General features: G+C 63.5%; 102 protein-coding genes, 1 pseudogene and 1 riboswitch (2 of these 104 running past the window's edge). Of the genes and pseudogenes, 55 read left to right on the forward strand and 48 right to left on the reverse strand.

The features are described 5' to 3' along the window. On the reverse strand, window positions 1-153 hold the 5' portion of the coding sequence (locus tag HNQ60_RS11910; protein ID WP_184332031.1) for a hypothetical protein. It extends 81 nt beyond the left edge of the window; the window shows 153 of its 234 coding nt (coding positions 1-153); its start codon is at window positions 151-153; its stop codon lies beyond the left edge, outside the window. Between the two features lie 380 nt (window positions 154-533). Here HNQ60_RS11910 and HNQ60_RS11915 point away from each other — a divergent pair, with 380 nt between their 5' ends. Next, a complete protein-coding gene (locus HNQ60_RS11915) occupies window positions 534-926 on the forward strand; it encodes a bactofilin family protein (protein WP_184332033.1) in 393 nt (130 codons plus the stop codon). 54 nt (window positions 927-980) lie between these two features. After that, window positions 981-1,481 carry a bactofilin family protein gene (locus HNQ60_RS11920; protein ID WP_184332035.1) on the forward strand — a complete coding sequence of 167 codons (501 nt, stop codon included), beginning with the start codon at window positions 981-983 and terminating at the stop codon, window positions 1,479-1,481. A gap of 82 nt (window positions 1,482-1,563) precedes the next feature. Here HNQ60_RS11920 and HNQ60_RS11925 read toward each other — a convergent pair whose 3' ends face one another. Beyond that, window positions 1,564-2,394, reverse strand: a complete 831-nt coding sequence (locus HNQ60_RS11925; protein ID WP_184332037.1) for a metal-dependent hydrolase — start codon at window positions 2,392-2,394, stop codon at window positions 1,564-1,566. Window positions 2,395-2,469: 75 nt separating this feature from the next. On the opposite strand from HNQ60_RS11925, the gene HNQ60_RS11930 reads away from it, so the two are divergent. Then, on the forward strand, window positions 2,470-3,093 hold the full coding sequence (locus HNQ60_RS11930) for a TetR/AcrR family transcriptional regulator (RefSeq protein WP_221304161.1): 624 nt from the start codon (window positions 2,470-2,472) through the stop codon (window positions 3,091-3,093). A 140-nt stretch (window positions 3,094-3,233) separates the two neighbouring features. Here HNQ60_RS11930 and HNQ60_RS11935 read toward each other — a convergent pair whose 3' ends face one another. From HNQ60_RS11935 to HNQ60_RS11945, 3 genes are read right to left on the reverse strand one after another with little or no spacing between them, the layout of a single operon-like run. Continuing rightward, a complete protein-coding gene (locus HNQ60_RS11935) occupies window positions 3,234-3,770 on the reverse strand; it encodes a carboxymuconolactone decarboxylase family protein (RefSeq protein WP_184332039.1) in 537 nt (178 codons plus the stop codon). Window positions 3,771-3,830: 60 nt separating this feature from the next. Continuing rightward, a complete protein-coding gene (locus tag HNQ60_RS11940; protein WP_221304162.1) occupies window positions 3,831-6,080 on the reverse strand; it encodes a xanthine dehydrogenase family protein molybdopterin-binding subunit in 2,250 nt (749 codons plus the stop codon). 8 nt (window positions 6,081-6,088) lie between these two features. Then, window positions 6,089-6,550, reverse strand: coding sequence for a (2Fe-2S)-binding protein (locus HNQ60_RS11945; protein ID WP_184332041.1), 462 nt, complete (start codon window positions 6,548-6,550; stop codon window positions 6,089-6,091). A gap of 208 nt (window positions 6,551-6,758) precedes the next feature. On the opposite strand from HNQ60_RS11945, the gene HNQ60_RS11950 reads away from it, so the two are divergent. Then, a complete protein-coding gene (locus tag HNQ60_RS11950) occupies window positions 6,759-7,037 on the forward strand; it encodes a hypothetical protein (protein WP_184332043.1) in 279 nt (92 codons plus the stop codon). Between the two features lie 12 nt (window positions 7,038-7,049). On the opposite strand, the pseudogene HNQ60_RS11960 reads toward HNQ60_RS11950, so the two are convergent. Beyond that, a pseudogene (locus HNQ60_RS11960) lies at window positions 7,050-9,802 on the reverse strand (EAL domain-containing protein). Continuing rightward, window positions 9,802-11,325 (reverse strand): FecR domain-containing protein, encoded by a 1,524-nt coding sequence (locus tag HNQ60_RS11965; RefSeq protein WP_184332048.1) that lies wholly within the window; start codon window positions 11,323-11,325, stop codon window positions 9,802-9,804. The pseudogene HNQ60_RS11960 and the gene HNQ60_RS11965 overlap by 1 nt, the downstream one beginning before the upstream one ends. Window positions 11,326-11,534: 209 nt before the next feature. On the opposite strand from HNQ60_RS11965, the gene HNQ60_RS11970 reads away from it, so the two are divergent. The 8 genes from HNQ60_RS11970 (at window position 11,535) to HNQ60_RS12005 (ending at window position 19,919) form a co-directional block, all read left to right on the forward strand. Beyond that, entirely contained in the window at window positions 11,535-13,013 is a 1,479-nt protein-coding gene (locus HNQ60_RS11970) for a ShlB/FhaC/HecB family hemolysin secretion/activation protein (protein ID WP_221304163.1), read from the forward strand. A 178-nt stretch (window positions 13,014-13,191) separates the two neighbouring features. After that, on the forward strand, window positions 13,192-14,250 hold the full coding sequence (locus tag HNQ60_RS11975; RefSeq protein ID WP_184332052.1) for an NAD(P)/FAD-dependent oxidoreductase: 1,059 nt from the start codon (window positions 13,192-13,194) through the stop codon (window positions 14,248-14,250). Window positions 14,251-14,396: 146 nt separating this feature from the next. Continuing rightward, window positions 14,397-15,269 (forward strand): acyl-CoA thioesterase, encoded by an 873-nt coding sequence (locus HNQ60_RS11980; RefSeq protein WP_184332054.1) that lies wholly within the window; start codon window positions 14,397-14,399, stop codon window positions 15,267-15,269. 158 nt (window positions 15,270-15,427) lie between these two features. Then, window positions 15,428-17,086, forward strand: a complete 1,659-nt coding sequence (locus HNQ60_RS11985; protein ID WP_184332056.1) for a nitrite/sulfite reductase — start codon at window positions 15,428-15,430, stop codon at window positions 17,084-17,086. Further along, a complete protein-coding gene (locus tag HNQ60_RS11990; protein ID WP_184332058.1) occupies window positions 17,061-17,546 on the forward strand; it encodes a DUF934 domain-containing protein in 486 nt (161 codons plus the stop codon). The genes HNQ60_RS11985 and HNQ60_RS11990 overlap by 26 nt, the downstream gene beginning before the upstream one ends. A 147-nt stretch (window positions 17,547-17,693) precedes the next feature. Further along, window positions 17,694-18,509 carry an alpha/beta hydrolase gene (locus tag HNQ60_RS11995; protein ID WP_184332060.1) on the forward strand — a complete coding sequence of 272 codons (816 nt, stop codon included), beginning with the start codon at window positions 17,694-17,696 and terminating at the stop codon, window positions 18,507-18,509. An 89-nt stretch (window positions 18,510-18,598) separates the two neighbouring features. Beyond that, a complete protein-coding gene (locus HNQ60_RS12000; protein ID WP_184332062.1) occupies window positions 18,599-19,075 on the forward strand; it encodes a TspO/MBR family protein in 477 nt (158 codons plus the stop codon). A 73-nt stretch (window positions 19,076-19,148) separates the two neighbouring features. Continuing rightward, window positions 19,149-19,919 carry an SDR family NAD(P)-dependent oxidoreductase gene (locus tag HNQ60_RS12005; protein ID WP_184332064.1) on the forward strand — a complete coding sequence of 257 codons (771 nt, stop codon included), beginning with the start codon at window positions 19,149-19,151 and terminating at the stop codon, window positions 19,917-19,919. Window positions 19,920-19,960: 41 nt separating this feature from the next. Here the strand turns inward: HNQ60_RS12005 and HNQ60_RS12010 are convergent, their stop codons facing one another. Beyond that, on the reverse strand, window positions 19,961-21,772 hold the full coding sequence (locus HNQ60_RS12010) for an ABC transporter transmembrane domain-containing protein (protein WP_184332066.1): 1,812 nt from the start codon (window positions 21,770-21,772) through the stop codon (window positions 19,961-19,963). 87 nt (window positions 21,773-21,859) lie between these two features. Further along, on the reverse strand, window positions 21,860-22,837 hold the full coding sequence (cysB, locus tag HNQ60_RS12015; RefSeq protein WP_184332068.1) for an HTH-type transcriptional regulator CysB: 978 nt from the start codon (window positions 22,835-22,837) through the stop codon (window positions 21,860-21,862). A 177-nt stretch (window positions 22,838-23,014) separates the two neighbouring features. Between cysB and HNQ60_RS12020 the strand changes: the two genes are divergently transcribed. From HNQ60_RS12020 to HNQ60_RS12045, 6 genes are all read left to right on the forward strand, one after another. Further along, the gene (locus HNQ60_RS12020) at window positions 23,015-23,794 is read left to right on the forward strand and encodes a phosphoadenylyl-sulfate reductase (protein WP_184332070.1); all 780 of its coding nucleotides are present in this window, start codon (window positions 23,015-23,017) and stop codon (window positions 23,792-23,794) included. Between the two features lie 25 nt (window positions 23,795-23,819). Beyond that, window positions 23,820-25,274: a siroheme synthase CysG gene (gene cysG, locus HNQ60_RS12025; protein WP_184332072.1), complete on the forward strand. Its 1,455-nt coding sequence runs from the start codon at window positions 23,820-23,822 to the stop codon at window positions 25,272-25,274. After that, entirely contained in the window at window positions 25,271-26,365 is a 1,095-nt protein-coding gene (locus HNQ60_RS12030) for a cysteine synthase A (RefSeq protein WP_184332074.1), read from the forward strand. The genes cysG and HNQ60_RS12030 overlap by 4 nt, the downstream gene beginning before the upstream one ends. After that, on the forward strand, window positions 26,328-27,440 hold the full coding sequence (locus HNQ60_RS12035; protein ID WP_221304164.1) for an NAD(P)/FAD-dependent oxidoreductase: 1,113 nt from the start codon (window positions 26,328-26,330) through the stop codon (window positions 27,438-27,440). The genes HNQ60_RS12030 and HNQ60_RS12035 overlap by 38 nt, the downstream gene beginning before the upstream one ends. 95 nt (window positions 27,441-27,535) lie before the next feature. After that, a complete protein-coding gene (locus HNQ60_RS12040) occupies window positions 27,536-27,889 on the forward strand; it encodes a hypothetical protein (protein WP_184332078.1) in 354 nt (117 codons plus the stop codon). 115 nt (window positions 27,890-28,004) lie between these two features. Next, window positions 28,005-29,369 carry an alpha/beta hydrolase family protein gene (locus tag HNQ60_RS12045; protein ID WP_184332079.1) on the forward strand — a complete coding sequence of 455 codons (1,365 nt, stop codon included), beginning with the start codon at window positions 28,005-28,007 and terminating at the stop codon, window positions 29,367-29,369. Between the two features lie 147 nt (window positions 29,370-29,516). On the opposite strand, the gene HNQ60_RS12050 is transcribed toward HNQ60_RS12045, so the two are convergent. The 4 genes from HNQ60_RS12050 to HNQ60_RS12065 all read right to left on the reverse strand — a co-directional run bounded on the left by HNQ60_RS12050 (window position 29,517) and on the right by HNQ60_RS12065 (window position 31,670). Continuing rightward, a complete protein-coding gene (locus HNQ60_RS12050; RefSeq protein WP_184332081.1) occupies window positions 29,517-30,443 on the reverse strand; it encodes a polysaccharide deacetylase family protein in 927 nt (308 codons plus the stop codon). Then, window positions 30,440-30,817, reverse strand: coding sequence for a VOC family protein (locus HNQ60_RS12055; RefSeq protein WP_184332083.1), 378 nt, complete (start codon window positions 30,815-30,817; stop codon window positions 30,440-30,442). The genes HNQ60_RS12050 and HNQ60_RS12055 overlap by 4 nt, the downstream gene beginning before the upstream one ends. Window positions 30,818-30,897: 80 nt before the next feature. Continuing rightward, window positions 30,898-31,248 carry a DUF2200 domain-containing protein gene (locus tag HNQ60_RS12060; RefSeq protein WP_184332085.1) on the reverse strand — a complete coding sequence of 117 codons (351 nt, stop codon included), beginning with the start codon at window positions 31,246-31,248 and terminating at the stop codon, window positions 30,898-30,900. 23 nt (window positions 31,249-31,271) lie between these two features. Continuing rightward, complete coding sequence (locus tag HNQ60_RS12065) at window positions 31,272-31,670, reverse strand: nuclear transport factor 2 family protein (RefSeq protein WP_184332087.1); 399 nt, start codon at window positions 31,668-31,670, stop codon at window positions 31,272-31,274. Between the two features lie 116 nt (window positions 31,671-31,786). Between HNQ60_RS12065 and HNQ60_RS12070 the strand changes: the two genes are divergently transcribed. After that, window positions 31,787-33,790, forward strand: coding sequence for a PhoX family protein (locus HNQ60_RS12070; protein WP_184332088.1), 2,004 nt, complete (start codon window positions 31,787-31,789; stop codon window positions 33,788-33,790). Here HNQ60_RS12070 and HNQ60_RS12075 read toward each other — a convergent pair whose 3' ends face one another. Beyond that, complete coding sequence (locus HNQ60_RS12075; RefSeq protein ID WP_184332090.1) at window positions 33,791-34,978, reverse strand: DUF3187 family protein; 1,188 nt, start codon at window positions 34,976-34,978, stop codon at window positions 33,791-33,793. Between the two features lie 194 nt (window positions 34,979-35,172). After that, window positions 35,173-36,603 (reverse strand): FAD-binding oxidoreductase, encoded by a 1,431-nt coding sequence (locus tag HNQ60_RS12080; protein ID WP_184332092.1) that lies wholly within the window; start codon window positions 36,601-36,603, stop codon window positions 35,173-35,175. A 94-nt stretch (window positions 36,604-36,697) separates the two neighbouring features. On the opposite strand from HNQ60_RS12080, the gene HNQ60_RS12085 reads away from it, so the two are divergent. Next, window positions 36,698-37,444 carry a tetratricopeptide repeat protein gene (locus HNQ60_RS12085; RefSeq protein WP_184332094.1) on the forward strand — a complete coding sequence of 249 codons (747 nt, stop codon included), beginning with the start codon at window positions 36,698-36,700 and terminating at the stop codon, window positions 37,442-37,444. Here the strand turns inward: HNQ60_RS12085 and HNQ60_RS12090 are convergent, their stop codons facing one another. From HNQ60_RS12090 to HNQ60_RS12105, 4 genes are all read right to left on the reverse strand, one after another. Beyond that, the gene (locus HNQ60_RS12090) at window positions 37,445-37,810 is read right to left on the reverse strand and encodes a hypothetical protein (RefSeq protein ID WP_184332096.1); all 366 of its coding nucleotides are present in this window, start codon (window positions 37,808-37,810) and stop codon (window positions 37,445-37,447) included. A gap of 53 nt (window positions 37,811-37,863) precedes the next feature. Continuing rightward, entirely contained in the window at window positions 37,864-39,300 is a 1,437-nt protein-coding gene (locus HNQ60_RS12095) for a cryptochrome/photolyase family protein (protein WP_184332098.1), read from the reverse strand. 76 nt (window positions 39,301-39,376) lie between these two features. After that, window positions 39,377-40,258 carry a protease HtpX gene (htpX, locus tag HNQ60_RS12100; RefSeq protein WP_184332100.1) on the reverse strand — a complete coding sequence of 294 codons (882 nt, stop codon included), beginning with the start codon at window positions 40,256-40,258 and terminating at the stop codon, window positions 39,377-39,379. A 186-nt stretch (window positions 40,259-40,444) separates the two neighbouring features. Continuing rightward, window positions 40,445-40,795, reverse strand: coding sequence for a DUF6763 family protein (locus HNQ60_RS12105; RefSeq protein WP_184332102.1), 351 nt, complete (start codon window positions 40,793-40,795; stop codon window positions 40,445-40,447). Between the two features lie 367 nt (window positions 40,796-41,162). On the opposite strand from HNQ60_RS12105, the gene proB reads away from it, so the two are divergent. The 3 genes from proB to HNQ60_RS12120 all read left to right on the forward strand — a co-directional run bounded on the left by proB (window position 41,163) and on the right by HNQ60_RS12120 (window position 44,187). Beyond that, a complete protein-coding gene (gene proB / locus HNQ60_RS12110) occupies window positions 41,163-42,311 on the forward strand; it encodes a glutamate 5-kinase (protein WP_184332104.1) in 1,149 nt (382 codons plus the stop codon). A 15-nt stretch (window positions 42,312-42,326) separates the two neighbouring features. After that, window positions 42,327-43,745, forward strand: coding sequence for a CHASE3 domain-containing protein (locus HNQ60_RS12115; RefSeq protein WP_184332106.1), 1,419 nt, complete (start codon window positions 42,327-42,329; stop codon window positions 43,743-43,745). Window positions 43,746-43,845: 100 nt separating this feature from the next. After that, complete coding sequence (locus HNQ60_RS12120; RefSeq protein ID WP_184332107.1) at window positions 43,846-44,187, forward strand: response regulator; 342 nt, start codon at window positions 43,846-43,848, stop codon at window positions 44,185-44,187. 43 nt (window positions 44,188-44,230) lie between these two features. On the opposite strand, the gene HNQ60_RS12125 is transcribed toward HNQ60_RS12120, so the two are convergent. The 3 genes from HNQ60_RS12125 to HNQ60_RS12135 all read right to left on the reverse strand — a co-directional run bounded on the left by HNQ60_RS12125 (window position 44,231) and on the right by HNQ60_RS12135 (window position 46,310). Beyond that, the gene (locus HNQ60_RS12125) at window positions 44,231-44,476 is read right to left on the reverse strand and encodes a hypothetical protein (protein WP_184332109.1); all 246 of its coding nucleotides are present in this window, start codon (window positions 44,474-44,476) and stop codon (window positions 44,231-44,233) included. A gap of 106 nt (window positions 44,477-44,582) precedes the next feature. Continuing rightward, window positions 44,583-45,368, reverse strand: a complete 786-nt coding sequence (locus HNQ60_RS12130) for an SDR family NAD(P)-dependent oxidoreductase (protein WP_184332111.1) — start codon at window positions 45,366-45,368, stop codon at window positions 44,583-44,585. Window positions 45,369-45,401: 33 nt separating this feature from the next. After that, on the reverse strand, window positions 45,402-46,310 hold the full coding sequence (locus HNQ60_RS12135) for an alpha/beta fold hydrolase (protein WP_184332113.1): 909 nt from the start codon (window positions 46,308-46,310) through the stop codon (window positions 45,402-45,404). A gap of 180 nt (window positions 46,311-46,490) precedes the next feature. Here HNQ60_RS12135 and HNQ60_RS12140 point away from each other — a divergent pair, with 180 nt between their 5' ends. Next, window positions 46,491-48,038, forward strand: a complete 1,548-nt coding sequence (locus HNQ60_RS12140; RefSeq protein ID WP_184332115.1) for a class I adenylate-forming enzyme family protein — start codon at window positions 46,491-46,493, stop codon at window positions 48,036-48,038. Here the strand turns inward: HNQ60_RS12140 and HNQ60_RS12145 are convergent. Next, complete coding sequence (locus tag HNQ60_RS12145) at window positions 48,035-49,381, reverse strand: spinster family MFS transporter (RefSeq protein WP_184332117.1); 1,347 nt, start codon at window positions 49,379-49,381, stop codon at window positions 48,035-48,037. The genes HNQ60_RS12140 and HNQ60_RS12145 overlap by 4 nt on opposite strands. Before the next feature lie 216 nt (window positions 49,382-49,597). On the opposite strand from HNQ60_RS12145, the gene HNQ60_RS12150 reads away from it, so the two are divergent. Together HNQ60_RS12150 and HNQ60_RS12155 are read left to right on the forward strand one after the other, a co-directional pair. Further along, window positions 49,598-50,896, forward strand: coding sequence for a glutamate-5-semialdehyde dehydrogenase (locus HNQ60_RS12150; RefSeq protein ID WP_184332119.1), 1,299 nt, complete (start codon window positions 49,598-49,600; stop codon window positions 50,894-50,896). A 79-nt stretch (window positions 50,897-50,975) separates the two neighbouring features. Next, window positions 50,976-52,424 carry an OmpA family protein gene (locus HNQ60_RS12155; protein ID WP_184332121.1) on the forward strand — a complete coding sequence of 483 codons (1,449 nt, stop codon included), beginning with the start codon at window positions 50,976-50,978 and terminating at the stop codon, window positions 52,422-52,424. A gap of 48 nt (window positions 52,425-52,472) precedes the next feature. Here the strand turns inward: HNQ60_RS12155 and HNQ60_RS12160 are convergent, their stop codons facing one another. From HNQ60_RS12160 to HNQ60_RS12195, 8 genes are all read right to left on the reverse strand, one after another. Beyond that, the gene (locus HNQ60_RS12160) at window positions 52,473-54,056 is read right to left on the reverse strand and encodes a ThiF family adenylyltransferase (RefSeq protein WP_184332124.1); all 1,584 of its coding nucleotides are present in this window, start codon (window positions 54,054-54,056) and stop codon (window positions 52,473-52,475) included. Then, window positions 54,053-54,910 (reverse strand): MoaD family protein, encoded by an 858-nt coding sequence (locus tag HNQ60_RS12165; protein WP_184332126.1) that lies wholly within the window; start codon window positions 54,908-54,910, stop codon window positions 54,053-54,055. The genes HNQ60_RS12160 and HNQ60_RS12165 overlap by 4 nt, the downstream gene beginning before the upstream one ends. After that, complete coding sequence (gene moaC, locus HNQ60_RS12170; protein WP_184332128.1) at window positions 54,907-55,398, reverse strand: cyclic pyranopterin monophosphate synthase MoaC; 492 nt, start codon at window positions 55,396-55,398, stop codon at window positions 54,907-54,909. The genes HNQ60_RS12165 and moaC overlap by 4 nt, the downstream gene beginning before the upstream one ends. 130 nt (window positions 55,399-55,528) lie before the next feature. Further along, window positions 55,529-56,575 carry a GTP 3',8-cyclase MoaA gene (gene moaA, locus HNQ60_RS12175; RefSeq protein ID WP_184332130.1) on the reverse strand — a complete coding sequence of 349 codons (1,047 nt, stop codon included), beginning with the start codon at window positions 56,573-56,575 and terminating at the stop codon, window positions 55,529-55,531. A gap of 2 nt (window positions 56,576-56,577) precedes the next feature. After that, entirely contained in the window at window positions 56,578-57,777 is a 1,200-nt protein-coding gene (locus HNQ60_RS12180) for a molybdopterin molybdotransferase MoeA (protein WP_184332132.1), read from the reverse strand. Window positions 57,778-57,952: 175 nt separating this feature from the next. After that, complete coding sequence (locus HNQ60_RS12185; protein ID WP_184332134.1) at window positions 57,953-58,303, reverse strand: hypothetical protein; 351 nt, start codon at window positions 58,301-58,303, stop codon at window positions 57,953-57,955. A gap of 202 nt (window positions 58,304-58,505) precedes the next feature. Beyond that, window positions 58,506-58,850 (reverse strand): hypothetical protein, encoded by a 345-nt coding sequence (locus HNQ60_RS12190; protein WP_184332136.1) that lies wholly within the window; start codon window positions 58,848-58,850, stop codon window positions 58,506-58,508. 212 nt (window positions 58,851-59,062) lie between these two features. Next, a complete protein-coding gene (locus tag HNQ60_RS12195) occupies window positions 59,063-59,437 on the reverse strand; it encodes a hypothetical protein (protein WP_184332137.1) in 375 nt (124 codons plus the stop codon). Window positions 59,438-59,706: 269 nt separating this feature from the next. On the opposite strand from HNQ60_RS12195, the gene modB reads away from it, so the two are divergent. Both modB and modC read left to right on the forward strand, forming a co-directional pair. After that, the gene (gene modB / locus HNQ60_RS12200) at window positions 59,707-60,390 is read left to right on the forward strand and encodes a molybdate ABC transporter permease subunit (RefSeq protein WP_184332139.1); all 684 of its coding nucleotides are present in this window, start codon (window positions 59,707-59,709) and stop codon (window positions 60,388-60,390) included. A 2-nt stretch (window positions 60,391-60,392) separates the two neighbouring features. After that, window positions 60,393-61,508 (forward strand): molybdenum ABC transporter ATP-binding protein, encoded by a 1,116-nt coding sequence (modC, locus tag HNQ60_RS12205; RefSeq protein WP_184332141.1) that lies wholly within the window; start codon window positions 60,393-60,395, stop codon window positions 61,506-61,508. A gap of 27 nt (window positions 61,509-61,535) precedes the next feature. Here modC and HNQ60_RS12210 read toward each other — a convergent pair whose 3' ends face one another. The 3 genes from HNQ60_RS12210 to HNQ60_RS12220 are packed head-to-tail and all read right to left on the reverse strand — an operon-like array spanning window position 61,536 to window position 63,877. Continuing rightward, entirely contained in the window at window positions 61,536-62,876 is a 1,341-nt protein-coding gene (locus tag HNQ60_RS12210; RefSeq protein ID WP_184332143.1) for an ATP-binding protein, read from the reverse strand. After that, the gene (locus HNQ60_RS12215; RefSeq protein ID WP_184332145.1) at window positions 62,873-63,538 is read right to left on the reverse strand and encodes a response regulator transcription factor; all 666 of its coding nucleotides are present in this window, start codon (window positions 63,536-63,538) and stop codon (window positions 62,873-62,875) included. The genes HNQ60_RS12210 and HNQ60_RS12215 overlap by 4 nt, the downstream gene beginning before the upstream one ends. Next, entirely contained in the window at window positions 63,539-63,877 is a 339-nt protein-coding gene (locus tag HNQ60_RS12220) for a PepSY domain-containing protein (protein ID WP_184332147.1), read from the reverse strand. It abuts the gene before it with no gap. 114 nt (window positions 63,878-63,991) lie between these two features. Here HNQ60_RS12220 and HNQ60_RS12225 point away from each other — a divergent pair, with 114 nt between their 5' ends. Beyond that, window positions 63,992-64,252 (forward strand): PepSY domain-containing protein, encoded by a 261-nt coding sequence (locus HNQ60_RS12225; RefSeq protein ID WP_184332149.1) that lies wholly within the window; start codon window positions 63,992-63,994, stop codon window positions 64,250-64,252. A 99-nt stretch (window positions 64,253-64,351) separates the two neighbouring features. Here HNQ60_RS12225 and HNQ60_RS12230 read toward each other — a convergent pair whose 3' ends face one another. Further along, window positions 64,352-67,183 (reverse strand): TonB-dependent receptor, encoded by a 2,832-nt coding sequence (locus HNQ60_RS12230; protein ID WP_184332151.1) that lies wholly within the window; start codon window positions 67,181-67,183, stop codon window positions 64,352-64,354. Window positions 67,184-67,649: 466 nt separating this feature from the next. Between HNQ60_RS12230 and HNQ60_RS12235 the strand changes: the two genes are divergently transcribed. The 7 genes from HNQ60_RS12235 to iolE all read left to right on the forward strand — a co-directional run bounded on the left by HNQ60_RS12235 (window position 67,650) and on the right by iolE (window position 76,256). Continuing rightward, window positions 67,650-68,498, forward strand: a complete 849-nt coding sequence (locus HNQ60_RS12235; RefSeq protein WP_221304165.1) for a MurR/RpiR family transcriptional regulator — start codon at window positions 67,650-67,652, stop codon at window positions 68,496-68,498. A gap of 18 nt (window positions 68,499-68,516) precedes the next feature. Continuing rightward, on the forward strand, window positions 68,517-69,506 hold the full coding sequence (iolG, locus tag HNQ60_RS12240) for an inositol 2-dehydrogenase (protein WP_184332153.1): 990 nt from the start codon (window positions 68,517-68,519) through the stop codon (window positions 69,504-69,506). Window positions 69,507-69,624: 118 nt separating this feature from the next. After that, complete coding sequence (locus HNQ60_RS12245; protein ID WP_184332155.1) at window positions 69,625-70,761, forward strand: Gfo/Idh/MocA family protein; 1,137 nt, start codon at window positions 69,625-69,627, stop codon at window positions 70,759-70,761. Next, window positions 70,758-71,591, forward strand: coding sequence for a 5-deoxy-glucuronate isomerase (locus tag HNQ60_RS12250; protein ID WP_184332157.1), 834 nt, complete (start codon window positions 70,758-70,760; stop codon window positions 71,589-71,591). The genes HNQ60_RS12245 and HNQ60_RS12250 overlap by 4 nt, the downstream gene beginning before the upstream one ends. Further along, window positions 71,588-73,528: a bifunctional 5-dehydro-2-deoxygluconokinase/5-dehydro-2-deoxyphosphogluconate aldolase gene (locus HNQ60_RS12255; RefSeq protein ID WP_184332159.1), complete on the forward strand. Its 1,941-nt coding sequence runs from the start codon at window positions 71,588-71,590 to the stop codon at window positions 73,526-73,528. Before HNQ60_RS12250 ends, HNQ60_RS12255 begins: the two co-directional genes overlap by 4 nt. 11 nt (window positions 73,529-73,539) lie before the next feature. Next, complete coding sequence (gene iolD / locus HNQ60_RS12260) at window positions 73,540-75,372, forward strand: 3D-(3,5/4)-trihydroxycyclohexane-1,2-dione acylhydrolase (decyclizing) (protein WP_184332161.1); 1,833 nt, start codon at window positions 73,540-73,542, stop codon at window positions 75,370-75,372. Then, window positions 75,369-76,256 (forward strand): myo-inosose-2 dehydratase, encoded by an 888-nt coding sequence (gene iolE, locus HNQ60_RS12265; protein WP_184332163.1) that lies wholly within the window; start codon window positions 75,369-75,371, stop codon window positions 76,254-76,256. The genes iolD and iolE overlap by 4 nt, the downstream gene beginning before the upstream one ends. A 40-nt stretch (window positions 76,257-76,296) precedes the next feature. Here iolE and HNQ60_RS12270 read toward each other — a convergent pair whose 3' ends face one another. Continuing rightward, window positions 76,297-78,342, reverse strand: coding sequence for a phytase (locus HNQ60_RS12270; RefSeq protein WP_184332165.1), 2,046 nt, complete (start codon window positions 78,340-78,342; stop codon window positions 76,297-76,299). A gap of 146 nt (window positions 78,343-78,488) precedes the next feature. Between HNQ60_RS12270 and HNQ60_RS12275 the strand changes: the two genes are divergently transcribed. The 5 genes from HNQ60_RS12275 to HNQ60_RS12295 all read left to right on the forward strand — a co-directional run bounded on the left by HNQ60_RS12275 (window position 78,489) and on the right by HNQ60_RS12295 (window position 85,444). Then, the gene (locus HNQ60_RS12275) at window positions 78,489-79,826 is read left to right on the forward strand and encodes an MFS transporter (protein WP_221304166.1); all 1,338 of its coding nucleotides are present in this window, start codon (window positions 78,489-78,491) and stop codon (window positions 79,824-79,826) included. Between the two features lie 12 nt (window positions 79,827-79,838). Further along, on the forward strand, window positions 79,839-80,732 hold the full coding sequence (locus HNQ60_RS12280) for a PfkB family carbohydrate kinase (protein ID WP_184332167.1): 894 nt from the start codon (window positions 79,839-79,841) through the stop codon (window positions 80,730-80,732). A 12-nt stretch (window positions 80,733-80,744) separates the two neighbouring features. Next, entirely contained in the window at window positions 80,745-82,019 is a 1,275-nt protein-coding gene (locus HNQ60_RS12285) for a metallophosphoesterase (protein ID WP_184332169.1), read from the forward strand. A gap of 43 nt (window positions 82,020-82,062) precedes the next feature. Beyond that, the gene (locus tag HNQ60_RS12290) at window positions 82,063-83,556 is read left to right on the forward strand and encodes a CoA-acylating methylmalonate-semialdehyde dehydrogenase (protein ID WP_184333719.1); all 1,494 of its coding nucleotides are present in this window, start codon (window positions 82,063-82,065) and stop codon (window positions 83,554-83,556) included. Between the two features lie 82 nt (window positions 83,557-83,638). Continuing rightward, on the forward strand, window positions 83,639-85,444 hold the full coding sequence (locus tag HNQ60_RS12295; protein WP_184332171.1) for a serine/threonine-protein kinase: 1,806 nt from the start codon (window positions 83,639-83,641) through the stop codon (window positions 85,442-85,444). Between the two features lie 105 nt (window positions 85,445-85,549). Here HNQ60_RS12295 and HNQ60_RS12300 read toward each other — a convergent pair whose 3' ends face one another. The 4 genes from HNQ60_RS12300 to HNQ60_RS12310 all read right to left on the reverse strand — a co-directional run bounded on the left by HNQ60_RS12300 (window position 85,550) and on the right by HNQ60_RS12310 (window position 87,980). Next, the gene (locus tag HNQ60_RS12300) at window positions 85,550-86,272 is read right to left on the reverse strand and encodes a YebC/PmpR family DNA-binding transcriptional regulator (protein WP_184332172.1); all 723 of its coding nucleotides are present in this window, start codon (window positions 86,270-86,272) and stop codon (window positions 85,550-85,552) included. A 56-nt stretch (window positions 86,273-86,328) separates the two neighbouring features. Continuing rightward, window positions 86,329-86,667, reverse strand: a complete 339-nt coding sequence (locus HNQ60_RS12305) for a DUF1840 domain-containing protein (RefSeq protein WP_184332174.1) — start codon at window positions 86,665-86,667, stop codon at window positions 86,329-86,331. Window positions 86,668-86,718: 51 nt separating this feature from the next. Next, the gene (locus HNQ60_RS27880; protein ID WP_281382737.1) at window positions 86,719-86,841 is read right to left on the reverse strand and encodes a hypothetical protein; all 123 of its coding nucleotides are present in this window, start codon (window positions 86,839-86,841) and stop codon (window positions 86,719-86,721) included. Between the two features lie 68 nt (window positions 86,842-86,909). After that, complete coding sequence (locus HNQ60_RS12310; protein WP_184332176.1) at window positions 86,910-87,980, reverse strand: HDOD domain-containing protein; 1,071 nt, start codon at window positions 87,978-87,980, stop codon at window positions 86,910-86,912. 159 nt (window positions 87,981-88,139) lie between these two features. Here HNQ60_RS12310 and HNQ60_RS12315 point away from each other — a divergent pair, with 159 nt between their 5' ends. Genes HNQ60_RS12315 through HNQ60_RS12340 form a run of 6 tightly spaced genes read left to right on the forward strand, consistent with a single transcriptional unit; the run spans window position 88,140 to window position 97,964 of the window. Then, window positions 88,140-91,436 carry a transglutaminase family protein gene (locus HNQ60_RS12315; protein WP_184332178.1) on the forward strand — a complete coding sequence of 1,099 codons (3,297 nt, stop codon included), beginning with the start codon at window positions 88,140-88,142 and terminating at the stop codon, window positions 91,434-91,436. Between the two features lie 14 nt (window positions 91,437-91,450). Beyond that, on the forward strand, window positions 91,451-93,874 hold the full coding sequence (locus HNQ60_RS12320; protein WP_184332180.1) for a circularly permuted type 2 ATP-grasp protein: 2,424 nt from the start codon (window positions 91,451-91,453) through the stop codon (window positions 93,872-93,874). Beyond that, a complete protein-coding gene (locus HNQ60_RS12325) occupies window positions 93,871-94,779 on the forward strand; it encodes a transglutaminase family protein (protein WP_184332183.1) in 909 nt (302 codons plus the stop codon). The genes HNQ60_RS12320 and HNQ60_RS12325 overlap by 4 nt, the downstream gene beginning before the upstream one ends. Before the next feature lie 55 nt (window positions 94,780-94,834). Then, window positions 94,835-95,611 carry a 4,5-DOPA-extradiol-dioxygenase gene (gene ygiD, locus HNQ60_RS12330; RefSeq protein ID WP_221304168.1) on the forward strand — a complete coding sequence of 259 codons (777 nt, stop codon included), beginning with the start codon at window positions 94,835-94,837 and terminating at the stop codon, window positions 95,609-95,611. Window positions 95,612-95,622: 11 nt separating this feature from the next. Then, the gene (locus HNQ60_RS12335; protein WP_184332185.1) at window positions 95,623-96,456 is read left to right on the forward strand and encodes an MBL fold metallo-hydrolase; all 834 of its coding nucleotides are present in this window, start codon (window positions 95,623-95,625) and stop codon (window positions 96,454-96,456) included. Further along, on the forward strand, window positions 96,453-97,964 hold the full coding sequence (locus tag HNQ60_RS12340; RefSeq protein WP_184332187.1) for an ATP-binding cassette domain-containing protein: 1,512 nt from the start codon (window positions 96,453-96,455) through the stop codon (window positions 97,962-97,964). Before HNQ60_RS12335 ends, HNQ60_RS12340 begins: the two co-directional genes overlap by 4 nt. Here HNQ60_RS12340 and HNQ60_RS12345 read toward each other — a convergent pair. Then, window positions 97,954-98,859, reverse strand: a complete 906-nt coding sequence (locus HNQ60_RS12345) for a PhzF family phenazine biosynthesis isomerase (protein ID WP_184332188.1) — start codon at window positions 98,857-98,859, stop codon at window positions 97,954-97,956. The two genes, HNQ60_RS12340 and HNQ60_RS12345, sit on opposite strands and share 11 nt — an antisense overlap. Window positions 98,860-98,998: 139 nt before the next feature. After that, window positions 98,999-99,134: riboswitch (TPP riboswitch) on the forward strand. A 70-nt stretch (window positions 99,135-99,204) separates the two neighbouring features. Here HNQ60_RS12345 and HNQ60_RS12350 point away from each other — a divergent pair. The 5 genes from HNQ60_RS12350 to HNQ60_RS12370 are packed head-to-tail and all read left to right on the forward strand — an operon-like array spanning window position 99,205 to window position 103,314. Next, the gene (locus HNQ60_RS12350) at window positions 99,205-101,319 is read left to right on the forward strand and encodes a TonB-dependent receptor (protein ID WP_221304169.1); all 2,115 of its coding nucleotides are present in this window, start codon (window positions 99,205-99,207) and stop codon (window positions 101,317-101,319) included. A 19-nt stretch (window positions 101,320-101,338) separates the two neighbouring features. Next, window positions 101,339-101,584 (forward strand): YkoF family thiamine/hydroxymethylpyrimidine-binding protein, encoded by a 246-nt coding sequence (locus HNQ60_RS12355; RefSeq protein WP_184332192.1) that lies wholly within the window; start codon window positions 101,339-101,341, stop codon window positions 101,582-101,584. A 4-nt stretch (window positions 101,585-101,588) separates the two neighbouring features. Continuing rightward, on the forward strand, window positions 101,589-102,218 hold the full coding sequence (gene pnuC / locus HNQ60_RS12360; RefSeq protein ID WP_184332194.1) for a nicotinamide riboside transporter PnuC: 630 nt from the start codon (window positions 101,589-101,591) through the stop codon (window positions 102,216-102,218). Further along, on the forward strand, window positions 102,205-102,993 hold the full coding sequence (locus HNQ60_RS12365) for a choline/ethanolamine kinase family protein (RefSeq protein WP_184332196.1): 789 nt from the start codon (window positions 102,205-102,207) through the stop codon (window positions 102,991-102,993). The genes pnuC and HNQ60_RS12365 overlap by 14 nt, the downstream gene beginning before the upstream one ends. Before the next feature lie 3 nt (window positions 102,994-102,996). Continuing rightward, window positions 102,997-103,314 carry a 2Fe-2S iron-sulfur cluster-binding protein gene (locus tag HNQ60_RS12370; RefSeq protein WP_184332198.1) on the forward strand — a complete coding sequence of 106 codons (318 nt, stop codon included), beginning with the start codon at window positions 102,997-102,999 and terminating at the stop codon, window positions 103,312-103,314. 98 nt (window positions 103,315-103,412) lie between these two features. On the opposite strand, the gene HNQ60_RS12375 is transcribed toward HNQ60_RS12370, so the two are convergent. Then, entirely contained in the window at window positions 103,413-103,874 is a 462-nt protein-coding gene (locus tag HNQ60_RS12375) for an Lrp/AsnC family transcriptional regulator (protein ID WP_184332200.1), read from the reverse strand. A 137-nt stretch (window positions 103,875-104,011) separates the two neighbouring features. On the opposite strand from HNQ60_RS12375, the gene ald reads away from it, so the two are divergent. Beyond that, window positions 104,012-105,136 (forward strand): alanine dehydrogenase, encoded by a 1,125-nt coding sequence (ald, locus tag HNQ60_RS12380; protein ID WP_184332202.1) that lies wholly within the window; start codon window positions 104,012-104,014, stop codon window positions 105,134-105,136. 79 nt (window positions 105,137-105,215) lie between these two features. Then, window positions 105,216-105,827, forward strand: a complete 612-nt coding sequence (locus HNQ60_RS12385; RefSeq protein ID WP_184332204.1) for a rhomboid family intramembrane serine protease — start codon at window positions 105,216-105,218, stop codon at window positions 105,825-105,827. A 12-nt stretch (window positions 105,828-105,839) separates the two neighbouring features. On the opposite strand, the gene HNQ60_RS12390 is transcribed toward HNQ60_RS12385, so the two are convergent. From HNQ60_RS12390 to HNQ60_RS12400, 3 genes are all read right to left on the reverse strand, one after another. Beyond that, a complete protein-coding gene (locus HNQ60_RS12390; protein ID WP_184332206.1) occupies window positions 105,840-107,717 on the reverse strand; it encodes an MFS transporter in 1,878 nt (625 codons plus the stop codon). Further along, window positions 107,714-108,286, reverse strand: a complete 573-nt coding sequence (locus HNQ60_RS12395) for a hypothetical protein (RefSeq protein ID WP_184332208.1) — start codon at window positions 108,284-108,286, stop codon at window positions 107,714-107,716. Before HNQ60_RS12395 ends, HNQ60_RS12390 begins: the two co-directional genes overlap by 4 nt. Before the next feature lie 93 nt (window positions 108,287-108,379). After that, the gene (locus HNQ60_RS12400) at window positions 108,380-109,234 is read right to left on the reverse strand and encodes a hypothetical protein (RefSeq protein ID WP_184332210.1); all 855 of its coding nucleotides are present in this window, start codon (window positions 109,232-109,234) and stop codon (window positions 108,380-108,382) included. A 176-nt stretch (window positions 109,235-109,410) separates the two neighbouring features. On the opposite strand from HNQ60_RS12400, the gene HNQ60_RS12405 reads away from it, so the two are divergent. Then, window positions 109,411-110,946, forward strand: a complete 1,536-nt coding sequence (locus HNQ60_RS12405; RefSeq protein WP_184332212.1) for a hypothetical protein — start codon at window positions 109,411-109,413, stop codon at window positions 110,944-110,946. A 4-nt stretch (window positions 110,947-110,950) separates the two neighbouring features. Here HNQ60_RS12405 and HNQ60_RS12410 read toward each other — a convergent pair whose 3' ends face one another. The 3 genes in view from HNQ60_RS12410 to HNQ60_RS12420 are tightly spaced (at most 42 nt apart) and all read right to left on the reverse strand, a layout consistent with a single transcriptional unit that may run on beyond the window. Continuing rightward, window positions 110,951-112,957, reverse strand: coding sequence for an amidohydrolase family protein (locus HNQ60_RS12410; protein WP_184332214.1), 2,007 nt, complete (start codon window positions 112,955-112,957; stop codon window positions 110,951-110,953). Between the two features lie 42 nt (window positions 112,958-112,999). Beyond that, complete coding sequence (gene rocF, locus HNQ60_RS12415; protein ID WP_184332216.1) at window positions 113,000-113,926, reverse strand: arginase; 927 nt, start codon at window positions 113,924-113,926, stop codon at window positions 113,000-113,002. Then, window positions 113,926-114,705, reverse strand: the 3' portion of a protein-coding gene (locus HNQ60_RS12420) for an ornithine cyclodeaminase (protein WP_184332218.1). The gene runs 282 nt beyond the window's last position; 780 of the gene's 1,062 nt are visible here — the last part of the coding sequence; its start codon lies off the right edge, out of view; its stop codon occupies window positions 113,926-113,928. The genes rocF and HNQ60_RS12420 overlap by 1 nt, the downstream gene beginning before the upstream one ends.

Genomic DNA, 114,705 nt, shown 5'->3' on the forward strand with positions numbered 1-114,705 from the left:
CTCATCCGGAGATCGCTTTTCGGTCGGTGCGAATGAGTACACGCCCACCGCGCCGATCGGAGTAATCAGTGCTTTGGTGCTCGGGGTGCTCACACATCCACCGAGCGCGACAGCAGCGGCAAGGAAAATGAAAGTGTGTCGTAGCGACTTCATGCAGGAATATCTCCGTCACGATTTCCTGCTGTGTAAACGCACGAGACCGCCTGGAGGTTGAGTCGAAAGCGTTGCTTTTGCGCCGCGCTTCGCTCATCGGCGACGTCCATCGATCGACCACCTGCGTTAAAGAGTTCCCCTCCCGACTGACAAATTCGGTCACGTTGGCGATATTTCGGTGCGGCCGCGCCGCTGCGGTTTAACAGTTGTCGTTCACGCATTCAGGGAACCGATGCAATCGCATGAACGGCTTGTGACGGCGCGCACTGTCCGGGATGAACTGTGATGCCGTTCTCGCTGTGCATTCCGCGTCGCTGCGTAGAGTGCCGCTCGGCTCGCGATTCGCGAGACGTCTATCAAGAAAGCAAGGAGTGACAGGTATGAGCAATCCATACGATACCGCTTCCGAGCGGATGTCGATCCTGCCGCGCAGCCTGAAGTTCAAGGGCGAACTCTCGGCTGACGAGGATCTGTTGATTCAAGGCTCCATCGAAGGAACGATTCATCACACCCAGCGCGTGACGATCGGCACTGAAGGCAACGTCAAAGCCAGCATCAGCGCGCAGATCATCAAGGTCGAAGGAACCGTCGAGGGTGACCTGCAGGCAGGCAAGTCTGTGTACGTCGATCAGTCCGGCAATCTCCGCGGCAACATCCGCGCGCCGTCCGTGTGCCTCGTGGAAGGTTCGAACTTCAACGGCGCCGTGGACATGGGTTCTCGCGCGGCCCAGGCCAATCCGCGCGCCACGCGCACAGGGACGAACGGCGGCTAAACAAGCTGCAGGACGAGCGTGTCACTCTTTGACCGGATACTGAGGAGAAATAGCATGCGCAATCTGATTCTGGACACCCGCGCCGACAACGAGGCGACGCGGATCCAGCCGCAACCTTCCTTCGCCGTCCCGCCGCCGCGGCAGAGCGAACAGAAGGCGATCGCCGTTCTCGGCCCGACGCTGCGTTTCAAGGGCGAACTGAGCGCGGAAGAAGACTTCATCCTGCAGGGCCAGCTCGAGGGCTCGATCAATCACACGCAGAGCGTCACGATCGGCACCGACGGCTCCGTGGTCGGCAACATCCACGCCCGCCACATCACGATCGACGGCAAAGTGGAAGGCGACCTGCATGCGACCGAGGCGGTCGTCGTGCACGCCACCGGCGAGCTGACCGGCAACATCTTTGCTCCGAAGGTCGGCATCGTCGAAGGTGCTTTCTTCAACGGACGCGTCGAGATGGGCGAAGCCCGTGCATCAGGCCGCCGGCCCAATGCGCGACCCGGCGTGCCCCTTTCTTCGGAAGAGACGGAGCGAATGCTGTCGGAGGGCGATTGATTTCGTCGGACGAACGTCGATGAAATGAAAAGGGCTCACTTCATGTGAGCCCTTTTTCTTTGTGCGATGAGAAAGCGTGGATTCAGGTCGCGAGCTTCTCTTCGATGCCCGCGATGAGCGGGCGGTCATCGTGCTCCCAGGGATGGAACCCGGGGCGATAGAAACTCATGTACGCACCGAAGATCTTGCGCAGCATGCCCGGCTTCACGAAGTGGAATTTCAGGACGCGCCACCAGGTGCCCGGCTTGTTGATGCCGTCCTGGCGGAAGAAGTCCGCCATGTGACGGCGATTCGAACTCCAGAACTGGATGCTGATCAGCAGCATCACCTTGCAGCGGATGAAGTAGCGGCGCCAGGCCGGCATGTTCTTCGTCACGGCGAGATAAGTGTCGTAAGCGACGCTCTTATGTTCGATTTCCTCGATCGCATGCCATTGCCACAGCTTGCGTACGTCCGCGGGCGCGCCCGGCAGGGGATCGCGGTCGACGAGCAGCGAATGCGCCATGATCGCGGTGAAGTGCTCCAGGGCCACCGTCATCGCGAGCTGCCCGATCGGGTGCCGCGTACGGGCCAGATCCAGCCGCATCCGGGTGTGTGCGTCCATCGCGGTGGTGTCGTAGCCCGCGCCTTTGACGAGCTTGTTGAAGACCACGTGCTCGCGCGTATGCATGGCTTCCTGCTGCACGAACGCGTTGATCTGCTCCTTCAGGACGGGATCGACTTCATCGCGATAACGGCGCACCGCCTCGATGAAGAACGTTTCTCCTTGCGGGAACGTCACTGAAAGCGCATTGAAGAAGGCGGTCGCCACCGGATCGCCGCCGTGCCACCAGCGGGGATTGGTACCATCGCGCTCCACGTTCAGTTTGCGGGGCGTGATCGTGAGATCGGCGGGTGTGGTTGCACTTGCCATAAACGAGCCTCGGGCGGGGATCGGAAGCGATGCGGACCGCAGGCATCTAAATTCTTATTGAGATTGTTGTCAATAGTGGCTACCCAGAAAAAGCAGCTCACGAAACGCATCCGCCGGACCCCCGAGGAAGCCCGGGCCCTGGCGCTGGAATCAGCGCGACGTCTGCTGATCGCGGAAGGCCCTGATGCCATTACGCTTCAGGCCGTCGCCGCCGACCTGGGCATGAGCCACACCAACCTGATCCACCATTTCGGATCGGCCGGCGGCCTGCAATCCGCCCTGATGGGGGAAATGGTCCGGGAGCTCACATCGGTCCTGGAGAAGGCCGTCGAGCGCTTTCGGGCCGGCGAGGGCAGCGAGCAGGATTTCGTCGACATCGTCTTCGAGGTCTTCGACAAGGGCGGAGCGGGACGCCTGGCGGCGTGGATCGTGCTCTCGGGGGAATCGGACAAGCTCGAGCCCGTCGGCGAAGTCGTGCGGACCTATATCCGCAATGTCGAACGGGGTGCGGACGATGCCCACGGCGACGTGCATGAACGCATCACCTCAGCCTCGTTGCTGGTGACCCTGGCTGCGTTCGGCGATGCAGTGATCGGCGACAGCATCGGTTCGATGATGGGCCGCGAACGCAAAGCGATGCGCCGCATCATTGCCGAGCTGCTACCGATGGTGCTGATGCCCCCCAAGAGGGGGAAGTAAGAGGAGACAGAAGATTTTCCACGGGGAGCACGCGGCACCACGGGGTCAGAAAGAGTTCTTTCAAAGAAATTGTCTTTCCCCGTGTTCCCCCGTGCTCCCCGTGGAAAATCCGGGCTCCGTTCCGGCTCCGGCTACGTGCCTCAGCCCGCGTCCTCGATCTGCACGCCGAACGTGTTCAGCGCCATCGACACCATCGTGTACTGGCCGACGGTGAAGACGAGGTCGATGACCTGTTTCTCGTTGTAATGCTTCACCAGCGCTGACCACGTTGCGTCGGTGATGAATGAATCCCCATGCAGCTCATCGGTCGCTTGCAGGAGCGTGCGCTCAGCATCTGTCCATCCTTCCGCCGCTGCCCCGATCTTCGTTTTCTCGATCTCTGCGTCCGAGAGACCTGCCGCCTTGCCGACGCGGGTGTGCTGATGGAATTCATAGCCGGATCGACACAGATGCCCGACGCGAAGAATCGCGATCTCGCGATCCCGCGCCGGCAGCGATGACTTGAACAGGATGTGATTGCCGAACGGCGTCCAGCGCTTGTAGAGATCCGGATGCCGGACGAGCGTCTTGAAAATGTTCAGCACGCGCGCCGGATTGCCGCGAGTGAGCAGCTCGCGCTGCTCATCACTCCATTCCTGTTCCGCCAGCGGCGCAATCCGGGGCGCGTTCAGACGCATCGTGATCAGTGTCCTTGTCCGCTCTGACTAACCGCTAACCGCCAACCGCTATTCACTTCTTCAGACACTGAATCCTTCCTTCGACAGCGGCAGCGTCCGCACGCGATGCCCGGTCGCCGCGAAGATCGCGTTGCAGATCGCCGGTGCGACAGGCGGCAAGGCCGGCTCGCCAACACCCGTGGGCGAGTAATCGCTCTGGATGAAATGCGTTTCGACCTTCGGCGCCTTGGCAATTCGCAGCAGCGGGTAACTGTCGAAATTGTTCTGCTGAATGCGGCCGTTCTCGATCGAGATCTCGAGGCCCATCGTGCTGAAGCCGTCGATGACGGAGCCTTCGACCTGGTTCTCCGCGCCGCTCATGTTGACGATCGGACCGACGTCTCCCGCCACCGTCACTCGATGCACGGTCAGCTTGCGATTCGCATCGACGCTCACTTCCGCAACTTCCGCGAAGTGGCCGGCATGACTGAAATGGAAAGCGAGGCCGAGGCCGCTGCCTTTGGGCATCTTCCTGCCCCAGCCGCCTTTCTGCGCAGCCAGCTTGATCACAGCCACTGCCCGTTCGGTGTTCAACGCAAACTCGTTCTTCGGTGCGAGCCAGCGCGGTTCGCCCATGAGATCGATCAGGAACTGCAGGTGATCGCGCTTGGCCGAGACCGAGCACTCGTGCAGGAACGACTGGATCGCAAACGCGAGCGCGCACGATCCCGGGGCGCGCCACCAGCCAGTTGGCGTCGCGAGCGGCAGCTTCGACTGGGTGATGCGAACGTTCGGCACGAGCAACGACGGGAATTCATCACCCGACATCTGTCCGGCGAGCGCGGGCTTTTCGCCATCCTGCGTGAACGTGATGAAGTGATCCTGCCACGCGACGAGCTTGCCGTCGGAATCAACACCGCCCTTGAAGGAGTGGAAGCCGCCGACGCGATAGAAGTCGTGATGCATGTCGTCTTCGCGCGTCCACTGCAGCTTGACCGGAACGCCGGCCTGTCTCGAGATCCACGCGGCTTCACAGACGTAGTCGTTCATCAGGCGCCGACCGAAGCCGCCGCCGACGCGAGTCTGATGAATCGTCACCTTCTCGACGGGGATGCCCAACGTTCCAGCGACGAGGCGCAACGCTGCATCGGCCGTCTGCGAAGGAGCCCAGATCTCGACCGCGCCGTCCTTGAAGGACGCCGTGCAGTTCTGAGGCTCGAGCGGTGCATGCGACACGAACGGATAGGTGTAGAAGCCTTCGGCAACGCTTGCGTTCGCCAGCGCCTTGTCGAAATCGCCGACAGCCTTCAGGGATTCCGGTCCCTGCGAGCTCGCGAGCTTCTTCGCGTCCTCGACCGACTTGCTCCAGCTGTCCTTCGACGCGCTGGATTCGTCCCATGTGATTTTCAGCTGACGCTTCGCGCTGAAAGCGGCCCAGGTGGAGCTCGCGAGAATCGCAACGCCGGGCATCACTTCGGTGGGCTTGCCGTTGCCTTCGACGATGAACGCATTGGTGACGCCGGGCAGCTTCTTGATCTCATCGAGATTCGCCGACTGCACTTTGCCGCCCACCGCCGGGCACTTCTCGAACACGGCGATCTGCATGCCAGGGACGACCTGGTCGATACCGAAGAGCGGCTTGCCGGTCACGACCTCGACGTTCTCGACGCCGGTGATGCGCTTGCCGAGCAGTTTGAAATCCTTGCGGTCTTTCAGTTTGAGGGCCTTCGCATCCGGCACCGGCAGGTCGGCTGCCTTGCCGGCGAGATCACCATAGCCGAGCGAACGATTGCTCGCGGCATGCGATGCAACGCTGCTCGAAGTCGTGATTTCCGATTCGGGAACGCCCCATTCTTTCGCGGCTGCGGCGACGAGCATCGCGCGTGCCGTGGCGCCCGCACGGCGCAGCTGATCCCACGCCATCGGAATCGAGCGCGAACCGCCGGCACTCTGGCGACCGAAGACTGTCGGGTTGACCGCAGCCTGTTCGACTTTGACTCGCGCCCAATCGGCGTCCAGTTCCTCGGCAACGATCATCGGGAACGCAGTCTTGATGCCCTGCCCGATCTCCGGTCCCTTGGAGTAGATGACGATCGTCCCATCCGGCGCGATACGCACGAAGGCGTTCGGTACGAAGCCCTTCGGCGCGCCATTGGCGAGCGCTTCGCTGCCGACGTGGAAAGCGAGCAGCAGACCGCCGCCGGCCATGCCCGAAATCTTGAGGAAGGATCTGCGATCCAGCGACGGCAGCGCACCGGCGCGCTGCTCCGCGGCTTGCATGAGTTCGCGGGACGGGCTGTCGGCGAGAACCGATTGTTCGACTGCGCTCATGATGCACCTCACTCGTGCGTGTTGCCGGCCGCGGCGTGAATGGCTTTACGAATCCGCTGGTACGTGCCGCAGCGGCAGATGTTGCCGCTCATCGCGGCATCGATATCGGCGTCGGTCGGCTTCGGATTGCGATTGAGCAGCGCGGTGGCCGACATGATCTGGCCGGCCTGGCAGTAACCGCACTGAGCGACGTCATGTTCGACCCAGGCTGCCTGCACCGCAGTGAGCTTGCCGCCGGCGGCGAGTCCTTCGATGGTGGTCACTTTCTGACCAGCGACCGCGGAGACCGGCAGCACGCACGAACGCGTGGGTGCGCCGTTGAGGTGCACGGTGCAGGCTCCGCACTGCGCGACGCCACAGCCGTACTTTGTGCCAACCAGGTTCAGCTGATCCCGGAGCACCCACAGCAGCGGGGTCGTTTCATCGATGTTGCCGAGGTCAAGGTCTTTGCCGTTTACATTGAGGCGCATGGCGGGATCTCGCTGCAAAGAAGGGGGAATGTCGTCGTGGGCAATGCGCCCGATTGTTCCACGGTCGCGGGGCCCGAACAACGCTGGCGGTCGAGCGCCACGTGCGTCCCGTCGCACGCGCAGTGAGCGGGGTTTCCCTGCATTTCTCCCCCGGAACCCGGTGAGGGGTCCGGGCATTTTTCAGTACCTGTCTTTGTGGAGAATTGTTATGCGAATGTTCCTGGTCTGCGTTGGAATCGCCGCATGGCTCATGGCGCTCGCGGTGCTGCTGGTCTTTGCCGACAACGGTGGCGCTTTGGTTGCCATTGCTGCAGGTGTGTTCGCGGTCGTCGCCGTCGTGGCGCTCGGCTGTGAAAGGATCATCAAGACGCTGGAAGAAATCCGCGATGGACGCGTGGTCCTGACAGCGAAGCCGACGACCGGGAAACCAGTGAGCGTGCTGAAGACGGGAGTTCCGGCGGGGGCGGGGACCGCGGCGACGGTGTGACTAGCGCGCCAGTCACCCGGCTCGGCGCGCCGCCGAGAGCGGCGTGACGGAGCCCATATTGAAGTCGTTCATCCAATCGCGACACGCATCCGCGGCGAGAGCGGGGCTGTAGAAATAGCCCTGCGCGTAGTCGTAGCCCGCGGCGGCGAGCGCGACGGCGTGCTCCCGCGTCTCGACGCCCTCCGCTACGACTTGCAGGCGCAGCGCATGCGCCATCTGCACCGTGGAGTCGACGATGATCCGATCACGATCGCGGTCCAGCATGTGCATGACGAACGACTTGTCAGTTTGAGCGCATGCACGGGCAGGTCACGCAGGTAGCCGAGCGATGAGAACCCGGTACCGAAATCATCGACCGACATCATCACGCCGAGTTCTCGCAGCTCGCGGATGACCTTCAGCGCACGGTCTGTATCCGCCATCATCGCGCTTTCGGTGATCTCCAGTTCGAGCAGGCGCGGCTCTGCACGGTGCGCATGCAAGAGTGCTTTCAGCTGCCCTGGAAAGTCATGATCCTGAAGCAGACGCGCCGAGAGGTTCACGGCGATACGCGTACTGAACTGTTGTGCCTGCCACTTCGCAGCCTGGGTCAGCGCCTCACGCAACGTCCAGTACGTCAGCGGCTTGATGAGGTCGGTCGCTTCCGCAACGCCGATGAACTCCGCGGGACTCACCGGGCCGAGCTGTGGATGACGCCATCGCAGCAGTGCTTCTACGCTGTCAGCGTGTCCGCTGCGCAGATTGATCTGCGGCTGGTAGTGAAGGCTGAGCTGACCTGTTTCGATGGCCTGGCGCAGTTCGCTGACCATCGTGAGCCGGCGAACGCTGTGCTGGTCGAGCGTCGGATCGTACAGCTCGAACGCGCTGCCATGACGCTTGCACGCGTACATCGCGACATCCGCATTCTTGAGCAGCGCATCGCTGGTGTCGGCGTGCTGGGGGAACAGCGCAATCCCGATGCTGACGCCCACGTCGATCGCGATGCCATTGACATGGATGGGCGAGCGCAGGCAATCGTTCAATGCGAGCGCCGTTCGGGTGATCTCGCCGATGTCGCCGATCCGATCGAAGACCAGCGTGAACTCGTCGCCGCCGATGCGTGCGATGAATCCGCTGGAGCTTACGCTTTCGAAGCGCCGTGCCACCTCGCTGAGTACCTGGTCACCGACGGCGTGGCCGAGCGTGTCGTTCACTTCCTTGAAGCGGCTCAGGTCGAGCATCAGCAGAGCCACTGATTCATCTGAGCGGGTGCGCTGCAACGCTGCACTCAGGTAGGAGCTCAGCGCCGTGCGGTTGGGCAGCGACGTCAGGGGATCGTGCGTCGCCTGGTACTGCAGCGCCCGCTGTTGTACCTGGCGCTCGGTGACATCCCGGACGATTGCGGTGAAGAGCGCTTCGTCCGGGAAATCGAGTGGGCTGATCGATACTTCGATGGCGAAGGGATGGCCATCGCGCTGCGCTTCGATCTCCAGCAGTCGTCGCGGCTGCAGTTCGCCGCTGGATTGCGTCGGCAGCGACGGAATGAACCGGCGCAGGCTCTGATCGATCAGGTCCTGTGGGTTGCGGCCGAAGAGCTGGGCTGCCGCCGCGTTGGCAGTGCGAATCGTACCCCGCCGATCAATACACAGGATTCCCTCCGCCGAAGACTCGACCACGCTGCGAAGCAGCGCATCGCGACGCTTGAGCCCGAGTGAATAGATCATCGCGCGCCACGTTTCCCGATCGAGACTGCGCAGGGTGATCACCGCGAACGTCACCACTGCAATCAACGCAAGCGGTACGAACTCGATCGAGAGACCGGTGCCGGCGGACAGCCAAGTCCACGCAAGCGCTGCAACCAGCAGTCCACCTGCGAGCGCGATGAGATTGTGACGCCATCGATGCGCGGCGAAGTACGCGGCGCTGCCCGTGGCCACCAGGGCGAGCACGAGCAATTCAACCCAGGCGGGAGTGGAGATCGGCACGCCGCTGCGCACCGACTGAATGGCGAGCGCCTGAACGACAACGCCGGGCAACGACCGGTACACAGGGACCGGGACCATGTCGTTCAATTCGACCGCGGTTGCGCCAACGAGCACGGTCTTGTCCTTCAGCGCGGAGGCAGGTACGCGTCCCGCGAGCAGATCGACGTATGAGATGAACTCGAAGGAGGAGGGCGAGAGCGAGAAGTCGATCGGGATCGTGCTCTGCGGGGGCAGATCGACATTCGCCATGAATGCGACGGCGGAAGGCACTTCGCTATCCAGCATCGACCAGGTTGTCTTCACTCCGCGAACGAGACTGTCGGCACCCGGTTCCGCGAGATTGACTCCCGCCAGTGTCGCGTGACGCGAGAATCGCTCGAGCGGTGTCGTGATCGCGAGCGTGTCGTCGTCAGCTGTGCGCTGAATGAAGGTGGGCAGCACGATGTGCCGCTTGTCGAACCGCGAGAGCGCGGCTTCGAGCAGAGCGTCGTCTTCGGGATCCGAGTGGGCGCTGAAGTCGATGTCGATGAATACCGCCTTCGGCTGCGCGTCAGCGATGCGCTCCAGTAGCCGCGCGTGATAGCGCCGCGGCCAGGGCCACTGCTGCAGATCGGCGAGGCTCTCTGGATCGATGCCGACGACGACGATGTCAGAGTCGACTTCGTGCTGCAGGACCTGCGAGCGCGCGTCCCGGGCGGCATTCTCCAGCGGCTCCAGGTAACCGCTGGCTCGCAGCAGCAGTACGGCTGCGAGAACCACAGGGGCGATCAGCCACCAGCCGTGTTCCCGCAGACGGTTCATCAGTTCTTGCCGCGGTTGAGCAAGCCGTTGAGAAGGCCGCCGCCCGTGTCGCCGCCTCCGATATCGAGGTCAATCGTGCCAGTGCCGAGATCGACACCGACGTCGACTACGCCGCCGACGTCGACGTCAACGCCCACGTCGCCCGCACCGACATCGACAGTCGCGCCCGCATCGACGATTGCAGTATCGATGCTCGTGTCGACACCGACGGATGTGTCAGGGCCCGCGGCGGCGTCGAGTCCGAGGGAGACGTCAGAGCCGGCCGCTGCAACGCCAGAATCGAGGCTGACGCCTGCACCGCCGCTGTCGAGGCCGACGTCAGTTGCAAGGCCAACATCCGTTGCGCCGGGTCCCTGCGCGCCGATATCAATCGCAGCGCTCGCACCGGATGTGGCGCTGAGATCGATGGCTGCGCCGGCGGAAGCAACGGTGTCCACAACTGGCAGTGCAGTGCTCGTTTCAACTGTCGCAGCGACGCTGCCGCTACCGAGATCAACTGCCGCGCCGATATTCGCGCCTGCTTCGATTCCGCCGAGACTTACACTGGCGTCCACAGCCGCTGAAGCGTTCCCGCCGCCGAGACCCACGTCGGCACCGACGGAGGCGGTTGCGCCGCCCGCAGTGAGTTCAACACTCGTGCCGGCTGCAACGGCGTTGCCGACATCGATTCCCGCAGAGACTTCGGCGGTGACTGCTTTGCCCGCACCAACAGCCACTGTCGCATCGACAGCACTGCTCCCCTTGCTGCCCGAATCCCCGAGGGCGGGAATTTCAGTTGAATCGCTGCCAGCTCCGTCGGCCGTTGCGGATGAAGGCAGGGACGACACAATGTCGACCGTACCCGCGGCGCCAGATTGCGCGGGCTGGTTCGCGGCAGCCGCGTCACTTACGCCAGTGGCACCCGGTTGGCCCTGAAGATTGCGAACGGCAGTCATGCGCAGCACACGAATGCTCACGTCATTGCGATTGCGAATGGCGATCTCGCCCGCGTTCAGGTCGATCACGTCGCTTTCGTCGTCGGCGCGCACTTCGAGACGACCTTCGAACAGCGCGATGGTTGTGCCGCTCTCCTGCGAAGCGACGTTGAACTGCGTGCCCTTGATGACGGCTACGAGGTACGGCGTCTCGACGCGCAGCCGTGTCTTCTCGCGTTTCGCCACGTTGTAGAAAGCGTTGCCGCGGATCTGGATGACACGCTCGATCAGTCCTTCGTTGGCGGCGCTCTGCGGGATCTCGAGTTCGGTACTTGCGGCTGCGGCGATGGTGGTCGCGCCCTGGCGCAATTCAACTGCGCCGTCCGCGCCCGTACGAATCGTCGCGGGCAGTTGCAGGATTGAGCCGACGGCCAGAGGCGCAGTCGAGCCGGCCATCGTTGCAGTGGCCGTGCCGTGCACGGCGCCGACGACAATGTCGCCTCCGGATTGCGCGTGCGTGACATTGCAAAGCGCGAGCAGCGCGAAGAACGCAAACGCATGCGATCGCAGAGTGCCGCCCGGCGCTCCGCGACGAAAGAACGAAATCATGTGTGCCCCTCATTCCCCGGTCAGCAAACGCCGCTTAGAGTAATGAGCGCGCGGCTGAGCGGATGTGAGGGTCATCGCAGCATCGCAGCGAAGTTTCGTCGACGATGCGCGTCCTTCAACACGATGCGCCCGCCATGATCTTGCATAACTCTCGTCGCCGAGAGCTTCCGTCAAATCGCGTGACCACGCTTGTCATAATGGCGTGTGCGTTGTGGACGCATTCCTCACACGCCGAAAATCCAGCACTCTCCGCAGCCGTGATCGACGGCGTCACTGCCTATTCACCCGCCGCATTGTTTCCGGTGTATCGCGAGCAGCTGGGTCAGCCGATCAGCAGCGAGAGTGCCCGCAACATCATCGCCGAGATCGAAGCGATGTATATGCGCGATGGCTATTCGCGCCCTGAGTTCCGGTTGCAGAACGATCTCATCGGTTCAGGCGTGCTGCAGATCGAGGTCTTCGAAGCGAGACTGAGCGGCATCGAAGTTGAAGGCAATGCGGGGCCGTACGTGCGGACGATCGAGCAGCTCGTCGATGAGTTGCGCAGCCGGGTTCCGTTGCGGTCGGACCAGCTGCAGCGGGCTTTGCAGCGGATGCGTGAACTGCCGGGGCTCGAATTCCGTGCCAGCATGCGCCGCGACAAGGAGCGGCCGAACACGTTCGCTCTCGTGATCGATGCGCAGTACAAACCGCTCGAAGCAACGGTACAGCTCACGAATCGGGGCACGCGACAGATCGGACCGGAGTTCGCGCTCGCGCAGCTGACGGCCAACAACCTTCTCGGGCGCAACGAGCGACTCGGCCTGTTCGCTTCTTCGGCGACCGACTACGAGGAGTACCACGGCGGCGGTTTGTTCATGGACCTGCCGATCGGTGAGCAGGGCACGCATCTGACCGGCAGCACGTTTGCATCGCGATCCAATCCGCACGAACAGCCGGATCGTCCCGACGTCTACGATCGGGACCGAACATCGATGCGTGTGAATCATCCGCTGAGCTCGACCCAGCGCCGCACGCTGACGGTCAGCGGCGGCTTCGACGTCGACAATCTCGAGATCACTCGCGAGGGCGAGTGGCTGCGCGACGAGCAGCTGCGTGTTCTGGAAATCGGTGGCCGCTCATCGACGCGCAGCAGCGCGACGACTCAGCGCCTGCTCTCCATGCAATTTCGGCAGGGGCTCGATGCATTCGGGAGCCACCTCGAAGCGCGCAACCCACAGACCGACCAGCGTCGCCTCGATTTCCTGTTGATGCGCATGCAGTACACGCAGCTCACCCGATTCGCCGATCAATGGACGGTGCGCGTCGATGCCCTCGGCCAGCAGTCGGCGTACGTCCTTCCCGATACCGAGCGCTACAAGATCGGCGGCGAGCGGCTCGGGCGCGGCTTCGAAGTGACGGAGATCGCGGGCGATCAGGGCATCGGCGCGAAACTGGAACTGCGCCGCGACTTGACCGGCCCGAGCGCCGCGATCGGCAAGACGTCGCTCTATGGCTTCTACGATTTCGGAGCCGCCTGGAAGCAGGATCAGTCGGGCCGTGAATCCGCTGCTACGACTGGCCTGGGATTCGCACTCGAATGGGGGCGGGTGGCGGGTTATCTGGAAGTGGCCAAACCCCTGACGCATACCGACGTCGAGGGTGAGCGGGAAACGAAGGTTTTCGCGGAAGTGAGCCTGCGGCTGTGATCCGACGGTCGGAGGGTAATGTTTGTCACTCCCGCGAAAGCGGGAGTCCAGATGGATTCCCGCCTGCGCGGGAATGACCAGAGCCGTCTCCCCGCGACGCGGAAGCGTTTGCTCGTATAGAATCCCGCCGCGTCTTGCGCTGCAATAGCGCGGAAAATCCCTCTGACGGAGACGATTCTTGAGCGAAGCTGCTGTACCGGCCGCCGTCGACGGCGCCATTCAGGCCGACGTTGTCATCGTCGGCGCGGGGCCCTGCGGGCTGTTCCAGATCTTCGAGCTGGGGCTCCTGGGGATTCGGGCTCACATCATCGATTCGCTCAAGCATCCGGGCGGTCAGTGCAGTGAGCTGTATCCGGAGAAGCCGATCTACGACATTCCAGCGCTGCCCGTCTGCGGTGCGCAGGAGCTCGTCGATCGCCTGCTGCAGCAGGCGAAGCCCTTCAATGCCCAGTTTCATCTCGGCGAAGAAGTGGTCGAACTGAGAATTCTCGAAGACCACACGTTCCTGCTGCGCACTTCGCAGGACACGCGCTTCCACGCCCGCACGGTGATCATTGCAGGCGGCCTCGGCTCGTTCCAGCCGCGCCGGCTCGGTGTCGAAGGCGGTGAAGCATTCGAAGGCACGCGCATTCATTACAAGGTGAAGAGCGCGGCTGAGTTCACCGGCAAGCGTCTCGTGATCTTCGGCGGCGGCGATTCCGCACTCGACTGGACGCTCGAGTTCGCAGGCAAGGCGCGCAGCGTGACGCTCGTACATCGCCGCCCGGAGTTCCGCGCTGCGCCGGCATCTGTTTCCCGCATGCGCGATCTCGTCGAGCACGGCAGCATCAAGTACGTGGAAGCGATTGCGCAGTCGGTAATCGCGACGGATGGTCAGTTCCAGGGCGTACGCGTCAAGCGCAACGATGGTGAGATCGTGGACCTCGAAGCCGATCACGCACTGGTGTTCTTCGGCCTGCATCCGAAGCTCGGTCCCATCGCGGAGTGGGGCCTGAACATCGACAAGCGCGCGATCCTGGTCGACACGGAAAAATTCCAGACGAACATTCCCGGCGTCTTCGCGATCGGCGACATCAACACGTATCCCGGCAAGAAGAAGCTGATCCTCTCCGGCTTCCACGAGGCCGCACTCGCTGCGTTCGCCGTCGCGCACCACCTGAACCCGGCGAAGAAAGTGCCGCTGCAATACACGACGACGAGCCCGATCATGCACAAAAGACTGGGAGTTCCGGACTAAGACAGCAGCGGTTGGCGGTTGGCGGTCAGCGGTTAGTTCAGAATCGGAAAGGCAGCAGCCGCATGCTGCACGGTCACCGCATTCCACCGGTCGCGAGTTGCATCCCTCTTTCTCGCCAACCGCCAACCGCTAACCGCTTCCTCCTTATGAATCCCCTTCTAGCCGATCTTCTTCAGGTCCTGCGGCTCGAGCGTCTCGAGCTCGATCTGTTTCGCGGTGAGAGTCGCGATCCGGGGCACCATCGCGTCTTCGGCGGGCAAGTGCTCGGGCAGGCGCTTGCGGCTGCGTATGCGACGATCGAAAACCGCGGTGTGCATTCGCTGCATGCGTACTTCCTGCGGGCGGGAGATCCGGATCATCCGATCGTTTACGAAGTCGACCGCAGTCGCGACGGGGCGAGCTTCACCAGCCGCCGCGTCGTCGCGATCCAGCACGGCGAGCAGATCTTTCACATGTCGGCTTCTTTCCAGGTGCAGGAGGAGGGCGTCGATCGCCAGGGCGTGATGCCGGACGTGCCGGGTCCTGAATCGCTTCCAGATATGGCAGTCGCGGTCGAAGAGATGAAGAAGAAGGCTCCGGATCGGCCGCGACCTTTCATCGCGCACGATCGGCCTTTCGAATTCCGGCCGGCCCTGCTGCCCGATCCGACGGCGGAAGTCCCCCGCGAGCCGAGCATGCGCATCTGGTTCCGGGCGGTCGACCGGGTCCCCGACGACGAGGTCCTGCACCGCTGCCTGCTGGCCTACGCCTCGGACTACTACCTCCTGGGCACGGCCGTCATGGACGCCCGCCTGGCTGTGGGCCCCAAAAATCTCCAGATGGCCAGCATCGACCACGCCATGTGGTTCCACCGCCCCGCCCGGGCGGATGAGTGGCTGCTCTACGTGCTCGACAGCCCGACTTCGAGCAGCTCCCGGGGCTTCGCCCGCGGCAGTATTTTCAGTCGGGACGGGACGTTAGTGGCGTCGACGGCCCAGGAAGGGCTGGTTCGCCGCCGCAAGCCCGAGCCAGCCGCCTGACCTGCTCGTCATTCCCGCGAAAGCGGGAATCCATGCCCTTCAGCAAGGTGGATCCCCGCGTTCGCGGGGATGACGGCCGCCGGGGTGACATCCCGGTATCAGCACATATCCAAACCATATTTCTAGGCCGTCGGGGCGGGGGCTAGAGTCCTGCGCCTATGTATCAGTACGACCAGATCGATCAACGACTTGTGGACGAGCGCGTCGCCCAGTTCCGGGACCAGACGCGACGGTTTCTCGCCGGTGAGCTGAGCGACGACGATTTCCGGTCGCTGCGCCTTCGCAACGGCCTGTACATCCAGAAGTACGCACCGATGCTGCGTGTTTCCGTCCCTTACGGGCTGTTGTCGAGCCGCCAGGTGCGCATGTTCGCGCGCATCGCGCGTGAGTACGACAAGGGCTACGGTCATTTCACGACGCGCCAGAACCTGCAGTACAACTGGCCGAAGCTCGAATTGGTGCCAGACATTCTCGCGTTGCTCGCGAGCGTCGAGATGCACGCGATCCAGACCAGCGGCAACTGCATTCGCAACGTGACGGCGGATCATCTCGCCGGCATTGCGCCCGATGAAGTCGAAGATCCGCGTCCGTGGTGCGAATACATCCGCCAGTGGGCGACGCTGCATCCAGAGTTCTCGTACCTGCCGCGCAAGTTCAAGATCGCTGTGACGGGCTCGCCGCAGGATCGCGCCGCATCGAAGGTGCACGACATCGGTCTGCATCTCGTGCGCAACGATCAGGGCGAAGTCGGTTTCGAAGTGCTCGTTGGCGGTGGCCTCGGCCGCATGCCGATGATCGGGCACGTCATCCGCAAGTTCCTGCCGAAGCATGAACTGCTCAGCTATCTCGAAGCGATCCTGCGCGTCTACAACCTCGAAGGCCGTCGCGACAACATTCACAAGGCACGCATCAAGGTGCTCGTGAAAGCCGTCGGGCCGGAGAAGTTCGCCGAGATGGTGGAAGCAGAGTGGCAGGCATCGCGCGATTTCGCCCCGGTGCATGACGCCGAGGGTTTTGCGCGCATCTCCGCGTTCTTCACGCCGCCGAAGTACGAAACGCTCGCCGATGAAGATGTGCTTTCCGGCAAGCCCACCGAATTCCGTGCTTGGTATCAGCGCAATACGAAGCGTCACAAGGTCCCGGGCTACCGCGCCGTTTTCCTTTCGCTCAAGTCGCCGAACCGTCCACCCGGCGATATCACCGAAGCCGAAATGGACCGCGTCGCCGATCTGTCCGATCAGTATTCGCTCGGCATGGTGCGCGCGACGCACGACCAGAACCTGATCTTCGCGGACGTGCGCCAGCGCGATCTCTACAGCTTGTGGCAGTCGCTCAAGCTGCTCGATCTTGCGACACCGAACATCGGCACGCTGACCGACATGATCTGCTGCCCGGGTCTCGATTTCTGCTCGCTCGCGAATGCGCGCTCGATCCCGATCGCGAAGCAGATCAACGAGCGCTTCGACAACTTCGACTATCTCTACGATCTCGGCGACATCGAGCTGAAGATGTCGGGCTGCATGAACGCCTGCGGCCATCACCACGTCGGCCACATCGGCATTCTCGGCGTCGACAAGAACGGCGAGGAGTGGTACCAGATCACGCTCGGCGGTTCCGCGTCGGGTCCCGATGCGGCCCTCGGCCAGGTGATCGGACCGTCCGTCGCGTATGACGACGTCGCCGAAACGATCGACCGCATTCTCAATGTCTACATCAGCGAACGCGAAGAGGGTGAGCGCTTCATCGACACCTTCCGCCGCGTTGGCGTCAAACCTTTCAAGGCCCGTGTGTATGCGCCGTCTCATCAAGCAGCGTGAAGTCATCGTCGACGAGTGGCGCTACGCGGACGAAGATCCCGTCGGCCGTCAGCGCGCCCTGATCCTGCCGTTCGCCCGCTGGAAGGAAGAGCGTGATCGCTGGTGGCTGTGGGACGGCAAGCTCGGCGTCCGCCTCGGACCGACCGATCCCGTCGCGGCCCTGGAGCACGATTTCCTGAGGGTCTCGCTCGTCGCACTCGAGTTCGGCGGCCTCGCCGAAGGGCGCGGGTACAGCCAGGCGCAGCTCCTGCGCAAGCGCTACAAGTTCACGGGCGAACTGCGTGCGGTCGGCAAGATCCAGCGCGACCAGTTCTTCTACATGGCCCGTTGCGGTTTCGATGCGTTCGAGCTGCCGGAAACGGCGAACTTCGAAGACGCGATCAAGGCGTTCGATGATTTCTCGGTGGCCTACCAGGGCGCTGTCGATTCGGGGTTGAGCCTCGCGCGTCGCGCGGGCTGAACCCTCTGTCATTCCCGCGCACGCGGGAATCCATCTTGTTCCAGGGCATGGATCCCCGCTTTCGCGGGGATGACGAGCTGGCTAGTTGCTTGCTGGGTTCCCCTCAATGCATCCTCCCCCCAAGAAGAACGACTCCGGGGGACCCGCGTGCCATCACTCCTCGACACCTCTCTGCCCGGCTTCCGTGCCGATGCCGCGTCGCCCAGGGCGATCCTCATCATCGTTCATGGTCTTGCCGAATACGCCGGCCGCTATCGTCCGATCATGGAAGAGCTGGCGAGGCGTGGGATTTCGAGCTTGGCGTACGACCAGCGGGGCCATGGCGAAGTTGCAGGCACGCGCACGCACGTCGATCGCTTCGACGACTTCGTCGACGATCTGAACCTGCTGATTCGCGCCGTCCGGGCCGCGCATCCGCAACTGCCTCTTTTTCTCTGGGGCCACAGCATGGGAACGCTCGTGGCACTGCTGGCGGCGTCCGATCCGCAGATTCCCGTGCGAGGCGTCATCACGACGAGCAACTCGCTCGAGATCTTTCGTCGCGGCACGAATCCGCTGAATCCCTTCTTCAGGTTCCTCTCGTGGCTGGTGCCGCGCGTGCGCATCCCATTGGGTCTCGACAGCACTAGGATCTCGACGGACGAAAGCGTGCAGCGAGCCTACGCCTCGGATCCGCGAATTCCGCCGACCGCGAGTTTGCGTCTCATCGTGGAGTTCGCCGCTGCTTGTGAAGACGCGCGTGAAGCCGCCGCAACCATCACGTTGCCTTCGCTGGTGGTCCATGGAGAGGAAGATGCCATTGCACCCGCGGAGGGATCGCGCGCGTTGTTCGGGCTTCTCGCTGCGACGGACAAGAAGCTGCAGATCTACCCCGGATTGAGGCACGAGGTGCACAACGAAGTCCCGGCCGCACGACAGCAGTTCGTGGATCTGCTTACGGGGTGGATTCTGCAGCGGAGCTGAGGTCCGCGCCGAGGGAAGGCCGCGTCCTACGCGGAACCTTGCCTGTTCCCTGCGCGCTTACTGCATGTCACTCCCATGCAGCACTGGTCATGTCGAGTATTGCTCTCAAGCGCAGCCGTCTGCCCTCGTTGCTGGTCTTCATCGTGCTCGTCGCCGTCGCCGCGTCGACTGGTGCGTTGTTCGAGCCGGGCAGCTGGTACGCACACCTCGAAAAACCGTCGTGGAATCCACCGAACGAAGTGTTCGGTCCGGTGTGGACGGTGCTGTATGTGCTGATCGCCATCGCAGGATGGCTCGTGTGGCGTGCGAGCGGCCGGATGGCGCTCGCCGTGCAATTCTGGTTCGCGCAGTTGCTGCTCAACTGGATGTGGTCGTTCCTGTTCTTCGGCGTGCATCGGCCAGGCCTCGCGCTGGTCGACATCGCGTTGCTGCTGGCGACGATCTTTGCATTCATTGTCACCGCGCGCCGCTACAGCACAGTGGCGAGCTGGCTGTTCGTCCCGTACGCTGCGTGGGTCGGTTTTGCGACCGCGCTGAACTTCATGATCTGGCGCCTGAACGGATAGCGTGAACGTCTGACAGTGGGCGGACAGATCCTGCCGGTCGCAGCAGAGAATCAACGCGGACCCGGGGGATCTGATGAGTGCAGCAGTCTGTATCGTGACGGGATCGGCGACGGGTATCGGCGCCGCATGTGCCATCGAGCTTGCGCGTCGCGGCTGGCGCACCGTCATCAACTACACCAAGAGCGAATCCGAGGCGAAGGCGACTGCCGCCGGGTGCGAGAAGGCGGGCGGCGAAGCGCTGCTGGTGAAAGCCAGCGTGGCGGAGGACGCCGATTGCCGCCGCATGGCGGATGCCGCACTCGAGAAGTGGGGCCGCATCGATGGCCTCATCAACAATGCCGGGACGACCAAAGTCGTTTTCAATCACTCCGACCTGAATGCGCTGAGCGCAGCCGATTTCCAGAGCATTTATGCGGTCAACGTAGTGGGTGCGTTCCAGATGATCCGTGCCGTGGAGCCAGCGATGCGCAAGCAGGGCAGCGGCTCCATCGTCAATGTCTCGTCGCGTGCCGGCATCGACAGCATCGGCACTTCGATCGCCTACGCCGCATCGAAAGGCGCGATGAACACGATGACCATCGGTCTTGCGCGGGCGCTCGGTCCGCAGATCCGCGTCAACGCCGTGTGCCCGGGTTTCGTGGAAACGCGTTGGCTCGCAGGCGCGATCGGCGATCGCTACGAAGAAGCCCGCGCCCGCTACGCCGGCAACTCGGCGCTGCAGACGACGAGCACGCCGGAGGATGTGGCGGATGTGGTGATCAGCTTGCTCACCGGGATGCGGACGGTCACAGGCGAGTTCGTGATCGTCGACGGAGGGAATCGGTTGGGGGCGGGGAGGAGATGAAGAGGAGCTACGAGCGGCGAGCGATGAGGCGGCAATGTTGCCTACCCCCCGAGCCCCTGGCTCACAGCTCGCAGCTCACCGCTTCCTGGCTCAAAATCCGCAAACTGCAGCGCCGCCAGTCTCGCGTACAGCTCATTTGTCGCCAGCAATTGCGCATGCGTGCCGATCGCGGTGATCCGGCCGTGGTCCAGCACCACAATGCGGTCGGCCTTCAGAATCGTTGCGAGCCGGTGCGCGATGATGATCGTCGTGCGGTGTTCCATCAGCCGCTCGAGAGCTTCCTGCACGTAGCGTTCGCTCTCCGCATCGAGTGAGCTCGTCGCTTCGTCGAGCAGCAGGATGGGCGGGTCCTTGAGCAGTGCGCGTGCAATGGCGATTCGCTGGCGCTGACCGCCGGAGAGTCGCGTGCCGCGTTCGCCCAGGAACGTGTCGTAGCCTTCGGGCAGCTGCCGAATGAACGTGTCCGCGCCCGCGGCTCGCGCAGCGGCTTCGATCTCTTCGCTCGTCGCGTTCGGGCGGCCGTAGCGGATGTTCTCCCGCGCGCTCGCGCCGAACAGCACTGTTTCCTGCGGCACGAGACCGATGCGCTGACGAACGTCCTCAGGCTTCGCGTCCGCAATGTTCACGCCATCGACGACGATTCGCCCGGCGGCGGGATCATAGAACCTCAGCAGCAACTGGAATGTCGTGCTCTTGCCCGCGCCGGACGGGCCGACGAACGCCACGTTCTCGCCCGGCTGGATATCGAGCGTGAAATTCTCCAGCGCCTGCGTGTCCGGTCGCGAAGGATAGCGGAACGAAACATGATCGAAGCGGATGTGGCCGGTGGCCGCCGCGGGAAATGGTTGCGGGTTGGCCGGTGCGACGATGGCAGGTGTCGCGTTCTTGAGCTCGACGAGGCGTTCCATCGCGCCCGCCGCGCGCTGCACTTCACCCCACATTTCGCTGAGCGATGCCGCCGAGATGGCGACGTACACCGCGTAGATCAGGAACTGGCTCAGTTCGCCACCGGTCATGCTGTTCGCAAGCACGCGGTGCGCGCCTTGCCACAGCACGAACGTGACCGCACCGAAGATCATCATCGTTCCGACTGCGGTGAGGACTGCGCGAACCTTCGTGCGCTTGATTGCGACGACGAACGATTCCTCGACTGCTTTCCCGTATCGCGCGCTGTTGAGCTGCTCGAGCGTGAATGCCTGCACGGTCTGGATCGCGTTGAGCGTTTCTCCCGCGAGCCCGCTGGTATCGGCAACCTTGTCCTGAGCCTGGCGAGAGAGTGTTCGCAGCTTCCGCCCGACGACGATGAGCGGCACGATCACGAAGGGAATCAGCAACAGGATCATGCCCGCGAGCGATGGGCTGGTTGCGACCAGGAGCACGAGTGCCCCCACGAGCTGGATCGACGATCGCAGCGTGATCGACAGGTTCACGCCGGCGATTGATTGCACCAGCGTCGTATCCGTCGTCAGTCGCGAAAGCACTTCGCCCGTGCGCGTGACTTCAAAGAACGTCGGGTCCATCCGGATCACGCGCTGATAGATATCGGAACGCAGATCCGCGACGACGCGTTCGCCGAGCCACGTCACCAGATAAAAGCGCAGCGCCGCGAAAAGCCCGAACACGGCCGCCGCACCCAGGAACGCGATGAAGTAGAGATCGATCGTCGCGCGATCCTGAACGACCATGCCCTGGTCGATGACGCCGCGGAACGCGAGCGGCAGCACAAGCATCGCGCCCGACGCAATCAACAACGCTCCAAGCGCCAGCGCCAGCGTCTTCTTGTAAGCGCGCAGGTATGGCCACAGCGAGCGCAGTGGTTTGAGTGATCGAGACTTTGGACGATCTGGTTCCATGGACGTAGCTCAGCTGATGGTCAGAATCTTCCGGAGGCGACAGCCGATCCGGCTATCCGCCATCCGCTATCCGCCATCTCCTTCCTCTCATCGATATACCGGCAACTCCACATCCGCGAACAGCCCTTCGACATCCTGCGGGGTTGCCGCGTTACCGGCCCGGTCCACGAGTCGCTTGCTGAGATGCGGTGCGAGCAGTTGCAGGAACTCATACATGTAGCCACGCAGCAGGGCGCCCTGCGGATAGCCGGCCCAGGTGACGTGCCATGGGAAGAGGTGTGAAGCGTCGATCGACACGAGATCCGCGTCTTCGCGCGGATCGACGGCCATGCTGGCGACGATGCCCACGCCGAAGCCGAGGCGCACGTAGGTCTTGATGACGTCGGCGTCACGTGCGGTGAGCGCGACATGCGGCGTGATGCCCGCGCGTGCGAAGATCTGTTGCAATGAAGAGGGTCCACTGAATCCAAAGACGTACGTGACGATCGGATATTTGCCGAGCGTTTCGATCGTGATTTTCGACTCGTTCGCCAGTGGGTGGCCGTAGGGCACGACGATGCGACGATGCCAGCGGTAGCACGGCAGCAGGACGAGGTTGGAGAAGAGGTCCTGGGAACCCGTGTTGATCGCGAAATCGATGCGATCGCGGGCCGCCATATCGGCGATCTGCTCGGATGTGCCCTGGTGCAGGTGCAGCTCGACGTCGGGATAGCGCTCGCGGAATTTACGAATCACGGGTGGCAGGACGTACCGCGCCTGCGTGTGGGTCGTTCCGATGGACAGCGAGCCCCGGCCGTCGCCCTTCTGCTCGTCGGCGAGGCGCTTGATGCTCTGGACCTCTTTCAGGATCCGCTGGGCCCGCTCGATCACCCGTTTTCCGGCCGGTGTGACCCGGGTCAGATTGCGCCCCTGGCGCAGGAAGATCGGGAATCCGAGCTCGTCCTCGAGTTGCTTCAATTGCTTCGAGACGCCCGGCTGGGAAGTGTGCAGCCGTTCCGCCGCCGCGGTGATGTTCAGGTCGTTTTCGGCGATCGCCGCCAGGTAGCGTAATTGTTGTAATTTCATGGACTTGAATCTACCCGAAGGGGCGTCGAAAAGTCATAACGCGCCCGCATCATGACAGAACAAATGGGTCTTTCCCTGGTTATAAGCCGGTTAGCTAGAGTCCTTGGCGACGGTGATAGCCGGGCATCCGGTTTTTCCCGCCAGACCCTACTTAAGGACCGTCGCAAGAAGAAGTTCATGACCACCGTCAGTTCAAACGCCAACACGCTCGCCAGCGCCGACGAATTGTCGCCGCGTCTCGAAGCGCTGGTGCAGGGCACGCGGGCGCTCCTCGAGCGCGCAGTGCTCGATTACAAGGACGTCGTCTACTCGAACAGCCTCGGTGCCGAAGCGATGGTGCTCACGGACATCATGGCGACCTATGCCCCCGAGATAGAGATCTTCACGCTCGACACGGGCCGCCTTCCCGACGAGACGCTGGCGCTGCTGGATCGTCTCGAGCGCCGCTACCAGCGTCGCATCCAGGTTTTCTCTCCCGATGCATCGCAGATCGAGCAGTACGTGCGCGAGAACGGCATCAACGGTTTCTACCTCGGTCTCGAAGAGCGCCAGTCGTGCTGCCACATCCGCAAGATCGAGCCGTTCCGGCGCGCGGTCGCGGGTCACAAGGCCTGGGTGACGGGCGTTCGCCGCGAACAATCGGCTGAGCGCGCTCACGGCGAACAGATCGCGTGGGACGATCGCTACGGTCTCTGGAAAGTGAGCCCGATGCTCGAATGGAAGGAAGAAGACGTCTGGGCCTACATCAAGGCGCGCAATCTTCCGTACAACCCGCTGCACGACAAAGGCTATCCCAGCATCGGCTGCGCACCCTGCACGCGTGCCGTCGAGCCCGGTGCCGATCCGCGCTCCGGCCGCTGGTGGTGGGAGAATCCGGAGTCGCGTGAATGCGGTTTGCAGCCGCGTCGCCGCGTGATCCCGATCAAGGTCGAGCCTCGACGCGCTGTGGCGCCTTAGCGCTGCTCGCGGCCGGTTGAGTTCCATGGACTACTTCCCGATCTTCCTGAAACTCGCAGACGAGCCCGTCGTGGTCGTCGGCGGCGGGGAGGTCGCGGCCCGCAAGATCGATCTGCTCCTTCGGACCGGCGCGAAAGTCACGGTCGTCGCTCCCGAGCTGATCGAGTCCCTTGCCAGCCTGGCGGCCGCGGGGTCGATCGTGCACCTCGCCGCTGAATTTCAGCCCGAACACCTGAACGGCGCCCGCATCGCGATCGCGGCGACGGACAAGCATTCGATCAACGCGTGGGTCGCGCACCAGGCCGAGCGCCGCAACATTCCTGTGAACGTCGTCGACGATCGTGAGCTGTCGCGGTTCATCGTGCCTGCCATTGTCGATCGCTCACCGGTCGTGGTCGCGGTTGCAAGCAGCGGCGATGCACCGGTGCTCACTCGCCGGCTGCGAGAGAAGCTGGAGACGTTCCTTCCGCAACGTCTTGGCGTGCTCGCGAAGCTCGCTGGCAAATTACGGCCGGCGGTGAAGGCGCGTGTGGAGGAGCCCGCTGCGCGACGTCGCTTCTGGGAAAGATTCTTCGATGGTCCGCTGGCGTCCGATCTGCTCGCGGGGCGCAGCGATGCGGCTACTGTCGAAGCACGAGTCGAGGAATCGCTGCGTGCCGCGAGCGAAAGCGCCAAGCCCGTAGGCGAAGTCGTGCTGGTCGGCGCCGGTCCCGGCGATCCGGGCCTGCTCACGTTGCGTGCGCTGCGCGCACTCCAGAATGCCGATGTCGTTCTCTACGACCGGCTCGTGTCGACGCAGATCGTCGATCTCGCACGCCGCGACGCCGAGCGCATCTATGTCGGCAAGGCACCCGGCGATGCGCACGCGTCGCAGGAGCAGATCAATGCATTGCTCGTGAAGCTCGCCCGCCAGGGCAAGCGCGTTTGCCGGCTGAAGGGCGGCGATCCTTTCATTTTTGGTCGCGGCGGCGAGGAGCTCGAAACGCTGGCAGCCGAAGGCATTCGCTTCGAAGTCGTGCCTGGAATCACAGCAGCCGCAGGTTGCGCAGCCTACGCGGGCATCCCGCTCACGCATCGCGATTACGCCCAGTCACTCACGTTCGTCACCGGCCACTGCAAGGGCGAGACGGACAAGGTCGATTGGGATCTGCTCGCCCGTCCCGGCCAGACAGTCGTGTTCTACATGGGCCTCGGCCATCTCGAGAGCATCGTTGCCCGGCTGCGCGAGCGCGGCGTTCCCGCCGAACGTGCCGCGGCGATCATCGAGCACGGCACTCAGGCCACGCAGCGCGTCGTGACCGGCACGCTTGCGGACCTGGTCCACAAGGCAGGGGAAGCCCGTATCGAATCGCCGGCTCTCCTGATCGTCGGCGAAGTCACGCGTCTGCATGATGCGCTGCATTGGTTCAATGCGAACGGTCAGCGCGGCGATGAGATCTCGGCACTTGCATTTACCAACGAGGGGAGGCTTTCGGCATGAGCATCCGCAACGGATTCGCCGACGCCATCGGTAACACGCCGCTCATCCGTCTCAACAAGCTGAGCGAAGAGACGGGCTGCGAGATTCTGGGCAAAGCCGAGTTCATGAACCCTGGCGGTTCCGTCAAGGACCGCGCTGCTCGCGCGATCATCGACGAAGCCGAGCGCAGCGGCCGGCTGAAGCCCGGCGGCACCGTCGTCGAAGGCACGGCCGGCAATACCGGCATCGGCCTCGCCCATGTCTGCAACACGCGCGGCTATCGCTGCATCATCGTGATGCCGGACAACCAGTCGAACGAGAAGTACCAGATGATCGAAACGCTCGGCGCTGAAGTGCTGCGCGTGAAGACGGTGCCCTACTCGGATCCGAATCACTACCAGAAGGTCGCGGCGCGTCTCGCGGCGGAATTGCCCGATGCGATCTGGGCCAACCAGTTCGACAACACCGCGAATCGCGACGCCCACGAACAGACCACCGGCCCGGAGATCTGGCAGCAGACCGGCGGGCGCATCGATGCATTCGTGGCAGCGACCGGGACGGGCGGCACGCTCGGCGGCATTTCCCGCTTCCTGAAGAAGCAGCTGAACGATCGCGGCCGCAAAGTGAGCATCACGCTCGCCGATCCGCAAGGCAGCTCGCTGTATCACTGGCTCCGCAATGGCGAACTGAAAGCCACGGGACCAGGTTCGATCACCGAAGGCATCGGTATCGGCCGCGTCACCGCGAATCTCGAAGGCGCACCGATCGACGATGCGATCCACGTCACCGACGTCGAATGCGTACGCACTGTGTATCGCTTGCTGCGCGATGAAGGTCTTTTCCTCGGCAGCACGAGCGGCGTCAACGTCGCTGCGGCGCTGCAGATCGCCCGTCGCCTCGGGCCAGGCCACACGATCGTGACGATCCTGTGCGACACCGGCGCGAAGTATCAGTCCCGCTTGTTCAACCGGAAGTGGCTCGCGGAGAAAGATCTGCTCGATGCCGCCGGCTTCACCCCGACTCTGGGCCAGCCCGCCGCCGGCCAGGCCCCTGTTTCAATCATGGAGATTCCCCGTGTCGTCGACGGCTACCCACAGCGACTCCGCGCTTAAGTTCGAGCGTCATCCGATCCACACCGACGTCGTGATCGTCGGTGCCGGCCCGTGCGGCCTGTTCCAGGTTTTCGAACTCGGCCTGCTCGGTCTCAAGGCGCATGTCGTCGATTCGTTGAAAGCACCGGGCGGACAGTGCGTCGAGCTCTATCCGGACAAACCCATCTACGACATTCCCGCCGTGCCGGTGTGCACCGGCCAGGAACTCACTGATCGCCTGCTCGAACAGATCAAGCCATTCGGCGCGGGTCTGCATCTCGGCCAGGAAGTCACGCAGGTCGAACGCCAGGAGAATGGCCGGTTCCGCGTCGTGACGAGCGCCGCAACTGTGTTCGATGCTGGTGCTGTCGTAGTTGCAGGCGGCGTGGGATCGTTCCAGCCGCGCCGGCTCGATGTGCCGGGCGCAGCGGAGCTCGAGGGCAAGTACCTCCACTACCGCGTGAAGGATCCTCGCGCGTTCGCCGATCAGGACGTGCTGATCCTCGGCGGCGGCGACTCGGCGCTCGACTGGGCACTGACGCTCGTCGATCACGCTCGCAGCGTCGTCCTCGTGCATCGTCGTCCGGAGTTCCGTGGTGCGCCTGCATCGGTCGCGAAGCTCTACGCATTGCGCGACGAGCATCGTGCGGACGTGCTGATCGGCACCGTCAAGGAATGTACGCACGTCGACGGCGTGCTCAAGTCAGTGAGCGTGCAGGGCGGCGACAGCGTGGTTCGTCGCGTGGATGCCGACCAGGCGCTCGCCTTCTTCGGTTTGAGCCCGAAGCTTGGGCCCATCGCCGAATGGGGCCTCGATCTGCAGAAGAAGCAGATCAACGTCGACACGGAAAAATTCCAGACGAATATCCCGGGCATCTATGCCGTCGGCGACGTGAACACGTATCCCGGCAAGAAGAAGCTGATCCTGTCGGGCTTCCACGAGGGCGCGCTCGCCGCGTTCGCGATCAAGGAATATCTGGAGCCGGGCAAGAAGGTCCACCTGCAATACACGACGACGAGCCCGCTCATGCACAAGCGTCTCGGCGTGGCCGACGAACCCGCCGCCGACGAGCGCAAGGTCGCGGGCAGCAGGTAAGGGATCGGCAAATCATTGCGAGAAGGGCGGCTCCGGGCCGCCCTTCTTCATTCTGAGGGTTCAAAAGGCGGTCGGGGGCGGCGTAGTATCGGCCCATGCGCATTACAGCCCCTGCACTCCGTTCGCTCATGGCCGTGTCGACGCTCGCCGTCGGCCTGACGGCCTGTCAGTCGGTGCCTGAAAAGTCCGCCTTCCCTCAATCCGACCTGAAGCTGATTCGCTCGGCACCGCTCCAGTTGCCGGCGACGTGCACGGCGACCAGCAGCGTCGTCGTCGACTTCACGGTGCTTGAAAGCGGACAGACAGACAACATCCGGCCCGCCGAGGGGCCCGAGTGTCTGCAACAGGCGCTGACGGCCTGGGTCGCGTCGTTCCGTTATGCGCCGGTGACGGCTGAAACTCCTGCGAGCGTCGAGTGGCTGCTCGTCGAGGCCAGGAAGGGTTCCTAGTGTCTCTGCGAAGGCGTTTACTCGTCACTCCCGCGTACGCGGGAGTCCATGTCTCTTGAGCAAAGATGGATCCCCGCCTGCGCGGGGATGACGCCCCCCAACAAGTCGCCCGCGCATGCGCAAGAAAACCCTCTGGTCGATAGTGGCGTTGATGATCATCGGCGGTGTAGTCGCCTGGGTCACGACTCGTCCCGAGCCCGCGGATACACGCTACAGCGGCGCTTACTCTCTCGATGACGGTTCCTTCGTCTTCATCGCGCCCCGCGATGGCGGCGTGCTGCGCTATCGAACGATGTCTGGTGAAAGCGGAGCGCTCTGGCCCACGGGCGTGAATCTCTTCGAAGGCGGGCGCGGCTGGGCCGAACGCGAACCGCCGTATAACAAGTTCACGTTCGAAATGGATGCCCAGGATCATCCGGTAGCGTTGCTCTGGGAGCAGACGGGCCTCGAGCCCCGGCGCGCACCGATCGTGAAGCTTCCGGAGCAGATCGTCGAGTTCACGAGCGGCGAGCTCACGCTGCGCGGAAAGCTCGTCACGCCTGCCGCGCAGTGTCCGTGTCCCTCAGTCGTCGTCGTTCACGGCTCCGAGGACTACAGTGCTGTCGACTTCTACGCCGAGCCGTACATCTACGCCGCGAACGGTTTCGCTTCACTCGTGTTCGACAAGCGCGGCACGGGCGAATCGGAAGGCGAGTACTCGCAGAACTTCCGTGTGCTCGCAGGCGATGTGCTCGCTGCGGTGAAATGGCTTCGCGACCAGCCGGGCATCGACGGCGGACGCGTTCATCTCGCGGGATTCAGCCAGGGTGGCTGGATCGCCCCGCTCGCCGCTGCACGCGACGCGCACATTCGCAGCGTGCTGATCGGATACGGGCCCATGGTGCCGGTGACCGGCGAAGATCGCTGGGGGTACGTGTACGCCCTGCAGCAGAAGGGTTTCGGTGCCGACGCGATCGCCGAGGTCGACAAGATCGATGCGGTCGTCTCCGACATCTACGACCGTGGACAGAATCGCTGGAGCGAGCTCGGCCGGATGCTCGATGAAGCGCGTGACCGGCCCTGGTACGACGTGGTCAAGGGCAGCGATTCGCAGATCGGATTCCTCACCGAGACGAAGATGCCGCTGTGGTTCGTGCGATTGCACTTCTGGTGGAAGTTCGGCCGGCTCGAGACGCCATTCATCGACCGTCTCTACGACCCGGTGCCGACGCTCGCTGCCCTGGAATCACCGAGCTTCTGGATCTTCGGCGGTGCCGATTCGAGTATGCCGACCGAATGGACGATCGAGGAACTGCAGAAGCTGCAGCGACGCGGCAAGCCGGTCGACTACCTGATCTATCCCGACGCCGATCACGGCATCCTGAGATTCGAAACCGACAAAGACGGCCATCGCCGCGTGATCGGCTACGAGCCCGACTACTTCAAGATGCAGATCGACTGGCTGCGCCGGCACAGCGATCCGGCGACGCCGTCGTCGTAGCGTGTCACTGTCATTCCCGCGAAAGCGGGAATCCATCCGGCTGTGGGTCCGGCTTTAGCCGGACGTTACGCCGGTAGGCGCTGGCCGGACGCAGTCCGGCCGGAGTGCTTCGCATGACGTCCGACTAAAGTCGGACCCACACCCGCATCACATGCAGATCGCCGCCAGCTCCTTGCGCGCCTTCGGCGGAATGCGCGGGTACTGAAGCTTCTTCGCATCCATATGCTGCTCGAGCAGCGTGCCGGTGTTGGTCGAAACGTAATCCGGATCACTGCGGTAAGCCGCGTCGCTCTGCGCCTCTTCGAGCGTCGCGGGTTCAAAGCCTTTTGCACGCAGCAGATCGAACAGCGAAGGCAGGATCTCCGGGCTGAACGCGCCGAGATGCAACAGCAGCACGTGGCTGATCTCGCGCCCGAACACGATCCTCGCCATCTCACGGTTCGCATCCAGGTACGCCGATGCCGTTTCGATGTAGCTCGATCGCAGCCACGCAACCGCCTTGTCGTCCTTCTTGTCGACGCAGCGTGCGTAAGCGCTGTTCCACAGGTAGTCCTCGTAGTCGAGCGTCGTCTGCGCGATCGTGTAGTTGCGTCGCTGGAGGTAGTCGCGCACGGCACGACGCTTCTCGGTCGTGTCGCCCTCATGCAGGTACGGGTAGCGAAACCAGCGCCACTGCGTATCCGCAGCGAGCAGTAGCAGGGCAGGTTCGTTCTGATCGATCTCGCGCTGGAAAGCCTCGGGGGAATTCGTCGTCAGATCGATATGGCCGTACGTGTGATTTCCAACGCGCTGCCCGCCGGCCATCCAGAGTTGCAGCGCCTCCGCACCCGCAGGATTGCCCTCGAGCTTCCTTGCGTTGATGAAGCCGACCATCGGCGGCAGCCCGCGCTCCGCGAAGATCGGCAGAACGCGACGAACGATGTCTGCCTCCGTGACGCCCGCCGGCAACGATCCGTTCACCGGCAGATCATCGAAGGTGATCGCCACCTTCTCCGCATCTGCCAAGTGGGGAAGCAACGCGAGCAGCGCCAGCACTGCGCGGCTCGCGTGGCGCAAGGAACCGAACGCCCTCATTCCTTGACCATGCAGAAGACGCACAGCTTGTTGCCGTCGAGATCGCGGAAGTAGGCGCCGTAGAAACCGCCGCCACGCGAACCGGGTTTGCCTTCATCAGCGCCACCGAGTTCGAGCGCCTTGGCGTGGAACTGATCCACGACCGCAGGTCCATCGACGCTCAGAGCCACCATCGTGCCGTTGCCCGATGATGCAGCTTTGTCGTCGTAAGGTTTGATGACGCCGAGACGCGGGCGGCCGGGCTTCGGCGATGCCCACAGCACCATGCGATCGGTGCTGAATGCACGCTTCGCTTCGATGACGCCGAGCAACTGGTCGTAAAAGCCCGTGGCGCGCTGGAAATCGTTGGTGCCGAGCGTGACGTAGCCGATCATGACTGTCCCCCTCAATGAAATGATGGTCGGAAAGGGCGTCATTGTAGCCGGGAAACGCCCGGCGCCAGGCGGTGGAACGACTACTGCCGCAGAATCTTCTCCATCGCCTTTCCCTTCGCGAGCTCGTCGATCAGTTTGTCCAGATAGCGGACCTTCTGCATCAGCGGATCGTCGATCTCTTCCACGCGAATGCCGCACACCACGCCCTTGATGAGGGAGGTGTTCGGATTCATCGCGGGCGCCTGCGCGAAGAAGGTCTCGATGTCGTTTTCCTTGTCGAGCTGCTTCTGCAGGCCCGCCTGCGTATAGCCGGTCAGCCAGCGGATGATTTCGTCGACTTCATCCTTCGTCCGGCTCTTGCGCTCCGCCTTCTGGACGTACATCGGATAAACCTTGGAGAACTTCATCGCGAAGATACGGTGTCCGGACATCGTCATTCCTCCACGCGCGGCGCTCAGGTCCAGTACTCATCGACCAGCCGCTGGTCTTCATCGTAGATCCAGCACTCCGCCAGCTTGCCGTCCCGCACGCGGTACTTGAGCAGTCTCTCGATCTCGACGGACGACCCGTTGCGCTCGAATCGTTCGACGGCGATGACCAGGCCGAAGTGGTTTCCCGCAAGAACGTCCCTGATGGACACGAGTCGCCGATTGGTCTTCTCGCGCACCTGCTTCAGGACCGCCAGGCAGGCTGTTTTGCCTCGATGAATGCCCGCGAGCGGGCTGCGGCCAAAGTAGTGGAACACCACGTCGTCGTGATAGCTCGCGACGATGCCTTGGAGGTCGTTCGCGGCCCAGGCATCGGCGTAGCGTTGGACGACGGAGTAGATGTCGTTGTCGGGATTCGAAGTCATCGGCTCTCCGTTTGGGCGCTCATTCTTCTCTCGCCAACATAAGCCTTGCCGCGGCCAGGTGGCAACGGTTGGCGACAACAGGCTACCCTGCGCGGGCGTTTTCCAGGCGACGATCCATGGCAGATTCATTCCAGGACCTTCTCGAGCAGCGTCTTTCCCGTCGGCAGGTATTGAATGGCGCAGCAGCACTGATCCCGCTTGCCGCGGCGCCAGCACTCTTCACGAGCGACCCAGTCGCCGCAGCCACGCGCAATACACTGAGATTCGCGGCGATCGATCGCTCCCGCGACGATGTCGTGCTTCCTGACGGCTACACGTACGACCTGGTCGCGCGCTGGGGCGATAGCCTCTTCACGGGCACGCCTGATATCGACATGGCGATGCTCGCTGAAGGTGGTCTCCTGAAGTCCGGTATCGCCGAGCAGCAGACGCGGCAGTTCGGCCAGAACTGCGATGCGATTCGCTACTTCCCGCTCGATTCGCGCGGCAAGCGCGGTCTGCTGTGCGTGAACCACGAGTACACATCCGACGAATTGATGTTCGCGAGTCATGACGGCTTCGATGCAAAGAAGGGTGCGATCCGCGGCTACATCGAGAAGCATCCGCAGGTCGTTCCGGTGACGCAGGCGGCGCAGGGGGTTTCGGTCATCGAGATCGCCCTGGGGCGCGACGGCTGGCGGCTCGTGAAGGACTCGCGTTTCAATCGCCGCATCACTGCGCACACGCCGGCCGAGATTCGCGGTCCCGCGCGTGGCACTTCACTCGTGCGGACGAAAGGAGACCCGACGGGAACGCGCGTCTTCGGAACATTCGCGGGTTGCGCGGGCGGCGAGACTCCCTGGGGCACGTATCTCAGCGCCGAAGAAAACATCCAGGACTACTTCGGCAACCTCCGTCGATTGAAGGAGATGCCGGACGTCGATCCATTCGTCATCGACGCGCATCGACGCTTCCGCATGCGACAGGAGTCGGCTTACGGGTGGGACGTCACTGACCCACGCTTCGATCTGGTGAACGAGCCTTGCGAGCCGTTCCGCTTCGGCTGGATCGTGGAGATCGATCCGCGTGATCCGCAGCGTCCGCCCGTGAAGCGCACCGCGCTCGGTCGGTTCGCACACGAAGGGGCGGGTACGGTCGTTGCGAAGAGCGGGCACGTCGCCGTCTACATGGGCGATGACGACAAGTTCGAGCACATCTACAAGTTCGTGACGTCAGGTCGTTTCGACAAGGACGATCTCGCGGCGAATCGTGACCTGCTCGATGCGGGCGCGCTGTACGTCGCGCGATTCGACGCGGATGGAACCGGTCGCTGGCTGCCGATGGTGTTCGACTCCAGGGGACCGCTGAATGAACGCGCCGGGTTTCGGCATCAGGGCGATGTGGTGATCAAGGCGCGGGCCGCCGCGACGGTGCTCGGCGCGACGCCGATGGATCGCCCCGAGGACATGGAGGTGAACCCGGTCACCGGCCGCATCTACGTCTCGTGCACCAACAACGCGGAGCGCACCGCGCTGCCGGTGACGAAGATGTACGCGGGTCGCGAGGTCGAGGCCGGTCCCGACGCCGCCAATCCACGCGGCAAGAATCCATGGGGCCACATCATCGAGATTCACGAGAACGACGACGATCACACATCGCTCGAGTTTCGATGGGAGGTCTTCATTCTCGCGGGTGATCCGCGCGGCAAGCTCATCACCGACATCAAGGACGTCCGGCCCGGCATCGACCGCAACAGCGCGTACTTCGCCGGCTATGCGAATGCCGCTGACCTGAGTCCCATCGGATCGCCCGACAACCTCGGCTTCGACCCCGATGGCAATCTCTGGGTCGTCACGGATGGCCCGCAGCCCCGGAACGACAACAACGGATGCTGGGTCTGCCCGACGACTGGCCCGGATCGCGGGCGTCTGCGCCAGTTCATGAGCGGTCCGATCGGCGCCGAGATCTGCGGCTGCCAGTTCACGCCTGACGGCGAAACGTTCTTCCTCAGCATCCAGCATCCCGGCGAAGGCGGCAGCGTACTGAAGCCGAGGAGCCACTGGCCCGATGGTCCGGGCACGCAGCCGAGGTCGTCGGTGATCGCGGTGAGGAAGAAGGGCGGCGGCAGGGTCGGGACGTGATCACTTCGCCTTCGGCATATACGCAATCCCGATCTGTCCCCCGAAATCCGGAGTGTTCGAGAAGTTGCTGATGTTCTCCGTCAGCGCGAAGCTCCAGAGGATGTTCTTCGTGCGCGACTGCAGTCCCAGGCTCAGCTGGTACTTGTCGTCCCTCAGTTCGTCGATGCTCGTGTCCTGCACGACGCTCCTGCTCGCGTAAGCCTGGAGAATGAAGCTCGTCGTCGGCGTGATCCCGACGCTGTAGCCTGCGATCAGCGTCGGGATCACTTCGGATTCGTCGCCGGGAATCTCCGGGCCGCCGGCGTAATAGACGGCGCTGCCGCTCAAGTACACGGCGTGACGACCGGTCGCGCCGAATCGGCGCTGCATCGTGAGCTGTGCGCCGTAGTCGTTCTCGCCCGTCGAGAGCAGGAATCGTTCGCCATCCACTGCGATTTTCGCGGCGAGCTCGACGACCAGGTCCCAGCCGAAGCGCGGCTCGGGCAACGAATAGCGGATGCCGAAGACCGGATCGCCGAAGCCGCCCTTGGTGCTGCGATCGAGCTGTGCGAAGGCAGTGCCGCCGATGTCGTAGATGAACTGGAAGCGGTTGCGTGCGACGAGATCGCGACCCTGCTGGCTGAATCCGGTGGCGTCGTGGAACCACTCGACCGTGTTGTCCATGACGCCTTCGCCGTAGTGGATGTACGGCACGGTGAGGTATGCGCTCCAGTATTCGTTCATGCGCCGTTGAACGATGAGGTCGGCGAGGCCGACTTCGCCATCGACGTAGTACGCATCGCCCGGCAGCGCCAGAATCGCCGCCGCATCCTGCGGTCGCAGCGGTTCCCGGCCGACGTTGCGTCTCTCGAGGTAGTCCTGCACGTTCTCGCTCATGATGAACGTGTTCTGGTACGCGAGCTGGATCTCGAACGTCCAGGTCCCTTCCTTCGCGTCCGCCGTGTGCGCGGGCAGCATGTCGAGACGCAGGAGTCCGAACGGTGTGAGATCGCGAGCGCGCAGCAGGCCGGTGTGACTCCATGCCTGCTCGATCTCCACTTCCTTGCCGGAGGCATCCTCGACGCGTTCGGTGACTTCTTGCGAAAGCGCGGGTGCAGTGATCGTTGCGGCAGAAAAAGCCGTGATCAACAGCAGCCGAATGTGTCGTCGCAGGGGATGAGAAGTGGGGCAGGCGTCGAAAGAAGCCATCGGGTACGTTCACTCGTCGCGGATTGCGATCGTGAACGCTTTGCGGATCGGGCCAGTTCCCGCACTGGTGATTGTAGGAGAAGGCGCACTGCATCGGCCGGAGCGAGCAGAGCGCGACATTCCTTCCGCTTGTGGGTCCGGCTTTAGTCGGACGTCATCGCCGGGGGCGACGCTTCGCTCGCCAAGGCAGTGCCCTAAAGCACCTTCCCCGGATTCATGATCCCCTTCGGATCCAGTGCCTGCTTGATCGTCCGCATGACGCTCAGCGCCACCGGGTTCTTGTAGCGCTGCAGTTCGCTGCGCTTCAGCTGCCCGATTCCATGCTCCGCGCTGAAGCTCCCGCCGTAGCGAGCGATGAGGTCATGGACGGCGCGGTTGATGCGCGGGGCCAGAGATTCGAACTGCGATGCATCGCCTTGAGCGGGCTGGCTTGCATTGAAGTGGAGATTGCCGTCACCGAGATGCCCGTAGGCAATGATGCGTGCCTCCGGAGAAATCTGCTGGATCGCGGCCGACGCTTCGATGATGAACCGCGGCAGCTCGCTGCTCGTCACTGACACATCATGCTTGATGCTGGCCCCTTCGCGCCGCTGCGCTTCGGGGATCGTTTCACGCAAGCGCCAGAATTTTTCGCGCTGCGCCTCGCTCTCGGCGATCACGGCGTTGAGCACGATGCCTTGTTCCATCGCAGCCGCGAGATCGGCTTCGACACCGGCGCGCATGCCGGTGTCGTAACGGCCGCTGCCGATTTCGAGCAGCACGTACCAGTTGTGGCGCTCTTCGAAAGGATCCTGCGTCTGGCCCACGTGCTTCAGCACGAGGTCGAGCGCGAAGCGCGGCATCAGTTCGAAAGTGCTCACGCAATCGCCGCTCGCGGAACGCATACGCGACAGCAGAGCTACCGCGGATTGCGGCTCAGGCACTGCGACAACGGCAGTCACTTGAGACGTCGGTCGCGAGAACAGCTTGCAGGACGCCGCTGTGATGATGCCGAGCGTTCCTTCGGCCCCGATGAACAGATCGCGCAGGTCGTAACCCGTGTTGTCCTTGCGCAGGGAGTTGAGGGATTCGAGCACGCGGCCATCCGGCAGCACGACCTCGAGGCCGAGAATGAGGTCGCGCATCATTCCGTAGCGAAGGACGGCGGTGCCGCCGGCATTCGTCGAAAGATTGCCGCCGATCTGGCACGAACCCTCCGAGCCCAGGCTCAGCGGGAAGAGGCGATCGACCGAGCTTGCGGCGGCCTGGGCCTCCGCGAGGACGCAGCCGGCTTCGACGATCATGGTGTAGTTCAGCGGATCGACCGACCGGACGCGCCGCATCCGCGACAGTGACACGACGACCTGCGATCCATCACTGCTGGGCGTGGCGCCGCCGCAATAGCTCGTGTTGCCGCCGACCGGGACGACGCCGATGCCGGCTTCATTACATAGTCTCAGGATCGCGGCCACCTCCTCGGTCGACTCCGGCCGCAGCACGAGAGGCGTCGTGCCCCTATACAGCTTGCGATGGTCGACGACGAAGGGTTCGACGTCACCCGCCTGGTCCAGGAATCCCTGGGGGCCGACGATGCCTCGCAACCGGTCGAGTGCGCCGGCGGGCGGTTTTTGTGTGGAGGCGGTCATGGCGCGATTCTAGTCGCGTGCGCGACACTGCGTGTTGCGGTTGCACGCATTCGCATAGCGTAGAATCGCGTGCGTTCAGGGAGGGAGGGGAGTCATGCCGGTTTTCATTGCATCGATCCTGCTGCAGGTAGCGCTGGTCGTTCACGTCATCCGCACCGGTCGTAATTCGTTGTGGATCTGGATCCTGGTCCTGATGCCGGTCGCGGGTCCGATCGCGTACCTGCTCGTCGAAGTGCTCCCCGAGTTTCTGGGCGGGCGGACGGCGCGGCGTGCGGTGTCGAGCGTTCGTAAGACACTCGACCCGAATCGTGACCTGCGCGAGGCGCACAAGGTCGCGCGCCTGACCAACAGCATCGACGCCAAGCGCCGTCTCGCGGATGAACAGCTCGCGAGCGGGCAATACGACGACGCGATCGTCAGTTACCGCGCGACGCTGACCGGCCTCTACGAAAAAGATCCGCACCTGATGCTGGGCCTGGCCCGTGCACTGTTCGCGAACGGCGATGCATCCGGCGCGCGCCAGACGCTGGACGATCTCATTGCCGCGAATCCGGATTTCCGTTCGATCGATGGCCATATCCTCTACGCGCGAGCGCTCGAGGCAGAGGGCCACCTTCAGAAAGCGGCCGATGAATATGAAGCGCTGGTCAGATATGACGCCGGCGCCGAAGCCCGCTATCGCCAGGCCGCGCTGCTCAAGCAGATGGGCCAGACTGGCCGGGCGCGTGAGTTGTTTCGCAAACTCGTCGAGGATTCCGAGCTGACATCGCGCCACGCGCGGCAGTTGCAGAAGGAATGGCTGGAGCTGGCGAAGAAGGAGATGACGGACCAGAGCACGTGATCATTCGATCACGCTCGCATCAGTCACCTTGGTGCCCTTCAGTTCGCACGCGACATCGATCGTCTGTTGCCCGTCCGTGACTCGCCCCTCGATCAGGCGCTCGTTGTCCTCATAGCTTTCATCGAGCGTCAGTTCGAAGTGGCCCGTGAGGGGCATGATCTTCGCGTCGATCAGGGCTTTCTGACAGAAGAACGACGGGCACTGCTCGCGTGCTTGCTCCGAATCGAGCGAATCGCAGCCTTTCACGACCGCGGCTTTCTCAGTACGCAGCAGCCCGGGCTCCTTCAGCGAGTCCAGCAGCGAGAACAGTCCCCAGAGCGATATGGCGCTGAGGCCGGCAACGACGCCGAGGCGCAGGGGAAGCATGTCAGTCGACGAGGCGGCTTCGCATGGATGCAGCGTAGCGCATCCCGTACCCGTCACGGCAACGTCTTCATCGCTTCGTAGGCTGCAAGGGCCTGCTCACGGCTTTCCCTGAGATCGACGATCGGTTTCGGATAGCTCTTGCCCAGCTTTACGCCCGACTGTTCGAGCACCGGCTCGGGCGCGGACCAGGGTTGATGAACGAAGCGATCGGGCAGCGCTGCGATCTCCGGCACCCAGCGGCGAATGTAGTGACGGTGCGGATCGAATTTCTCGGCCTGCAGCACCGGATTGAAGATCCGGTAGTAGGGCGCTGCGTCGGCACCGCAGCCGGCGGTCCATTGCCAGCCCAGCGTGTTGTTGGCGAGATCGGCATCCACGAGCGTGTCCCAGAACCAGCGTGCGCCCTGCAGCCAGTGCGTCTGCAGGTTCTTGGTCAGGAACGACGCGACGATCATCCGCACGCGGTTGTGCATCCAGCCGGTGTGCCACAGCTCGCGCATGCCTGCATCGACGATGGGAATGCCCGTCAGGCCGCGTTGCCACGCAGCCAGCGGCTTGCGACTGCGTTGCCACGACCACCGCTCGAATCGTACGTCGAGCGGCTTCGTGGCCGTGTGCGGAAAATGAAAGAGCAGGTGATGTGCGAACTCGCGCCAGCCGATCTCACGCGCGTACGTCGCCAAGGAATCCGACGAAGGCGACAGCAGATGCAGTTGCGCGAAAATCTGCCTCGGTCCGATTTCGCCGAAGTGCAGGTGCGGCGAAAGCGACGACGTTCCTGATTCATCAGGCCGGTCGCGCGCGGTGCTGTAACGATCGGCCTCGTCCGCAAAACTATCGAGTTGCTCCAGCGCTCCCGCTTCGCCCGGCTGCCAGCGTTCGGCGAGACCCGCGTCCCAGCGAATCTTTGGCAGCAGGTCCAGTTTCGATAGCGGTGTCGAAGCGGGCCAGTCTTCCGGGCCGGGAATGCGTCGAGGCGCGGGTCGCGGCGACGGGAGGCCATCGAGCTTCGCGACCGCAGCGCGCCAGAAGGGAGTGAACACGCGATAAGGCTGCTGCTGGACGTTCTTGATCGCCCAGGGTTCGAGCAGGAGCGCCGCGTTGTGACTTTCGGCTTCGATGCCGGAATCGCCGAGCGCGGTTTTGATCGCAGTATCTCGCGCAACGATCGCGGGTTCGTACAACCGGTTCCACGTCACGAGCGTCGCGCCGGTGTCGCGAATCAGTTGTCGGAGCGACGACAGCGCAGACCCTTGGCGAACGATGAGTCGGCTTCCGCGGCCACGCAGATCTGCGTCGAGCGCGCTGAGGCTGTGATGCAGCCACCAGCAGCTTGCAGCACCCGGCGCCCACTCGCCCTCTTCGTCGGGCGAATGAATGAACACCGGAATGACGTGTGTCGCCTGTTCGGCGGCGCAGCGTAGCGCCGGGTTGTCCGTGAGCCGCAGGTCGCGCCGGAACCAGACGATGGCCGTGCGGTGTGACTTCATGCTGTGCGATCCGCGGAAATGAAAAAGCCCGGGCTCAATGTGATGAGCCCGGGCCCGGGTTCCGAACGAAGATCGCTCAGGCCGCGTTACGCAGCGCCGCGATGCGCTCTTCCAGCGGCGGATGAGTCATGAACAGGCGCTTCAGGCCATCACCCAGCCCGCCGGTGATGCCGAACGCGGCCATCTTGTCGGGCAGGGCAGGCGGGTGCGCCTGACGCAGGCGCTCGAGCGCGCTGATCATCGACTGGCGGCCGGCGAGAGTGGCGCCGCCGCTATCGGCACGGAATTCACGCTGCCGCGAGAACCACATGACGATCATGCTCGCCAGGATGCCGAGCACGAGCTGCGCGACGATCACCGTGATCATGAAGGCGGGCCCATGACCGCGCTCGGTCTTGAAGACCACCTTGTCGACGGTGTAGCCGATCACCCGTGACAGGAAGATGACGAACGTGTTCACGACGCCCTGGATCAGCGTCAGGGTCACCATGTCGCCGTTCGCGACGTGGCTGACTTCGTGGCCGAGGACGGCCTCCGCCTCCTGGCGCGACATCCCGCGCAACAGGCCGGTGCTCACGGCCACCAGCGCTGCGTTACGGCGGGCGCCGGTCGCGAACGCGTTCATCTCGGGAGCATTGAAAATGCCGACTTCAGGCATGCCGATGCCGGCTGCCTGGGCCTGGCGGCGGACAGTCTCGACCAGCCACTGTTCGTCGGCCGTGCGCGGCTGTTCGATGACCTGCACGCCCATCATCCGCTTGGCGCTCCACTTGGAAATCGCCAGCGAGAACAGGGAGCCTGCAAAGCCCAGCACCGCCGAGAAGATCAGCAGGTTGTTGATGTCGAGCCCCGTACCCTGTTCGTTCAGGATGCGGTCGACGCCGAACAGTCGCAACGTCACGCTCAGCACGAGCAGGATGGCGACGTTGGTCGCGAGGAACAGGAAAATTCGCTTCATTGAAGGCCCCGTTGGATCAGTCCGCGAAAAGGTGCGGATTGCTGGTGCATGTATGGGTCGGGCGGGGGGATTTCAAGCACCGCCGGCAGGGCGGCTGCCGACGTCGGGAGGCGGGCGCCGGACTCGAGGGACTCACGGTTCGGTCCCCGGGTGTGCTACAGGGCGCACCCGGGATCACGCGCCGCGTCAGTTGTCGTCGCGGTCGCTGTAATCGTCGTCCATGTCCTCGTCGTCATCGTCGTCCCAGTCGTCATCATCATCGTCGTCTTCGTCCCAGTCGTCTTCCTCGTCGTCCTCGAGGTCCTCGTCGCCTTCCTCTTCTTCCTCGCCGTCGGCGCTCGCCCAGCCCTCGGGCTCGGTGGTGCGCTCGAGGTCGAGCTCGTGCCAGGTGTCTAGATCGATCTCCTCGATGTCGCCGTTCTCGTACTGAATCTCGACCAGTTCGGTGTCGGGATCGACGGACAACACCAGGAAGATCTCGTTCTCTTCCAGATCTTCAAACCACTGCCCTTTGACCGGGTCGTAGTCTCTACCCACGTGACACCTCAGACGGAAAACGCACGGAACTTCGATGAAAGGCGGCGCCGGACGGCCAGGCCGACCGGCGGCAGAATATTAGGGGGTCCGGCCGGTGGCAGGCAACAGAACAAATGCGTTGTAAGTCGCACACAGTGAGGGTGAAGCGGAGCGACTCGTGCATGTCGGCGGGACGGTGAGCACCTTCTGTTAGACTCGCCCGCGTCATCAAAAGCTACTGTGATTGTCCGCACTTGCATCGGTATGGGGCGCTGCCGGGGCGGGCTGCCGCGGACCAGGGCCACCTGGCGCCACGCGTCGTGACGCAAGCGGCAGCTAACGTGCAACAGACAATGATCGAGTCATCGGCCGCAGGCATCCGTCGAACATGACCAAGAGGGAAAACAGAGCCTCTGCCGATCCGCTCCGGCAGGCGCGGCGAGTCGTCATCAAAGTCGGCTCCGCGCTGCTCGTGGACGCCGCGACCGGACAACTGAATCGGGAATGGCTCGAAACCCTCGCCCAGGACATCGCCGCTCTGCGCGCACGCGGGCAGGACGTGCTCCTGGTTTCATCCGGCGCGATCGCGCTGGGTCGCCGGCACCTGAAGCTCGAAGCCGGCAAGCTGCGGCTGGAGGAAAGCCAGGCGGCCGCGGCGGTCGGGCAGATCCGGCTCGCGCATGCCTGGAAGGATGTGCTCGAACGGCATGACCTCACGGTTGCCCAGATTCTCCTGACATTCGGGGACACAGAGGAGCGCCGCCGCTATCTCAATGCCCGCAGCACGCTCGGTACGCTGCTCAAGCTGGGTGCCATCCCCGTCATCAACGAGAACGACACTGTCGCCACCGCGGAAATCCGCTACGGCGACAACGACAGGCTGGCTGCCCGCGTCGCACAGATGATGAGTGCCGACTGCCTCGTGCTCCTGTCGGATGTCGACGGGCTCTATACCGCCGATCCGACGAAAGATCCGTCCGCCCAGTTCATTCCGGAAGTGCCGCGGATCACCCCCGAGATCGAACGCATGGCGGGCGGTGCCGCTTCGTCCGTGGGATCGGGCGGCATGGCCACCAAGATCGCGGCCGCCAAGATTGCGGTGACCGCGGGTTGTCATATGTGCGTGGCTGCGGGCCGCGAGATGCATCCGCTGCGACGGATCGAAGAAGGTGCGCGCTGCAGCTGGTTCTATCCCGCCGCCAGTCCCGCAACTGTTCGCAAGCAATGGATCGCCGGCACGCTCAAGGCTGCTGGTGAAATTTACGTGGATGACGGCGCCGCGTCGGCGCTGCGGCACGGCAAGAGCCTGTTGCCGGCGGGTGTCACTCGCGTCGCAGGGAAATTTGAACGCGGTGACGCACTCGTCGTGCGTGACCGCGAAGGTCTCGAAATCGCGCGTGGGCTGTCGGCTTACTCCAGCGACGACGCCGAGCGTCTCGCCGGCCGGAAATCCGCGGAGATCGAGGCGTTGCTCGGATTTCGGGGCCGCGATGAGCTCATTCATCGGGACGACCTCGTCATCACGGTCGGCGCATAGTCGCGCGATCATAGAATGCAGGAACTAGGCAAGAAGGCAACGCGGATCAGCCGGGCCCTCGTGGTCACGGTCGTCCTGTGCTTCCTGATGCTGCTCGTGTCGACGGTCGTGCTCGTCGGTATGTCGCGCACGGCTGTACGGACGGATGAATGGATCGCGCACACGCTCGACGTCAAACAGGCGCTCGACGTGCTGCTGACGACGATCGGCGATGCGGAAGCCGGACAGCGAGGGTATCTCATCACCGGCCAGGCACAGTTCCTCGTCGACTTTCGCGCGGCGCATGACTCCGTACCTGCGCTGGTGCAGAAGCTGCGCGGCCTCGTGGCCGAAGATCCCGTTCAGTTGGCGCGTGTCGATGCCCTCACGCCCGCCATCGACCGGCGCTTCGAAGCCATTCGCGAGACGCTCGATCTGGTTGCCACGAACGATCGCGCGCAGATCGCGCGGATCGTAAGCACACGCGGCGCTGCGGCGATGCGCGAAATCCGCGAGCGGATCTCCCAGATGGACGCCAGCGAGAATCGCCTGCTGCTCGAACGACGCCGGCAGGCCGCGGTGATTCGGGATCAGTTCGTCCGCGCCGTCAGTGCAATGGTGATCGTGGCCGGCATCTTCGCGGTCATGGCGCTGCTCAGCGTGCGGGCCTACATGCAGGGCCTCGATCAGAGCCAGCGTCGTCTCGCCGCCCATCACGCCGAGCTCGAAGCCAAGGTCGCGGAGCGAACCGCGGAACTCAGTCGCTCGACCGAGCTCGCCGAGCGCGAACGCGGCCGTGCCGAAGCGCTTCTGACCGATGTGAATCATCGCGTCGGCAACAACCTTGCCCTCGTGTCCTCGTTCCTCACGATGCAGCAGCGTGCGGTGACGAGTCCCGAGGCGGTGAAGGCGTTGAGCGCGGCAAGGGCGCGTGTGCAGGCCGTCGCGTCCGCGCACCGCAAGCTGAGACTCGGAGCGGATTTCGCGACGGTGCGGGCGGACGAGGTCCTGGGCGCGGTCCTCGACGATATCTGCGCAGGCTTTCCGGCGGATGGGCGGATTCAGGTTCGGTACGAACTATCCCCGCTGGAGATCCACGCTCGCGATGCCGTCTCGCTGGGAGTGCTGACCAGCGAGCTGGTGATGAATGCGGTCAAGCACGGTTTTCGGGGCGACGATTCGGGCGAGGTGAGGGTAGTCTTCTCCGGGCAGGGCGAAGCACCCTTTCTAGAAGTGATCGACGACGGGGTGGGCTATGAAAGTAACAACAATTCACAGGGCAGCGATCGATCGACGGGAACGGATGGCGGCGGTCTGGGCACCCGCATCATCGACATGGTGGCGCGGCAGTTCGGCAGCCAGTCGCAGAAATCGCCGGCACGAGACGACGCACATCGTCCCGGCACGCGAGTCCGCGTCGATCTGCCACGGCTACAACTCATGCAGCAGGCGTGAATGCGCGCCGGCGGAGTCGGCGCCGCCGGATCACGCGTCGGATCACGCTTCAGGGGGCAGCGCGGCCGCTGAGCGGGATCTCTTCCGCGGTCTGAGGATCTTGCTGGTCGAAGACGATTTCATCGTCGCGTACGACATGCAGACGCTGCTGGAGGAGCGCGGCGCGCAAGTGCTCGGTCCGGCATCGAGCCTCGCCGAGACACACGCGTTCATCCAGGCGGCGTCCCCGCATGTCGCCATCCTCGATGTGAATCTCAACGGCGAGCTCGTCTTCTCGGCCGCAGAGCAGTTGCGCGCTCGCGGGATTCCGTTCGCATTCGCGACCGCGTATGCGGACGACGACCGGATATTTCCGGCAGCGATGCGAGATGTGCCGAGGCTGGCGAAACCGGTGCTGCCGGTAGTGCTGGTGGGGCAACTGAGGAAACTGGTGGGGAGATGACAAGAAGCCAGCTAGCCGGCTGGTAGCTGGCTTGCCGCCTCTCTCATCCTTTCCTGTTCTCCGGAATATCGACGAACCTGCCCGCCGGCGGATCGCTCGCGGGGAACGTGTCTTCCAGCGATTCGTCGATGGCTTCTTCGCTCGAAGCGGAAGGATTGCGGAGGCGCCAGCGGTAGGCGATTCCTTTCAGGGCCGGCGCGACGATGAGTCCCAGTGCGCCGATCAGCGCCAGCGTCTCGAGCGCATCCAAAGCGGAGGATCGGCGGGGTTCGTCGTGGTTGCGGCGCATGAAATTCTCCGGCAGTAGATCGAAGTCAGCAGGATGACGCAGCGGAAGACGGACGGCTTGGATGCGAGTGCTCACGCGTCCGGCGGCCGCCGATTCCGCTACGGCATCAGGCCTTCGGCGGCACGATCGGGTGCGACGTGCTCAGTCCGCCATCGACCGGGAACGCCTGTCCGTTGACGTACGAGGCGTCGTCGGATGCAAGGAACAATGCCATCTGTGCGATCTCGATCGGGGCGCCGGCCCGGCGCATGGGATTCAACTGCCCGATCTTGTGATCGGTTCCGCGCGCCCTGGCCTGTTCGAAGATCGGGCGGGTCATGCCGGTCTCGATGAGGCCAGGACAGATCGCGTTGATGCGCACGCCGCTGCCGCTCAGTTGCCACGCCGTGGTCTGCACCAGGCTGATGACGCCAGCCTTGCTGGCGCTGTAAGGAGAACCGCCCGCGCCCGAGCGCAGGCCGGCGACAGAAGCCGTGCAGATGATCGATCCACGGTTGCGCGGCGTCATCACGCGCGATGCGTGCTTCACGGCGAGAAAAGTGCCGATGAGATTGATCTTGAGGATCTCGGCCCAGTGCTCGGGGGTCTGCTCCTGCATCGGGACCCAGCCGCCGCTGACGCCAGCGTTGGCGAAGCACACATCGAGCCCGCCGAATTCCTTCACGACGGTGTCGATCGCAGCCGCCACGTTCGACTCCTCGGAGGAATCCTTCACGAGTGCGATCGCTTTGCCGCCCGCGCTGCGAATCGCCTGCGCCGTCTCTTCGACCGCGGGCGCGCGATCGAGGACCACGACGTTCGCGCCTTCAGCCGCGAACAGAATGGCGCTTGCGCGACCGATGCCGCTCGCTGCTCCGCTGACCAGCGCGTTTTTCCCTTCGAGTCGTTTCATGACGGATACCCGCGGTTTTCTTGGTGGAATGGTTCAGGCGACGGCATTCTTCGCGCCCGCGCGGCGCGCTGCGCTTTCGATCGCGTCGACGATCTGATCGTAGAACTGCGGCGGAATGTCGTGACCCATTCCAGGGATGACGCGCAGCTCGGCATTGGGAATGTTCTCCGCGGTGTCGCGACCGCCTGCGAGCGGCACGAGCGGATCGTCTGCTCCATGCACGACGACAGTCGGTGCCTTGATTCTTCGGATGCGCTCACGGCGATCGCCGGTCGCAGTCACAGCCGCAATCTGGCGACCGAATCCTGGCGGGTTGTAGCTGCGCTTCACATCGGTGATCAGGCGCTCACGCGCCGCGGCTTCATCGAAGGGCACAGCAGGACTCGCGAGCACTCGCAATGTGTTGAGGCCATGTTTCACATACGCCTCGAGATCGCTGGGATTCGGACTGCGCGACATCAGTACCGCGCTTGCGGCTGGTGTCGGCGGAGGCAGTGCGGGATTGCCGGTTGTCGACATGATCGACGTCAGCGAAAGCACCCGCTGCGGATAGTCGGCCGCGACGAGCTGCGCAATCATTCCGCCCATCGATGCGCCGACGATGTGGGCCGCATCGATCTTCAATCCATCCAGCAAGCCGACGGCGTCCGCTGCCATGTCATGCAGCGTGTAGGGAACGTGCACGGGGAGACCCGTCATGCGCGCAGCGATCACTGTCGCGAGTTCCGGAACGGGTGCGCCATCCAGCTTCGTCGACAGACCGATATCGCGATTGTCGAAACGGATGACCCGGAAACCGCGCGCGACGAGTTTGTCGCAGAAGGGCAGGGGCCAGCGAGTGAGCTGCGCTCCGAGGCCCATGATCAGCAGCAGCGGCGGGTGGGACGCTGAGCCGAATGATTCGTACTCGAGGGTGATGCCGTTGGCGCTGAGCTGGGGCACGAGACGGTCCGTCTTGAACTGCGGGGCGTGGCAGTTTGCAGCGCAGGCAGAGGGGCCGCAACTGCCGACTGTGCGCATCGACAGAACGGGATTCGAGCCGGGCGCGTTTACACTTTTACACGTTCCCTTGTGGCATTGTGCCTGCGTCCTCGGCTCCCCTTTGCGGCCCCCTCACGACTCATGACGTCCCAGGAAATTCTCCAGCAGGAATTCGGGCTGATTGCCGATCTGATTCGCGCGCATGCGCAGGAACGTCCGCGGCATCCCGCGTTGATCAAGGATGATTCCGTTCTCGACTACGGCACGCTGGATTCCATGATGGATCGCGTGGCGGCGTCGCTGCAGCGCGACGGTATTGCGGCAGGCAGTTCGATTGCGATCTGCGCGACGGCAGGGATCGAGTATGGCGTGGTGTTTCTCGGCGCGTTGCGGGCGGGGGTCGTGGTCGCGCCGCTGGCTCCGTCGTCGACGCCGGAGAGCCTGGCGCTCATGGTGCGGGACTGCGGTGCGAAATTGCTGTTTCTCGATCAATCGGTCGCCGCCGCGATCGATGCCGCTGGGATTCCCGCAGCGGTGGGGCGAATCAGCCTCGATGATTCGAGTGTCGGCAAGCCGCTGCAGGCATGGCTCGCGGCAACGGAGTCGAAACCCGCACCGGTCGCGATCGAGCCGGATGCAGCATTCAACATTATCTATTCATCAGGAACAACGGGTGCGCCGAAAGGCATCGTGCAGCCGCACCGCATGCGCTGGCAGCACGTTCGCCGCGCATCCGGATCGGGATACGACGTGAGCGCCGTAACGATCTGCTCCACGCCGCTTTATTCGAACACGACGCTGGTGAGTTTCTTCCCGGCGCTGGCCGGCGGCGGCGCCGTGGTCCTGATGTCGAAGTTCGATGCCGCGAAGTTCGTGGCGCTCGCCGAGAAGTATCGTGCGACTCACGCGATGCTCGTACCCGTCCAGTATCAGCGCATCATGGATCTGCCGGACTTCGATCGTCATGACCTGAAGAGCTTCCGCATGAAGTTCTGTACCAGCGCGCCGTTCTCCGCGGCGTTGAAGGGCGACATCCTGAACCGCTGGCCCGGCGGATTGATCGAGTACTACGGAATGACCGAGGGCGGAGGTACCTGCGTGCTTCAGGCGCACGAGCATCCGACGAAGCTGCACACAGTTGGTCGCCCGGCGCCGGGGCACGACATTCGTCTCATCGACGAGCAGGGCAACGAAGTCGCGCAGGGCGAGATCGGCGAAGTCGTCGGCCGCTCGCCCGCGATGATGAGGGGTTATTTCAATCAGCCAGCCAAGACGTCGGAAGCCGAGTGGTACGACCGCGAAGGCAATCGCTTCATCCGCACCGGCGACGTGGGCCGATTCGACGCGGAGGGTTTCCTCACGCTGATGGATCGCAAGAAGGACATGATCATCTCGGGCGGCTTCAACGTGTACCCGTCCGATCTCGAAGCGGTTCTGTTCCAGCACGATGCAGTTGCGGACGCCGCGGTCGTCGGCGTGCAGTCACGGCAATGGGGCGAGACTCCCGTCGCATTCATTCAACTGCGACCCGGCAGCAGTGAAACCGCGGATTCGATCCAGCGCTGGGCAAACGAGCGTCTCGGGAAGACCCAGCGCCTGACTGCCGTGCAGATTCTTCCGAGCCTGCCCCGCAGCGCGATCGGGAAAGTTCTCAAGCGCGAGCTGCGGGACCGGTACGTCCGGTCCTAGCGGTACTCCTCTTCCCGCAGAGTCCGCATCGCCCGGTAGTAGTGGAACGTCGACCAGGCGAACACGAAGACGATGAATGACAGTGCGTACCGCAAGCCGTCCGCAGTCGCCTGTGCCGCAGTCTCGCCCTGGCTGACGAAGAATTCCTTGAACGTCTCGCTGATCAGGCCGGTCAGCGATGGGCCGACGCCCATGCCGATGAAGTTGAGCACCAGGAACAGCAGTGCGCTCGCGAGCGCGCGTTCGCGCGGACCGACGAGGCGATAGGTGCCCGAGATCGACGGTGCGAGATACATCGTGCCGAAGCAGATGTATATGAACAGGCAGATGAGGGCGACGGCGGTGTTGCCCGTCATGAACGCGACGGCAGCGAAGGGCAGCGCAATCATGTTGGAGACCGCTGGAACCCTGAGCAGATAACGCGTGTCGTTGTGCTTCTGCGAAAGCTTGTCGGCGAACGTGCCGCCGAAGTACGTACCGGCGAGCCCGCCGATGCCGACGATGAAGGCGAGCCAGATGCCTGCTTCCGCGACCGTGAAGCCGTGCGAGCGGATCAGGTACGAGTTGTAGAAGGCGCTGACGCCGTAGCTCACGAACGCATGCAGGCCCGACGCGACGGACAGGTGTTTGAAGGTCTTCTTGGCCCAGAGCGTCTTCAGCACGGTCATCATCGGGGGCGGTTCTTTGACCGTATGCGCGCCGCCTTCCGAATAGCCACGCGGCGGTTCACGCAGCGTCAGCTTCATGATCAATGCGAGTGCGAGGCCCGGCAGGCCGACGAGCAGGAACGCCGTGCGCCAGCCGTACTCGTGCGCAACCACGCCGCCCATCAGCAGTCCGAGGAAGCTGCCGCCGTAAACGCCCATTGAATAGATCGACAGGGCAGTCGCGCGACGCTTGGGTTCGAAGTAGTCGCTGATGAGCGAATGAGCCGGCGGACTGCAGCCTGCTTCGCCGATGCCGACGACGATGCGGCACAGGAACAGATGCGTGAAATTCTTCGCGAATGCGGTCGCGGCGGTTGCCGCGCTCCAGATCAGAAGCGATATCGCGATGATGTTCACGCGATTGCTCTTGTCCGCGAGGCGCGCGATCGGAATGCCGACAGTGGTGTAGAAGACGGCGAACGCCAGGCCGCTGAGCAGGCCAAGCTGGGTGTCGGTGAGCTTGAACTCCGCCTTGATCGGCTCCATCAGCGTCGCAAGGATCTGCCGGTCGACGAAGTTGAAGACGTAGACGATGAACAGGAACCAGACGACGTATTGGCGGTAGGCTTCGGTGACCTTGAATTCTTCTGCGCGGGCGGGCGCGGACGCCGCCATCTCGTTCACTTCAGCCGACATCCGTAATACCCCTTGAGAATCTGCGGCGGCATTGTGTCATCGGGACCCCCGAATGCAACGACGCTCAAGCTTTCCTTGCAGTCGACGCTTCGCTCAGTTTGCGCGAGGTTCGCTCCGAGTCTGGAATTTCCGATGAATCTGGCGTATTTCACGCGGCAGAATGTCGTAATGATTGACAATTCTTTACTGACCGAAGGCCGTTGCTAGAATGGCCGCATGAACGCAATCAGCGCATCGAGCATGAATTCAGCAGCTACCGACATCGCCGCGACCATGGAGCCGATCGGCCGTGCGGCCGTGGACGCGGCGCGATTGCTCGCGACCTCGAATGCCGCGACGCGCAATGCCGCGTTGCATGCCGCGGCGCATGCGTTGCGAACGAATCGCGAGGCTATCCTCGCTGCGAATCGAACAGATCTCGAACAAGCCCGCGCACGCGATCTGTCGGCGGCGCTTCTGGACCGGCTGGAGCTCGACGACAAGCGCATCGAGTCGATGGCGGCGGGCGTCGAGGAGATCGCGGCGCTCGCCGATCCGCTCGGTGTCGTCACGGCCGAGTGGACGCGACCGAACGGCATGCGCATTCAGAGGGTCCGCGTACCGCTCGGCGTCATCGGGATCATCTACGAAAGCCGTCCGAACGTGACCGCTGATGCAGGCGCGCTCTGTCTCAAGTCGGGCAACGCCGTCATCCTGCGCGGCGGATCGGAGAGCGCGAACTCCAGCCGCGCGATTCACGCGTGTCTCGTGGACGGACTGCGCTCAGCCGGATTGCCCGAAGCGGCGATCCAGATCGTGCCGACGACGGATCGTGCAGCGGTCGGTTACATGCTGGGATCGATGACTGATTTCATCGATGTGATCGTTCCACGCGGAGGCAAGAGCCTGGTTGCTCGCGTGCAGCAGGAAGCGCGCGTGCCGGTGATCGGGCATCTCGAGGGTGTCTGTCACGTGTACGTCGATCGCGACGCCGACCTGACCATGGCGCGCGACATCGTTCTCAACGCGAAGCTGCGTCGCACGGGGGTCTGCGGTGCTGCGGAGACGCTGCTCGTGGATCGCGCATGCGTTGCGACTCATCTCACGCCGGTTGTGCAGGCGTTGCTCGATGCAGGCTGTGAAGTGCGCGGCGACGAGACAGTTCGAAGCATCGACGCACGCGTGAAGCAGGCGACCGAGGAGGATTGGTACGCCGAGTATCTCGACCGGATCATCGCCGCCCGTGTGGTCGATGGCGTCGACGCCGCTGCGGCCCATATCGCGAAGTACGGTTCCGCCCACACGGAATCGATCGTGACCGGCAACGCACAGACCGCCGAACGATTCCTCTCGACCGTGGACAGCGCCATCGTCCTGCACAACGCCTCCACCCAGTTCGCCGACGGCGGCGAGTTCGGGATGGGCGCCGAGATCGGCATCTCCACCGACAAATTCCACGCACGCGGACCAGTGGGAGTGGAGCAGCTGACGAGTTACAAGTACGTGGTGAGGGGGAGTGGGCAGACGAGGGCGTGAGCGGAGCCAGCTAGCCAGCTAGCTGGCCGCCTTGATCCGGTTCACATTCCGGCCAGAAATCGGCCCTTATACTCGCTGCATGCTCAAACCCATTTCGTCGCTCTTCGGTCTCCTTGCCGGCTCGTTGCTGGCTGTCTCGGCCTTCGGCCAGTCGCAGATGTCCCAGGCGCAACTGGCGGCTGCGATCGACAAGGCCCGTCAGGAGCAGGTCGATGCGCTCGCTCCCGGGAATTTCGCCGATGCGGCCGAAGCCCTCGCGACTGCGACACGCGATGCGGAGAAGGGCCGCAATCCGGACAAGGTCCGGGCGCAGTTGAGCGCGGGTGCCGCAGCCCTGCAGCGTGCAAACACAGCTGCTGCCGCAGCCCGCGAGACGCTGCAGTCGCTCGTTGCAACACGCACTGATGCTCTGAGCGCGAATGCGCCGAAGTTCGCGCCTGAGCCGTGGCAGAAGGCCGAGCAACGGTTTCGTGAGGCGACCTCGGCGCTCGAGCGCAACGACACGAACGGTGCGCAGAAGCGTTCGGCCGAGGCCAACGTCTTGCTGCGCGAAGCCGAGATGACCGCGATTCGCAATGGAGTGCTGAACGAGGCGCGGGCCGTGATCGCACAGGCCGATGCCGCGAAGGTAGAAAAGTTCGCGCCGCGCACCCTCGCTGCCGCAAAACGCAACCTCTCGCAGGCCGAGCAGGAGATCAATCGCAATCGGTATGAGCCGGCGGCTGCCGCGAAGCTCGCTGCGCAGGCAGGGTACGAAGCGCGTCATTCGATCCATCTGGCGCAGCTCATCCAGGCGACGCTCGACAAGAAGGGCGACGAAGCAGGGCTCGAAGAGCTGCTGCTGTCATGGGAGAGCTCGATCGGGGAGATCGCCCACGCGGCCGAGATCGAATCGCGATTCGACAAGGGCATCCAGCCGGTCACGCAGCAACTGCTCAAGCAGACGCAGGACCAGCGCCAGGAAGCGCAGCGGCTCGCCCGTGAGCTCGAAGATCGCAACGAACAGATCACCGCGCTCAATGCGGAGATGACCAAGCTCGAAGCCCGGCTCGGCGGCGTATCGCAAGAGCGCATCGCGTTGCAGCGGCGGGTGGATGCGCAAGAGCGCGTGCGTGCGAATGTCGCCGCCATCGAAGGCTCCTTTGGCTCGACAGAAGCGCGCGTCGTGCGACAGGGCGACGATATCGTGATCTCCCTGCTGGGTATCCGCTTTCCTTCGGGTCGCAGCACGATCGACGGGTCGAACACTGCTCTCATGAACAAAGTCCGCGACGCTCTCAAGCTGTTCCCGGATTCATCGATCGCCGTCGAAGGCCACACCGACTCGAACGGCAGCGATTCCGCCAACCTGATTCTCTCGCAGGATCGCGCCGACGCCGTGCGCCAGTACCTCGTGACGAACTTCGGCACCAACCCCGAAAAGATCAGCTCGATCGGCTATGGAGAAGCGCGCCCCGTGGCGACGAATGAGACGGCGGATGGAAGGACGAGGAACCGCAGGATTGATCTGGTGATTCACGGGCAGTGAGGGAAGCCGACAGTCCGTCACTCCCGCGTTCGCGGGAATGACGCGGTGCTAGCGGCTCAGCCCTTCCACTCCGCCTCGCAACGAATACGCCCTCGCAAACCCCTGTGCCCGTAGATGCTCTGCGGCCGCCTTGCTGCGTGCGCCACGGGCGCAGATCAGCAGGTACTTTTCTTCGGGATCGAGCGCACTCGAGTCCGCGAGCAGCACGGCCAGGGGAATGTGCTGCGCCGCCTGCGGAATCGGGGCATCGCGCACTTCGCGCAGCTCGCGGACGTCGATGAGCGAATATCCGTTCACTGTTGCCGGGGTGAGTTCGTGAAGCGCGACTTCGAGGTCGGCTGGGGGCACTTCGATCGATCTCGAGGCGTCATGAACGCACGCACTGCGTCGAGACGTCTTCAGCTTCCGCTGTTCGAGCGTCAGCAGATCGATCAACAGCATCTCGTTGCGTAACTGGCCCGGCAGGTTGAGCAACAGCTTCAGGGCTTCGAGCGCCTGCAGCGTTCCGAGCACACCGGGCACGGGCCCGAGAACGCCGGCTTCGGCGCAGTTGCCGACGATCCCGTCGCGAGTTGCGTCAGGCCAGAGGCAGCGCAGGCATGCGCCATCCGCGTCCGGCCGATACACCTGCAGCTGGCCCTCGTACTGGTAAACGCTCGCGAAGATCGCCGGCTTCGACGTTTTCACGGCGGCATCGTTCACGAGGAACTTCGTGGCGAAGTTGTCGCTGCATTCGATGACGAGGTCATAGTTCGAGAGCAGGGCGACCGCGTTGTTCGCGCCGATGCGCTCATGCGTATGCACGTGCACGTCGGGATTGAGCTCGTTCAGTCGCCGCGCGGCGAGTTGTGCCTTCGGCAGACCGACGTCATCGATAGCGTAGAGCGGCTGGCGGTGAAGGTTGCTGGCAGCCAGCATGTCGGATTCCGCAATGCCGATCGTACCGATGCCTGCTCCGGCGAGATAGTTGAGTACTGGAACACCGAGGCCGCCTGCACCGATGACGAGGACGCGCGCGGCTCGGAGCTTTTCCTGGCCGGCGGCGCCGACTTCGCGCAGCGTGATCTGGCGGGAGTAGTCCGGAGAGGCGTGAGGCTTGAGGCGTGAGGCATGAGCCAGAGAAGACGGGGCTGTGTCTTCTTTCCCGTTCTGGCTCGAGCCTCGAGCCTCGAGCCTCGAGCCCTCATGCTCATGCTCATGTGCATGGTCCGCGCACCGCTCGCAGTTCACCCAGCCCGAGTCCCCATTGACGTAGTGCTCCTTCTTCCAGATCGGCACGCGATGCTTCACTTCGTCGATGATGAAGCGGCAGGCGGCGAAGGCTTCGGCACGATGGCGTGAGCTGACGCCTACCCACACGGCCATGTCGCCGATCTCGAGCGATCCGACACGATGCACGCAGGCGGCATTGATCACGCCGAAGCGGCGGATGGCTTCGGCGACGATGCGTTCGCCTTCCTTGTTGGCGAGGGCTTCGAACGCTTCGTATTCCAGTCGCGTGACGGCCAGCCCTTCGTTGTGGTTTCGCACCCAGCCTTCGAAGGACGCATAGCCGCCGGCAGCCGGATCGGCGAGCGCTTCGCGATACCGATCGACGGTGAGTGCCGTGTTGCTGAAAGAGAAGGGCTTCATCCGCCTGCAACCGGTGGAATGAACACAATGGTGTCGCCGTTCTTCAGGCGCGCATCCCAACCCGAGAATTCATCGTTGATCGCGACCTTCAGCTGTTCGCGCGTGAGCTTGAACGGATAGCGTGACTGAAGCTCACGGTACAGATCGCCAGGCGTCGCGGCCGGCGTATCGAGCGTCTCTTCGCTGCGGCCGGCCTGTTCGCGGAACAGCGCGAAATACTGCACGCGCAGCGATCTGCTCTCACCTGCGGGTGCGGTGCGTTCCGGGCTCGCGCCATGCAGCGTCTTGCTGGCTGCGTCGAACTCGTCGGTTGTATTGATGTTGTCCAGCGCACTGGCCTGCGGAAGGTCGAGCAGCAGCGTGTTCGCATTGATGAGGAACTTGCGCGGGCACTGCTTGCCGGCGTCCACGTACGCCTGCAATGGTTCTCGAGCTGCAGGTTCCCAGATCGCGCATAAGGGTTCAGGAAGGGAATCGTGCGCGCTGCGATACGCCGTGGCGATCCGGTTCGGATCGCGATGAGCGATGAGCTGCTCAAGCGTCTCGCGGGTCAGGAACGGAAGATCGCAGGCCACGATGAGCCATGCAGCTTTCGGGTGCTGCGCAAGCGCGGCAGAGATGCCGGCGATGGGGCCGATGCCGGGCTGGCGATCGACGACCTGCGGAAACGCTGCGCGAGTAGTCTCATCGCGTTGATCCGGCCGCACCGACACGAAGGTGGCCGCGCAGACATCAGAGACAAGTTCGTATGTCCATTGAAGTTGCGACTTGCCGTGGTACGTGAGCGCAGCCTTGTCGCGCTTCATCCGCGTGCTGGCACCGCCAGCGAGAATCAGGCCGAAGAGAGCGCTCATCGCTCCTCCGCGTCCGCTGCGTTGAACGGGCCGCTGCGTCCGCCGGACTTCTCGACGAGCTTGGTGCTGCGGATCTCGATGCTGTGCGACAAAGCCTTGCACATGTCGTAGATCGTGAGTGCCGCGACGCTCGCGCCGGTGAGCGCCTCCATTTCGACACCCGTCTTGTGATGCAGCGACACGGTGCAACGAATCAGCGCATCGTCGCCATCCATCTCGATATGCACCTTGCAGTTCTCGATACCGAGCGGATGACAGAACGGAATCAGTTCATGAGTCCGCTTCGCCGCCATCACACCCGCAATGATCGCCGTCTGAAACACAGGCCCCTTCGCCGTGTTGAATCCCTGCGCCCGCAACGCGTTGGCCACTTCAGCCGGGAATCGCACGCGCGACTCCGCAACCGCCATACGCTTGGTAACGGATTTGTCGCCCACGTCGACCATGGTCGGAAGGTTGGCGGAATCGATGTGGGAGAAGGAGGGCATGGGCAGGGAGGGGTTGCTGGCAACTGGCTACTGGCCAGAGCAAGAATAGCGCGAAGCGGGTGAAAGGTCTTTGACCGGGTTTCCTCTGGCCGGCGGCCAGCAGCCAGTCGCCAGCGGCCCATCGGCGGCTTCAGCCGCCGATGTAGTACATCTCAATCTTCCGCAACGGCTGCTCTCCCGCGTGCAGCGAGGCGCGCATTTCGCTGTAGCGATCGCCGCGGTTCTGCCAGGTATTCGAGATCAGATCGCGCAGTTCGTCGTCGCTTGCGCCTGCGCGCAACGGTGCGCGCAGGTCGGTGCCCTGGGTTGCGAACAGGCATGTATAGAACACGCCTTCGGAGGAGAGGCGTGCACGTGTGCAGGCGCCGCAGAACGGATTCGTGACGGAAGAGATGAAGCCGATTTCGCCGCCGCCGTCGTCGAACGCGTAACGCTCGGCGACTTCGCCGTGATAGTTCTCCTCGACGGGATGCAGCGGCCACCGTGCGCCGATGCGATCGACGAGCTCGCGTGACGACACGACTCGCTCGAGGCTCCAGTGATTGCGGTTGCCCACATCCATGTACTCGATGAAGCGGACGATCACGGGCGTGTTGCGGAAACGTTCGACGAGATCGAGCACCGTGTGGTCGTTGAGCCCGCGCTGCACGACGGCGTTGATCTTGATCGGCGTGAGTCCGGCATCGAGTGCGGCCTGGATGCCTTCGAGCACGCGATCGCGCTCGGCAAAGCCGCCGCTCATCTGGCGAAAGATCTCCGGGTCGATCGAGTCGAGGCTGACAGTGATGCGATGCAGGCCGTTGGCCTTCAGTTCGGCAGCATGCTGCGCGAGCAGCACTGCATTGGTCGTGAGAGCGACGTCCTGCACCCCTTCGATCGCTGTGAGATCGCCGACCAGTTCCGACAGGCTCGGCCGCAGCAGCGGCTCACCGCCCGTGAGACGGACTTTCTTCACGCCGAGATCGACGAAGAGTCGCGTGAGCCGAGTGATTTCCTCGAACGACAGGCGCTCGCTCGACTTGAGAAACCGGTAGTGCTCGTGGAATGTTTCCTTCGGCATGCAGTACGGGCAACGGAAGTTGCACCGGTCCATCACCGAAATGCGCAGGTCGTGCAGAGGCCGGCCCAGCGTGTCGCGCGGGCGGGGAACGACAGGCAGTTTGCGGACGTCGGCCATGCTCACCACCGATAAAGGGGCACGGCGGTGCCGCGTCCTACAGTGACCGGCCCCGCCGGCAGTTCGACGAACCCGTCAGTGCCGATCAGCGAGGTGAAATCGCCCGAGCCTTTCGTCGGGCGCAGATGCGCGCGACGTTCTCCGGTCGCGTCAGCGACGATTTCCACCGGGATGAAGACTGTCAGCGCGGGTTTCACGTCGAAAGCGTCTGCGAGTGCGATTTTCTCGGGCTCCGCGGGGGCTTCGCCCAAAGCGGCCGTTAATCCCGGATAGACATAGCGCATCAGGCATACCAGTGTCGATACCGGATTGCCTGGCAGAGCGTAAACGGTCCGTCGCTGACCCCCGGATTCCCCTACGCCGAACCACATCGGCTTGCCGGGCTTCTGCGCAATCTTGTGGAAGACCTGGCGGATGCCAAGCTCCGTCAGGACCTGCGGGACGAAGTCGAATTTTCCCATCGAAACGCCGCCGCTCAGGATCAGCACGTCGTGCGTATCGAGATGGGCGCGCAGCCGCTCGCGCAGCACATCGAGATCGTCCGGGATGTGATCGTGAGCGAGGAACATCTGGCCGCGGCGCTGCAGCGCCGCTAGGACGCCGTACGCATTCGAGCGATAGATCTGCACATCGTTCGCGGGCTCACCGGGCTCTACGAGCTCGTCGCCGGTCGAGATCACGATGATTCGTGGGCAGCGGCTCACCTGCGCGCGTGACAGCCCGGCCGAAGCAATTACTGCGACTTCGGGCGGACCGAGCCGTACACCAGGCTCCAGCAACACGTCGCCGGCGCGAGAATCGAGTCCACGCGGGTGGATGTTCATTCCCGGCGTCGCGACGACATCGTCGGCGAGTTTCGCCACACCCTCTTTGACCGCAATGCGCTCGACGGGAACGACGCAGTCGCAGCCGGTGGGCACGACAGCTCCCGTCATGACCTCGAAACAAGCGTCGGTGCTGGCCAGCACCATGCGATGGCCGCCCGCGGCCTGCGTGCCGGCGATCCGGAATTCACGGCGCCCCGAGTCGCTGGCGAATGCGATGCCATCCATCGTGACGCGATCGAACGGCGGCTGGTCGCGGGAAGCGGCGATCGGTTCGCGCAGAACGGCGCCGGTCAGATGCACCAGGTCGTGCGATTCGGGCTCCAGGAGCCCTGCATGGGCGCGGATCGCGGCTTCGGCTTCGGAAGGGGAGATCATCCGGCCATTGTGGCAGATGAGCCCGGTTCCGGGAGCGAGGAGGGGAGGAGAGGGGGATTCACGGAGTGCACGGAGGCCCGGAAGAGATTCTGAAGATCTCTTGCTCCGTGTTCTCCGTGAACTCCGTGTGAAACTCCGGTTCTCCCGGATTGACCGGGAGGGGCGGTTTCCGGCTTCAGCCGCGCGCCTTGAACACGCGAACCTGCTCGTTGAACTCCTTGGCCTTGCTCTGCAGTTCTTCGACAGCTGCGTTGAGCTTCTTGGACTGCATCGTCTTGAGCTGCATCAGCTGGGCAGAGCCCGCGGCCTTGGCCTTGGTCTCGTCATCCAGGCACGAACCGAACGCCTTCACTTCGGCGTCGTAGGCCTTGAACGCGTTCATCGCGCCGACCATCTCGGCTTCCGTGGCGGTGGCGCCGTTCGGGATGCTGGCCGGAGCCTTCGGGTAGGAGCAGTCGGCATGGGCCGAGAGCGACAGCGAGGCGAGGGCGAGGGCGGCGGCGAGCTTGAGCTGAATCCGTTTCATCGAAAAAGTCTCCACTGTGGATACGCTTGGGAACCGTGGCGGATCGCCTGGGCGATCGCGCCGGACGGGCAAGGAAATCGGCAGGGAAACGACCGACTTAACGGCCAGGAGCGTCGGGATTTGTGCAGGTGCGACGAGCGTCGCAATGTGCAGCCGCGGCTTTCAGGAAAACCCTGCGCCGAAGCGCAGGGTGTGCGCTGCTTTATCCGCGTGCCTTGAAGATACGGACCTGTTCGTTGAACAGCTTGGCCTTGGCCTGCAGTTCCTCGACGGCCGCATTCAGCTTCTTCGTCTTCATCGTCTTCAGCTGCATCATCTGGGCGCTGCCGGCTTTGGCATTCACTTCGTCGTCCAGGCAGTTGCCGAAGGCAGTGACTTCTTCGTTGTAGGCCTTGAACGCGTTCATCGCGGAGACCATTTCGGCCTCGCTCGCGGTCTTGCCATCAGGGATCGCGTCCGGCGCCTTGGGAAACGCGCAATCGGCCTGGGCGGCGAACCCGAAGGCCAGCGAAAGGACGGCGACCGCAGTCGTCAGTGAGGTTTTCATCGTTTCGAGTTCTCTTGCGGATGTCGGACTCTTCCCGGAATTCTCCGGGGGCTTCGGTCCGGGCATCGGCAAGGGCGCCCCGGTCTTGAGGCGCGGAACGGCGCGTTTTTCACATAAGCGCGACCGGATTCATCGAATCGTGAAGGGGTGCGCAAATGAAAACGCCCGGCCGCCCCCGAGCGGGCGCGGCCGGGCGTCGTGCAGGGCGCAGATCAGCTCTTCTTCGAGCGGGCCTTGTAGAGCTTGACCTGTTCGTTGAAGCGGCTGGCGTGGGACTCGAGCTCCTCGACGGCGGCGTTGTGGCGCTTCGCCTGGATCGCCTTGATCTGCGCGATCTGGTCCGGCGGTGCCTCGGCGCCAGCCGCGTCGATGCGGGCCTGCATTTCCATGTCGAGGCAGCTCAGGTACGCGGTGACCTGGGCGTTGTATTCCTTCACGGCCTTCATGCCGTCGATCATTTCCTGCTCGGTTGCGGTCGAGCCGTCTGGGATCGAGCCCGGGGCCTTCGGATAGATGCATTCCGCTTGCGCGAAGCCCGCGCTCAGCAGGCCCGTGAGCAGGATGCTCGAGAGAATCCGAATCTTCATAGACAACCCCTTCCGAGAATGTTTTCTGTCGCGGCGACGGATCGGCCGTCCGACGGGATCGGCTCGCGTCGGGCGTCAATATATGACGGCCCGCGGGCGAGGGGAAAGGGGGAATGCGACCCGCCGGCTTACGTGTCCGTCATCCGTGGACCGCCGGAAGGCGGCACGCCCCCCTATACTTGCTTCATCCAAATGCCGTGTCCCCTGAAGGCCGCGAATTTCGTCGGATACCCGATGCACCTGAATCGTCGAGCCCCTCTTTCCTGCCCATGACCGCAGCCGAACTCGACGCCGTTCAGCTCAGTCTGTCTGTTGCATTGCGCAGCGTGCTGTTCGGCCTGCCGCTCGCTGTCCTCGTCGCGTGGATCCTCGCGCGACGCCGGGTGGCGGGCCGGATTTTTCTCGACGCCTTCGTTCATCTGCCGCTCGTTCTGCCGCCGGTGGTCGTGGGCTACCTGCTGCTTCTGTTGTTCGGAACACGCGGCCCGATCGGCGGGTGGCTGTACGACACGTTCGGTGTTCAGCTGATCTTCACGAGTGCAGGCGCCGCGCTCGCAACGACGATCATGACGTTCCCGCTGATGGTCCGCGCCATTCGCATCTCTCTCGAGGATGTCGATGCCGGATTGGAGGACGCTGCGCGAACGCTCGGCGCCGGTGCGTGGGATCGGTTCTGGACCATCACTCTGCCATTGATGCTGCCCGGCATCCTGGCCGGAGCTGTCACGGCCTTTGCGGCGGGGCTCGGCGAATTCGGCGCAGTGATCACGTTCGTGTCGAACATTCCCGGTGAAACGCGAACGCTGCCGCTGGCGCTCTACACAGCACTGCAGACGCCAGGCGGCGATGCACTCGCTGCGCGCCTCGCAACGATTTCCTTTTCGCTCGGGCTCGCCGGATTGCTTGCGGCCGAGTTCATTGCGCGGCGTCTGCGCCGGATGCTGGGACGGTAGGCGTGAAGATCGCAGCAACGCACCGCCGCAACGGCTTCCTCCTCGATATCGCCATCGATGTGCCGACTCCCGGCACCGTGGCGCTCTTCGGCCGCTCAGGCTGCGGCAAGACGACGCTGGCGAACATCATCGCGGGATTGATTCAGCCTGAACAGGCGGCGATCGAAGTCGATGGTGTCGTGCTCGAGGACACGCGCTCCGGGCATCGCGTTCCGACCGAGCGGCGTCGCATCGGCTACGTCTTCCAAGACGCACGCCTGTTTCCTCATCGCAGCGTCCTCGGGAATCTGCGGTATGGCGAGCATCGTGCGCCGCCGACCGAGCGCAAGATCACGCTCGATCACGTCGTGGCGTTGCTGGGGCTCGAGCGGCTGCTCGATCGGCGTCCGCGAGAGTTGTCAGGCGGCGAGCGCCAGCGCGTCGCGCTGGGCAGGGCGCTGCTCTCTCAGCCGCGATTGCTGCTTCTCGATGAGCCTCTGGCGTCGCTCGATGTCGCCCGCCGCGAAGAAGTGCTGCCGTATCTCGAAGCGCTGCGCGACGATCTCGCAGTGCCGATCATCTATGTGAGCCATCAGTTCGACGAAGTGATGCGCCTCGCAACGCACGTCGTACTGATGGACAACGGACGCGTCGTCACGCAGGGCGCTGTCGAGCAGGTCAGCTTGCACCCGCAGTTGCGCGCGATCGTCGGCGCTGAATCCGTGGGTTCAGTGCTGGGTGGAACGATCGTCGCAGCCGATCCGCACACGGGACTTGCAGCAGTCGCGGTCGGGAATGGCACGTTGAACGTTACGCTGCGCACTGCGCGGCCAGGTGCGGCGGTTCGTGTTCAGGTACTGGCGCGCGATGTCATTCTCGCGACACATCCTCCCGAGGGATTGAGTGTCCGCAACATGCTCGAAGGACGGATCGCGTACATCGTGGAAGACGATCCCGACGCCGATCTCGTCCACGTCGACGTGGGCGGTGCGACCGTTCTTGCGCGCGTAACCCGCGCTGCGCTCCAGTCGCTCTCCCTGCGAGTCGGAATGCAGATCTGGGTACTGGTGAAGGCGGTGTCGATTCGCGGACACGCGTTTCTCGCTCCTCGCCCGCCTCTGCAGATTTTCTCTTCGTGAACTCCGTGTGAAATCTCGTTCTCTTACTTACGCAGGCCAGTGGACGGAAATGTGCAGGCCGCCGAGTTCCGAGCGCTCGAGCGCGATGCGGCCGCGAGTGGCTTCGGCGAGATCATGAGCGATCGCGAGGCCGAGGCCGTGTCCGCCGCCGGCCTCATCGAGGCGCGCGCCGCGCAGCAATGCTTCCGCCATCTGCGCCGGCTCGATACCGGGGCCATCGTCTTCGACGACGAGTGCGCAGCCCTGATCGGACTTGTTCCCGCTGATCCGGATGCGACGGCGAGCGAAGCGCGCTGCGTTTTCGATCAGCGCGCCCATGAGTTCGAGCAGATCTTCCGCGGCGACCGGGATGTCGAGCGATTCCGGGACCGCGATATCGAACACGAGCTGCGAGCCGGCCTCGGTGCGTTCGACGACACCGACGATCGACTCCACGACTGGTAACGCCTTGCTGCTCGAATTCGCCGAGGCGCGAATCATCGCCGCGCGACTGCGCGCGAGTTCGCCTTCGACTGCGGAGCTCGCTGCGGCGATCGCGCGATCGAGTCCATCCGCCGCCTGCGTTGCACCAGCGAGTCTTGCCTGGCGGCTCTGCGCTGCCAATGCCGCGAGCGGCGTCTTGAGGGCATGAGCTAGGTCGGCGGCGCGGCGGCGTGCCCGTCCCAAATCTTTCTCGCGCGCGTCTGCAAGATCATTGATCGCGTTCACGAGCGGTTCGATTTCCTGCGCATGCGCCGAGCTGAGTCGCTCGCGCGGATTGCTATGGAGCACTGCGACCTCATCACGAACCCGTCGCAGCGGACGCAATCCGAGCTCGACCTGCATCCACGCGGCCGCCGACAGGATCACCCAGAGCAACAGCAGGAACAGTGCGAGCTCGTTGCCGAACTCGACGCGGGCTTCATGCAGTGGGCGATTCTCGAAGCCGAGTTGCAGGAGAACGTCGGCACTGCCGCTGTCCGGCTTGACGATGCGTTCGACGAGCAGCAGGTCTTCGTTGAAGGGGCCGGCGATCGATCGCACCGACCAGTTGCGGGTTTTCGCGACCGTCGACGCGGGCAGCGTTTCGTCCCACAACGAGCGCGAGCGCAAGCTGCCGCCGGGTGTCGACACCTGCCAGTAAAGGCCGCTTGCCGGTTCTGCGAAACGCGTGTCACCGGGATCGCGATCGAGCTGAGGTTGGCCATCCGCCGTGATGGAGACGTGTGCTGCGAGCTGCAGCCCCTCGCGAATCAAGTCGTCCGTGACGCGGCGCTCTATGTGGCGCTCGAACAGGAAGGTCATGCCGACCCAGGCCGCCGCGAGCGCGACGAAGATCGCGACAGTGGCAGCGACGAGCAGGCGGACGCGAAGTGATCGCGGCGTCAAGGCGGTTGGCCTGGAAGCAGATAGCCGAAGCCGCGACGCGTTTCGATCGCTTGCGCGCCGAGTTTGCGGCGCAATCGCAGGACCAGTGCCTCGATTGCATTGGCGTCGCCGGATTCGGTGGCGCCGTAAAGATGCTCAGCGAGCTCGCCCGCCGGCACGGCTCGACCACCCTGATGAGCGAGGTAGTGCAGAAAGCGAAACTCGAGCTGCGACAGATGCACAGGCCGCCCGGCGTAGATCGCGGACATGCGGTGAGTGTCGAGCGTCAGGTTGCCGACCTCGATGGATGAGCTCGTGTGGCCAGCGGCCCGGCGAATCAGGCCGCGAACGCGTGCGACGAGCTCGCCGATTTCGAACGGCTTGCCGAGATAGTCATCGGCACCCGCCTCGATGCCGGTTACCCGCTCGGTCCAGTCGTTGCGCGCGGAAACGATGATGACGGGAAAATCACGCTGCGCATTGCGCCAGCGACGCAGCACCGACAGCCCGTCCATTCGCGGCAGGCCGAGATCGAGGATCACGATGTCGTAGTCCTCGGTGTCACCCTTGAACCACGCGTCCTCGCCGTCGCTCGAGAAGTCGACGACGAAGCCGGCGGCCTGCAGTGCGACGGCCAGGTCTTCGGCGACGCCGGGCTCATCTTCTACGACCAGCGCTCGCAATCAGTCGTCCTCGATCTTGAGGATCGAACCGGTGCGGGCATCGATCTTTACTTCGCGCACCCGCCCGTTCGCGGTCAGCACCTTGATCTCATAGATGAGAGCGTCTTTCTTGGTCTCGATCTCTACTTCGATCACGTCGCCCGGCACGGCTTGCTGCGCGATGGAAAGGATGCGCGTGAGCGGCAGCGCCTCGCCGCGCTGCAAGGCGCTGCGAATCGCATCGTGCTCCCGCTTCTTGTCGTCGGAGTCGGCGAGGCCCGCTGCCGCGCCAAGCGCGATGGCGACGCAGACGATCCCACGCAACAGCAGCGAACCCGCATTCATACGGCCGATTTTCATGGGGAAAGCGTGCCCTGCGCAACCTGACGCGAATCTGACGGCCGCCGTGAGGGCCGTGTCAGCGCGGCCCGCCTAAGCTTTCCCCCGTAGCATTTCAGACGAAGGAGTTTTCCGATGAACCGTTTCAAAGTTCCAGTGCTGGCCGCAATTCTCGCGGTGTTGTCGGGTGCCGCCGTTCTTGCAGCCGAGACGACCCCGAACCTGCTGAGCCTCGGCGATCTCGAGCAGCGCATGACGGCGCAGGGCATCACGATCAAGGAGATCGAGCTGAAGCAGCTCGTGGCGGAGATCGAAGGCAAGGACGCGCAGGGGCGCAAGGTGGAGCTGGTTGTCGATCGGCGCAGCGGCGAAGTGCTGGCGAGGAAGCCGGACTAGCAGAACGGTGGTTCGTCATTCCCGCCTTCGCGGGAATGACGGACTGAGACGACGAAGCCACCCGAAGGTGGCTTCGCCGCCGCTCGCAGGAGGGGGAGGTCAGAACTTGAAGCTCATGCCCGCAAGCGCATTCCAGGAATAGATCTCGTTTTCGGCCAGGCGCGACTTGTCGCCGCTGTAGAACCGCAACGGTTCGTCGTTGATGTTCTGCACCTGGAAGAACGTCGAGAGCTGTTTCGAGAACTCGTAGCTCGCCTTGAAGTCGAGCTGGCCGTGCGTGTCGACGTAGAGATCCTGCGCCGCCGAATCGCCGAGCGAGTCGAGGTATTCGCTGCGGTAGGAATAGGCGAGACGCAGCTCGACGCCGTGCTGCTCCCAGAACAGAGCCGCATTGCCGACGTGTTCCGACTGCATGAAGAAGGGGACCTTCTCGTCGCGGTCGAACACCGTTGCCTCGCTGTCCGTCCAGGTGTAGCTGATCGAAACACCGAAGCCGCTCAGGAAGCTCGGCAGGCTGGTGAATTGCTGCTGGAAGCCGAGTTCGACGCCGAGGATTTCGCCGGTCTGCGCGTTCTGCGGCTGCTGGATTTCGAGCTCCGAGTAGCGGCGGCCCTCGAAATCCTCGTCCTCCAGAATCTGGATGCGATTGAAGATCGGATTCTCGATGTCCTTGTAGAAGAGACCCGCCGACAGCAGGCCCGCCGGTTGCAGGTACCACTCGACGGCGACGTCGTAGTTCGTGGACTCCAGCGGATCGAGATCGGAGTTGCCGGCCTCGATGGCGCCTTCGTAGAAGACAATGCCGGTGTCGTCGTCGACGAAATCCTCTTCGATCTCGAAGATGCGGAAGGGGACATTCTGTTCGTACGAGGGGCGACCGATCGTGTTGGTCCAAGCGGCACGTACCAGAACGTCGTCTCTCACCGCCCAGGTCATCAGCAAGTCGGGCAGGACGTTCGTGTACTTCTTGCTGCCTGTGACCTGCGGTGGCGGATTGGGTGCGTCGCCATCCAGGAAGACGATGTCGTACGCATCGAAGTCGGTGTCCGTCTGTTCGACGCGAACGCCACCGATGAACGTGGCGCTTCCGATCTCGAGCTGTCCCATGATGTAGCCGGCGGTCACGTCCTCTTTGACGCGATAGTCGACGCCATAGGAATTCGCGATCGTGTCCGCATCGTCGATCTCGAACTGGTCTTCGTTGTCGCGGAAGAAGCGATCGGCGAGGTCGTAGTCCGGGTACGGACCGAACGTGTAGTAGTTGCGCTCGCTGCGATAGAAATCGGGGTCGCCCTGGCGCATCACCTGCGACAGGAGGTAGTCGTCCTCGCCGTCGAAGCCGTCGTACACGATCATGTCCTGGTCCGAAGTATTCTCGCGGGAAATGTACTTCGCGCCGAACTTGAGGAAACCCGACTTGTCGCTCCAGTCGAAGTCGCGCTTGAAGTCGAGCTGGGCGATCCGCAGCTCTTCTTCGATCAGCTGGTGGCCGCGCGCCGCCTGGTTGAACTCGAAGTTGTCCGGATCCTGGAACTCAGGGCCCGCGTCGACGACCCAGAAGTAGTCGGACGTGTCGTACGACATCGGGATCTCATCGCCGAGCTCGAAGTTGTACTCGTTGTCGTACGGCGTGTCCTGCTCGGTCTTGCCGTAGGTGCCCGAGAAGGCGATGTTCCAGTCGCCGATCTGCACATCGCCGCCCAGCGACGACGACAGGATCGACTGGATCTCGAAGCGCTTGGTGTTGAGCCGCTCGCCTTCGCCTTCGGTGAACGTGCCGGACGTCGCCGTCTGGTTCTCGAGATCGCCGTTGCGATAGTCGTAGACGACTTCCGGCTGTTCTTCCGTGTCTTCGTAGCGGTTGTACAGATTGCGCCAGTGCAGCTTCACGTTGTCGTTGGGACGGAACTCGAGGTTCGCAACGAAACCCTTGCGGACGCGACGGATCAGGTAGTCGCGCAGGCCCATCTCGTCGGGGATCAGGGCGCTGCCTTCATCGTCCGATTCGACCCACGGATCGCCGCCCTGCAGGTTGTGCGAGTTGAACTCGCGGTCCGAGTAGCTGGCCGAGAGCACGATGCCGAAGCGGTCGTTGAACACGTTGCCCCAGCCCACGCTGCCGCCCCAGGGATTCTGACCGCCGAGGTCGTAGTAGCCGTAGTCGGCGGTTGCCGAGAAGAAGCGGCCATCGGGATCGTCGAACACGCTGGGCGTCACGAGGTTGACCGTTCCGCCGATGGCATTGCCATCGAGATCCGGTGTAGCGGACTTGATGACTTCGAGCTTCGACAGGATGTTCGCGGGAACGGTATCGAGCGCGACGCGGCGGGTATCGCCTTCCGGTGAGCCGATGAGCTGGCCGTCGATCGTTACGTTGCTCAGTGCGGCGTCGATGCCGCGGATCGTTACGTAGCGGCCTTCACCCTGGTCGGTCGAGACCGCGACGCCCACGACACGGGCCAGCGTTTCGCCGGCGTTCTGGTCGGGCAGCTTGCCGGCGTCGTCGGCGGTGACGGATTCCTTGAGCGTCTTCGAAGACTTCTTGTCCTGCAGAGCTGTGATCTGCGCGAGACGGTAGCCGGTGACTGTCACTTCTTCGAGGTCGCCAACAGCTGCGCCGAGGGCGAAGGCCTGCCGGGCTTCACCCGTGTCGGCGACCGTCACGTCCTGTTTGACGGTGCCGAAGCCGACGTACTCGACTTCGACGGTGTACGAGCCCGCCGGCAGGTCAGCAATCCGGTAGTCGCCGGATCGATCGGCTTGTACGGTGCGCCCCAGTTGAGGCACACGCACAGTGGCATTGGGCAGCGCCCGGCCGGTGGCGGCTTCGGTGACGCGGCCGACGATTTCGCCGGCCCAGGCTGAGGAAAGAGGCGCGGCCAGCGCAGCCGCGACCGCCGCTGCAACGAACGGGTAATGGTGACGCTTCATGATTTTTGCCCTGAACGTGGGTAAGAGTGACGGACGCGAAGGCCACGCGCCTGATGCGCTGGCCCGGATACGGATGAGGCACACACGAGGTGCACGGGCAGGGGGTGCAGGCGCACGACGCGCCCATGCGATGTTCCGCGCTCGACGAAGAGCAGCATCACGCGAACCCCCTTGTCCGAAACCGGCCGCAGCCTGGCCGGCCGCTCGTGCGTGGAATTCCAGATTCCATCTGCGGCCGAGTATAGAACGAATATTTCGCGTAGAACAAGTATTGTAATAAATATTCCATTTCTTCTATCGTGTACCGCGGCGATGGCTGATCGAATTTCAGTAATTTTCTGGGCGAAGCGTTCTTCGGAGTCGCCGGGGGCGTTCCAAAGGCTGCGCACTATGCCGGTCGTATTTGAAATATCTGTTACAACATCGATAGCATCCGCCGGTTTGACTTGAAGGAGTTGAGATCACCGTGACTGCGCCAACCGACCCCGAAAAGCTGCGCGCTGAGATCGTCAGGAACTACGACCAGCTCAGCCCGCGTCTGCAGCAGGTCGCCAAGTACGTGCTCGAGAATCCCAACGACATGGCGTTGCAGACGCTGGCGGTCATTGCGGAGCGGTCGAACGTGCAGCCGTCGACGATCGTGCGATTCGCGAAAACCTTCGGCTACGACGGCGCGAGCCAGATGCAGGAGCTGTTTCGCGACGAGATGCTCACGCAGCCGCCGAGCCCGAGCTACGCCGAGCGGATCCGGCAGTTCAACCGGCGGGCGGGGGCGGCCGGCGCGCTCGCGCCGCACGATGTGATGCAGGAGTTCGCGGACAGCAACATCCTGGCGCTAGAGCATCTGAAGAACAGCGTACGCAAGGCGGATCTGGATCGGGCGATCGAGCTGATCCGTGCTGCGAATGCGGTGTACATCATCGGTCTGCGCCGCTCCTTCCCTGTTGCTTCCTATCTGGCCTACGCGCTTCGGCACGTGGACAAGCGCGCGTATCTGCTCGACGGCGTGGCGGGCATGCTGGCGGAGCAGAGCAGCATGTTGACGTCCAAGGACCTGCTGATTGCCATCAGCTTCCATCCTTATGCGCCGGAAACGGCGGAGATCGCGACGGTCAGCAAGGAGCAGAAGGCGCGGATCATCGCCATCACCGACAGCCGCCTGAGCCCGATCGCAGGCGCTGCCGATCTTTGTTTCGAGATCAAGGATGCAGAGGTGCGCCAGTTCCGGTCGCTGACTGCATCGCTGTGTCTCGCCCAGACACTCGTCATCAGCTACGCATTTGAAATGGAAGGCCGCGCGCGTTCGCAGCGCTGAGGAATTCCTGGAGACATCATGATCAGATTCACGCTCATCGGTGCGGGCCGCATCGGCAAGATCCATGCGGAGAACATCGCGCGGCATCCCAAGGCAACGCTGGCGTATGTCGCGGATGCCGATGCAGGCGCGGCGCGTACGCTTGCCGAACAATGGTCGGCGAAGCCGATCGCGCTGGAGTCCGCGGTCACTGCTCAAGACGTCGATGCGGTGCTCATCGCGAGCTCGACCGATACGCATGCGGACTGGATCGAGCGCTGCGCTGCCGCAGGCAAGCCGGTCTTCTGCGAGAAGCCGCTGGATCTCGACATGGTCCGTGCAAGCGCGTGCCTGAAGACGGCGCAACAAGCAGGTATCGCGCTCTATCTCGGCTTCAATCGTCGCTACGACCCGTCGTTCATGCGTCTGAAGCAGGAAATCGTCGCGGGCACGATCGGCCGCCTGGAAACGCTGCACATCATCAGCCGCGATCCGTCGCCGCCGCCGGTCGAGTATGTGAAGCGTTCGGGTGGCCTGTTTCGCGACATGATGATTCACGACCTCGACATGGCGCGCTGGCTGCTCGGCAGCGAACCCGTTGAAGTGTTCGCTCGTGGCAGCGCACTGGTGGATCCGGCGATCGGTGCAGCAGGCGACGTGGACACCGCGATGGTCATGCTGCGAACAGCCGACGGCAAGCTTTGCCAGATCGCGAACAGCCGTCGCTGCAGCTTCGGTTACGACCAGCGCATCGAGGCGTTCGGATCGGACGGGATGGTCCGGGCTGACAATCACACCGCAACCAGCGTGACGGTGGCGGGAAGCAGTGGCTACAACACCGAGCCCGCATTACCGTTCTTCCTCGAACGCTACGCCGACGCGTATCGGCTCGAGCTCCAGGACTTCATCGCGGCGCTGGAAAAGCAGAAAGTGGAGCTGGCGACGGGTGAGGATGGGCGCAAAGCGCTGCAGCTTGCGGACGCTGCTCAACGCTCCCTGACCAGCGGCCAGCCGGTGGCTGTCGGGTGAGCGAGATAGAACGCAAGTTTCACGAATCGTAGTGATTGAAAAATTTATTCCATTACGATAGCGTACGTTCCGCCGCAGGAATCCGCTTGCGGCGACTACCCAAGAACGTCGCACGACAATGGCAACAGGGCTGAAATTCGGACTGATCGGCAGCGGCTTCATGGGCCGCGCACATGCCATCGCACTGCACGGTGTGGCGCCGACCTTCGGCGCGGACTACGCGGTCGAATGTACGGTCCTCGCGGATCAGCCGCTCGACCGGGCGCAGAAGGCCGCTGACTCGCTGAGATTCCAGCGGGCGTCGGGCGACTGGCGTGACCTCGTCGCGGATCCGTCGATCGACGTGATCGATATCTGTACGCCGAACTACCTTCATGCCGAGATGGCGCTGGCTGCGGTCGAGGCGGGCAAGCACGTCTATTGCGAGAAGCCCCTCGCACTCGACATCAAGCAATCCATTGCAGTGACCGAGGCGGCACAGCGCGCCGGCGTGTGCAACGCAGTCGGATTCAACTACATCTGCAATCCGATGATGCAGGTCGCGCGCGAGATGATCCTCGCGGGCGAGATCGGCGAGGTCGTCAACTTTCGCGGCAGCTACCTCGAGGACTACATGGGCGATCCTCGCGTGCCTTTCAGTTGGCGCTGCGAGCGGCGTTTCGCGGGCGCAGGCGCGCTGGCTGACCTGGGTTCGCATCTCATCAATATGGCGCACTTCCTTCTCGGACCCATTGGGCGCGTATGTGGCGTCACGAGGACAGTGCACAAGCAGCGCCAGCAGCCGGACGGCATCGTGAGGACTGTCGAGAACGAAGACGTGGCGCAGGCGCTGGTGGAGTTCAACTCTGGCGTACCTGGCACGATGGAGATCAGTCGCATCGCGACGGGTTACAAATGCGGCCTGGCGGTTCAGATCCAGGGGTCGCGCGGCACGCTGGTGTTCGACCAGGAGCGCATGAACGAGCTCAAGCTCTATCGCACCGACGATACGAGCGGACGCCGTGGCTTTCGCACGATTCTCGCGGGTCCCGAGCATCCGGACTACGCGGCCTTCTGTCCGGCATCCGGCCATGGTCTCGGCATCAACGACCTCAAAGTGATCGAAGTGCGCAATCTCATCCGCGCGATCCGGACACGAACGAACGCATCGCCCGATTTCGCCGAGGGATTGCGCGTGCAGAAAGTCATGACGGCCATCGAGCTCGCGGCACAGCAGGGCGGCTGGATCGTTCCCGAGCGGATCACTGCGTCATGAGCGATCACATCACGGCGCATCGGGATGGCTTCGATCCCGGATACACCTCAGTCACGCAATACGATGCAGCCGACAATCCCTCCGGGATCGGGTTCGGCGTGCTTCGGCTGAAGGCGGGTGAGAAAGTCTCGGTGAAAGCCGAACGCGAAACCGCCTGGCTGCTGATGAGCGGATCGCTGACAGGATCGGTGGGCGACGACCCGTTCTCCTTCAGCCGGACGTCGCTGTTCGATGAATCGGCGAGTTGTGTTCACGTGCCCGCCGGCACGCAGGTCAACTTCGCCGCGACCGCTGACACCGAGCTCACCGTTTACGATTGCATCAACACGCGTCAGTTCGCTGCGCGTGTCTTCCTGCCGCGTCACGTGCCGAACGAGCCGCGCGGACGCGGATTGGTCGGCGAGCGGTCATTGCGCTACGTGCGGACGATCTTCGATCGCACCAACTCTCCCGTCGAAGTCGAGCTGGTGCTCGGCGAAGTCGTGACTTTTCCCGGCGGCTGGTCGAGCTATCCGCCGCATCATCATCCGCAGCACGAGATCTATCACTACCGGTTCACGGAACCGCAAGGCTACGGCCATGCGGAACTCGGTGAAGAAGTCGTGAAGGTGCGGCAGTACGACACAGTGAAGATTCCAGCGGGTTTCGATCATGCCCAGTGCGCTGCGCCTGGCTATGGAATGTACTACTCGTGGGTCATCCGGCATCTGCCCGACAACCCGTACACCGTGCCCGAGTTCACCGCGGAGCATGCGTGGACCCTCAAGCCCGACGCTGCGTTCTGGCGACCCGGCGAATTCGATCGGACCGGCGGATTCAAGAAATCATGAGCAGAAAGTTCGATCTGATCTGTCTCGGGCGCGCCGCCGTCGATCTCTACGGCCAGCAGATCGGCGGCCGGCTCGAAGACATGCAGACCTTCGCGAAGTACCTGGGCGGTTCCTCAGCCAATCTCGCAGCGGGGACTGCGCGCCTTGGCGTCCGCTCGTCGATGCTCACGCGTGTTGGCGATGAACAGATGGGGCGTTTCGTGCGCGAAGCGCTCGCGAAGGAAGGCGTCGACACGAGTCATGTCGCAACGGACCCGGACCGGCTGACAGGTCTCGTCGTCCTCGGTATCGACGGCCACTCGTATCCGCACATTTTCTTTCGCGAACGCTGCGCCGACATGGGGTTGTCGGTCGGCGATTTCGACCAGGCATACATCGCATCGAGCAATGCAATCTCGGTCACGGGCACGCATCTGTCGACGCCCTCGACTCGCGCAGCGGTCGAGCAGGCCTTCAAGTGGGCCCGCGCGAGCGGGACCAGAACGATCCTCGATATCGACTATCGCCCCGTGCTCTGGAAGCTCACGTCCGCCGGCGAAGGGGAGTCGCGATTCATCGCTTCCGATCAGGTCACCGCGGTGCTGCAGAGCTTGCTGCCTCTGTGCGATCTCGTCGTCGGTACCGAGGAGGAAATCCAGATTGCTGGCGGCTCCCCGGACGTGCTGACCGCAGTGCGCGCGATTCGCGCGTTGACGCCAGCGCCCATCGTCGTGAAGCGAGGTGCCGCAGGCTGCACAGTGATCGCCGACGCTGTGCCCGCGAGTCTCGATCGTGCCGAGAACGTGCCGGGCTTTCCGGTCGAAGTGCTCAACGTCCTCGGCGCGGGCGATGCGTTCCTGAGCGGCTTCCTCTACGGCTGGCTCAGCGGCAAGTCGTTGGGTGACAGCGGTCGCCTCGGCAACGCGTGCGGCGCGCTGGTCGTCAGCCGTCATGGCTGTACGCCCGCGATGCCGAGCCGCATCGAGCTCGACGAATTCCTGAGCCGCGCCGCGACGATCCGCCGGCCGGACCTCGACGATCGGCTCGAACACATCCATCACGCGACGACGGTCCGGCGTTCTCGCGACGAGCTCTACGTTCTCGCGTTCGATCACCGTCGTCAGCTGGAGCAGCTGGCTGATGAGAGCGGCGCGCCGCGTGCCGCCATCGCGAAGTTCAAGAATCTGATCGCGACTGCCGTCGAGAAGATCTCGCGCACGATGCACGAACGTGAGCGGCTCGGGATCATCGTCGATTCGCGACACGGCACTGCCGTGCTGAACCGCTTCAGCGGGACGGGAATGTGGATCGGCCGGCCGATCGAAGTGCCAGGCTCACGGCCGGTCGCATTCGATCCGTCCAGCAACACGGCACTCAACCTCGCGACGTGGCCTGCGGGGCACGTCATCAAGTGTCTCGCGTTCTATCATCCGGACGATCCGATCGAGCTCAGGCTGGCCCAGGAGCAGCAGCTGCGCGAGCTCTATCTCAATGCTCACAGCCTCGATCGCGACCTGTTGCTCGAAATCATCTGCAGCGGGGGTGGGCGAGCCGTCGACGATCAGACCATGACCCGCGCGATCAAGCGCCTCTACAACCTGGGCCTGCGGCCGGCCTGGTGGAAGCTCGAGCCGCAGAGCCCGGCTTCATGGCGCAACATCACGGAGGTCATCGCCGAGCGCGATCCGTGGTGCAACGGTGTCCTCATGCTTGGGCTCGACGCACCCGAGGCGACATTGCAGAAGGCTTTCGAAGATGTCGCGGGCATCGAACTGTGTCGCGGATTCGCGGTCGGTCGAAGCATCTTCAATCACGCGGCACGCGCCTGGTTTGCCGGGACGATGTCCGACGAAGCGGCGATCGACGACATCGCGAATCGATATCAACGCCTGATCGCGAGCTGGCGTGAAGCGCGCGCCGGACGGAATGTGACATCATCGAGCCGGGCTTCCGCTTAACGCGTGACCTCATGACATCCATCCGTCTCACGATGAGCCAGGCGCTCGTGCGCTATCTCATGGCGCAACAGACCGTCATCGACGGCTCGACCGTTCCGTTGATTCCCGGCGTGTTCGCGATCTTCGGTCACGGCAACGTTGCCGGAATGGGCGAGGCACTCGCGGCCGTACGCGATCAGTGGCCAACCTATCGGGCTCACAACGAACAGGCGATGGCGCACGCGGCCATCGCTTACGCGAAAACGCTGCGTCGTCGCCGGTTCATGGCATGCACGACTTCGATTGGACCGGGCGCGACCAACATGGTGACGGCGGCAGCGCTGGCGCATGTCAATCGACTGCCTCTGCTGCTCCTGCCCGGCGATGTGTTCGCTGGTCGTCGTCCCGATCCGGTACTGCAACAGGTCGAGGACTTCGGGGATCCGACGATCACGGCGAACGATTGCTTTCGTCCGGTCTCGCGTTACTGGGATCGCATTACTCGACCCGAACAGTTGCTGCGCAGCCTGCCGCAAGCGATGGGTGTGCTCACCGATCCCGCGGAGTGCGGTCCTGTCACGCTCGCATTGCCTCAGGATGTGCAGACGCAGGCGTTCGACTATCCCGCATCATTCTTTCAGCCGCAGGTTCACGAGCCATCCCGCCTTGGCGCGGATCCCGCGAAGATGCGGAGAGCCGCGCAACTGCTGGCGAATGCGAAGCGTCCGCTGATTGTCGCCGGTGGTGGCGTTCATTACGCGGACGCATGCGCACAGCTCGCGGACTTCGCTACGCGCCACGGAATCCCGGTGGCGGAGACGCAGGCAGGGAAGGGTGCATTGCCCTGGGGTCACGCCTGGAACGTCGGGTCGATTGGTGTGACAGGCTCGAGTGCCGCCAACGAGCTGGCCGCCGAGGCGGATCTCATCATCGCCATCGGGACTCGCCTGCAGGACTTCACGACGGCGTCAGCGACGCTCTTCCAGGAACGCGAGCGCCGGTTCATCGCGATCAACGTCTGCCGATCCGATGCCGTCAAGTACGACGCACTGCCGTTGCAGGGCGACGCAGCGCGGACGCTGTCGGAGCTGGATGCGTTCGCCTCACGCTCGTCGAACGACGCGTGGGCCGGCCGCGTGCGCGCACTGAAGCAGTCTTGGGATGCCGCTGTGGATGTGGCGACACGAGATGCGGGTGTCGATCATCCGACCGATGCGCAGGTGCTGGGCGCGGTCAATCGCTGGATTGGCGCGCACGGCACCGTCGTGTGTGCGGCCGGCGGACTGCCGGGTGAGCTGCACAAGCTATGGAGAGCCCAGGATGACGACGCGTATCACCTCGAGTACGGCTACTCATGCATGGGCTACGAGATCGCCGGTGGGTTGGGCGTCAAGCTCGCGAGGCCGGATCGCAATGTCGTCGTCATGGTCGGCGATGGCAGCTATCTCATGATGAACTCGGAGATCGCGACCTCGATCGCGATGGGGCTCAAGCTCACGATCGTCGTGCTCGACAACCGCGGCTTCGGCTGCATCAACCGGCTTCAGGGCGCTTGCGGCGGCGAGCCGTTCAACAATCTGCTCGACGAAAGCGCGCCGCGGATCGATTTCGCCGCTCACGCCCGATCACTTGGCGCGCATGCACAGAAAGTGCAGGGCGTTCGCGAGCTCGATGCGGCTCTCGAAGCGTCGCGCAGAGTCGATCGAACCACGGTGATCGTCATCGACACCGATCCGCAACACAGCACTGCGAGCGGTGGCGCGTGGTGGGACGTCGCAGTACCCGAGGTGTCGGGCAGTGCGCGCGTCAACGCTGCCTATGAAAGCTATCGCGCCAAACTCGAGGACACGAAAAAGTCATCATGAGAGTCCGTATCGGTATCAATCCGCTGACCTGGACGAACGACGATCTGCCGTCGCTCGGCGCCGAGACCAGTCTCGAAACCTGCCTCACCGAAGCGCGTGCCGCTGGTTACACCGGTGTGGAACTGGGCAACAAGTTTCCCCGGCAGGCGGATCGTTTGCGTCCGGTTCTGCGAGCGCACGATTTGCAGCTCGTCTCGGGTTGGTACAGCGGTCGTTTGCTGGAGCGCGATGTAGATGCCGAATGGGATGCGATGCGCTCGCATTTCGAACTGCTGCATGCGCTCGACTGCGAAGTCATGGTCTTCGCGGAAGTGAGCCGCTGCACGCACGGCGATCAACTCGCGCCGATGTCGCAGCGCCCGCACCTCCCGGAACGCGAGTGGGCTCCGTTCGGCGAGCGCATGACGAAGCTCGCGGAGCGAATGCAGAAGGAAGGGCTGCGGCTTGCGTACCACCATCACATGGGCACGGTGGTGCAGTCGGCGCAGGACATCGATCGGTTGATGACGAGCACGGGTGATGCGGTCGGGCTGCTGCTCGATACAGGCCACCTGACCTACGCGGGCGGCGATCCCGTAAAGGCGGCGAAGCAGTACGCAAGGCGCATCGTTCACGTGCATTGCAAGGACGTGCGGCGTGCGGTGCTGGAGCACTGCCGCAATCGCGATGCCAGCTTCCTCAACTCAGTCCTCGAAGGTGTGTTCACCGTGCCGGGCGACGGCATGGTGGACTATCGTGCTGTGCTCGAGCCGATTGCGCAGAGCGGCTACGAGGGTTGGCTGGTCGTCGAGGCGGAGCAGGATCCCGCCATAGCGACACCGCATGTGTACGCGAAGATGGGCTGGGACAATCTCTCGACGTTCGCCACTTCACTCTTCCGGTAGGGGACCCCCGCTTTCGCGGGGGTGACGAGATCTCCGCTTCCTACTTCAACGCGTCCATCACATCCTGCCAGGACACGTACTTGAAGTTCTGCCGCTCGGCCGGCATCAGGTTGCGGCCGTCTTGCACGACCAGCAGTCCCGCGGGGAACTCGGCGCCGAGCGGGTAGCTCACAACGTCGAGGCCGTCGGTCTCCGACGATCCATCGATACCGAGCGCTTCGTTCGCGACGACGTGGAACTTGCCCACGAATTCGTTCGCGCCCTCGCGTCGATAGATGGCGTAGTTGTCTTCGCCCTGATTCGACGCGACGATGTAGCCCTTGCCATCCTGCCCGTAGTACACGGAGACGCCTTCGACATCGTCTGTCAGGCGACCTTCGCCGACCTTGTCGATGGCAGTGCGCGTCTCGCCGCCGTCCGGTTCAGCGGAGTATTTCCACAAGCCCACGTCTTCTTCGGCGATGTAGAGCTGGCCCAGCTCATCATCGGCGGCGCAGCCTTCGGCCTGCGTTCCGACAGTGAATTCACGCACGAGCTCGATGGCGGCTTTGCCGTTGCGGTCGACCAGCTTCCACTGGCGGAACTTGCCTTCGGCGCTGTCGTTCGCCAGCACGAAGTAGTCGCCCGACTTCGCGCTGCGATACATGCACAGGCCGTAAGGATCGTCGAAGCCCGAGTCGAGCGTGCCGTCGGCCACTGAGCTCAGTCGCCGCGTCGCGGGATCGAACTGATAGAGACTGATGGATTTCGTCGTGCGATTCGTTGCCGCGACGATCGTGATGGGCTTGCCCGCGAGCACGAAGCCTTCGCGCAGGTCGACATTGTTCATGCGGCCATCGGGAACGACCTGCAGGCGCTTGCCCTTGAGATCGTAGACGTTCAATCCGAGCTTCTTGTCGGTGCCGATGACGACGCTGCGCGAAGGATCGCGCTTGTCGACCCAGATCGCAGGGTCGTCCGCCGCATCGCCGTAGCTGTCGGCGGGCGCTGTCTCTACGCGAGGCTTTACTACACGGACAGCGCTCGCAGCTTTCTCCGCGACCGGCGTGGGCACAGCGAGCTTGAGCGTCTGGGCGATGTCATTCCACGCTACGAGCTTGTAATCGCCCGAGTTCTCGTCCGCGACGACCAGTGCGCCTTGTGGGAAGGCGTCGCCGAGCGACGCGGAGACGATCGTCAGTCCCTCCGCGTCGCCGACATCCAGCGAGTTGCCGCTGATCTTGAACGCTCCGGCGGGTTCACCCGCGGGCGAGTAGACGTTGAATGTGCCCGAACCGGCATCGGAGGCGACAAGGAACGCGGCCGAGTTGCCTGTCCGATAGAGCGCGAGGCCCTTCACTTCTTCATGCAGCGTGCCGCGCGGTTCGACGAGATCGATCGCGGTGCGTGCCGCATCGGATTCGGGTTCCGCTGCCACCTGCCAGATCCCTGTGCTTTCTTCACTGAAATACAGCGCACCGCTGGCATCGTCGACGGTGCAGTGGCTCGCACCCTTGCCGGCGGGAATGCGACGGATGAACTGGCCACCCGCCTTGCCGTCGCGCACGAATATTTCCCATTGCTCGAGCTGGCCCTGATCCGTCGCTGCGAACGCGTAGAGCTTGCCGGTGAGGCCGCTTCGATAAGTGCAGAGGCCGGTGATCGCATCATTGATCGCGATGGGCGCGGTCGTGATCTCCTGCAGCTGGCGAGCCGCGGCATCGAGCTTGAAAACCCGTAACGCGCCGGCGCGCTGATCGCTGACGATCGCGAGATCGAACGATCCGCCATCGGCAGGGAATCCCTGACGCACCTGGATGAAGCCCGCTTCGAGCGCCTCGAAGCGCGCCACGCGTGCGCCGGTGAGATCGTTCATTTCCAGTCCGCCCTCGCCACCAGCGACGAGCAGAATGCTCCTGGCTGGATCAGCGGGGTCGACCCAGACAGCGGCGTCGCTGGCTGCGTGCCTGAACGTGGCGACCGTTGCGAGTCGAGCGGATATCGCAGGGGACTCTGCCGGCTTGGCGGCGCTCGGGGCAGGCGGAGCGCTGTGGCTGCAGGCGGAGAGCGCCAGCGCAATGGCGGTGACGAGGATCGTGTTTCTCATATTGTTTCGGGAAAATGGCAGTGGAAAAAATATTCCATTGTTGTATTATATTGGAAACTACATTTCAACGGTCTTCGCGACGAACAAAAGTGCGCATCAATGCACGCGGAACATGACATCTCGAAGACATTCGTGGGGGCGTTCTGATGTCCGTATTGCGATTCTTCGCCACGGGACCTGACGCCCCGCTGATACAGGACGCGGCGACGATCGATTCGCTCTACCGGCGTCACCGGCTGCGAGTGATGCTGGCCATCACGCTCGGCTACGGATTCATCTACACCTGTCGTCTCGCGCTCGGTGTCGTCAAGAAGCCGCTCATCGACGCAGGCATCTTCGGCCCCGCCGAGCTCGGCCTCATCGGCTCCGCGCTCTTCTATACGTACGCGATCGGCAAGCTCACGAACGGTTTTCTCGCCGATCACGCGAACATGAAGAAGTTTCTGGCGGCGGGATTCCTGCTGAGCGCGATCTGCAACATCGGCATGGGATTCTCCACACTCGTCTGGGTGTCGGTGCTGCTGTGGGGCTTGAACGGCTGGTTCCAGAGTCTCGGCGCGCCTGGCGGTGTCGTCGCGATGACGGCGTGGTTCAGCAATCGCGAACGCGGCAGGTATTACGGCATCTGGAGTACCGCGCACTCGATCGGGGAGGGGCTCACGTTTCTCGTCGTCGGGACGATTGTCGCCGTGCTCGGGTGGCACTGGGGCTTCTGGATTCCAGGCATCGCGGGAATCGCGACGGCAATGATGGCGTATGCGCTGGTGCAGGATCGTCCCCGCACGCTGGGCCTGCCGACCGTCAACGACTGGCGGCAGGATCACTACGTGCAATCGACAGCCCAGGATCGAGGCGTGTTCGCCACGCAGCTGTCGATCCTGAAGATTCCGGCGATCTGGGTACTGGCGCTGTCGAGCGCGATGATCTACATCACGCGCTACGCCATCAATTCCTGGGGCGTGCTGTACCTGCAGGAGGCGCGTGGCTACTCGCTGCCGATGGCGGGCACGCTGCTGATGATCAGCACCGTCGCCGGCATGGTCGGCGCTGTTGCTTATGGATTCATCTCCGACAAAGCGTTCAATGCGCGCCGGCCACCGGCGAATCTGCTGTTTGCGGTGTTGGAGATCATCGGTCTGGTGCTGATCTTCTTCGCGCCGCCCGGCACGCCGTTGTTGATTCTGGGCATGGTGCTGTTCGGCGTCGGTCTGACAGGTCTGGTGACGGCGCTCGGCGGATTGTTCGCAGTGGACATCTGTCCGAAGCGCGTTGCCGGCGCGGCGATGGGATTGATCGGCATCTTCAGCTACATCGGCGCGGCGGTTCAGGAGAACGTGAGCGGCCACCTGATCGAGCGGGGCATGACCGTCGTCGACGGCGTGCGCACCTATGATTTCAGTGTCGTGATCTGGTTCTGGCTCGGCGCTTCGTTCGTTTCCATGCTGCTTGCCGCGAGCCTGTGGCGCGTCAGGCTGCGCGATTAAGAGGAGAGTGTCTTGGCTTCGGTTCAAAAGCATTTCGATTTCGTCTCGATCGGTGCCTACACGAAGGACACCATCGTCACTCGCAGCGGCACGCGTTACGTCGATGGCGGCGGCTACAGCTACTCAGCGCACGCGGCTCGTCTGGCGGATGTCAGCGTTGGCGCAGTGACGCGGCTCGCGGCGGAAGATCGCAAGTCGACCGACCTGCTGCGCAGCGTCGGCGTCGACGTCATCATTCACGAGTCGCCGCAGTCGACGCTCATGCGCCTGGAGTATCCGACCGACAACGTCGACGAGCGGATTCTCACGGTAGCGTCGGTCGCGGACCCCTTCGCGCCGGAGCACGTTGCAGCAGTGCGTTGTGAGGCCGCGCTCATCAGTCCGTCGATCCGCGGTGAAGTGCCGCTGGAAGTCGTGGAGGCGTTGCGAAAGAACGCGCGGCTCATCGGTCTCGACGTGCAGGGATTCGTGCGCATCCGCACAGAGCAGGGACGGCTCGCCTATGAGCGCTGGCCCGAGATGAAACAGGTCTTGTCGCTCGTCGATGTGCTCAAGTCGGATGCCGTCGAGGGCGAGTTCCTGACCGGCGAGAAGGAGCTGCATGCCATCGCCCGCACGCTCGCGTCATACGGTCCGAAGGAGATCGTACTGACTCACAAGGATGGACTGATGGTGCTCGCGAACGGCAAGACGTACGAGCATCCCTTCCTTCCTGTCGAACTGCGTGGGCGCAGCGGTCGGGGCGATACGTGTGTCGGCTCCTATCTGTCGCGGCGCCTGAACGCCGATCCGGCCGAAGCGACTCGCTGGGCCACGGCATTGACGAGCCTCAAGCTGGAAGCGGAGGGTCCTGTTCGCCGAACGCGCGCCGATGTCGAAGCGCTGATCGCGGCCCGTTATCGCTAGCTGGAGTCGAGCATGTCCAAGCGCTTTCTTTACTGGCCTTCGGTCGCACTGGTCGTCCTCGCAGGTTGCTCGTCGCCACCACCGGCGCAACAGGCGAAGACTGCGTCCACCGGCCCCATCACGTTGCTGGCGTTCGGCGATACGGGCTATCACTACGACTATCTCGAGAAGGAAGACTACGAGACGGTGGTGACCGAAGAGCAGTTCCTCGCGAAGGAGAAGCAGGACTGGATCGACGACAAGCGACCGATCGAAGAGCTTGCGTATCCGCCGATGTACAAGCTGCCCGTCAACGGCAGCATCGTCGCTGCAAGCGGCCAGGAGCCGGTCGCGAAGGCGATGAAGGACTACTGCGCTCAGCATGGCTGCGATTTCGGCACGCTGCTGGGCGACAACATCTACCCGGACGGAGCGACCGCGGGTGCCGACGGCATCGACGATCAGAAGCGCTTCAAGGACCTGTTCACGATCCCGTACGCGGCGCTCGGCGGGGGCAGCAAGGACTTTCGCATCTACACCGTGCTGGGAAACCACGACTGGCACACGTCACGCGAAGGCGCGATGGCGCAGGTTCATTTCATGGAGACCACGCCGCCGTTCTACATGAATGGCCTGTTCTATCGGGTCGTGCCTCCCGCCGGTCGCGGCGAAGTGGAGATCTTCGCTATCGACACCGAGGTGATGCTCGCCGGCACGACGGTGTACGAAGCAGTGCTTGCCGATGACGCCAGCGAAGCACCGTCGACTGAGCTCGAGGAACTCGAGCCGTGGGCTGTGCCGCAGAACGACGCCGAACGCAACATGGCGGCGTGGCTCGAGAGCTCGCTCGCGAACTCGAAGGCCCGCTGGAAAGTCGTGATTGCGCACCATCCGTTGTGGTCGTCGTCCGGCAGCAAGTTCGAGCAGGCGAAGGCGCTGCGCCGGATCATCCTCCCGGCCCTTTGCCGTCATGCGGATATCTATCTCGCGGGCCACGAGCACACGCTCGAAGTCCATACGGACGACTGCTCGACGGCCTCGGTGGGCGAGGTCAAGCCGTTGCCGCAGATCGTTTCCGGCAGTGCCGCAAAGATGCGGCCGATCAACAGCGCCTTCATCCGCAACCAGCTGAAGGCCAATCCGCAGCTGAAGACGCTGTATTCCAGGGGGCTCGCCTGGGGGTTCTCGCATCTGACCTTCGATGGCGATAAGGTGACCGTCAGGATGGTGGAAACACCTCAGACCGGATCTGGGGCCGCCGGGGTAACCTTCGAACAAACGTTTACGCGCCGCTCCGGCGGCCGATGAGATTCCTGTCATGAGCACGATTGCATCCGCGGCGGCCCACGAAGTGCGTGCCGTCGGTCACTTCATCGGCGGCAAGCCCGTCGCCGGCGCTTCCGGTCGTACCGGTCCTGTCTACAACCCGGCGACGGGGCAGGTCGCCAGACAAGTCAGCCTGGCTTCGGCCGAGGAGACGCGTGCGGCGATTCGAGCGGCACGCGCCGCTCTTCCGGGCTGGGCCGCGACAGCGCCTTTGCAGCGCGCCCGCATCCTGTTTCGCTTCAAAGCGCTGCTCGATGCGCACATCGACGAACTGGCACGCATCATCACGAGCGAGCACGGCAAGGTTTTTTCCGACGCGCGCGGTGAAGTGACTCGCGGGCTCGAAGTCGTCGAGTTCGCCTGCGGTATCCCGCATCTGCTGAAGGGCGAGTTCTCCGATACGGTCGGCGGCGGCATCGACAGCTGGTCGCTGCGTCAGCCGGTCGGCGTCTGCGCGGGCATCACGCCATTCAACTTCCCGGCGATGGTGCCGATGTGGATGTTCCCCGTCGCCATCGCATGCGGGAACACATTCATCCTCAAGCCCTCGGAGAAGGATCCGTCGTGCGGATTGCGACTGGCGGAGCTGCTCGCCGAAGCAGGGCTGCCGGCCGGCGTTTTCAACGTCGTGAACGGGGATCGCGAGGCTGTCGAAACGTTGCTGACCGATCCTGACGTAGCTGCCGTGAGCTTCGTCGGGTCGACACCGATCGCGCAGCACATCTACGAAACCGCATCGAAGCACGGCAAGCGTGTCCAAGCGCTCGGCGGTGCGAAGAACCATATGGTCGTGATGCCCGATGCGAATCCGCAGATCGCGGCGCAGGCGCTGATGGGCGCGGCGTATGGCTCGGCAGGCGAGCGATGCATGGCAATCTCCGTCGCAGTCGCGGTCGGCGACGCGGGCGATCGTCTCATCGACACGCTCAAGCCCATGATCGCGGCACTGAAGATCGGATCAGGAATGACCGAAGGCGTGGAGATGGGGCCGCTCGTCACTCGCGAACATCTCGAACGGGTGCGCGGCTACGTCGATCTCGGTGTGAAGGAGGGCGCGAAGCTCGTCGTCGACGGCCGGCACCACACGGTCGCGGGACACGAGAATGGTTTCTACCTGGGCGCGACGCTGTTCGACAACGTGCAGCCGCAGATGCGCGTCTACAAGGAAGAGATCTTTGGTCCCGTGCTCGCGGTCGTACGAGTGCCCGATCTCGATAGTGCGTTGAAGCTGATCAACGAGCATGAGTTCGGCAACGGCACCGCGATCTTCACGAGCGACGGCGATTCGGCGCGCAAGTTCTCTCATTCGGTGCAGGCGGGCATGGTGGGTATCAATGTGCCGATCCCGGTGCCGATGGCATTCCACAGCTTCGGCGGCTGGAAGCGATCCCTGTTCGGCGATCTGCATGTGCACGGCCCGGATGGCGTCCGCTTCTACACGCGGCTCAAGACCGTCACGTCGCGCTGGCCGACGGGCATCCGCGGCGGGTCGGAGTTTGTGATGCCGACGATGAAGTGAGCCGCCGCTGGTCCCAACGGACCGTGCCCTTTACCCGTTCCCGGCAGTATCCTTAGCCTCCCAGGGGTATACCGGAGTTCGGATGGACAAGAGTGCAGCGCTCGCCCGGCTCGGGCTGACCGGCGAAGAAGATGCCGGTGGCGTGACCCGTGCCTACGGTCAGCGACTCGCCACCGTGCAGGAGAGGCTGGTCAGCGCGCAGACCGATGCCGAGCGCGAACAGCATCAGACGGCACTCTCCGGGCTCGTGGAAGCCTACGAATTCCTGACTGCGACCGGCCGCTACACGCGGCCGCGCGTGACCGATTCCAGCGTCACGATGATGCGCGACACGATGGATATGCCGCCGCCCGGAGCGCATGAAACGTACGTGCGAATGGATACCGGCGCCGTGCTTTCGGGTCGCCTCGAGATCGGCGCAATGCTCGGTCAGGGCGGCATGGGGTACGTCTATGCTGCACACGACCGGCTGCGCGGCGAGGACGTCGCGATCAAGGTCCTGCGACAGGACCTGATCTTCAGCACAGCAGCCAAGGAGCGCTTCCTCGCGGAGGCCAAGGTTTCCAGCAATCTCTCGCATCCGAACATCGTCCGCGTCTACGACGTCGGCGAAACGGGTGGTCATTACTACCTGTCGATGGAGCGCTTGCAGGGCCACACGCTGCGTCATCGGATCGAGATCCACAATCGCGAGCACAAACCGTTCACCACCACGGAGGTGGCCGATGTCGCACGCCAGCTCATCGACGCATTGCGCTATGCCCATCGCTACATCGTTCATCGCGACCTGAAGCCCGAGAACATCTGGCTTGCGGAAGACGGCACGGTGAAGCTGATGGATTTCGGTATCGCGCGCGCTTACAGCAATTCGCAGCTCACACAGACCGGCATGACGCTCGGCACCGCGTACTACATGGCGCCGGAACAGCGACTCGATGCGAAGGAAGTCGATTGGCGCGCCGATCAGTACGCTCTTGGCGTCGTCATGTACGAGCTGCTCGCGGGCACGATTCCGATGGGAGCAGTGAAGCCGCTCGACAAGATTCGCCGCGATGTCCCGCTGCGCTACGCAAACGCTGTGATGCGGGCAATGTCGCCGCGACCGGACGATCGCTGGCCTTCACTCAATGCATTCCTCGCCGAGCTCGAAGCGCCGGCGCGCAGCGGCAGCAAGGCTGCGGTCTGGATCGCGCTGGGCATCGGCCTCGTCGCCGTCGCCGGTGCGGCGACTTACTACGTGACGGAAGTTCGTCAGCCCGCTGCAGTGGCTGACGTGACGCCGACGACTACACCGACGGATACGGCGGCTACACCGCCTGCCGCCGACACGGCGAGCCCGCCTCCGCAAGATCCGCCCGTCGAAGCGACCGCTGCGACGCAGGGTCCGCCAGCAGAGGTGCAAGCCGCGACCGCTGCAGTCGTCCAGCAAAGCGAACCCCAGCCTGCGGCGGCGCCACCGCCGGCGGCAGTAGAGAAGAAGCCCGCGGCCCCGCCAGTCCAGGTCGCATCGGTCGACAATTCGAGGCAGGCGCGCCGCCAGGAATGCATCGCGCAATGCGAACGCTCGGATGGCGAATGCCGCAGCATCAACCGTCGCGGCAAACAGGACTGCATGCGGGCAGTCGGCTTCGGCGCCGCCGGCGGATTCACCGCGACCCCAGGCACGAACTCAGCGGCCGCTGATTGCGCGTTCTACGGTCAGGCCCGCTGCGAATTCGCCCGTGACCGCAACGCCTGCCTCGCACGCACCAGCGCGCGCTACAGCGATTGCGTCAATACCTTGAGCGGTTCAGTTGCTTCGCGGCGGCAGGATTGCGACAACCGATCGAGGGAAGGCGAGCAGTTGTGTCTGGATGAGCTGAGGGATTGCAGGAGCTATTGCGAGTAGGAGGCGATGAGCTGTGAGCGATGAGCGGTGAGCCAGAACGGAGGCTTCTCGGTTCTCGGCCTATCTGGCTCGCCGCTCACAGCTCATCGCTCGCAGCCTCTTTGCTCAGACGAGCGTGTGATACACGTTCTGCACATCCTCATCCTGCTCCAGCTTGTCGATCAGCGTCATGACTTCCGTGGCCTGCGCTTCGGGCAGTTCGGTCGGGGTCATGCAGATGTACTCGTGCGATGCCGACAGCGGTGTGATCTTGCGGTCTTCCAGTGCCTTCTGCATCTGGCCGAAGTCCGGGAAGTTGCAGCGGATGACGAGCTGCGGTTCGCCTTTTTCGCCGGTGCTTTCGCCCATCTCTTCGAGGCCGTGATCGATCAGGTCGAGCTCGAGATCGTCCTGCACGATGCCTTCCGGGCTCAGGCGGAACACACCCATCTTCTTGAACTGGAAGCTGACGCTGCCGCTGGCGGCGAGATTGCCGCCGTTGTTGTCGAAGACGTTGCGCACGTTGGCGACGGTGCGCGTCGGATTGTCGGTCGCGGCTTCGACGATGATCGCGACGCCGTGCGGGCCGTAGCCCTCATAGATGATTTCGTTGTAGTTCGCCGCGTCCTTGCCCGAAGCGCGTTTGATCGCCGACATGACATTGTCTTTCGGCATGTTGACCGCGCGGGCGTTCTGCACGGCCCGGCGCAGGGCGGGATTGGAGGTCGGGTCGGGCCCGCCGGACTTGACGGCAATCGCGATTTCCTTGCCTACCCGCGCGAACTGCTTCGCCATGCGGTTCCAGCGCGCAAACATTGCGTGCTTTCGAACTTCGAAAATACGGCCCATGAGATAAGCCTGGTGGCTGTTTGAAGGGCCGCAATTATGCCTCAAGGAGGCAGGGGCTACTTGCCTTCCCAGGTCACTTCGGCCTTGGCGGCGGCGGCACGCTGGAGGAGCTCGATCAACGGTGCGGCGCGGACGGCGAGCTCCAGGGGCGGCTCGTCCTCCTCATCCTCGGCTTCCATGTCTTCGTTCAGGGCAGGAGGGGCAGCGGTGTGGTCGCCCTGCTCCTTGAGCCGCGCGAGGGAGGATTCCAGTTTCTGTAATGCGCTCTGGACATCTTCGCCAGTGAAGGCACCGGGGATACGGCCGGACGCGCCCATCATGTTGAGCAGCTGGGAGGCGACATCGCCGAACATGGTGATCGACGCGGCCGCCTTCGAACGAAACGTTACGAGCATCGCTGCTCCTGTGGTGACAAACCCGACCCGAGGCAAGCAGATACTGCCGTATCAGGTGCAACCGCGCAGCAGGAAAAGTACCAGCAGGACAGGAATCGGAACGCCCAGCAGCCACAGCAGGATCCAGCCCGCTTTGCCTTGCTGATTCGCCATGCATCGTCTGAGATCGCTCATCGTTCATTTCCCGAAGCAGTGTTGCTTCGGTAACGGACGGGTCGAGCGTGGGGTTCCGATCCGACGATTTAACCTTGCTGCACCGACGCCGCCGCCAGCCACATCGCGAGCGCCGTCTCCCGATCGACACCCTGGCCCGCGAGCACGACCTGCGCCTGCTTCTTCGTCTGGTATCCGCGTGCGGTGAGCATGGCTAGCGAGCCGCAAAGATCGCCGAAGTAGATGCTGCGGCCGAGCGAGCTCATCTGGTTCGGCGGCATCTGTTGCTGCTGCTCCGTGAACGCGGAGATCGACAGATCCGAGAGCTGCCATGACTGCGCGATCAGGCTCGCGGTGCACGCGCGCTGCGTCCGGATCGCTTCGATCATCACTTCGGCCCTGGGGGTCAGGTGCGGGAAGTCGCGATACTTGTCGAGCGTGAGTCGGAACAGGACGATGTTCGCGAGCAGGCTCAGCAAACCGAGCAGCTGGGCCACGATCGGCTTGGCATCACCGATGCCGCGTGCGTTTACTTCCGATGCCATCGCGGTCCGCTCCGCCTGCTCCCAGGTGAAGTCCGCGAACTTCTCGAACGAGCCGCGAGGAATGCGAAACACCGGCTGCAGGATTGCCGACGCCATCAGCGATCGCAATCCATTGGTGCCGAGCAGCAATACGGCACGATCGAGGCTTTCGATCGGCTCGGGCGAAACACGGTAGAAGGCGCTGTTCGCCCGCTGCAGCACCGCGCCTGCGAGCGCGGGGTCTTCCAGAAGGACGCGGACCAGTTCTTCGCGAGTGCTCTTGTCGTCGTTGATGGCCTGCAGGAGTTTGGGCAGCAGCATCGGCCGGCGCGGAAAGTAGTCGCGTTCGTAGACCGATTCGTCGAGGGACTTCCCGACCGCGTCCAGGACGCCTGCATGATCCGCCGGAACCCGGGAATCGAGCTTCACCAGGCCGAACGCCAGGCGGTAGCACTCCAGCGTCGCCTGTTCCGTTTCAGCGGTGTGGAACGGAATCGAGTCGTCAGCGGGGAGCGCTTCGATGCCCGCCCCGGCGGCAGCCGCAACCGGGGAGGATGACCGCCTTTCCTGGCTCATGACCTTGAACAGCACGACCCCGAGCACGGCGATCAGCAGGATCAGCACGGCGATCCACATTTCGCTATCGGTCCCCTGTTATTTTCATGGTGCGATCATAGCTGGTTACGCACATTACTGGTGCGCGTTGCCGCAGCAATGGCCCGCGCCGGGCAACGATAAGAGGTGGAGTGAGACTTGCAAAGAGCAGTGAGGCAATGACTGCCTGCGAGGTCCCGCTTGTCCATCCACGTCGCGCTCCGCCACGTCACGCATTACCGATACGACCGGCGGGTGAATCTCGGCCCTCAGGTCATTCGCCTCAGGCCGGCCCCGCATTCGCGGACCCGGGTCCTGTCCTATTCGCTGCGCGTGACGCCCCAGGATCACTTCATCAACTGGCAGCAGGACCCCCAGTCCAACTACCTCGCGCGGCTGGTCTTCCCCGAGAAGACGACGCAGTTCCGGATCGAGGTCGACCTGGTCGCCGAGATGGCCGTCTTCAATCCGTTCGATTTCTTCCTGGAGGAATCGGCTGAGCATTTCCCTTTCAAGTACGACGCACTCGAACAGCGGGAGCTGGCGCCGTACCTGGTGCCGGCGCCGCTCACGCCGCTGCTTGCGGGCTATCTCGAATCCCTGAGCCCGGGAAATTCGAGCCGCGTGCGCACGATCGATTTCCTGGTCGGGCTGAATCAGCGTCTCGCCGGCGACGTGAAATACCTGATCCGTCTCGAGCCGGGCGTGCAGACGCCGGAGGAGACGCTGCGGAACGCTTCGGGATCGTGCCGCGATTCGGCGTGGCTGCTGGCGCAATTGCTGCGGCACATGGGGCTCGCGACGCGATTCGTTTCGGGCTACCTGATCCAGCTCGTCGCCGACGTGAAGTCGCTCGATGGACCGTCGGGCACCGCTGTCGATTTCACCGACCTGCATGCGTGGTGCGAGGTGTATCTGCCGGGCGCCGGATGGATTGGCCTCGATCCAACGTCGGGCCTGCTGGCGGGGGAGGGACACATTCCGCTCGCGTGCACGCCCGAGCCGTCCGCCGCAGCCCCGGTCACTGGTGCCGTCGATGAATCCGAAGTGGAGTTCTCGCATGAGATGAAAGTGACGCGCATCTGGGAAGCGCCGCGTGTCACGAAGCCGTATACGGACGAGCAATGGACGCAAATCCAGAAGCTCGGCGATCGCGTCGATGCGGCGCTGCTCGCGCAGGATGTCCGATTGACGATGGGGGGCGAACCTACGTTCGTCAGCATCGATGATCCGGACGGACCCGAGTGGAACACGGCAGCGCTCGGCCCGACGAAGCGCAACCTGGCCGCGCAGCTCTTTCGCAAACTGAAGGCGAAGTACGCCCCTTCCGGGCTCGCTCATTTCGGTCAAGGCAAGTGGTATCCGGGCGAGCAGCTTCCGCGCTGGTCGTTGAATTGCTTCTGGCGGCGCGACGGCGAGCCGGTCTGGTCCGATCCTGCGCTGTACGCGGATGAGTCCGTCGACTATCGCGCCGACGAAGTCAAAGCGCAGAGATTCCTTTCGGCGCTCGCACAGCGCCTCGGCGTTTCGACACGACATTTGTTCGCCGCTTACGAAGATGTCTTCTACTACCTGTGGCGCGAACGGCAGTTGCCGTCGAACGTGGATCCCTTCGATTCGAGACTGGAGGATCCGCTCGAACGAGCTCGTTTAGCGAAGATCTTCAGTCGCGGTCTCGACAAGGTGATCGGCCACGTCCTGCCGATCGCAAGGAGCTCGCAGGGCTGGCAATCCGGGCCCTGGTTCCTGCGCTCCGAGCGCTGTTATCTCGTGCCGGGGGATTCGCCGCTGGGGTATCGACTGCCGCGCGATTCTCAGCCCTGGGTGACTAGCGGCGAATACCCGTATCTTCATCCGCGCGATCCGAGCGTTCGTCAGCCCTCGCTGAGGAGGCATGCGGAGATTCGCCCGCAATTCGCTGACGTCTCCGACTCAGAACGCGAAGTGCACGAAGCACGCAAGCCGCAGCAAGGCGAATCGGCCTCATGGATCACGCGCACAGCAATGTGCGCGGAGCCGCGCAACGGTGTGCTCTATCTCTTCATGCCGCCACTCGCGCAGGTGGAGCACTACCTTGAACTCGTCAGTGCCATCGAGTCCGTCGCGCAGGCACAGACCATGCCTGTCGTGCTCGAAGGTTATGAGCCGCCGCGCGATCCGCGCCTGAATTACTTCCGCGTGACGCCGGATCCCGGCGTGATCGAGGTCAACATTCATCCGTCTGCGACGTGGAAAGATCTCGTCGATCGCACGACACATCTCTACGAGAGTGCCCGCGACACTCGTCTGAGCACGGAGAAGTTCATGCTCGACGGCCGGCACACCGGGACGGGTGGCGGGAATCACTTCGTGCTCGGCGGCGAGACGATGCGCGATTCGCCGTTTCTGCGGCGCCCGGACCTGCTGCGCAGCCTGATCGCCTACTGGCACAACCACCCCGCGTTGTCGTATCTGTTCTCGGGTCTCTTCATCGGCCCGACGTCGCAGGCGCCGCGCGTCGACGAGGCGCGCAACGATTCGCTGTACGAACTCGAGCTGGCGTTCCGGCAGTTCCCGCAGTTGGGCTCCGACAGCCCGCCGTGGCTCGTCGATCGCCTGCTGCGAAATCTGTTGGTCGACGTCACGGGTAATACGCACCGCGCCGAATTCTGCATCGACAAGCTCTACTCGCCCGACAGTTCGACAGGACGACTCGGCTTGCTTGAAATGCGTGCGTTCGAAATGCCGCCGCACGCGCAGATGAGCCTCGCCCAGCAACTGCTGCTGCGATCGTTGATCGCGAGGTTCTGGCAGACACCTTACGAGCCCTCCCGCCTCGCGCGCTGGGGCACGGAGTTGCACGATCGCTTCATGCTGCCGTACTTCGTGGAGCGCGATCTGCAGGATGTGCTCCAGGATCTCGGGTCTGCCGGCTACGCGTTCGAGCCGGAATGGTTCGCGCCGCATATGGAGTTTCGATTCCCCAAGATCGGCGACTACGCGACAGCAGGGGTTGATCTCGAGCTGCGCCATGCACTGGAGCCGTGGCACGTGATGGGCGAAGAGGGCGGAGCCGGTGGGGCCGTGCGCTATGTCGATTCGTCCGTCGAGCGCTTGCAGGTCAGGATCACCGGCCTCGCGCCCGATCGCTATGCGCTCGCTTGCAACGGCCGTCCCGTGGCCCTGCGGCCCACCGGGAAAGTGGGTGAGTTCGTCGCCGGCGTGCGCTACCGGGCCTGGCAGCCGCCTTCATCATTGCAACCGCTCATTGCTCCGCACGCCCCGCTGACATTCGATCTCATCGACACCTGGATGCAGCGTTCCATCGGCGGTTGTCGCTATCACGTGGCGCATCCTGGCGGACGCAACTATTCGGTGTTCCCGGTGAACGCGTTCGAGGCGGAGAGCCGTCGACTCGCCCGCTTCTTCAGGATGGGTCATACGCAGGGGCAGGTCTCAATGCCGCCGCAGGGTTCAGTAGAGGAACTGTCCTTCACGACGGACCTGAGGCGCGGATAATGTAACCTCCGCCCATGCCGTCCGCCTCCCTCATCGCCCCCTACACCCCGGACGCAACTCGCTATGACGAGTTGCTGAACTCCGACGGGTCGGTGCGAGCTCACTGGCGGCCGCTGATCGAGCGGCTCGACGCCTCCACACCGGATGCGTTGCGACGGGGAGTGGAGCTGGCACGCAGGCTCATCGTCGAGAACGGCGTTACGTACAACGTCTACGCCGATCCGCAGGGACGGGATCGCCCGTGGCAGCTCGATACATTGCCGCTGATCCTGCCGGCCGAGGAATGGCAGGTCATCGCCGCCGGTGTCGCTCAACGTGCCCGGCTGCTTGATTCTTTACTGGCGGACCTCTACGGCCCACAGCGTTTGCTCGCTGAAGGCATCGTGCCGCCGGAGATCGTCTTCGGGCATCCGAATTTTCTCTGGCCGTGCCGCGGGCTGAATCCTGCCGGCGGCCGGTGGTTGCAGGTCTATGCCGCCGACCTTGCGCGTGCACCGAATGGACAGTGGTGGATACTCGGCGATCGCACGCAAACGCCGTCAGGTCCGGGCTATGCGCTCGAGAATCGACGCATCGTCTCGCGCGTCTTTCCCCAACTCATCGACGACCTGCGAGTGCGTTCGGCATCGCCGTTCTTCGCGGCGCTGCGTGAGCAGATGCTCAGCCAGGTCGAGGACGATGAATCGCCGCTCGCAGTCGTGCTGACGCCGGGTCCTTTCAACGAGACGTACTTCGAGCACGCGTATCTGGCGCGTCAACTGGGTTTCGCTCTCGTCGAAGGCGCGGACCTGACAGTTCGTGGCGATACGCTCTATCTCAAGACATTCGCCGGCCTGCGTCGCGTGCATGCCGTGCTGCGTCGACTGGATGACGATTTCTGCGATCCCGCCGAGCTGCGTTCCGACTCGGCGCTCGGCGTGCCGGGCCTGCTGCAAGTCGTGCGCAAGGGGCGAGTCGTACTGGCCAACCCGCTCGGCAGTGGCGTCCTCGAATCGGCGAGCTGGCTGGGATTCCTGCCGCCGATCGCCGACTGGCTCAACAGCGAATCGCTGGCACTGCCGTCCGTCGCGACCTGGTGGTGCGGCGAACGTCCGGCGCTCGAGCACGTCATAACGAATCTCGAGAAGCTCGTGATCAAGCCGGTGTTCCCGAATCAGAAATTCGAACCCGTCTTCGGCAGCTCGCTCGATCGCAAGGCAAAGGCCGCGGTCGTCGAGCGATTGCGGGCACGACCTTATGCCTACGTCGCACAGGAACGCGTGTCGCTGTCGCAGTCACCGGTATGGGGGGCATCTGGGGTCACGGGACGGGCGTTGGCGATCCGCGTCTATGCGGTCGCGACACCGAACGGCTTTCAAGTCATGCCCGGCGGCCTTGCACGCATCGCGGGCGACAGCGCGGCCGATGTTGTTTCGAATCAGCGCGGCGGCGGCAGCAAGGATGTCTGGGTCATCGCGGCGGACGACGCGGCCGAAGAGATCGATACAGTGGCGGGCCGGCGGCGACAGCGCAGCGAAGACCTTCCATCACGACTGGTCGAGAACCTGTTCTGGATGGGCCGCTACGCAATCCGCTGCGACGACAAAGCGCGGTTGGCGCGGGCGACGCTTGCACTCGACACGCGATCCGACGCGTGGAAGCACGCGATGAACAGTTGCGCGCAGTTCGGTGTGCTGGCGGAAAAGCTGGATCTCCCGGCGAGTCTTTTCGACGTCGGCAATGCGAACGGGCTCGCGGCTGACCTTCGTCGTCTCGAATGGTCCGCGACTCAGGCACGCAGTCGCCTGTCCGCCGAGCACTGGCGGGCGATCGGCGTGCTGCAGCGTCAGTATCACGAGTCCGTATCGAGTCGCAGCGATGCCCGTGAAGCGCTCGACCGGCTCGTGCTCTCGCTCTCGGGGCTTGCGGGCTTCGCGCTCGATGACATGACCCAGGATGACGGCTGGCGAATGCTGCTGCTGGGTAGGCGACTCGAACGCGTTCAGTTCCTGGCGACGCTGTTGGGGATGCGCCTTTCGGTGGCCACGGCTCCGTCGCGGAGCGAGCTCGAATGGTGGCTGGACATCGTCGGCAGTACGGTTGCGTATCGCACGCGAAATCTCGATCGGCCTCGCGTTGCACCCGTGCTGCACCTGCTGATCCGGGATGTGCAGAATCCGCGCGGCATCGGTTTCCAGTGCGAGAAGATCCGGTTCATTCTCGAACAGCTTCGCGCCGGTGACGCAACCTTCGATGACTCCTTCGAGCGGGCAGCCGCGGATCTCGATGAGACGGACTTCGGCGTGCTCGAGGGAGTCGGCTACACCGCAGCGGGCGCACGGCAGGCTTTCGCACAGCGACTCATCGCGCTCGCTGACGCGGCAACCCAGTTGTCGGATCGATTGTCGATGCGACATTTCTCGCATACCGAAGGCGACCTGCAGGTCGTGGCCGCATGAGCACGGTCGCCTATCGCGTCACTCATCAGACCGTCTACGCGTACAGCGGCGACGTCGTGCATTCGCATCAGCTGCTGCATCTCGCACCGCGAGAGACTGAGCGCCAGACATGTGTGGCGCACACGATCAGCATCGACCCGCCGCCGACACACTCGGCCGTCGATGTCGATAGTTTCGGCAATCCCATCACGAGGCTCGAGTTCGACCGCCCGCACCAGCGGCTCGATGTGACGACGGAAATGTCGGTGGAAGTGCGCGGCAACGCGGACCGCGTCCTGAAAAGCGAACCGTGGGAGCGGGTACGTACGCAATTGATGTACTCCGGGCGCCCGCCGGGTGCCGAGCGACTGGAAGCCATGCGGTACCGCGCCGAATCCCCGCACGTGCGTATCAAGCAGTTGTTCACCGACTACGCTGCCGGGTGTTTTCCCGCAGGCCGGTCCGTCATCGATTGCGCCGACAGCCTGATGCACAAACTGCACGACGAGATGACTTACGCGCCGGGAGAAACCAGCGTATCGACGTCGTTGCTCGAAGTGCTCGACAAGAAGCGCGGCGTCTGCCAGGACTACGCGCACCTCATGATTGCGTGCTTGCGTTCGAGAGGGCTCGCGGCGCGGTACGTGAGCGGCTATCTGCGGACTGTGCCTCCGGCGGGCCAGAAGGCGCTCGTTGGAGCCGACGCCTCTCATGCCTGGGTTTCAGTCTGGTGCCCGCTCGCGGGCTGGGTCGAGTTCGATCCGACCAACGGTGTGCGCGCCGACAAGGATCACATTACCGTGGCATGGGGTCGTGATTTTTCGGATGTGTCTCCGTTGCGCGGTGTCATCGTCGGCGGTGGCCAGCACCAGCTCTCCGTGCGCGTCACCGTGACCCCACTGGACGGTCCAATGACGGCGGAATAAGAGTGATTCCTCAGGTCCCATTTATCGAGGGGATCCTGCTTGGTACAAAGTCACCATGACTTCCCGAATGCCCACGGTGTTCATCGGGCACGGCAGCCCCATGAATGCGGTCGAACTCAACACGCATACCAGCGCGTGGCGTGCTCTGGGTGAATCATTGCCGAAACCCAAAGCGATCCTCGCGATTTCGGCGCACTGGTACGCGAACGGCACTGCGGTGACTGCAATGACGCAGCCGCGCACCATTCATGATTTCTACGGCTTCCCATCCGAGCTGTTCGCGCAACGCTATGCCGCCCCAGGAAGTCCGGCGCTGGCGTCGCGTGTCCAGGAATTGCTGGGGCCAGTGCCGGTGGCAGCGGATCAGCAGTGGGGCCTCGATCACGGCACCTGGTCTGTCCTGACTCACGTCTATCCCCAGGCGGATATTCCCGTCGTCCAGTTGAGCATCGACGCGACCCTGTCGAACGCCGCTCACTACGAGCTCGGTGCGCAGCTCGCTGCATTGCGTGACGAAGGCGTGCTCATCTTCGGCAGCGGCAATGTCGTGCACAACCTGCGGCGGATTCAGTGGAATCCGTCCGCGGCTGGATGGCCGTGGGCGACGACGTTCAATGACGGAATCCGGGAGGCGCTGGCCCGTGGCGACCACCAGTTCGCAATCGACTACGAGCAACTCGGTGAGGACGCCCGACTGGCAGTACCGACACCAGAGCACTACCTGCCGCTGCTCTACGTTCTGGGCGCCGGCGGCGCGCAAAGCGAAGTTTCTTTCCCGACCGATGGCATTGAGCTCGGCTCTATCAGTATGCTCACCGTCCTTTGTTCGTGACGGTGTGAGTTATGGTTTCGCTCGTGTCGGGGCAGCTCGACGTGATCGCCCCCGGGGTTCGCAGGCTCGTCGCCAATAACCCGAGCTTCATGACCGGGCCGGGCACCAACACCTATCTGCTCGGGCGAGAGCGCTTCCTGGTCGTCGATCCGGGCCCCGCGGATCGAGCTCACATCGAAAGAATCCTCGCTGAAACCGGACGCAGCATTGCAGCCGTTCTGGTCACGCATACGCATCGCGATCATTCGCCGGGCGCGATGGCGCTTGCCGAGGCGACGGGCGCCGAACTGCTCGGTCGCTCGCCGCCCGATGACGGCCGGCAGGACACCACGTTCACGCCGACACGCACGCTCGACGATGGCGCCGAGATCGACGTCGATGGCCTTCGCGTCCGTGCGATGCACACGCCGGGTCACGCGTCGAACCACCTTTGTTTCCTGCTCGACGAAACCGGCCTGCTGTTCACCGGCGATCATCTGATGCAGGGCTCGACGGTCGTGATCGCTCCGCCGGATGGCGACATGGGCCAGTACCTGCGATCGCTGCGTCGCTTGCAGCGCGAGCCGGTGACGCGGCTTGCGCCCGGTCACGGATCGACGATCGAAGATGCACAGGCCGAGATCGCACGCATCATCGCGCATCGACTGGCGCGAGAAGCAAAGGTCTATAGTCGATTGTCCGATGCGCCTCGCTCATCGATCGATACGCTCGTCGCGAACGTGTACGACGACGTCGATCCTCGGCTGCACCAGCTCGCTAGCTCTTCTCTGCTCGCGCATCTGCTGAAGCTGGAAGAAGACGGCCGCGTGAGAAGGGAAGGCGATACCTGGACGGCCGGGGCATGAAGCGCCGCCGGCGCGGCGGCTCGCGGATTGCAAAGAATGATTCCCTGCCGCTGATCGAGCTGCGTCAGTGTTCGCTGGTGCTCGACGATCACGTCGTCCTCGACGATGTGAGCTTCGCGCTACGGCGCGGTGAGCGCTGGGCGTTGCTCGGGCCGAATGGCTCGGGCAAGTCGATGCTGCTCAAGATGCTTCGCGGCGATATCTGGCCGACGCCGACCGGCGCAGAGGAACGCATCTATCGTCTCGGCGGTGAGACGAGTCGCCAGCCTGCCGGGATGAAGGAACACATTGCGTACGTAGGGCCTGAGCGGCAGGACAAGTACGTTCGGTACGACTGGAATCTCACCGTCACGCAAGTCGTGACCACCGGGCTTTTCGACGAAGACATTCCGCTCACGCGGCCGACGGCCAGTCAGCGCGGCAAAGTGGATCGCGTTCTGCGGCGCTTCGGTGTGTGGGGCCTGCGCAATCGACACATTCTTTCGCTGTCGTACGGGCAGCGCCGTCTCACGCTCGTTGCGCGTGCGTTCGCGTCGCCGGCGCGCGTGCTGCTGCTCGATGAAGTCTTCAACGGACTCGACGTTCGAGCGAAGAAAAAGCTGCGTCGTGCGCTCGAACAGCCCCGCGATGGCCATGACTGGGTCATTACCTCGCATCGCCCGGAAGAGTTGCCGAAGAACGTGACGCATCTGGCGCGAATTGCGGGCGGCAAGATCGTCTCGACTGGAGCGACGAAGCATCACTCGCAGAGGCCATCCTCGCCGGCGACACGCAGAAGCGCCGGAAGGCGAGCGGCGTCTGCGAAGGTGCGGCCCGACCGCGAAGGGCCGTGGCTCGTCCGCATCCGCAATGCGAAGCTTTTTCGCGACTACCGCCCGGTCATCCGCGATCTGAACTGGACGTTGCACCGCGGCGAGAACTGGGCAGTGCTCGGCGCGAACGGTTCGGGCAAGTCGACGCTGCTGAACCTGATCTACGGCGACTTGCATCCCGCGCTAGGCGGCACGATCGAACGCGATCGCATGCCGCGAGGCACGCGCATCGAACAATGGAAGCAGCGGGTGGGTTGGGTGTCGCCGGAACTGCAGGCGAATTACTTCGCGGCGAGGTCGATCGAGGAAATCGTCATTTCGGGGCGCTATTCCAGCATCGGCCTGAACGAGGCTGCGACACGCGCCGATCATGCCGCTGCCTCACGATGGCTGAAGTACTTCGGCATCGAACGATTGCGTTCGCGCGGCCCGCGCCAGGTTTCCTACGGACAGATGCGGCTGGCTTTGTTTGCGCGCGCGATGATCGGCGAGCCGGAGATGTTGCTCCTCGATGAACCGTGCACGGGGTTGGACGGCGACGTTCGTGAGCACGTGCTCGAACTGATCCAGCGTGTCGCGGAGTCAGGAACGCAGATCGTCATGGCCGTGCACGATGCGAATGACATCGTGCCGGCCGTGAATCATGTGCTGAAGATCGGCAAAGGCGGGAAGACGGAGCAATCGCTCAGACTTTGACTTCCGCCTCGTAAACGATCACCGCATCGCCCGTGATGCGCACGCTCTGAGCCACCTTGCCTGACGATTCGACTTCCACGTCGACGACGCCTGGCCGGCGCACCCACTGTCCCTGCTGACCGCGGAAAACGACGTTGCCGTTCTTCGGCTGCAGCAGGCCGTGATTGACGAGATACACGCCGAGCATGCCGTGCGCATTGCCGCTGACCGGATCTTCGGGAATGCCGAGCGCCGGGCAGAACATGCGCGATTCCGTGCCGTCGCCTTCCGAAGTCGGGCTGAGCGCGAACACGAAATACCCCTCGGCGCCGACATGCGGTGTGAGGCGCGTGAGCTCTTCGAAGTCGGGTTTCAGCGAGTCGAGCAGTTCGGGTGAACGCAATCCGATCAGCAGCCGCGACGTGCCCTTGGTGAGGATCTGCAGCGGGCAGTCGTTGTGCAGGCTGGGGCTCGAGATGCCGAGCGCATCGAGAACCTGGCGTCGATGATGGTCGGGGATCACCGGACCGAGGGACGGCGGGCTCTGGCCGATCGACACGCGCAAGTCACCCTGGATTTCCGCGACCTCCACTTCGACCACGCCGGCGCCGGTGCGCTGGCGCAGCTTGCCGGTCGGTTTGCCGTCGACTTTTGCACGCACGTATTGCGCCGCGATCGTCACATGGCCGACGAACGAAGCCGGATGACGCGGCGTGAAGTAGCGGACCTGCATGTCGTGATCGCTGCTCTCCGCTTCGAGCACGAAGCCGGTTTCGCAATTCACCTCCGTGGCGATGGTCTGCATCTCCTCTTCGGACAGGTGATCCGCGTCGAGCACGACGATCGCGGGATTGCCGCAGAAGCGCTGACGCGTGAATGCGTCGACATGGAACAGCCGACAGCGACGATTCGACATAGGAACCTGGAGCCTCAGATAAGAACGAAAAGGATGGTGTCCCCCTTCGGGCGTTATGGCGGAACTTACAAAGAAGAGCAAGCGGGAAGGGCATTCTGGCGGGGCGCGCTATCAATGGCTGCGATGCGCGGCTATACTCGCGGCCGCCTTGGGGTGGCCCTGACTTGGGCCTGAGATGCCGAACGCGACGTGTCATTGGGATGGTCGCTCATCGGTGGACCCGTTGAACCTGATCCGGTTAATACCGGCGTAGGGAGCAGGTCATGCGATGCATTTCTTTTTGCATCGCGCTCGTTTCTCACTGCTCCCCTCGCCTTGGCCGGATCTTCGCTTCAGGAGAACCGGATGATGCGTGCGCGTATGTTGGGAATGGCGGTGTCGTTGGTGCTGGCTGCGAATGCATTCGCTGCCGCGGATGACGTGCTGGAAGAGGTCGTCGTGACCTCGACGCTGCGCAAGCAGGCGCTGGTGGAGGTGCCGGTCAGCATCACGGTGCTCGATCAGCAGCAACTGCGCGATGCGGGCCAACAGCACTTCGAAGACGTTCTGACGTCGGTGCCGAACCTGCATTGGGCCGGCGGGACATCGCGGCCCCGCTACTTCCAGTTGCGTGGAATCGGCGAGCGCGAGCAGTACGAGGGCGCGCCCAATCCTTCCGTCGGCTTCCTGATCGATGGCATCGATTTCAGCGGCATCGGCATGCCGGCGACATTGTTCGATGTCGATCGCATCGAGGTGCTGCGCGGTCCGCAAGGCATGCTCTATGGCGCCAACGCTCTCGCAGGTCTCATCGTCGTGCGCAGCGCCGATCCGCAGTCCGAGTTTGGCTTCAGCACCGAAGCGTCGATGGGCGACTACAACAGCGAATCGCTCGGCGCAGTGGCGACCGGACCGGCCGATGCATTGGACTCATCCTGGCGCGTCGGCGTGCAGCGCTATCGCAGCGACGGGTTCCGTTCCGATCCTTACCTCGGGCGCGATGACACGAACGGTCGCGACGAGCTCACCGCACGGGCCAAGTGGCGCTGGCAGCCTTCCGAAACGACGACCGTCGATCTCACATGGCTGCATGCGGACATCGATAACGGCTACGATGCCTGGTCGATCGACAACTCGCGCCGCTCGCTCGCTGACCGCCCAGGCAAGGATGCGCAGAAGGCCGATGGCGGTTCGCTGCGGGTCGAAACTTCAGCGGGTTCGCTCGGCTCGCTGACGATGATCGCCGCGCTGTCCGACTCGGATGGCGAATACAGCTTCGATGGCGACTGGGGCAACGCGGACAGTTGGGCGCCTTTCACCTACGACTATTTCTATGAAGCGCTGAGCTCGCGGCGCGCGCGCAGTTTCGAAGTGCGCCTCGCGTCGCCGGAGTCGGCAGGGATCGAATGGCTCGTCGGAGCGTACACGCTGGATCTGGACGAGCGCATCGACGAGATCAGCGTCGGCGAATACATCGATCCCTTTACGCCGGAATACTCGGGCTCGTCCGACGATTCGCTGGCGAGCCGGTACGACGCGCGCAACGTCGCGATGTTCGGCCAGATCGAAGGCGCGTTCGACGAGCGCTGGGGCTGGTCGTTCGGCTTGCGTGCCGAAGAGCGCGATGCCCACTACCGCGACAATGGATTGCAGGGCGGCGACGTCCGGGAAACCGATGCTCGCGAGACCGATCGCATGTGGGGCGGGCAGGCGACAGTGCACTTCGATCCGCAGCAGAACACGCGTTTGTTTGCGACGCTGTCGCGAGGCTACAAGGCCGGCGGCTTCAATCTTGGTCGCGCCGCAACGATTCAGGAGCGGTTCGAGCCCGAGTACCTGTGGAGCATCGATGTCGGCGCCAAGGGCGAGTGGTTCGAGCGACGCCTCTACGCGGATATCACCGCCTTCTATATGAAGCGGGAAGACATGCAGGTCGCAACCGGCTTCCAGCTCGATCCGATCGGCGATCCGAACAGCTACCTGTTCTTCACGGACAACGCCTCCGGCGGACGAAACACGGGTCTCGAGGCGAGTGTGCGCTGGCATGCGACACGGCAGATCGAGCTCGGCGGCTCGCTCGGTCTGCTTTACACGCGCTACAGCGGTTTCCGGCCCGAAGGCGAAGATGTCAGCGATCGCGATCAGGCTCACGCGCCTGAGTATCAGCTGGGCCTGAACGCAACGTGGCGCTCGCCGCTGGGCTGGATGGCGCGTGTCGATTTCGCCGCGATCGACGACTACTACTTCGACGTGCCGCCCAACAACCAGCGCGCGGATGCTTACTCGCTCACTCACTTGAAGGCCGGCTACGAGTCAGAAACCTGGGCCGTCTATCTCTGGAGTCGCAACGTGTTCGACGAGGACTACGCCGTCCGTGGCTTCTACTTCGGCAACGAGCCGCCGAACTTCGAGGACAAGCGATACATCCAGCTCGGCGACCCGCGTCAGGTCGGCCTGACCGTGAAGTGGTCCCTTCAGTAGCCCTCTTCGGAGTTCGTTCATGCGCACCGCAATCGAAATCAGTCTCTATCCGCTCGATGCCGACTACATCCCGCCCATCAAGGCGTTCATCGATCGTCTCAACACCTATCCGGAGCTGCAGGTGACGACGAATGCGATGAGCACGCAGATCGCCGGCGAGCACGCGCGTCTGTTTGAAATTCTCGGCAAAGAAACGGCGACGACGTTCGCGGAGGCGGGGCGCAAGGTGTTTGTGATGAAGGTACTGGGAGGCGGAGCGGGGTAGCTCAATGTCCGACCTCCTCGCCCAATTCGCCGCCACGAGCCGCTGGGAGCTCTTCGGCGCCGCCGTCGGCCTCGCGTATCTGCTTCTGGCGGTTCGGCGCAATCTGCTGTGCTGGCTCTGCGCCTTTGTAAGCACCGCCGTCTATCTCGTCATCTTCGCGAAGGCCTCGCTGTACATGCAGTCGGTGCTGCAGGTGTTTTATCTCGTCATGGCGGTGGTCGGCTTCGTCGAGTGGCGGCGAGGGCGCAGCGACCAGGGCGAAGTCCTGATTCGGGAATGGACCTGGCGGCACCATCTCCTCGCTGCCGTGCTGGTTGTGATTGCCACGCTGGTGAACGGGTGGCTCCTCGCGAAAACCGATGCCGCGGCACCTTATGTCGACTCGTTCGTGACGTGGGGCAGCGTCGTTACGACGTGGATGGTGGCGCGACGGGTCATCGAGAACTGGCTCTACTGGATCGTCGTTGACGGCGTCGCGGCGTGGCTGTATTTCTCCCAGGGTCTGTTGTGGACGACTGTCCTGTTCATCATTTACCTGGGAATCGTGATCCGCGGTTATTTCGCCTGGCGTCGCGAACTTCTCGTTCAACGAGCCGCGGAGAGCACCGTGCCAGTCCATCATGTCGCAAGCTGAAGCGACCGCCGCCCTTGCCAGTATCGATGCGAGCCGGATCGAGAGCGTTCAACGCATCAAGCATGGGTTGACCAACGAGAGCTGGCTGATTCGCACCGTGGCCGGTTCGTACGTCGTCCGGCTCAGCAACACCTCGGAAGAATCGCTGCAGATCAATCGTGCGAGCGAGGCCCGCATTCTTGAAGCTGTCGCGGCAGCGGGCATCGGGCCGGAAGTCGTTCGATGCGACCCATCTGCTCATCTGCTCATCACCCGCTACGCCGGCAAGACATGGGAGCCTGCGCAGGCCTTCGAGCCCCAGAACATCGATCGCATCGCGGACCTGCTATGGCGCCTGCATTCGCTGCGGCCGCCTGACGATATTCATGTCGTCGACCTGCATTCCGTTGTGCGCGGTTATCTGCGAACGCTCGATGAGCGGGGCGCCGCCGTCACCGCCGGTACGAAGGAGCTTCGCGAGAGGGCGCTGCAGATCGCAGCGACATTGCAGTCCGACGCAAATACGTCCCTATGCCACAACGACGTTCACGCGCTCAATATCCTCGACGGAGGTACGCTGCGGCTGATCGATTGGGAGTACGCCGGACTCGGCCAACGGCTGTTCGATCTCGCTTCGATCTGCGTCTATCATGCATATCGCCGCGAACAGCGCGAACGGCTGCTGCGACGCTATGCAGTCCGTTACGAGGACGATCTCTGGAACCGACTCGAGCTGTGCTGTTGGCTGTTCGATTACGTTCGCGATCTGTGGACCGCCGTCAGAGAGTTGCAATAGCCCATGCCCAGCATTCACGTCACCGATATCTACGGCGAGGAACACACGGTCGAAGCTCCCGCGGGCAGCAAGCTCATGGAGGTGCTGCGGGAATACGAGTTCGGCGTAGCAGCAAGCTGCGGCGGCTTCTGCTCCTGCGCGACATGCCATGTCTACGTCGATCCCGCCTGGATCGGCAAGCTCGCTGAGATGCAGTACGACGAACGCGAACTCGTCTCGATCCTCTCGACGTACAAACAAGGCGCGTCCCGTTTGTCCTGCCAGGTCCCGTTCACCGAGGACCTCGACGGCATCAAGGTAACCGTCGCTCCGGAAGAATGAGATCACTGTCATTCCCGCGAAAGCGGGAATCCATGCCTTTCGAGCCTTCAGATGGATCCCCGCGTTCGCGGGGATGACGGAGCGCTAACCGCCCTCCGTCACCGGATCGGCAGCTCCTTCGACTTCTGCACCGTCCGCAACGCAAAGCTCGAATGGATTCGCGCGACTGCCGGCAGTCGGGTGAGATGCTTGCTGTGCACTCGCTCGAAGTCGGCGGTGTCCGCGACGACGACGCGCACGGTGTAATCGTAGTCGCCCGTCATCAGGTAGCACTCCATCACTTCGGGAATCTTGCGCACGGCCTCTTCGAACTTGCGCAGATCGACTTCGTCCTGGCGGTCGAGCGTTATATTCACGAACACATTCACCGGGCAGCCCGCGCGCTGCTGATTGATGCGTGCCGTGTAGCCTTCGATGAGGCCGGATTCTTCCAGTGCGCGAATCCGCCGCAGGCACGCCGACTCCGAAAGGTTCACCCGCTCCGCAAGCAGGCTGTTCGTGATGCGGCCATCGAGTTGCAGCGCCTGCAGGATGGCGCGATCGAAGCGGTCGAGGCTCATACGCAAGAATCCTTCACTTTCCGGTCGATTGATCGAAGATTCTGCCACAAAACCTCGGGTTTGAACTGAATTGTGCAAGTTTCCCCCGCGCTGCGGCTTTTACTGTGGTGGCACTCATCGTCACCCCGAGGATCCGCATGCGTATCGGCGTTCCCAAAGAGATCAAGAATCATGAATACCGCGTGGGTCTCGTCCCGGCCGGCGTGCGCGAGCTGGTCGAAGCAGGGCACGAAGTTCTGATTCAGAGCACGGCGGGTGCCGGTATCGATGTGACTGACGCTGCTTATCAGGCAGCGGGTGCGAAGATCGTGGCGACTGCCGCTGATGTCTTCGCTGCGGCGGACCTGGTCGTGAAAGTGAAAGAGCCGCAGCTCGCCGAGTGCAAGATGCTGCGTCGTGGACAGACGCTGTTTACGTATCTCCACCTCGCCGCGGATTCGGCGCAGGCGAAAGCGTTGATGGCTTCGGGCGCGACTGCGATCGCGTACGAAACGGTGACCTCAGCTGATGGTTCGCTGCCGCTGCTCACGCCCATGAGCGAAGTCGCAGGCCGCATGTCCGTGCAGGTCGGTGCTGCATCGTTGCAGAAGGCGAATGGCGGATTGGGTGTATTGCTCGGCGGTGTGCCCGGCGTCGCACCCGCAAAGATCGTGATTCTCGGCGGCGGCGTTTCCGGTACCTGCTCCGCGGAGATCGCGGTCGGCATGCGCGCCGATGTGACGATCGTCGACAAGTCGCTCAAGCGTCTGCGTCAGCTCGATGCGATCTTTGGCGGCAAGCTGAAGACAGTTGCTTCGACCGCCGAAGCGATCGAGTCGCTGGTCACCCAGGCAGATCTCGTTGTCGGTGCAGTGCTCGTCGCTGGCGCTGCTGCTCCGAAGCTCGTGACCCGCGCGATGGTCGGCAAGATGAAGAAGGGCGCGGTCATGGTCGATATTTCGATCGACCAGGGCGGTTGCTTCGAGACGAGCCGTCCGACCACGCACGCCGAACCGACTTTCGTGGAAGAAGGTGTCGTGCACTACTGCGTTACGAATATGCCGGGCGCGGTGCCGCGCACGTCGACGTTCGCTCTGACCAACGCGACGTTGCCGTACGTGAAGGCTCTCGCAGCTCATGGTACGCAGAAGGCGCTGGCACTCGATCCGCACCTGCTCAATGGTCTCAATGTGTTCGAAGGCACGATCACGCACGAAGCAGTTGCGCGCGATCTCGGCCTGCCGTATCGCCCGTATCACGTGTCGCAGGCACACGCGGCATAGCGTTTTCTGTTCCCGCTGTTTCCTTGAAACCCCCATTGCCCGCTCCCCGAGCGGGCATTTTTTTGGGCATACTCCGGGGATGCCCGATCGCATTACGCCCGTCAATAAAGCGCTCATCCTCGTCAATATCGTCGTTTTCGGCCTGCAGTATCTGCTGGGCGCCGTGATCGAGATTCAGTTCGCGCTGTGGCCGCCTCAGGTCGAGCGATTGGGTGGTCCGCCATTCCAGGTTTGGCAGTTGCTGACGTATGGATTTCTCCATGGCAGCTTCATGCATCTTTTCTTCAACATGTTCGCGCTGTTCATGTTCGGCTCGGACATCGAGCGGATCTTCGGGCCGCGGCGATTCCTGATCTACTACCTCACCAGCGTCGTCGGCGCGGCGGCCATGCATCTGATCGTCGTGAGCTACGCAAATCTGCCGCCGGGTCCGGTCGTAGGCGCATCCGGCGGCGTGTTCGGCATCCTGCTCGCCTTCGGTATGGCGTTCCCGACGCGCAAGCTGATCCTGATCCCGATTCCCATCCCGATGCCCGCGTGGCTGTTCGTCACGCTCTACGGAATCATGGAACTGGTGCTCGGCGTCACGCAGACGTCGCAAGGTGTTGCGCACTTCGCCCACTTGGGCGGCATGGCGACGGGATTCGTGATGATCCGCTACTGGCAGGCGCAGAGCCGGCGCCGGCAGTAACCGGACAGGACTCTATTGCTCGGGCCCGCGCAGCGCGACGACTCGTGCGCGCATCAGATCGAGATCCGCGGTCGCAGGATCGAGTGGCTCACCCACACGCAAAGTGATCCTCGCCCAGACGCGCCTCGGCCAGCGATTCCACATCGGGCCGTACTTGCGGGAGAACATCGAGTTCCAGAGGCCGCTCAGCGCCATCGGAACGATGGGCACCGGCGTTTCTTTCAGGATGCGCATCATGCCGGGGCGGAACGGACCGATCTCGCCATCCGACGTGAGGCGGCCTTCCGGAAAGATGCAGACGAGATGTCCATCCCGTAGTTCACGCGCGACGAGCTCGAAGGCGCGTTCGTAAGTCTCAGGATCTTCCTTGGCGGGCGCCACGGGAATGGCCTTCATGCCCCGGAAGATCGTGCTGAGCACCGGGATCTTGAAGATCGAGCTTTCCATGATGAAGCGCACCGGCCGACGCGAAGCGGCCGAGATCACGATCGCATCCACGAAGCCCACGTGGTTGCAGATCAGAAGGGCAGGGCCGTCTTCCGGGATGTTCTTCAGCCCTTCGGTCTTCGATCGATACATGACGTTCACGAGCAGCCATGCCAGGAAGCGCAGCAGAAACTCGGGCACCAGGCTGTAGATATAGATCGCAACGAACGCATTGAGGATGCCGGTCGCCAGCAGCAGCTGCGGGATCGTCATGCCGGACTGCAGCGCGACCGCGCCGAATATCGCGGCGACCACCATGAAGGCGGCATTCAGAATGCTGTTGGCGCCGATGACGCGCGACAGGACTTCACGGCGCGAGCGCTGTTGCACGAGAGCATTGAGCGGCACGATGAAGAAGCCGCCGAACATGCCGATGAATCCGAGATCCATCAGCACGCGCCAGGTTCCCGGCTGCTGCAGAAAGGCGCTGGGTCCGAGCGGTTCCGCGCTCAGTGTGTTCGGCGTTGCGAAGTAGAGATCGACGGCGAACGCAGTGAGTCCGATCGAGCCGAAGGGAACGAGGCCGATTTCGACCTTGTGTCCGGAGAGCTTCTCGCACAGCAGCGATCCGATGCCGACTCCCGCGGAGAACACCACCAGCAGGACGGTGACGACTTCCTCGTTGCCGCCGAGGATGTCTTTCGAGAATACCGGCAACTGCGCGAGCACGAGTGCGCCGTAGAACCAGAACCATGAAATCCCGAGGATCGAGAGGAAGACGGTGCGCGATTCGCGGGCCGCATTGATGTTGTCCCAGGCGGAGGTCCACGGCCGCCAGTCGATTTTCATGTCGGGCGCGGCGGGCCTGAGCTTCGGAATGGCGAGGCTGAAGGCAAAGCCGGCGACGGCAATTGCGATCAGCGCAACGGAGATCGTTCCCGTGTGGCCGTGACTTGCCAGCACGCCGGCGAACAGCGTGCCCAACAGGATCGCAAGGAACGTTCCCATCTGGATCAGTGCATTGCCGCCGACGAGCTCCGTCTCGTGCAGCACTTCAGGGAGCAGGCCGTACTTGGCGGGCGCGAAAAACGTCGAGTGCGCGCCCATCATGAACAGCGCGGTGAGCAGGATGCCGATGTGCTGTTGCGCGAGGCCGAACGCGGCAACGGCCATGATGAGGATCTCGAACGCCTTCACCGCCTTGAGGATCGTCGTCTTGTCGTAGCGCGTCGCGAGCTGCCCGGCGATTCCCGAAAACAGTACGAATGGCAGGATGAACAGGCCGCCTGCCAGATTGGTGAGCAATTGCGGTTCGAGCGTGGTGTACGTCGCGGCCTGGTAGGTCGCCAGGATCAACAACACGTTCTTGTAGACGTTGTCGTTGAACGCGCCCATCGCCTGCGCTCCGAAGAACGGCAGGAAGCGGCGCTCCGCGAACAGTCGAAACTGGCTTTGCTGGCTCATGTCGTCTTCGGGCGCATCGCGACCCGGGCGTCCGGTGCAGTGAGCTCGCTGTCTCCCGCACTTCGGGCGATCGCGCACAGCAGACGAATCGCCGGGGAAGGCTCGCCACGCACGATCGACGTCGTCCATTTCAATCGATGATGCTCGAACGTCGCACGCAGCGCCTCCGCGGCGGTTCGCGGTGCGACCCGGCCGTTCTTCTTCTGATCGGACTTCATTGCGGCAACCGTCTGCGTGGCGGCAGCGGAAGCGCGCGCGAGCCAGTCCGCAGCTGAGTCGACCTCATGCTGCGAGCCACGCATCGATTTGCCGATGCTTGCCAGCGCATCGCGTTCCGGTTTCGAGGCCGAGCCTGACTGGGCGCTCTTCAGCCAGTCGCCGAGCGCCGTTGCATGTCGCTCGAACGCCTTCAGCGATTGCCGGACGGCGGCTCGCCGCGGACCCGCTTCCAGGTCATGTTCGCGTCGATACAGAGCAGAGATGTTGGCGATGTGTTCGACGAACTCGTCGCTGTCGCAGACTTCGCGCGCTACCTTCTCCAGCGCCTTGCTGGGTTTCCGTCGTTGCATGTTCTAAGGGGACATCCCGGCCCGGCATGATTGCCGTGCCGCATTGTAGCGTCCATTGCTGCCACGCCGCCGCTGGCGGGGGCGTACCGCCGCCTACTGCAACGCGCTCACCGGCCGCAGGCCGGAAGGCTTCGGATCCGCCTGGGGTTCGGCCGGCGGTTCGGTCTCGGTCGATTCCGGCGCGGCCGGAGCCGGATCGTCCTCGATTTTCGGCAGTTCCGTTGCGCCGTAGGTGACCCCCATCAGCGCTTCGACAGTGAGCTGCGGCGGGATGCGGGAGGTGCCGTCCCTGCTGCAGGAGATGTTCCTGCGGACGACCCGCACATCGAGCTTCGGCAGGATGCTGGAGGCCATCTGATCGACCAGCTCGCATTCGATGGCGTCGAGGCCGATCGTCTTGCGCGAGAGCGTCACGGACTCGCGTCGTGCATGGAACATAATGGGATCGTTCTGGCTCGCCGCGGGATCGCCGGTGACTCGTGAAATGAGGTCGCGGCGCGATTTGTCGCGTTGCATTTCCTCCATGATGTCCGGTGTCATCTCGACCGGCATCAGCACCTTCACGCGGACGTGCACCATCTGCTCGCGATTGCGCTGGTTGTTGAGATGTGACGACGAGGACGGCACGTTCCGCCAGGTGTTCGTCAGCGGATCCGGCGGGGCCATGAAGGGGTCGCAGTTGTCGACGCGAACCTGCATGTCATCGCGTCCGCCCACTGCGCGCAGGATCGAAATGACCCGCGCCTTCATGGCGTCGCAGGAATACATGGCAACGTTGCTGCGGTAGAAGAAGTCGGCTTCGCGCCACTTCCAGACAGCGGGCATGGGCTCTTCCTTCACCGTTTCCACGGCTTCGGGCTCCGTGGCGCCTGCCGCGGCGGCGATCAGCACGGCGACTACGGTTGCTGCATGTCGATGAATGCCCGACGACTTTGAATTCGCGTTCATGGCCCGTCTCCGCGCCGGACGTGGAAGGGTCCGGTGCTCTGGCTACTCTATGCCCGCCGATCCGGTAACGCGAGAGGGGGTGCGTCGTACCGATGGATTCTTGCGCCTGTTCGGACGGTCCGGTGTTCCCTTCTGTCCTCGCAAGATCTACGCTCGGCGTACAACCGGGGAATCCGATGACGCCTTTCGAGCGTTTCGACTCGCGAGTCAGACTGCGCGTGGCAGCGGCGGTGGCTTCCGTCGCGCTCCACCTCGGCCTCATCCTCTTTGTCGCATTCTCCGGCGGTCGTCATGAGGGGATCCACGAAAGCGACACACCTCTGACGCAGCTCGTATTCCTCGACGAACCGGTCGCCGGTCGCCGGGAAGGCAGTGAGACTGGTCCGATCGAAGCCCAGTTGCCCGCGCCTGTTCCCGAGCTGCCGCGGATAGAAGAGGACGTGCCGGGAACACCGCCGCCCGGCGAGTTGCCTGAGGAAGCGATTGCACAGGTAGAGCCGGATCCGGCAACCATGCCGGCGCCGATCGAGACCGTTGAAGAGCAGCCGGTGCCGCCGGTTCCCGACGACCAGCCATCCACGTTCGTCATGACGCCCGCCGAGCGATCGGCTCTCGAGCACCGCCTGGCGCGCCTGGCCCAGGACGCGGCAAAGAACCCGCAGTCGACGATCAAGTGGGAACAGAACGGGCGGCAGTTCAGCGCCGCTCTGATCATGCAGAAGGCGAGTGACGGCGTCGAATTCGATCGTGTCATCGCCGAAGTGAGCGCCGAGGATCAGGGCCGGCAACTGACGACCCACATCCGTCTCAAGCGCCTGTCCTTCTCGCATTTCACGCAGATGATCGATCGCTGGGACCCGTCGGTGCAGATGCACGACGACGAAATCATCGGCCGATTCCACGTCAACTCGAGCTTCAACCTGCTGTACGACCGGAGCAGTACGCCCCGATTCATGGGCAAGGTGACGACCGCATCCAAGGGCTTCAATGCGCAGGCGAACTCGCACCGCAGGGACAGTGAGGTTTTCAAAGGCGGCATTGAAACGAGTGCCGGTCGCATCGACCTGCCGGAAGAAGTCCAGCCGTTCGCCTGGGGATCGCGCAAGGACGATGCGGTAGTGCACGAGTGTCAGAACGACACGGAGATCCGCTTTTTCCCCGACGGCAGTTATTCGTGGCGTGATCGCGTGACAGGTGATCGTCAGTATCGCAACGAGCCCTCCGACCAGCCCGTTTACTTCATGGGCACCCAGAAGGCGGCGTTCTTCGTGCAGGGCGTCGTGCGCGGCAAGGTGCTGGTGTATTCGCCGCAGCGGATCACCATTGAAGGAAAGCTCGTGTATGCGCGCGATCCGCGGAAGGATCGCGATTCAACTGACTATCTCGGACTCGTCAGTCGCGGCGTCGTCGACATTGCCGGCCCGGGCGCGACGGGGCCCGGTGACCTGGATGTGCAGGCCGCTATCTTCGCCGGGCGGCGCTTTGTGGTGACGAACATCGATCAGCCGAGGACAGCGACGCTACGGATCTATGGCAGCCTCGCCGCCGGCAGCGTATCCGCGAGCGAGCCTCGCTACGGAATGAAGGTCGAATACGATCCTCGACTCGAGCGGCTGCGCCCACCCGGCTTCCCGTCGACGGATCGCTTCGCCGCTGAAGAATGGGACGGCGTGTGGAATGAGGCGCGGGACGGCGTGACGAGCACGCTCTAAGCTCTCAGGGCGCCACTCCCATCTGACCATACAGCGCCTTCGGGTCGTACAGATTCCCATCCTTGATCACGAGCGAAGTGTTGCGTACGTCGCTGATGTTGCGCGCCGGATCGCCATCGATGATCAGCAGGTCCGCCAGCTTGCCGGGTGCCACCGAGCCGAGTTGCGAGTCACGCTTCATGACTTTCGCCGAGCCCAGCGTTGCGATGCGCAGCGCATCGGGTGCGGGAATGCCCGCCTTCACGTAGAGCTCGAGTTCGCGATGAAGCGTGAATCCGGGCATCGCATCCGTGCCGGCGACGATCGGAATGCCCGCGTCGTAGAGGCGCTTCACCATGTGCAGGAGCGCGGCCGCTGAATCCTTGAAGCGCTGATCCTGTCCTTCCGGCACTGGCAATCCGCCTGTGATCAGGCCGCGACGGACCTGTGGCGGCAGACGGTCTGCAATCGTCGCGTAGCCCGCCGCGATCTTTCCCGGGCGATCAGTCAGCATGCCCTCGAAGATGGAGACCGTCGGATCGACGACGGTGTGATGTTCCTTGAGCAGCTTGATGAAGTCGCGGACCGGCGCCGAATCCAGGTCGAGCGTCGCAGCGCGTTCAGCGATCGTCGTGAAGCGGGCGGGCGTGCGCGTGTCCTTCACATCGTCGAAGAAGTTGAGGAAGACGAAGTTGATGTGCTGCAACTCGTCCGCGCCCGCTTCTACGAACTGTCTTGCCGTCATGTGTGCCGGAACGTGTCCGTTGACGCGCAATCCTTTCGCGTGTGCTTCGCGGATGAGTCCCGGGACGAGCTCGGGTTTGACGGAGCTGTAGACCTTGATGCCTTCGTAGCCCCACTTCGCATAGCTGTCGACGGCGGCCTTTGCCTCGGCTTGCGTTTCGATGAGCATCTTGGTCGGGCCGGCGAACGGGCCGCGGCCGTCGATGATGCCGACCATCATGATGCGCGGTCCAATCTCGTCGCCCGCATCGATGCCGCGACGAATGGCCTGCAATGCGTCGTTGTCGTTGGCGAGATCGCGCACCGAAGTCACGCCGGCAGCCAGATGCTGCATGCCTTCGTTCGGTCCGATGTGTACGTGCATGTCCCAGAGTCCGGGAATCACGGCCTTGCCGGCGGCATCGATGATCTCGGCATTCTTCGGCGGTTTGATCTGTGCGTCGGCACCGACGCTGAGGATGCGGTTGCCTTCGATGAGGATCGTGGTGTTCGGCGTCGACTTGCCGGACACCGAATCGAACAGGTTCGCGTGAGTGATGGCGACCGGCCGTCCCGGCTTGCGCGTGAGCTTGTGTGCGAGGTCGCGCGTGCGGCGCGCATCGACTTCATCCTGCAGCTTCAGCAGCGCCGATGCGCTCGATTCCCACCCTTCCTGGATCACCGAAAGCCAGCTGCTGACGGCGGCGAAGAACTTGCCGTCGTCCTCGAGCCAGAGCGAGTACGGGCTGAATCCCAGTCCGTCGATTTCGTATGCGACGACGTGCCGCGATCGGTCGCCCACCTTCACCGTCGTCTCGCCGGTCTTGCGGACGGACGCACGGCCGGCGGGGAGGAGTGCCAATGAGTTTCCTTCCGCGCGGCGCAACGCGTTGGCGAGCAACGCCAGTTCCTCAGGCATGGATTGCAAGCTCACGTAGAACGCCGGAGCCGGGAGCTTTCGCTCTTCCTTCTCGGCGCCGTTGTCCCAGCGTGCGACTGCGTTTGCGACGGAGAACTTCTCGCTGACCGGCGCCTTCAGGTAGTCATTGCCGGCGGTTTCGATGGAAACCGGAAGGCCGGCCGCATCGAGACGGATGGTGGAGGTGAGCTTCGGGCCGCGACCGCGATCGTTGAACTCGTACGCGTATTTGCGGGTGCCGTCGGCGGCGGTCGTCGTCGTCTGGAAGCCTGCGTTGTTGCCTGCGATCACGACGGTGTACTTCGTCGTTTCCTGTGCGCTGGCGATGTTGCAGGTCAAGAACAGGGCGGCAAGCGCGACCGCGAAGGGTCGGCAAAGAATGCGGTGCATGGGCTACCTCACGGATCGACTGCAGTCGCGGAGAGTAGCAGGCTACCGCGGCGGTGCGTGCTTCCTCATCAGAGTGCTCTTGCCGAAGAGCGATTCGATCAGGTCGACCGCGAGGACGGCGGTGCGGTTGCGCACGTCGAGGGCCGGGTTCAGTTCCATGACGTCCAGCGAGCCCATGCGGCCCGTGTCGGCGATCATTTCCATGCAGAGCTGCGCCTCGCGATACGTCGGCCCGCCGGGGATGGTCGTGCCGACGCCCGGTGCGATTTCAGGGTCCAGGAAGTCGACGTCGAAACTCACGTGCAGATGGGTCCGATCGTCCAGCCCTTCGAGCGCCATCTCCATCGTCTGGCGCACGCCGACTTCGTCGATGAAGCGCATGTCGAAGACTTCCAGGCCCTGCTCATGCACGAAGCGCTTCTCGCCGGCATCGACGCTGCGGATGCCGATCTGCCGGATCCATTGCGGCTGAATGGCTGGAACAGCGCCGCCAATCCTCGTCAGCTCCGAAGGACCGAAGCCACATAGACAGGCGACGGGCATGCCGTGAATGTTGCCGCTCGGAGAAAGCTCACTGGTGTTGAAGTCCGCGTGCGCATCGAGCCAGAGGATTCGAAGCGAGCGACCTGTGTCACGGCAGTGGCGCGCGACTGCGCTGATCGAGCCGATGCCAAGCGAATGATCGCCTCCGAGCAGGATCGGCAGTCTTTCGTGTCGCAGCTCGGCGTACATCGCGTCATGGACGCGCTGATTCCACTCGACCACTTCGCGCAGGTGCCGATAGCCGCTCGATGGCGTCTGCCAGGGATTCGCCGGGCCGGCGAGATTGCCACGATCGACGACATCGAGACCACGCTGGGCAAGCGCCTGATGCAGGCCGGCGACGCGCATCGCCTCGGGTCCCATCGAGGCGCCGCGATCCGATGCGCCGACGTCTGTAGGTGCGCCGATCAGGCTCACTGCTCGCATTACGCTGCAACCTCAGCGCGCTGGCTGGAAGCGTGGGCCATCGATCCGAAAAGATCTTTCGGATCGGCGAGTGTCGGCACGAGGTCGAGTTGTGCAGCCGCGCCGCGCTGTTCGCGATGCAAACGATGCAGATAGCGCATCGCGGAGAAGTCCTCGAGCGCGAAGCCGACGGAGTCGAACAGCGTCACTTCACGATCGCTCATGCGGCCTCGCGCCTTACCGGTGACGATGTCGCTGAACTCGATGACCGGGAACGCCGGCTCGAGCTGCTGGATTTCACCTTCGATACGCGACTGGGGTTCGTATTCGACGACGATGCGGATGTCGGGCCGCCGCAGGATGTCGGCGTGCAGTTCTGTCTTGCCCGGGCAATCGCCGCCGACTGCATTGAGGTGAACGCCCGGTTCGATCATGTCCGGCGTGAGGATCGTCGCGTTGCACTTGTCCGCCGTCGCGGTCGTGATGATGTCGGCGCCACGCACGGCGTCGCGGGTCGACTGGCAGGCGACGACCTTCAATCCATGGAGGTCCATGTCGGCGAGATTGCGCTGCAGTTTCGCGGTCGCATGAGGATCGGTATCGAACAACCGCAGTTCACGGATGCCGAGCAGATGATGAAAGGCCAATGCCTGGAACTCGCTTTGCGCGCCGTTGCCGATGAGCGCCATGACGCGGCTGTCGCGATACGCCATCCACCGTGCCGCGAGTGCGGACATCGCGGCGGTTCGAAGTGCCGTGGTGTAAGTCAGTTCAGCGAGAAGGAGCGGGTAGCCGGTTGC

This window comes from Povalibacter uvarum (genome assembly GCF_014202975.1).
GTDB classification, from domain to species: domain Bacteria; phylum Pseudomonadota; class Gammaproteobacteria; order Steroidobacterales; family Steroidobacteraceae; genus Steroidobacter; species Steroidobacter uvarum.

Coding starts and splice junctions, on each gene's coding strand:
- HNQ60_RS12115 (WP_184332106.1), top strand. CDS start 42,327: ATGCAGGAACTAGGCAAGAAGGCAACGCGGATCAGCCGGGCCCTCGTG.
- HNQ60_RS12270 (WP_184332165.1), bottom strand. CDS start 78,342: ATGAGAAACACGATCCTCGTCACCGCCATTGCGCTGGCGCTCTCCGCC.
- HNQ60_RS12050 (WP_184332081.1), bottom strand. CDS start 30,443: ATGAGGGCGTTCGGTTCCTTGCGCCACGCGAGCCGCGCAGTGCTGGCG.
- HNQ60_RS11925 (WP_184332037.1), bottom strand. CDS start 2,394: ATGGCAAGTGCAACCACACCCGCCGATCTCACGATCACGCCCCGCAAA.
- HNQ60_RS12370 (WP_184332198.1), top strand. CDS start 102,997: ATGCCCAGCATTCACGTCACCGATATCTACGGCGAGGAACACACGGTC.
- ald (WP_184332202.1), top strand. CDS start 104,012: ATGCGTATCGGCGTTCCCAAAGAGATCAAGAATCATGAATACCGCGTG.
- HNQ60_RS12140 (WP_184332115.1), top strand. CDS start 46,491: ATGACGTCCCAGGAAATTCTCCAGCAGGAATTCGGGCTGATTGCCGAT.
- HNQ60_RS12070 (WP_184332088.1), top strand. CDS start 31,787: ATGGCAGATTCATTCCAGGACCTTCTCGAGCAGCGTCTTTCCCGTCGG.
- HNQ60_RS12045 (WP_184332079.1), top strand. CDS start 28,005: ATGCGCAAGAAAACCCTCTGGTCGATAGTGGCGTTGATGATCATCGGC.
- HNQ60_RS12225 (WP_184332149.1), top strand. CDS start 63,992: ATGAACCGTTTCAAAGTTCCAGTGCTGGCCGCAATTCTCGCGGTGTTG.
- HNQ60_RS12395 (WP_184332208.1), bottom strand. CDS start 108,286: ATGCAACGACGGAAACCCAGCAAGGCGCTGGAGAAGGTAGCGCGCGAA.
- proB (WP_184332104.1), top strand. CDS start 41,163: ATGACCAAGAGGGAAAACAGAGCCTCTGCCGATCCGCTCCGGCAGGCG.
- modB (WP_184332139.1), top strand. CDS start 59,707: ATGACCGCAGCCGAACTCGACGCCGTTCAGCTCAGTCTGTCTGTTGCA.
- HNQ60_RS12195 (WP_184332137.1), bottom strand. CDS start 59,437: ATGAAGATTCGGATTCTCTCGAGCATCCTGCTCACGGGCCTGCTGAGC.
- HNQ60_RS12090 (WP_184332096.1), bottom strand. CDS start 37,810: ATGCTTCCCCTGCGCCTCGGCGTCGTTGCCGGCCTCAGCGCCATATCG.
- HNQ60_RS12325 (WP_184332183.1), top strand. CDS start 93,871: ATGAGCACGGTCGCCTATCGCGTCACTCATCAGACCGTCTACGCGTAC.
- cysG (WP_184332072.1), top strand. CDS start 23,820: ATGGACTACTTCCCGATCTTCCTGAAACTCGCAGACGAGCCCGTCGTG.
- HNQ60_RS12405 (WP_184332212.1), top strand. CDS start 109,411: ATGACGCCTTTCGAGCGTTTCGACTCGCGAGTCAGACTGCGCGTGGCA.
- HNQ60_RS12185 (WP_184332134.1), bottom strand. CDS start 58,303: ATGAAACGGATTCAGCTCAAGCTCGCCGCCGCCCTCGCCCTCGCCTCG.
- HNQ60_RS12220 (WP_184332147.1), bottom strand. CDS start 63,877: ATGAAAATCGGCCGTATGAATGCGGGTTCGCTGCTGTTGCGTGGGATC.
- HNQ60_RS12125 (WP_184332109.1), bottom strand. CDS start 44,476: ATGCGCCGCAACCACGACGAACCCCGCCGATCCTCCGCTTTGGATGCG.
- HNQ60_RS12245 (WP_184332155.1), top strand. CDS start 69,625: ATGGCAACAGGGCTGAAATTCGGACTGATCGGCAGCGGCTTCATGGGC.
- htpX (WP_184332100.1), bottom strand. CDS start 40,258: ATGAAGCGAATTTTCCTGTTCCTCGCGACCAACGTCGCCATCCTGCTC.
- iolE (WP_184332163.1), top strand. CDS start 75,369: ATGAGAGTCCGTATCGGTATCAATCCGCTGACCTGGACGAACGACGAT.
- HNQ60_RS12150 (WP_184332119.1), top strand. CDS start 49,598: ATGAACGCAATCAGCGCATCGAGCATGAATTCAGCAGCTACCGACATC.
- HNQ60_RS27880 (WP_281382737.1), bottom strand. CDS start 86,841: ATGAGCGATCTCAGACGATGCATGGCGAATCAGCAAGGCAAAGCGGGC.
- HNQ60_RS12275 (WP_221304166.1), top strand. CDS start 78,489: ATGTCCGTATTGCGATTCTTCGCCACGGGACCTGACGCCCCGCTGATA.
- HNQ60_RS12320 (WP_184332180.1), top strand. CDS start 91,451: ATGCCGTCCGCCTCCCTCATCGCCCCCTACACCCCGGACGCAACTCGC.
- HNQ60_RS12005 (WP_184332064.1), top strand. CDS start 19,149: ATGAGTGCAGCAGTCTGTATCGTGACGGGATCGGCGACGGGTATCGGC.
- HNQ60_RS12190 (WP_184332136.1), bottom strand. CDS start 58,850: ATGAAAACCTCACTGACGACTGCGGTCGCCGTCCTTTCGCTGGCCTTC.
- HNQ60_RS12020 (WP_184332070.1), top strand. CDS start 23,015: ATGACCACCGTCAGTTCAAACGCCAACACGCTCGCCAGCGCCGACGAA.
- rocF (WP_184332216.1), bottom strand. CDS start 113,926: ATGCGAGCAGTGAGCCTGATCGGCGCACCTACAGACGTCGGCGCATCG.
- HNQ60_RS12340 (WP_184332187.1), top strand. CDS start 96,453: ATGAAGCGCCGCCGGCGCGGCGGCTCGCGGATTGCAAAGAATGATTCC.
- HNQ60_RS12355 (WP_184332192.1), top strand. CDS start 101,339: ATGCGCACCGCAATCGAAATCAGTCTCTATCCGCTCGATGCCGACTAC.
- cysB (WP_184332068.1), bottom strand. CDS start 22,837: ATGAAATTACAACAATTACGCTACCTGGCGGCGATCGCCGAAAACGAC.
- HNQ60_RS12060 (WP_184332085.1), bottom strand. CDS start 31,248: ATGTCCGGACACCGTATCTTCGCGATGAAGTTCTCCAAGGTTTATCCG.
- HNQ60_RS12300 (WP_184332172.1), bottom strand. CDS start 86,272: ATGGGCCGTATTTTCGAAGTTCGAAAGCACGCAATGTTTGCGCGCTGG.
- HNQ60_RS12390 (WP_184332206.1), bottom strand. CDS start 107,717: ATGAGCCAGCAAAGCCAGTTTCGACTGTTCGCGGAGCGCCGCTTCCTG.
- HNQ60_RS11985 (WP_184332056.1), top strand. CDS start 15,428: ATGTATCAGTACGACCAGATCGATCAACGACTTGTGGACGAGCGCGTC.
- pnuC (WP_184332194.1), top strand. CDS start 101,589: ATGTCCGACCTCCTCGCCCAATTCGCCGCCACGAGCCGCTGGGAGCTC.
- HNQ60_RS12145 (WP_184332117.1), bottom strand. CDS start 49,381: ATGTCGGCTGAAGTGAACGAGATGGCGGCGTCCGCGCCCGCCCGCGCA.
- HNQ60_RS12010 (WP_184332066.1), bottom strand. CDS start 21,772: ATGGAACCAGATCGTCCAAAGTCTCGATCACTCAAACCACTGCGCTCG.
- HNQ60_RS12295 (WP_184332171.1), top strand. CDS start 83,639: ATGGACAAGAGTGCAGCGCTCGCCCGGCTCGGGCTGACCGGCGAAGAA.
- HNQ60_RS12255 (WP_184332159.1), top strand. CDS start 71,588: ATGAGCAGAAAGTTCGATCTGATCTGTCTCGGGCGCGCCGCCGTCGAT.
- HNQ60_RS12030 (WP_184332074.1), top strand. CDS start 25,271: ATGAGCATCCGCAACGGATTCGCCGACGCCATCGGTAACACGCCGCTC.
- HNQ60_RS11990 (WP_184332058.1), top strand. CDS start 17,061: ATGCGCCGTCTCATCAAGCAGCGTGAAGTCATCGTCGACGAGTGGCGC.
- HNQ60_RS11965 (WP_184332048.1), bottom strand. CDS start 11,325: ATGATTTCGTTCTTTCGTCGCGGAGCGCCGGGCGGCACTCTGCGATCG.
- HNQ60_RS12095 (WP_184332098.1), bottom strand. CDS start 39,300: ATGAAGTCACACCGCACGGCCATCGTCTGGTTCCGGCGCGACCTGCGG.
- HNQ60_RS12345 (WP_184332188.1), bottom strand. CDS start 98,859: ATGTCGAATCGTCGCTGTCGGCTGTTCCATGTCGACGCATTCACGCGT.
- HNQ60_RS12075 (WP_184332090.1), bottom strand. CDS start 34,978: ATGGCTTCTTTCGACGCCTGCCCCACTTCTCATCCCCTGCGACGACAC.
- HNQ60_RS12230 (WP_184332151.1), bottom strand. CDS start 67,183: ATGAAGCGTCACCATTACCCGTTCGTTGCAGCGGCGGTCGCGGCTGCG.
- moaA (WP_184332130.1), bottom strand. CDS start 56,575: ATGGCCGACGTCCGCAAACTGCCTGTCGTTCCCCGCCCGCGCGACACG.
- HNQ60_RS12365 (WP_184332196.1), top strand. CDS start 102,205: ATGTCGCAAGCTGAAGCGACCGCCGCCCTTGCCAGTATCGATGCGAGC.
- HNQ60_RS11950 (WP_184332043.1), top strand. CDS start 6,759: ATGCGAATGTTCCTGGTCTGCGTTGGAATCGCCGCATGGCTCATGGCG.
- HNQ60_RS11935 (WP_184332039.1), bottom strand. CDS start 3,770: ATGCGTCTGAACGCGCCCCGGATTGCGCCGCTGGCGGAACAGGAATGG.
- HNQ60_RS12155 (WP_184332121.1), top strand. CDS start 50,976: ATGCTCAAACCCATTTCGTCGCTCTTCGGTCTCCTTGCCGGCTCGTTG.
- HNQ60_RS12065 (WP_184332087.1), bottom strand. CDS start 31,670: ATGACTTCGAATCCCGACAACGACATCTACTCCGTCGTCCAACGCTAC.
- HNQ60_RS12375 (WP_184332200.1), bottom strand. CDS start 103,874: ATGAGCCTCGACCGCTTCGATCGCGCCATCCTGCAGGCGCTGCAACTC.
- HNQ60_RS11980 (WP_184332054.1), top strand. CDS start 14,397: ATGAATCCCCTTCTAGCCGATCTTCTTCAGGTCCTGCGGCTCGAGCGT.
- HNQ60_RS12040 (WP_184332078.1), top strand. CDS start 27,536: ATGCGCATTACAGCCCCTGCACTCCGTTCGCTCATGGCCGTGTCGACG.
- HNQ60_RS12080 (WP_184332092.1), bottom strand. CDS start 36,603: ATGACCGCCTCCACACAAAAACCGCCCGCCGGCGCACTCGACCGGTTG.
- HNQ60_RS12180 (WP_184332132.1), bottom strand. CDS start 57,777: ATGATCTCCCCTTCCGAAGCCGAAGCCGCGATCCGCGCCCATGCAGGG.
- HNQ60_RS12310 (WP_184332176.1), bottom strand. CDS start 87,980: ATGTGGATCGCCGTGCTGATCCTGCTGATCGCCGTGCTCGGGGTCGTG.
- HNQ60_RS12250 (WP_184332157.1), top strand. CDS start 70,758: ATGAGCGATCACATCACGGCGCATCGGGATGGCTTCGATCCCGGATAC.
- HNQ60_RS12165 (WP_184332126.1), bottom strand. CDS start 54,910: ATGAGCGCTCTCTTCGGCCTGATTCTCGCTGGCGGTGCCAGCACGCGG.
- HNQ60_RS12160 (WP_184332124.1), bottom strand. CDS start 54,056: ATGAAGCCCTTCTCTTTCAGCAACACGGCACTCACCGTCGATCGGTAT.
- HNQ60_RS12385 (WP_184332204.1), top strand. CDS start 105,216: ATGCCCGATCGCATTACGCCCGTCAATAAAGCGCTCATCCTCGTCAAT.
- HNQ60_RS11940 (WP_221304162.1), bottom strand. CDS start 6,080: ATGAGCGCAGTCGAACAATCGGTTCTCGCCGACAGCCCGTCCCGCGAA.
- iolG (WP_184332153.1), top strand. CDS start 68,517: ATGATCAGATTCACGCTCATCGGTGCGGGCCGCATCGGCAAGATCCAT.
- HNQ60_RS12055 (WP_184332083.1), bottom strand. CDS start 30,817: ATGATCGGCTACGTCACGCTCGGCACCAACGATTTCCAGCGCGCCACG.
- ygiD (WP_221304168.1), top strand. CDS start 94,835: ATGACTTCCCGAATGCCCACGGTGTTCATCGGGCACGGCAGCCCCATG.
- HNQ60_RS12000 (WP_184332062.1), top strand. CDS start 18,599: ATGTCGAGTATTGCTCTCAAGCGCAGCCGTCTGCCCTCGTTGCTGGTC.
- HNQ60_RS12400 (WP_184332210.1), bottom strand. CDS start 109,234: ATGAACGCGAATTCAAAGTCGTCGGGCATTCATCGACATGCAGCAACC.
- HNQ60_RS12350 (WP_221304169.1), top strand. CDS start 99,205: ATGATGCGTGCGCGTATGTTGGGAATGGCGGTGTCGTTGGTGCTGGCT.
- HNQ60_RS12285 (WP_184332169.1), top strand. CDS start 80,745: ATGTCCAAGCGCTTTCTTTACTGGCCTTCGGTCGCACTGGTCGTCCTC.
- HNQ60_RS12335 (WP_184332185.1), top strand. CDS start 95,623: ATGGTTTCGCTCGTGTCGGGGCAGCTCGACGTGATCGCCCCCGGGGTT.
- HNQ60_RS11920 (WP_184332035.1), top strand. CDS start 981: ATGCGCAATCTGATTCTGGACACCCGCGCCGACAACGAGGCGACGCGG.
- HNQ60_RS12305 (WP_184332174.1), bottom strand. CDS start 86,667: ATGCTCGTAACGTTTCGTTCGAAGGCGGCCGCGTCGATCACCATGTTC.
- HNQ60_RS11915 (WP_184332033.1), top strand. CDS start 534: ATGAGCAATCCATACGATACCGCTTCCGAGCGGATGTCGATCCTGCCG.
- iolD (WP_184332161.1), top strand. CDS start 73,540: ATGACATCCATCCGTCTCACGATGAGCCAGGCGCTCGTGCGCTATCTC.
- HNQ60_RS12410 (WP_184332214.1), bottom strand. CDS start 112,957: ATGCACCGCATTCTTTGCCGACCCTTCGCGGTCGCGCTTGCCGCCCTG.
- HNQ60_RS12085 (WP_184332094.1), top strand. CDS start 36,698: ATGCCGGTTTTCATTGCATCGATCCTGCTGCAGGTAGCGCTGGTCGTT.
- HNQ60_RS11945 (WP_184332041.1), bottom strand. CDS start 6,550: ATGCGCCTCAATGTAAACGGCAAAGACCTTGACCTCGGCAACATCGAT.
- moaC (WP_184332128.1), bottom strand. CDS start 55,398: ATGCCCTCCTTCTCCCACATCGATTCCGCCAACCTTCCGACCATGGTC.
- HNQ60_RS12130 (WP_184332111.1), bottom strand. CDS start 45,368: ATGAAACGACTCGAAGGGAAAAACGCGCTGGTCAGCGGAGCAGCGAGC.